The sequence below is a fragment of the Streptomyces sp. B6B3 genome, assembly GCF_039871525.1.
Taxonomy (GTDB): Bacteria; Actinomycetota; Actinomycetes; order Streptomycetales; family Streptomycetaceae; genus Streptomyces.
In genome coordinates, this window is sequence record NZ_JBDPLU010000013.1 from 1 (window position 1) to 113271 (window position 113271).

98 protein-coding genes and 3 pseudogenes are annotated in these 113271 nt (G+C 74.7%); 45 read left to right on the forward strand and 56 right to left on the reverse strand.

Annotated elements, in window-relative coordinates; translation table 11 throughout:
- The 3 genes and pseudogenes from ABGB06_RS24515 to ABGB06_RS24525 all read left to right on the forward strand — a co-directional run.
- Positions 1-1021: pseudogene (locus tag ABGB06_RS24515) on the forward strand (hypothetical protein); the annotation flags it as partial.
- Between the two features lie 86 nt (positions 1022-1107).
- Positions 1108-1959 carry an inositol monophosphatase family protein gene (locus ABGB06_RS24520; RefSeq protein ID WP_347592974.1) on the forward strand — a complete coding sequence of 284 codons (852 nt, stop codon included), beginning with the start codon at positions 1108-1110 and terminating at the stop codon, positions 1957-1959.
- Positions 1960-2626: 667 nt separating this feature from the next.
- Positions 2627-4093, forward strand: a complete 1467-nt coding sequence (locus tag ABGB06_RS24525; protein ID WP_347592976.1) for an NAD(P)/FAD-dependent oxidoreductase — start codon at positions 2627-2629, stop codon at positions 4091-4093.
- 40 nt (positions 4094-4133) lie between these two features.
- Here the strand turns inward: ABGB06_RS24525 and ABGB06_RS24530 are convergent, their stop codons facing one another.
- Positions 4134-4907, reverse strand: a complete 774-nt coding sequence (locus ABGB06_RS24530; protein WP_347592978.1) for a 3-oxoacyl-ACP reductase family protein — start codon at positions 4905-4907, stop codon at positions 4134-4136.
- Positions 4908-5092: 185 nt separating this feature from the next.
- On the opposite strand from ABGB06_RS24530, the gene ABGB06_RS24535 reads away from it, so the two are divergent.
- Positions 5093-6229, forward strand: coding sequence for a glycerate kinase (locus tag ABGB06_RS24535; RefSeq protein ID WP_347592980.1), 1137 nt, complete (start codon positions 5093-5095; stop codon positions 6227-6229).
- A gap of 31 nt (positions 6230-6260) precedes the next feature.
- On the opposite strand, the gene ABGB06_RS24540 is transcribed toward ABGB06_RS24535, so the two are convergent.
- The 7 genes from ABGB06_RS24540 to ABGB06_RS24570 all read right to left on the reverse strand — a co-directional run bounded on the left by ABGB06_RS24540 (position 6261) and on the right by ABGB06_RS24570 (position 14013).
- Positions 6261-6842 carry a hypothetical protein gene (locus ABGB06_RS24540; protein WP_347592982.1) on the reverse strand — a complete coding sequence of 194 codons (582 nt, stop codon included), beginning with the start codon at positions 6840-6842 and terminating at the stop codon, positions 6261-6263.
- Positions 6839-7999: an ROK family glucokinase gene (locus ABGB06_RS24545; protein ID WP_347592984.1), complete on the reverse strand. Its 1161-nt coding sequence runs from the start codon at positions 7997-7999 to the stop codon at positions 6839-6841. Before ABGB06_RS24545 ends, ABGB06_RS24540 begins: the two co-directional genes overlap by 4 nt.
- Positions 8000-8122: 123 nt before the next feature.
- Entirely contained in the window at positions 8123-8896 is a 774-nt protein-coding gene (locus tag ABGB06_RS24550) for an ABC transporter ATP-binding protein (protein ID WP_347592986.1), read from the reverse strand.
- Positions 8893-10131, reverse strand: a complete 1239-nt coding sequence (locus ABGB06_RS24555; protein ID WP_347592988.1) for an ABC transporter ATP-binding protein — start codon at positions 10129-10131, stop codon at positions 8893-8895. Before ABGB06_RS24555 ends, ABGB06_RS24550 begins: the two co-directional genes overlap by 4 nt.
- Positions 10132-10336: 205 nt before the next feature.
- The gene (locus ABGB06_RS24560) at positions 10337-11341 is read right to left on the reverse strand and encodes an ABC transporter permease (RefSeq protein WP_347592990.1); all 1005 of its coding nucleotides are present in this window, start codon (positions 11339-11341) and stop codon (positions 10337-10339) included.
- A 10-nt stretch (positions 11342-11351) separates the two neighbouring features.
- Positions 11352-12335: an ABC transporter permease gene (locus ABGB06_RS24565; RefSeq protein WP_347592992.1), complete on the reverse strand. Its 984-nt coding sequence runs from the start codon at positions 12333-12335 to the stop codon at positions 11352-11354.
- A 7-nt stretch (positions 12336-12342) separates the two neighbouring features.
- Entirely contained in the window at positions 12343-14013 is a 1671-nt protein-coding gene (locus ABGB06_RS24570; RefSeq protein ID WP_347592994.1) for an ABC transporter substrate-binding protein, read from the reverse strand.
- Between the two features lie 349 nt (positions 14014-14362).
- Between ABGB06_RS24570 and ABGB06_RS24575 the strand changes: the two genes are divergently transcribed.
- The 3 genes from ABGB06_RS24575 to ABGB06_RS24585 all read left to right on the forward strand — a co-directional run bounded on the left by ABGB06_RS24575 (position 14363) and on the right by ABGB06_RS24585 (position 18787).
- On the forward strand, positions 14363-15385 hold the full coding sequence (locus tag ABGB06_RS24575; RefSeq protein ID WP_347592996.1) for a LacI family DNA-binding transcriptional regulator: 1023 nt from the start codon (positions 14363-14365) through the stop codon (positions 15383-15385).
- 192 nt (positions 15386-15577) lie between these two features.
- On the forward strand, positions 15578-17524 hold the full coding sequence (locus ABGB06_RS24580) for a cellulase family glycosylhydrolase (protein WP_347592998.1): 1947 nt from the start codon (positions 15578-15580) through the stop codon (positions 17522-17524).
- 144 nt (positions 17525-17668) lie between these two features.
- Positions 17669-18787: a DUF4259 domain-containing protein gene (locus ABGB06_RS24585; protein WP_347593000.1), complete on the forward strand. Its 1119-nt coding sequence runs from the start codon at positions 17669-17671 to the stop codon at positions 18785-18787.
- 7 nt (positions 18788-18794) lie between these two features.
- On the opposite strand, the gene ABGB06_RS24590 is transcribed toward ABGB06_RS24585, so the two are convergent.
- The 4 genes from ABGB06_RS24590 to allB form a co-directional block, all read right to left on the reverse strand.
- Positions 18795-20024 (reverse strand): cytochrome P450, encoded by a 1230-nt coding sequence (locus tag ABGB06_RS24590; RefSeq protein WP_347593002.1) that lies wholly within the window; start codon positions 20022-20024, stop codon positions 18795-18797.
- A gap of 194 nt (positions 20025-20218) precedes the next feature.
- Entirely contained in the window at positions 20219-20644 is a 426-nt protein-coding gene (locus tag ABGB06_RS24595) for a ribonuclease (protein WP_347593361.1), read from the reverse strand.
- Between the two features lie 126 nt (positions 20645-20770).
- Positions 20771-21862, reverse strand: coding sequence for an allantoicase (alc, locus tag ABGB06_RS24600; protein ID WP_347593004.1), 1092 nt, complete (start codon positions 21860-21862; stop codon positions 20771-20773).
- Positions 21859-23334, reverse strand: a complete 1476-nt coding sequence (allB, locus tag ABGB06_RS24605; RefSeq protein ID WP_347593006.1) for an allantoinase AllB — start codon at positions 23332-23334, stop codon at positions 21859-21861. The genes alc and allB overlap by 4 nt, the downstream gene beginning before the upstream one ends.
- 149 nt (positions 23335-23483) lie before the next feature.
- Between allB and ABGB06_RS24610 the strand changes: the two genes are divergently transcribed.
- The 3 genes from ABGB06_RS24610 to aceB all read left to right on the forward strand — a co-directional run bounded on the left by ABGB06_RS24610 (position 23484) and on the right by aceB (position 26649).
- Positions 23484-24284, forward strand: a complete 801-nt coding sequence (locus ABGB06_RS24610) for an IclR family transcriptional regulator (protein ID WP_347593363.1) — start codon at positions 23484-23486, stop codon at positions 24282-24284.
- Positions 24285-24322: 38 nt separating this feature from the next.
- Complete coding sequence (locus ABGB06_RS24615) at positions 24323-24964, forward strand: NTP transferase domain-containing protein (protein WP_347593008.1); 642 nt, start codon at positions 24323-24325, stop codon at positions 24962-24964.
- A gap of 89 nt (positions 24965-25053) precedes the next feature.
- Positions 25054-26649 (forward strand): malate synthase A, encoded by a 1596-nt coding sequence (aceB, locus tag ABGB06_RS24620; RefSeq protein WP_347593010.1) that lies wholly within the window; start codon positions 25054-25056, stop codon positions 26647-26649.
- A 26-nt stretch (positions 26650-26675) separates the two neighbouring features.
- Here aceB and ABGB06_RS24625 read toward each other — a convergent pair whose 3' ends face one another.
- From ABGB06_RS24625 to ABGB06_RS24650, 6 genes are all read right to left on the reverse strand, one after another.
- Positions 26676-27968, reverse strand: coding sequence for a sulfite oxidase (locus ABGB06_RS24625; protein ID WP_347593012.1), 1293 nt, complete (start codon positions 27966-27968; stop codon positions 26676-26678).
- Positions 27969-28090: 122 nt separating this feature from the next.
- Positions 28091-29479 (reverse strand): 8-oxoguanine deaminase, encoded by a 1389-nt coding sequence (locus tag ABGB06_RS24630; RefSeq protein WP_347593014.1) that lies wholly within the window; start codon positions 29477-29479, stop codon positions 28091-28093.
- A gap of 79 nt (positions 29480-29558) precedes the next feature.
- Positions 29559-30455, reverse strand: coding sequence for a factor-independent urate hydroxylase (pucL, locus tag ABGB06_RS24635; protein WP_347593016.1), 897 nt, complete (start codon positions 30453-30455; stop codon positions 29559-29561).
- A gap of 1 nt (position 30456) precedes the next feature.
- Entirely contained in the window at positions 30457-30819 is a 363-nt protein-coding gene (gene uraH, locus ABGB06_RS24640) for a hydroxyisourate hydrolase (RefSeq protein ID WP_347593018.1), read from the reverse strand.
- Positions 30816-31337 (reverse strand): 2-oxo-4-hydroxy-4-carboxy-5-ureidoimidazoline decarboxylase, encoded by a 522-nt coding sequence (gene uraD / locus ABGB06_RS24645; RefSeq protein WP_347593020.1) that lies wholly within the window; start codon positions 31335-31337, stop codon positions 30816-30818. The genes uraH and uraD overlap by 4 nt, the downstream gene beginning before the upstream one ends.
- A 93-nt stretch (positions 31338-31430) precedes the next feature.
- Positions 31431-32285, reverse strand: coding sequence for a caspase family protein (locus ABGB06_RS24650; protein ID WP_347593022.1), 855 nt, complete (start codon positions 32283-32285; stop codon positions 31431-31433).
- 183 nt (positions 32286-32468) lie between these two features.
- Here ABGB06_RS24650 and ABGB06_RS24655 point away from each other — a divergent pair, with 183 nt between their 5' ends.
- Positions 32469-33320, forward strand: a complete 852-nt coding sequence (locus tag ABGB06_RS24655; RefSeq protein ID WP_347593024.1) for a DNA/RNA non-specific endonuclease — start codon at positions 32469-32471, stop codon at positions 33318-33320.
- Here the strand turns inward: ABGB06_RS24655 and ABGB06_RS24660 are convergent.
- The 3 genes and pseudogenes from ABGB06_RS24660 to ABGB06_RS24670 all read right to left on the reverse strand — a co-directional run bounded on the left by ABGB06_RS24660 (position 33293) and on the right by ABGB06_RS24670 (position 34453).
- Positions 33293-33703 (reverse strand): helix-turn-helix domain-containing protein, encoded by a 411-nt coding sequence (locus ABGB06_RS24660; RefSeq protein WP_347593026.1) that lies wholly within the window; start codon positions 33701-33703, stop codon positions 33293-33295. The two genes, ABGB06_RS24655 and ABGB06_RS24660, sit on opposite strands and share 28 nt — an antisense overlap.
- Positions 33704-33798: 95 nt before the next feature.
- Positions 33799-34038: pseudogene (locus ABGB06_RS24665) on the reverse strand (hypothetical protein); the annotation flags it as partial.
- A 43-nt stretch (positions 34039-34081) separates the two neighbouring features.
- Positions 34082-34453, reverse strand: a complete 372-nt coding sequence (locus ABGB06_RS24670; RefSeq protein WP_347593028.1) for a DUF5955 family protein — start codon at positions 34451-34453, stop codon at positions 34082-34084.
- A gap of 320 nt (positions 34454-34773) precedes the next feature.
- Here ABGB06_RS24670 and ABGB06_RS24675 point away from each other — a divergent pair, with 320 nt between their 5' ends.
- Positions 34774-35460, forward strand: a complete 687-nt coding sequence (locus ABGB06_RS24675; protein WP_347593030.1) for a hypothetical protein — start codon at positions 34774-34776, stop codon at positions 35458-35460.
- 32 nt (positions 35461-35492) lie between these two features.
- On the opposite strand, the gene ABGB06_RS24680 is transcribed toward ABGB06_RS24675, so the two are convergent.
- From ABGB06_RS24680 to ABGB06_RS24700, 5 genes are all read right to left on the reverse strand, one after another.
- Positions 35493-36602, reverse strand: coding sequence for a winged helix DNA-binding domain-containing protein (locus ABGB06_RS24680; protein ID WP_347593032.1), 1110 nt, complete (start codon positions 36600-36602; stop codon positions 35493-35495).
- Entirely contained in the window at positions 36571-37788 is a 1218-nt protein-coding gene (locus ABGB06_RS24685) for an XdhC/CoxI family protein (RefSeq protein WP_347593034.1), read from the reverse strand. Before ABGB06_RS24685 ends, ABGB06_RS24680 begins: the two co-directional genes overlap by 32 nt.
- A gap of 97 nt (positions 37789-37885) precedes the next feature.
- Positions 37886-40297: a xanthine dehydrogenase subunit D gene (gene pucD / locus ABGB06_RS24690; protein ID WP_347593036.1), complete on the reverse strand. Its 2412-nt coding sequence runs from the start codon at positions 40295-40297 to the stop codon at positions 37886-37888.
- Position 40298: 1 nt separating this feature from the next.
- Positions 40299-40913, reverse strand: coding sequence for a (2Fe-2S)-binding protein (locus ABGB06_RS24695; RefSeq protein ID WP_347593038.1), 615 nt, complete (start codon positions 40911-40913; stop codon positions 40299-40301).
- Positions 40904-41923, reverse strand: coding sequence for an FAD binding domain-containing protein (locus ABGB06_RS24700; RefSeq protein WP_347593040.1), 1020 nt, complete (start codon positions 41921-41923; stop codon positions 40904-40906). The genes ABGB06_RS24695 and ABGB06_RS24700 overlap by 10 nt, the downstream gene beginning before the upstream one ends.
- Before the next feature lie 180 nt (positions 41924-42103).
- Here ABGB06_RS24700 and ABGB06_RS24705 point away from each other — a divergent pair, with 180 nt between their 5' ends.
- Positions 42104-43813: a PucR family transcriptional regulator ligand-binding domain-containing protein gene (locus tag ABGB06_RS24705; RefSeq protein WP_347593042.1), complete on the forward strand. Its 1710-nt coding sequence runs from the start codon at positions 42104-42106 to the stop codon at positions 43811-43813.
- 322 nt (positions 43814-44135) lie between these two features.
- Positions 44136-44891: a hypothetical protein gene (locus ABGB06_RS24710; RefSeq protein WP_347593044.1), complete on the forward strand. Its 756-nt coding sequence runs from the start codon at positions 44136-44138 to the stop codon at positions 44889-44891.
- Between the two features lie 57 nt (positions 44892-44948).
- Here the strand turns inward: ABGB06_RS24710 and htpG are convergent, their stop codons facing one another.
- Positions 44949-46916: a molecular chaperone HtpG gene (htpG, locus tag ABGB06_RS24715; RefSeq protein ID WP_347593046.1), complete on the reverse strand. Its 1968-nt coding sequence runs from the start codon at positions 46914-46916 to the stop codon at positions 44949-44951.
- 541 nt (positions 46917-47457) lie between these two features.
- Between htpG and ABGB06_RS24720 the strand changes: the two genes are divergently transcribed.
- Positions 47458-49122 (forward strand): amidase family protein, encoded by a 1665-nt coding sequence (locus tag ABGB06_RS24720; protein ID WP_347593048.1) that lies wholly within the window; start codon positions 47458-47460, stop codon positions 49120-49122.
- A gap of 60 nt (positions 49123-49182) precedes the next feature.
- On the opposite strand, the gene ABGB06_RS24725 is transcribed toward ABGB06_RS24720, so the two are convergent.
- Positions 49183-49917 (reverse strand): GntR family transcriptional regulator, encoded by a 735-nt coding sequence (locus ABGB06_RS24725; protein ID WP_347593049.1) that lies wholly within the window; start codon positions 49915-49917, stop codon positions 49183-49185.
- A 147-nt stretch (positions 49918-50064) separates the two neighbouring features.
- Between ABGB06_RS24725 and ABGB06_RS24730 the strand changes: the two genes are divergently transcribed.
- Entirely contained in the window at positions 50065-50886 is an 822-nt protein-coding gene (locus ABGB06_RS24730) for a (2Fe-2S)-binding protein (RefSeq protein WP_347593051.1), read from the forward strand.
- Between the two features lie 141 nt (positions 50887-51027).
- A complete protein-coding gene (locus ABGB06_RS24735; RefSeq protein ID WP_347593053.1) occupies positions 51028-52044 on the forward strand; it encodes a DUF2637 domain-containing protein in 1017 nt (338 codons plus the stop codon).
- Between the two features lie 27 nt (positions 52045-52071).
- Here ABGB06_RS24735 and ABGB06_RS24740 read toward each other — a convergent pair whose 3' ends face one another.
- Both ABGB06_RS24740 and ABGB06_RS24745 read right to left on the reverse strand, forming a co-directional pair.
- Complete coding sequence (locus ABGB06_RS24740) at positions 52072-52557, reverse strand: methylated-DNA--[protein]-cysteine S-methyltransferase (protein WP_347593055.1); 486 nt, start codon at positions 52555-52557, stop codon at positions 52072-52074.
- Positions 52554-54119, reverse strand: a complete 1566-nt coding sequence (locus ABGB06_RS24745) for an AlkA N-terminal domain-containing protein (RefSeq protein ID WP_347593365.1) — start codon at positions 54117-54119, stop codon at positions 52554-52556. The genes ABGB06_RS24740 and ABGB06_RS24745 overlap by 4 nt, the downstream gene beginning before the upstream one ends.
- Positions 54120-54309: 190 nt before the next feature.
- Between ABGB06_RS24745 and ABGB06_RS24750 the strand changes: the two genes are divergently transcribed.
- Positions 54310-54738, forward strand: coding sequence for a DoxX family membrane protein (locus ABGB06_RS24750; RefSeq protein WP_347593057.1), 429 nt, complete (start codon positions 54310-54312; stop codon positions 54736-54738).
- A 45-nt stretch (positions 54739-54783) separates the two neighbouring features.
- On the opposite strand, the gene ABGB06_RS24755 is transcribed toward ABGB06_RS24750, so the two are convergent.
- Complete coding sequence (locus tag ABGB06_RS24755; RefSeq protein ID WP_347593059.1) at positions 54784-55251, reverse strand: PPOX class F420-dependent oxidoreductase; 468 nt, start codon at positions 55249-55251, stop codon at positions 54784-54786.
- 442 nt (positions 55252-55693) lie between these two features.
- Positions 55694-58090, reverse strand: coding sequence for an endopeptidase La (gene lon / locus ABGB06_RS24760; protein WP_347593061.1), 2397 nt, complete (start codon positions 58088-58090; stop codon positions 55694-55696).
- A 169-nt stretch (positions 58091-58259) separates the two neighbouring features.
- On the opposite strand from lon, the gene ABGB06_RS24765 reads away from it, so the two are divergent.
- Entirely contained in the window at positions 58260-59183 is a 924-nt protein-coding gene (locus ABGB06_RS24765; RefSeq protein WP_347593062.1) for an LLM class flavin-dependent oxidoreductase, read from the forward strand.
- 10 nt (positions 59184-59193) lie between these two features.
- Here ABGB06_RS24765 and ABGB06_RS24770 read toward each other — a convergent pair whose 3' ends face one another.
- The gene (locus ABGB06_RS24770) at positions 59194-60015 is read right to left on the reverse strand and encodes a helix-turn-helix transcriptional regulator (RefSeq protein WP_347593367.1); all 822 of its coding nucleotides are present in this window, start codon (positions 60013-60015) and stop codon (positions 59194-59196) included.
- Between the two features lie 212 nt (positions 60016-60227).
- Between ABGB06_RS24770 and ABGB06_RS24775 the strand changes: the two genes are divergently transcribed.
- The 12 genes from ABGB06_RS24775 to ABGB06_RS24830 all read left to right on the forward strand — a co-directional run bounded on the left by ABGB06_RS24775 (position 60228) and on the right by ABGB06_RS24830 (position 72216).
- The gene (locus ABGB06_RS24775; RefSeq protein WP_347593064.1) at positions 60228-61943 is read left to right on the forward strand and encodes an acyl-CoA dehydrogenase family protein; all 1716 of its coding nucleotides are present in this window, start codon (positions 60228-60230) and stop codon (positions 61941-61943) included.
- 392 nt (positions 61944-62335) lie between these two features.
- Complete coding sequence (locus ABGB06_RS24780) at positions 62336-64030, forward strand: nitrite/sulfite reductase (protein ID WP_347593066.1); 1695 nt, start codon at positions 62336-62338, stop codon at positions 64028-64030.
- Entirely contained in the window at positions 64027-64236 is a 210-nt protein-coding gene (locus ABGB06_RS24785) for a hypothetical protein (RefSeq protein WP_347593068.1), read from the forward strand. The genes ABGB06_RS24780 and ABGB06_RS24785 overlap by 4 nt, the downstream gene beginning before the upstream one ends.
- Positions 64237-64337: 101 nt before the next feature.
- A complete protein-coding gene (locus tag ABGB06_RS24790) occupies positions 64338-65012 on the forward strand; it encodes a phosphoadenylyl-sulfate reductase (protein WP_347593369.1) in 675 nt (224 codons plus the stop codon).
- 77 nt (positions 65013-65089) lie between these two features.
- Positions 65090-65635: an adenylyl-sulfate kinase gene (gene cysC / locus ABGB06_RS24795; protein WP_347593070.1), complete on the forward strand. Its 546-nt coding sequence runs from the start codon at positions 65090-65092 to the stop codon at positions 65633-65635.
- Positions 65636-65768: 133 nt separating this feature from the next.
- Positions 65769-66704 carry a sulfate adenylyltransferase subunit CysD gene (gene cysD / locus ABGB06_RS24800; protein WP_347593072.1) on the forward strand — a complete coding sequence of 312 codons (936 nt, stop codon included), beginning with the start codon at positions 65769-65771 and terminating at the stop codon, positions 66702-66704.
- Positions 66705-68036, forward strand: a complete 1332-nt coding sequence (locus tag ABGB06_RS24805) for a GTP-binding protein (protein WP_347593074.1) — start codon at positions 66705-66707, stop codon at positions 68034-68036. It abuts the gene before it with no gap.
- Positions 68037-68038: 2 nt separating this feature from the next.
- On the forward strand, positions 68039-68191 hold the full coding sequence (locus tag ABGB06_RS24810) for a hypothetical protein (RefSeq protein ID WP_347593399.1): 153 nt from the start codon (positions 68039-68041) through the stop codon (positions 68189-68191).
- 350 nt (positions 68192-68541) lie between these two features.
- On the forward strand, positions 68542-69540 hold the full coding sequence (locus ABGB06_RS24815; RefSeq protein ID WP_347593076.1) for an ABC transporter substrate-binding protein: 999 nt from the start codon (positions 68542-68544) through the stop codon (positions 69538-69540).
- Between the two features lie 97 nt (positions 69541-69637).
- On the forward strand, positions 69638-70441 hold the full coding sequence (locus ABGB06_RS24820) for an ABC transporter ATP-binding protein (RefSeq protein WP_347593078.1): 804 nt from the start codon (positions 69638-69640) through the stop codon (positions 70439-70441).
- Positions 70442-70481: 40 nt separating this feature from the next.
- Positions 70482-71351, forward strand: a complete 870-nt coding sequence (locus ABGB06_RS24825) for an ABC transporter permease (RefSeq protein WP_347593371.1) — start codon at positions 70482-70484, stop codon at positions 71349-71351.
- Between the two features lie 64 nt (positions 71352-71415).
- Entirely contained in the window at positions 71416-72216 is an 801-nt protein-coding gene (locus ABGB06_RS24830) for a CbiX/SirB N-terminal domain-containing protein (protein ID WP_347593373.1), read from the forward strand.
- A gap of 136 nt (positions 72217-72352) precedes the next feature.
- On the opposite strand, the gene ABGB06_RS24835 is transcribed toward ABGB06_RS24830, so the two are convergent.
- The 5 genes from ABGB06_RS24835 to ABGB06_RS24855 all read right to left on the reverse strand — a co-directional run bounded on the left by ABGB06_RS24835 (position 72353) and on the right by ABGB06_RS24855 (position 77489).
- On the reverse strand, positions 72353-72940 hold the full coding sequence (locus tag ABGB06_RS24835; protein WP_347593080.1) for a winged helix-turn-helix domain-containing protein: 588 nt from the start codon (positions 72938-72940) through the stop codon (positions 72353-72355).
- Positions 72941-72966: 26 nt separating this feature from the next.
- Complete coding sequence (locus ABGB06_RS24840; protein ID WP_347593082.1) at positions 72967-73866, reverse strand: TauD/TfdA family dioxygenase; 900 nt, start codon at positions 73864-73866, stop codon at positions 72967-72969.
- Positions 73867-74491: 625 nt separating this feature from the next.
- Positions 74492-75484 (reverse strand): NAD-dependent epimerase/dehydratase family protein, encoded by a 993-nt coding sequence (locus ABGB06_RS24845; RefSeq protein ID WP_347593084.1) that lies wholly within the window; start codon positions 75482-75484, stop codon positions 74492-74494.
- 108 nt (positions 75485-75592) lie between these two features.
- The gene (locus ABGB06_RS24850) at positions 75593-76138 is read right to left on the reverse strand and encodes a DUF1697 domain-containing protein (protein WP_347593086.1); all 546 of its coding nucleotides are present in this window, start codon (positions 76136-76138) and stop codon (positions 75593-75595) included.
- Between the two features lie 103 nt (positions 76139-76241).
- A complete protein-coding gene (locus ABGB06_RS24855; protein WP_347593088.1) occupies positions 76242-77489 on the reverse strand; it encodes an SAV2148 family HEPN domain-containing protein in 1248 nt (415 codons plus the stop codon).
- 147 nt (positions 77490-77636) lie between these two features.
- Here ABGB06_RS24855 and treY point away from each other — a divergent pair, with 147 nt between their 5' ends.
- The 3 genes from treY to ABGB06_RS24870 all read left to right on the forward strand — a co-directional run bounded on the left by treY (position 77637) and on the right by ABGB06_RS24870 (position 84125).
- Complete coding sequence (gene treY, locus ABGB06_RS24860; RefSeq protein ID WP_347593090.1) at positions 77637-80066, forward strand: malto-oligosyltrehalose synthase; 2430 nt, start codon at positions 77637-77639, stop codon at positions 80064-80066.
- A 1065-nt stretch (positions 80067-81131) separates the two neighbouring features.
- Positions 81132-82208 carry a glucose 1-dehydrogenase gene (locus tag ABGB06_RS24865; RefSeq protein WP_347593092.1) on the forward strand — a complete coding sequence of 359 codons (1077 nt, stop codon included), beginning with the start codon at positions 81132-81134 and terminating at the stop codon, positions 82206-82208.
- 117 nt (positions 82209-82325) lie between these two features.
- Entirely contained in the window at positions 82326-84125 is a 1800-nt protein-coding gene (locus ABGB06_RS24870; protein WP_347593094.1) for a glycoside hydrolase family 15 protein, read from the forward strand.
- Between the two features lie 15 nt (positions 84126-84140).
- On the opposite strand, the gene ABGB06_RS24875 is transcribed toward ABGB06_RS24870, so the two are convergent.
- Positions 84141-84704, reverse strand: coding sequence for a DUF1707 and FHA domain-containing protein (locus ABGB06_RS24875; RefSeq protein ID WP_347593096.1), 564 nt, complete (start codon positions 84702-84704; stop codon positions 84141-84143).
- A gap of 254 nt (positions 84705-84958) precedes the next feature.
- Here ABGB06_RS24875 and ABGB06_RS24880 point away from each other — a divergent pair, with 254 nt between their 5' ends.
- The 4 genes from ABGB06_RS24880 to ABGB06_RS24895 all read left to right on the forward strand — a co-directional run bounded on the left by ABGB06_RS24880 (position 84959) and on the right by ABGB06_RS24895 (position 88813).
- On the forward strand, positions 84959-85900 hold the full coding sequence (locus ABGB06_RS24880; RefSeq protein ID WP_347593098.1) for a GNAT family N-acetyltransferase: 942 nt from the start codon (positions 84959-84961) through the stop codon (positions 85898-85900).
- 459 nt (positions 85901-86359) lie between these two features.
- A complete protein-coding gene (gene treZ / locus ABGB06_RS24885) occupies positions 86360-88162 on the forward strand; it encodes a malto-oligosyltrehalose trehalohydrolase (RefSeq protein WP_347593100.1) in 1803 nt (600 codons plus the stop codon).
- 31 nt (positions 88163-88193) lie between these two features.
- Positions 88194-88439: a type II toxin-antitoxin system prevent-host-death family antitoxin gene (locus ABGB06_RS24890; protein ID WP_347593102.1), complete on the forward strand. Its 246-nt coding sequence runs from the start codon at positions 88194-88196 to the stop codon at positions 88437-88439.
- Entirely contained in the window at positions 88439-88813 is a 375-nt protein-coding gene (locus ABGB06_RS24895) for a type II toxin-antitoxin system VapC family toxin (protein WP_347593104.1), read from the forward strand. The genes ABGB06_RS24890 and ABGB06_RS24895 overlap by 1 nt, the downstream gene beginning before the upstream one ends.
- 19 nt (positions 88814-88832) lie before the next feature.
- On the opposite strand, the gene ABGB06_RS24900 is transcribed toward ABGB06_RS24895, so the two are convergent.
- The 6 genes from ABGB06_RS24900 to ABGB06_RS24925 all read right to left on the reverse strand — a co-directional run bounded on the left by ABGB06_RS24900 (position 88833) and on the right by ABGB06_RS24925 (position 94615).
- Positions 88833-89459 (reverse strand): LysE family translocator, encoded by a 627-nt coding sequence (locus tag ABGB06_RS24900; RefSeq protein WP_347593106.1) that lies wholly within the window; start codon positions 89457-89459, stop codon positions 88833-88835.
- A 168-nt stretch (positions 89460-89627) separates the two neighbouring features.
- Positions 89628-90203 carry a kinase gene (locus ABGB06_RS24905; protein WP_347593108.1) on the reverse strand — a complete coding sequence of 192 codons (576 nt, stop codon included), beginning with the start codon at positions 90201-90203 and terminating at the stop codon, positions 89628-89630.
- A 10-nt stretch (positions 90204-90213) separates the two neighbouring features.
- On the reverse strand, positions 90214-91413 hold the full coding sequence (locus tag ABGB06_RS24910) for a hypothetical protein (protein WP_347593110.1): 1200 nt from the start codon (positions 91411-91413) through the stop codon (positions 90214-90216).
- Between the two features lie 372 nt (positions 91414-91785).
- Positions 91786-92514, reverse strand: coding sequence for a type 1 glutamine amidotransferase (locus ABGB06_RS24915; protein ID WP_347593111.1), 729 nt, complete (start codon positions 92512-92514; stop codon positions 91786-91788).
- Positions 92515-92537: 23 nt separating this feature from the next.
- Entirely contained in the window at positions 92538-93242 is a 705-nt protein-coding gene (locus ABGB06_RS24920; protein WP_347593113.1) for a response regulator transcription factor, read from the reverse strand.
- Positions 93239-94615, reverse strand: a complete 1377-nt coding sequence (locus ABGB06_RS24925) for a histidine kinase (protein WP_347593115.1) — start codon at positions 94613-94615, stop codon at positions 93239-93241. Before ABGB06_RS24925 ends, ABGB06_RS24920 begins: the two co-directional genes overlap by 4 nt.
- 220 nt (positions 94616-94835) lie before the next feature.
- Here ABGB06_RS24925 and ABGB06_RS24930 point away from each other — a divergent pair, with 220 nt between their 5' ends.
- The 3 genes from ABGB06_RS24930 (at position 94836) to ABGB06_RS24940 (ending at position 99495) form a co-directional block, all read left to right on the forward strand.
- A complete protein-coding gene (locus tag ABGB06_RS24930) occupies positions 94836-95528 on the forward strand; it encodes an ABC transporter ATP-binding protein (protein WP_347593117.1) in 693 nt (230 codons plus the stop codon).
- A complete protein-coding gene (locus tag ABGB06_RS24935) occupies positions 95525-97933 on the forward strand; it encodes an FtsX-like permease family protein (RefSeq protein ID WP_347593119.1) in 2409 nt (802 codons plus the stop codon). The genes ABGB06_RS24930 and ABGB06_RS24935 overlap by 4 nt, the downstream gene beginning before the upstream one ends.
- A gap of 83 nt (positions 97934-98016) precedes the next feature.
- Positions 98017-99495: an MFS transporter gene (locus ABGB06_RS24940; RefSeq protein ID WP_347593121.1), complete on the forward strand. Its 1479-nt coding sequence runs from the start codon at positions 98017-98019 to the stop codon at positions 99493-99495.
- On the opposite strand, the gene ABGB06_RS24945 is transcribed toward ABGB06_RS24940, so the two are convergent.
- Together ABGB06_RS24945 and ABGB06_RS24950 are read right to left on the reverse strand one after the other, a co-directional pair.
- Positions 99485-99853 carry a VOC family protein gene (locus tag ABGB06_RS24945; RefSeq protein ID WP_347593123.1) on the reverse strand — a complete coding sequence of 123 codons (369 nt, stop codon included), beginning with the start codon at positions 99851-99853 and terminating at the stop codon, positions 99485-99487. The genes ABGB06_RS24940 and ABGB06_RS24945 overlap by 11 nt on opposite strands.
- Positions 99854-99987: 134 nt before the next feature.
- The gene (locus tag ABGB06_RS24950) at positions 99988-100833 is read right to left on the reverse strand and encodes an NmrA family NAD(P)-binding protein (RefSeq protein ID WP_347593125.1); all 846 of its coding nucleotides are present in this window, start codon (positions 100831-100833) and stop codon (positions 99988-99990) included.
- A gap of 89 nt (positions 100834-100922) precedes the next feature.
- Here ABGB06_RS24950 and ABGB06_RS24955 point away from each other — a divergent pair, with 89 nt between their 5' ends.
- Positions 100923-101525 carry a TetR/AcrR family transcriptional regulator gene (locus ABGB06_RS24955; protein WP_347593127.1) on the forward strand — a complete coding sequence of 201 codons (603 nt, stop codon included), beginning with the start codon at positions 100923-100925 and terminating at the stop codon, positions 101523-101525.
- A 12-nt stretch (positions 101526-101537) separates the two neighbouring features.
- Here the strand turns inward: ABGB06_RS24955 and msrB are convergent, their stop codons facing one another.
- The 6 genes from msrB to ABGB06_RS24985 form a co-directional block, all read right to left on the reverse strand.
- Complete coding sequence (msrB, locus tag ABGB06_RS24960) at positions 101538-101942, reverse strand: peptide-methionine (R)-S-oxide reductase MsrB (RefSeq protein WP_347593129.1); 405 nt, start codon at positions 101940-101942, stop codon at positions 101538-101540.
- Positions 101943-101968: 26 nt separating this feature from the next.
- Positions 101969-103390, reverse strand: a complete 1422-nt coding sequence (gene murC / locus ABGB06_RS24965) for a UDP-N-acetylmuramate--L-alanine ligase (RefSeq protein WP_347593131.1) — start codon at positions 103388-103390, stop codon at positions 101969-101971.
- 173 nt (positions 103391-103563) lie between these two features.
- Positions 103564-104031, reverse strand: coding sequence for an indole-3-glycerol phosphate synthase (locus ABGB06_RS24970; RefSeq protein WP_347593133.1), 468 nt, complete (start codon positions 104029-104031; stop codon positions 103564-103566).
- A 115-nt stretch (positions 104032-104146) separates the two neighbouring features.
- Positions 104147-104923 (reverse strand): pyrimidine reductase family protein, encoded by a 777-nt coding sequence (locus tag ABGB06_RS24975; RefSeq protein ID WP_347593135.1) that lies wholly within the window; start codon positions 104921-104923, stop codon positions 104147-104149.
- 715 nt (positions 104924-105638) lie between these two features.
- Complete coding sequence (locus tag ABGB06_RS24980; RefSeq protein ID WP_347593375.1) at positions 105639-106304, reverse strand: ABC transporter; 666 nt, start codon at positions 106302-106304, stop codon at positions 105639-105641.
- 5 nt (positions 106305-106309) lie between these two features.
- Positions 106310-107146, reverse strand: a complete 837-nt coding sequence (locus tag ABGB06_RS24985) for an ABC transporter ATP-binding protein (protein ID WP_347593136.1) — start codon at positions 107144-107146, stop codon at positions 106310-106312.
- A 50-nt stretch (positions 107147-107196) separates the two neighbouring features.
- On the opposite strand from ABGB06_RS24985, the pseudogene ABGB06_RS24990 reads away from it, so the two are divergent.
- Positions 107197-108163 (forward strand): annotated as a pseudogene (locus tag ABGB06_RS24990) (NADPH:quinone reductase); the annotation flags it as partial.
- Positions 108164-108237: 74 nt separating this feature from the next.
- Here the strand turns inward: ABGB06_RS24990 and hemQ are convergent.
- Positions 108238-108972, reverse strand: coding sequence for a hydrogen peroxide-dependent heme synthase (hemQ, locus tag ABGB06_RS24995; RefSeq protein WP_347593138.1), 735 nt, complete (start codon positions 108970-108972; stop codon positions 108238-108240).
- 216 nt (positions 108973-109188) lie between these two features.
- On the opposite strand from hemQ, the gene ABGB06_RS25000 reads away from it, so the two are divergent.
- Complete coding sequence (locus tag ABGB06_RS25000) at positions 109189-109452, forward strand: hypothetical protein (RefSeq protein WP_347593140.1); 264 nt, start codon at positions 109189-109191, stop codon at positions 109450-109452.
- 120 nt (positions 109453-109572) lie between these two features.
- Here ABGB06_RS25000 and hemG read toward each other — a convergent pair whose 3' ends face one another.
- Positions 109573-111030: a protoporphyrinogen oxidase gene (hemG, locus tag ABGB06_RS25005; RefSeq protein ID WP_347593142.1), complete on the reverse strand. Its 1458-nt coding sequence runs from the start codon at positions 111028-111030 to the stop codon at positions 109573-109575.
- Between the two features lie 169 nt (positions 111031-111199).
- Here hemG and ABGB06_RS25010 point away from each other — a divergent pair, with 169 nt between their 5' ends.
- Entirely contained in the window at positions 111200-112183 is a 984-nt protein-coding gene (locus ABGB06_RS25010) for a DUF4349 domain-containing protein (protein WP_347593144.1), read from the forward strand.
- A 16-nt stretch (positions 112184-112199) separates the two neighbouring features.
- Here ABGB06_RS25010 and hemE read toward each other — a convergent pair whose 3' ends face one another.
- Entirely contained in the window at positions 112200-113231 is a 1032-nt protein-coding gene (hemE, locus tag ABGB06_RS25015; RefSeq protein WP_347593146.1) for a uroporphyrinogen decarboxylase, read from the reverse strand.
- Between the last annotated feature and the right edge of the window lie 40 nt (positions 113232-113271).

A 113271-nucleotide genomic window follows, 5' to 3' on the forward strand; every position in this document is an offset into this window, starting at 1 on the left:
GCCCCGGCCCCCGGAGGGGCGGGGCGGCGGGGCGGGCCCGCGGGCCGGGGGGGGGGGCGCGGCCGGCGTCACGGCGCCGCGCCCGCGGGCGCCCATGGACGACGCGCCCGGCCCCGCCGCGCCGCCGCGGGGCCCGGCGGACGTCAGGACGCCTCCCCCGGCGGGCCGGCCCGAGGCCCCCGCGTACCAGGAGCGGCCCGCACCCGAGATGTTCACGCCCCGGTCGGGGCGTCCCGGACCCCGGACGCCCATGGACGGCACCGGGCCGCCCCGGGACGGGGACGCCGAGGCGGGCCGGCCCCGGGGCGCCCGGGGCGCCCGCTTCGCCGGGCTCGCCGAGGCGGCCGCGCGCCACCCCGGCGCTCCCCCGCCGCAGCCGCCCGCCGGCCCGGAGGGCCGCGCGGCCCGGCCGCCCGGCGGCTCCCGGTTCGCCGGCGCGGCGCGGGAGTCCAGACCCCGGGAGTCCAAGCGGCAGCGCGAGGCCCGGCTGCAGGAGGAGGAGCAGCGCGCGGTGACCGACCTCGCGGAGCGGCTGCGCCGGCTGCGGGCGGAGGGACAGAGCGGGGCCGCGCACATCGTGCTGTGCGAGGCGGCCGCCGGGCCGGCCCACCGGCTGCCCCTGCTGGTGGCCGAGCTGGAACGGGCCGGCATGGGCGCCGACCTGGCGACGCTGCTCTGGGAGGCGGCCTCCCTGCCGCCGGCGCAGCTCGCCGCCGCGGCGCAGGCGCTGGCGGGCGCCGGGCGGGACCGCGACTGCGAGCAGTTGCTGCGCCAGGGAGCGGCCCGGCCGGCCGTCGAGGCGGGGGCGATCGCCGTGGCGCTGTGCTCGGCGGGCCATCCCAACGCGGCGGTCGCCCTGCTGACGGCCCTGGTGCGGGCGCGCACCGCCGAGGAGGCGGCGACGGCGGCCGCGGAGCACCCCGAGGTGGTGGCGCCGCTGCTGCTGGACGCCGCGCGGCGGGTGTCGCCGAGCCATCATTTCGCCGTCACCAGCGAGCTGCGGCGGGCCGGCGTCGGGTAGGGCGCGGCCTGGGTCATCGGGTTCCTCCGGGGCGGCCGGCCGCCCCGGAGGAACCGCGCGCGGCGCCGGCGTGCTTCGATGGACGGATGCTGAACGCGAACGGGGTGCTCGACGACGGGCTGGCCGAGGCCGTCGAGGCGGCGATGCGGGCCACGGCGGAGGCGGAGATCATGCCGCGCTGGCGCCGGCTGGCCGCGCACGAGGTGACCAGTAAGGCCGGGCCGCACGACCTGGTGACGGTCGCCGACCGGCAGGCGGAGGTGCGGCTCACCGAGGCCCTGACCGCGCTGCTGCCCGGTTCCCTGGTGGTCGGCGAGGAAACCGTGCACGAGGACCCCGACAGCTACGCCGCGCTGCGCGGCGACGCGCCCGTGTGGATCGTCGATCCGATCGACGGCACCCGGCAGTTCGTGGAGGGCAGGACCGGCTTCGCCACCCTGGTGGCGCTGGCCCGGGCGGGCGAGTTGCTGGCCTCCTGGCTCCTCGCCCCCGCGCGGCGCCTGCTGGCCCACGCCCGGCGGGGCGGCGGCGCGTGGCTCGACGGCCGCCGGCTGCAGGCGGGCTCCCCTGAGCCGGGCGCCGTCCTGCGGGTGGCCTGCTCGCACCCCGACTACACGACGGGCGCGGAGAAGCGCGCCCTGGCGGCGCTGTGGGCGCCCGGGGTGGCGCCGCGCGCCAGCCGCGCGGCCGGCCTGGAGTACCTGGACATCGCGCGCGGGGAGCTGGACGCGGTGGCCTACTCGTGGGAGCTGGCCTGGGACCACGCCGCCGGCCTGCTGCTGGTCACCGAGGCGGGCGGCACGCATCTGACGCCGGCGGGCGAGCCGTTCGACATCGCCGGTGGCAACGCGATGCCGTTCGCCGCGGCCCGGGACGCGGAGACCGTCCGCCGCATCCTGGCCCTCCTCGACTCCGGGCCCGACGCCGGCCGGGCGTGACCGGCTGCCCCCGTCCGGTAACGCCCTGAGCCCGGCGTCGGACCGCGGGCCGGCGCCCGCACGGCCCGAGCAGTGGCCTGCCGACGGCCCGGCGTGACGGGACGTTCCGGCCGGCGTCTTCGGAGCACGGGCCGGTGGCCGCACTCCGGCCGGACCTGACCGGCGCCACCCAGGTCCCGGCCCGGGACCGCGAGCCGGGGCCCGGCCCGGTCCGCCGTCCGAAGCCGGTTCGGTCCGTAACGCGGCCTCACTCCGGCCAGGGCGTGACCGCGCCCTCCGGCCGGCGCTCCGCGCCCTGGCGTTGGCCCGGCGTGGCCGGGCCTCCGCGGCACGATGGCCCCAGTACGCGGCGGCAGCGCGCGAGTTCGGTTCGAACAGGAGCCTCGCACGGGCCAGGGCCGGCTGCCGCCGGATGGCAGGGTGCGGGCGGGGAGCAAGTGATCCGCGATCGCGAGCCGTTGACGGGCCCTCAGATCGCCCTCGGCGGCGGCGCAGCCAGACGTCGGGGCGGCCTCGGCCACCGCGCACCCGGGGCATCCGGTTCTGCCCGGCCGGCGTCAGGCCGCCGTGTCGGGGGGTGGGTGGTGGGTGCGGCGTATCCTCGGGGTGCCGAGATCCGGGTGGCCCGGGTGGCTGTGGTCCTCATCGGTGAGGGGAGAGCGTTCAGGTGCCGTCGATGCGAGACGCGGTCGTGGTGGGCGCCGGGCCGAACGGGCTGACCGCCGCCGTGGAGCTGGCCCGCCGGGGTCTGTCCGTCGAGGTCTTCGAGGCGAAGGAGACGGTGGGCGGGGGCGCGCGGACCGAGGAGTTGACGCTGCCGGGGTTCCGGCACGACCCGTGCTCGGCGGCCCACCCGTTGGGCGCCGGCTCGCCCGCTTTCCGGTCGATGCCGCTGGAGCGCTACGGGCTGAGCTGGGCGCACGCCGAGCTGCCGATGGCGCACCCGCTGCCGGACGGGCGCGCCGTGGTGCTGGCCAGGTCGGTGGGCGAGACGTCCGCGTCGCTGGGGCCGCGGGACGCCGTGGCGTACCGGCGGCTGGTCGCGCCGTATCTCGGTCGGTGGGACACGCTGGCCGGCGACTTCCTGACGGTGCCGTGGGACGGGCTGCCGCGCGATCCGGCGCTGCTGGCCCGGTTCGGGGTGACGGGGGTGCAGCCGGTCTCCTGGGTGGCGCGCCGGTTTCGCGAGGATCCGGCGCGGGCGCTGCTCTCCGGGCTCGCGGCGCACGCCATCGCGCCCGTCTCGACCCCCGCGACCGGCGGCATGGCGCTGGTCTTCGCGCTGGCCGCGCACGAGGTCGGGTGGCCGTTCGCCCGCGGCGGCTCGCAGGCCATCTCGGACGCCCTCGCGGGCTACCTGCGCGACCTCGGGGGCGCCGTGCACACCGGCGTGGAGGTGAAGCGGCTGGACGAGCTGCCGCCGGCGCGGGCCTACGTCTTCGACACGTCGCCGCTGGCGCTGGCCCGGATCGCCGGGCTCGGCAGCGCCTTCGCGAACTTCCGGCACGGCGCCGCCGTCTTCAAGATCGACTACGCGCTGGAGGGCCCGGCCCCCTGGCGGGCGCCCGAGGCGCGCCGCGCCGGCACCGTCCAGATCGGCCCGAGCAGTGGTGAGATCGGCGCGGCGCTGCACGCGGCCGCGGTCGAGGGCCGGGCGCCCGACGTGCCGTTCCTGATCGTCACGCAGCCCACCCTGGCCGACCCCGGCCGGGCGCCGGAGGGCAAGCACGTGCTGTGGGTGTACGGGCACGTGCCGGCGTACTGGGAGGGCGACCTGACGGACGCCATAGAGCGGCAGATCGAGCGGTTCGCGCCGGGGTTCCGCGATCTGGTGCTGGCCAGGGCGGTCGCCGGCCCGGCCGAGTTGGCCCGCCGGAACGCCAACTACGTGGGCGGGGACATCGCGTGCGGCGCGTTCACCGGGATGCAGACGCTGTTCCGCCCGCGGCTCTCGTTCACCCCGCACGCGACGCCGCACCCGGCGGTCTTCCTGTGCTCGGCGGCGTCCTGGCCGGGCCCGGGGGTGCACGGCATGGGCGGCCACAACGCGGCCAGGGCGGTGTGGCGCCGGCTGCGCCAGCAGGGTCAGCCGGCGCGCCGCGCCGGACGCGCCGCACCGCGCCCGCGGGCCTGAGGGCGGCGCGAGCGCGGCGGGCGGCGCGAGCGGCGGGGCGTCAGATGTTGAAACCGCCGTCGACGGTGATCGCCGTGCCGGTGAGGTACCGGCCGGCGTCGCCGGCCAGGTGCAGCACGGTCGCGGCGATCTCCTCGGGGGCGGCGAACCGGCCCAGCGGCACGTAGCCCCTGATGGCGTCGCCGTTCGGCCCGTCGGCCGGGTTGAGGTCGGTGTCCGTCGCGCCCGGCTGGACCACGGTGACCGTGATCCCCCGCGGGCCCAACTCGCGGGCGAGGCCCTTGGTCATGCCGACCAGCGCGGTCTTGCTCATCGCGTAGAGCGAGAACCCGGGGAAGACGGTCCGCTCGGCCACGTTGCTGCCGATGTTGATGATCCGCCCGCCCTCGGCCATGTGCCGGACGGCCGCCCGGGACGCCAGGTACGGGGCGCGGACGTTGACGGCGAGCGTCTGCTCCAGTTCGGCGGGGCCCAGATCCTCGACCGGGCCGACGAGGAACACGCCGGCGTTGTTGACGAGGATGTCGAGCCGGCCCAGTTCCGCCACGGTCTGGTCGACGGCGGAGGTGACGGCCGTCGCGTGGGCGGAGTCGGCGCGGATCGCCAGCGCCCGGGAGCCGGTCGCGGTGATGGCCTTGGTCACGGCCGCCGCGCGCTCCTCGTTCGTCTGGTAGGTGAGGGCCACGTCGGCGCCGGCCTCGGCGAGCCGGAGCGCCACCGCCGCGCCGATGCCCCGGCTGCCGCCGGTGACCAGGGCCACCTTGCCCGCCAGGTCGGCGTGACGGGCGTCGTTCAGGGTCGTTGTCGTCTGCATGCGCCCAGCCTCGCCGCCGGCCGCCGCGGAAGCTGGCGGGATCGCGTCATCGCGTTCGCCCGCGCGACCGTCGGGCCGCCACCGCCATGCCGGCCGTGGCTCGGGCGGGCCAGGCCGGATAGGGTCAGCCCCAGCGCGACTGCCTGTTCGACAGCAACGACCACAGGGGCAGAACGATGACCGACATGGGACGGCAACGGCACGTGCTGATCGCCGCGGACAAGTTCAAGGGTTCGCTCACGGCCGTGGAGGTCGCCGAGCGCGTCACGGCCGGGATCCTCAGCGCCCGTCCGTCGGCCCGGGTGACCACCCTGCCCGTCGCCGACGGCGGCGACGGCACGGTGGACGCCGCCGTCTCCGGGGGGTTCACGGCGCACGAGGTCGAGGTCACGGGCCCGCTGGGCATCCCGGTCACCGCCCGGTTCGCCCTGCGGAACGGCACCGCGGTCGTGGAGATGGCGCAGGCGTCGGGACTCGGCCTGCTGCCCCCGCACGCCTTCGCCCCGCTCACCGCGACGACGTACGGCACCGGCGAGTTGATCGCGGCGGCCCTGGACGCCGGCGCGCGCACCATCGTGCTGGGCGTGGGCGGCTCCGCGACGACCGACGGCGGCGCGGGGATGCTGGCGGCGCTGGGGGCGAAGTTGCTCGACGCGGACGGCGATCCGATCGCGCACGGCGGCGGGCCGCTGCGCGAGCTGGTCTCGGCGGATCTCTCCAGCCTGGACGCGCGGTTGCGCGACACGGAGGTCGTGCTGGCCAGCGACGTGGACAACCCGCTGACCGGGCCGAAGGGCGCCGCGGCGATCTACGGGCCGCAGAAGGGCGCCGATCCGATGGACGTGGAGGCGCTGGACACGGCGCTCGACCACTTCGCGCGGGTGCTCGAGGAGTCCGAGGGAGCACGCGTCGCGCAGTGCGCGCATGCCCCGGGCGCCGGCGCGGCCGGCGGCACCGGATTCGGCGCGCTGCTCGGGCTGCGCGCCACGTTCCGCCCCGGCATCCAGGTGCTGCTGGGGGTGTTGGGCTTCGACGCGGCCGTGGCGGGCACCGACCTGGTGATCACCGGGGAGGGCTCGTTGGACGCGCAGACGTTGCACGGGAAGGCCCCGGCCGGCGTCGCGGCCGCGGCCCGGGCCGCCGGCCGCCGGGTGGTCGCCGTCTGCGGCCGGCTGGAGCTGGACGAGGCCGCCCTGCGCGGCGCCGGCATCGAGGCCGCGTACGCGCTCACCGCCCTGGAGCCGAACCCGGCCCGCGCGATCGCCCAGGCCGGCCCCCTCCTGCAACGCACCGCCGCCCTGCTGGCCGCCGAGCGCCTCTAGGGCCGTCCCGGGTCCGGGGCGGGCGCCGGGGTCACTGCTCGGAGGTCGAGGCGACGTAGATCCTCGGGCGTTCCTCGGCGGAGAGGTCCACGGTGACGGCCACCTCGGGCTCGTCGGGCGACTGCTGGACGATGGTGCCCGCGTAGCGGTGGGTGGGGTCGTCCAGCACCCAGCCGACGAGGTCGGCCTGGTCGCCGGTGATGGTGACCGTGCCCTCGTTCAACGCGTCGCGGGTGGTGCCGAGCTCCTCCAGGAAGAAGCTGAGCTGCTCGGGCGAGGAACGGAACTGCACGTAGAGGGTGCTGCGGTTCCAGGCGTTGGTCTCGAAGTGCCCGACGTAGGTGACGCCGTCGGGGAGCGGCACGTCGTAGATGCGCCGCTGCACCTTGCTGGGCCAGCCGTAGATCATCGTCCGGGCCGAGGCGGCGCGCTCCTTCTCCTCGCCGCTGTCCCGGCTCTGGTAGGCGGAGAGCACCAGGTATCCGGCGGGGATGGCGATCAGCAGCACCACGATGATCGCGGCCAGCCAGCGGTGCCGGGGCCGGCGCGGCGGGCGGGGCAGGTCCGCGCCGCCGGGTGTGCGGGTGCTGTCGGTGGTCGCGGTCGCCGTCATGGTCGGGTCGCCCGTCCCCGCGGCGGCAGCCGCAGCTCGAAGGGGGTGCGCTGGCCCGCGCGGGTGCGTCGCTCGGCGCGGCGCCGGTTGGCCCGGCGGAACCGGCGGGCGACCAGGCGGCCGAGGTCGGCGGCGCCGACCATGCCGGCGTCGGTGCCGAGCCTGGCCCGTACGATGCGCGCCTCGGGCCGGTACCCGCGGCCGGTCAGATGGCGGCGGAAGGCGTCCCTGGCCGGGGCCAGCAGCAGGTCGTCGGCGTCGCTGACGCCGCCGCCGACGACGAAGCAGGTGGGGTCGAGCGCGGCGGCGAGGTTGGCCATGCCGACGCCGAGCCACTGCCCGATGTCCTGGAGCAGCTCCACGCACATCGCGTCGCCGTCCTGGGCGAGCTCGGTGATCAGCGGCCCGGTGATGTCGCCGACCTGGCCGTTGATCCGGTCGAGGATGTGCTGGGCCACCGGCGAGTCGGCGGCGGCCAGCTCCCTGGCCTCGCGGACCAGCGCGTTGCCCGAGCTGTACTGCTCCCAGCAGCCGCGGTTGCCGCAGGGGCAGCGGTGGCCGCCCGGCACCACCTGCATGTGGCCGAACTCGCCGGCCACGCCGTACGCGCCGCGCTTGACGCGGCCGCCCTCCAGTATGGCGCCGCCGATGCCGGTGCCGAGGGTGATCATCACCAGATGGTCGGCGCCGCGTCCCGCGCCGAACCGCCACTCGCCCCACGCCGCGGTGTTGGCGTCGTTGTCCACCAGGATGGGCACCGCGAGGCGGGCCGCCAGGGCGTCCCTGAGCGGCTCGTTGCGCCAGGCCAGATGGGGTGCGAAGAGCACCCGCGAGCGGTCGGCGTCCACCCAGCCGGCGGCGCCGATGCCGACCGCGTGCACGTCGTGCCGGTCGGAGAGGTCCAGCACCAGTTCGACGATGGTGTCCTCGACGACCTTGGCGCTCTTGGACTTGTCCGGGGTCTCGGCGCGCAGCCGCTCCAGCACCGTGCCGTCCGCGTCCACCACGCCGGCCATGACCTTGGTGCCGCCGATGTCGATGCCGACCGTGGGCACCCGCGGGGCGGACAGGTGTGAGCGGCGCTCGCGGGTGGCCATGGTGCGCAGGCCGCTCCCGCGGGCCGTTCCCAGGCGCACGCGCTCACTGTAGGTACTCATCGCCACGATTGTGCCGTACCCGGGCCGCGGGCCGCGCCGGGGCCCACGGCCCTGGTGACGGGCTGGTACCTCGTGGATACCCGGCCGTTATGGACGTCGCGGGTGGGCCCGGCGGGACCCGCGTTACGAGGCGGTGCGCCCGGAACGCGGGGCCGCGGCGGCCAGCCTCCTGGTGTACTCGTGCTTCGGGCGGAGGATCACCTCGTCGCTGGGCCCGCGTTCGACGATCTCGCCGCGGTACATCACCATCACCTCGTCCGCGAAGTGGCGGGCGGTGGCGAGGTCGTGGGTGACGTAGAGGACGGCGAGCTCGCGCTCGGTGCGCAGCCGGTCGAGCAGGCCGAGGATCTCCAGGCGGATCGAGACGTCGAGCATGGAGACCGGTTCGTCGGCGAGCAGCACCCGGGGTTCGGGGGCCAGGGCGCGGGCGATGGCCACCCGCTGCCGCTGGCCGCCGGACAGCTCGTGCGGGCGTTTCCTGGCGATATCGGCCTCCGGCGTGAGGTTGACCGAGCGCAGCAGCGCGGCGATCTTCTCCTCGGCGTCCCTGCCGCCGTTGGCGCGTCCGGTGGCCAGCAGCGGCCGGCGCAGGTGGTGGGCGATGTCGTGGGCCGGGTTGAGCGAGGCGAACGGGTCCTGGAACACCATCTGCACCGCCCGGCGGTAGTCCCGTCCGGAGGTGCGGTTCCGGCCGTCAAGCCGGATGCTGCCCGAGGTGGGGCGGACCAGGCGGGACAGGGCGCGGACGACGGTGGACTTGCCGCTGCCGCTCTGGCCCACCAGGGCGAGGGTGCGGCCGGCGCGCAGCGTGAAGGACACCCGGTCCACCGCGCGGAACGGGCGCTGGCCACGCCGCCGGTAGTCCACGGTGAGGTCGGTGACCTCCAGGGTGGTCATCGTGGGGTCCCTTTCTGGGCGTCGACGGGCCGCTGCCCCAGGGTCTCGGGCGCCGGATCGTGCAGATGGCAGGCGGCGGTCCAGGTCCCGGCGGGGTCGGCAGGCGCCGTGCCGCCGGAATCCCCCGATCGGGCGGGTCCGTTCGGGGCGGCGGACAGCCGGTGGTCGGGCGGGCGGATCCCGGCGCAGGGCGCGAAGGCGTGTTCGCAGCGGTCGACGAAGGCGCAGCCCGGGAGTTCGTCGCGCAGGTCGGGCGGCTGGCCCGGGATGCCGCGCAGTTCCCGGCGCTCGCCCAGCATGTCGGGGAAGGAGCGGAGCAGGCCCTGGGTGTACGGGTGGCCGGCGCCGGCGGCGATCCGCCGGGTGGGGGCGTACTCCACGATGCGGCCCGCGTACATCACCGCGAGGCGGTCGCTGAGCTCCAGCAGCAGCGTCAGGTCGTGGGTGATGAAGATGACGCTGAAGTCGAACTCGTCGCGCAGCCGGACGATCTCGTCGAGGATCTCGCGCTGCACGACGACGTCGAGCGCGGTGGTCGGCTCGTCCATGATGACGATCTCGGGGTCGAGGGCGAGGGCCATGGCGATGACGACGCGCTGCCGCATGCCGCCGGAGAGCTCGTGCGGGTGGCTGCGGATCCGGTCCGGGTCGATGCCCACCTTCTCCAGCAGGGTGCGGGTGCGGGCGCGGCGTTCCGCGGCGCGCATCCGCGGGCGGTGCGCGCGGAAGATGTCGTCGAACTGCCGGCCGATGGTGGTCACCGGGTTGAGGGCGTTCATGGCGCTCTGGAACACCATGGAGAGCTTGTTCCAGCGGAACGCGCGCAGTTCCTCGCCCTCCAGGGCGGTGAGTTCGACGGGGGCGGCGTCCCGGCTGGTGAAGGTGACGGTGCCGCCGACCAGCCTGGCCGGCGGGCGCAGCATGCGGCTGACGGCGTAGGCGAGGGTGGACTTGCCGCAGCCCGACTCGCCGGCGATGCCGAGGATCTCGCCGCGGCGCAGTTCGAAGCTGACGTCCCGGACGCCGTGCAGCGGGCGCTCCCCGTCGTAGACGACGTCCACGTGCTCGGCCCGCAGGACGACGTCGGTGCTCGCCGCACGGGCCCCGCGGCCGGTGGCGGCCGGTGCGGCGTCGCCGACCGGCGGCGACGGGTGCGGCACGCCGGCCGCGGGCGGCGTGCCGGCCGGTCCGCCCGGCGTCGACTCGGGCGTGCCGGGCGTCTCGTGCGCCGTCATCGGATGGCCCCCTTCTCCGCCGTGTCCGCCGGCCCGGACCGGCACGGGCGCTCCGCGTCGCGGTGTGCCCGCCGCGCCGCGCCCGGCTCCGGCCGCCCGGAGGGCTGGTGCGCCGTCATCGGGTGGTCTCCTTCTTCTCCGACGCGTCCGGCGACGCCGCCGGCGCCCGGGCTCGGCTCCGGCGGTCCCGGGGTCCTGTGCGCCGTCATCGGACGACCTCCTCGTCCGGCGTGTCCGGCGACGTCACCGACGTCCGCGGTCGGCCGCCGGCCGGGCCGCGTCGCCGCGCGCCCGTGAAACGGGCCTCGCGGCCGGCGCGGCCGGCGCCGGTGCGGAGCCGCGGGTCGAGCACCTCGTCCAGGCCGAAGCTGATCAACGAGAGCGCGGTGCCGAGGACGGCGATGCACAGGCCGGGCGGCACGAACCACCACCAGGCGCCGCTGGCCAGCGCCTCGGCGTTCTGCGCGAAGTAGAGCATGGTGCCCCAGGTGAGGTTCGACGGGTTGTCGAGCCCGATGAACGCGAGTCCGGCCTGGGTGAGCACGGCGAAGATCACCGCGAAGATGAACTGCGAGACGATGATGGCGACGGCGTTCGGCAGGATCTCCACGAGCACGATGCGCCAGCGCGACTCGCCGTAGACCCGGGCGGCCAGCACGTAGTCGCGGGTGCGCAGCGAGAGCGTCTGGGCGTGCAGCACCCGGGCCGAGGCGGCCCAGCTGGTGAGCGCGATGACGAGGACCGTGGCCCACGAGCCGCCCTGCACGTAGGCGGCGACGACGATGACCAGGGGCAGCCCGGGGATCACCAGGAAGACGTTGCTCAGCAGCGAGAACAGGTCGTCGGCCAGGCCGCCGAGGAAGCCGCCGCCGATGCCGATGACGATGGAGATGGCGGTGGCGATCAGGGCGGCGCCGAAGCCGATGACCAGGGTGCCGCGGGCGGAGACGACGAGCTGCTTGAAGACGTCCTGGCCGGTCTGGGTGGTGCCCAGCCAGTGCTCACCGGACGGCGGTTCGGTGAAGTCCTCGCTGACGGCGTTGGGGTTGTCGACCAGCCAGGGGCCGAGGGCGGCGGTGAGGGCCAGCACGCCGAGGATGACCAGGCCGGCGGTCAGCCGGCGGCTGCGCAGCGCGCTGCGCAACCAGGTCAGGCCGGCGCCACGCGAGGTGGCGGCCGGGGCGGCGGAGGGAGTGGTGAGTGCGCTCATGGCCGTCCCCTCAGCCCTGCCGGGTGCGGGGGTCGACGAAGCCGTAGAGGAGGTCGACCACGAAGTTGGCCGCCAGCACGGCGAAGGTGATCATCAGGAAGACCGCCTGCATCAGGGGGTAGTCGTTGTTGTTGACCGCCTGGAGCATCGTGTAGCCCATGCCCGGATAGGAGAAGACGATCTCCATGACCAGGGAGCCGCTGACGATGAAGCCGAGGGTGATGGCGAAGCCGGCCACCGAGGGCAGCACCGCGTTGCGGGCGGCGTAGCCCATCATGATCCGGCGCGGGGGCAGGCCCTTGGCCTCGGCGGCGGTGATGTAGTCCTCGGCGAGCGTGGACACCATCATGTTCCGCATGCCGAGCATCCAGCCGCCGATCGAGCTGACCACGATGGTGGCGGCGGGCAGCGCGGCGTGCGAGACGGCGGACTGGACGAACCCGGCGGTCAGGCCGATGTCGTAGTTGATCTCGTCGTAGCCGCCACCGAGCGGGAACAGGCCCCAGACCTGGCCGAAGTAGTAGAGCATCAGCAGCGCGACCCAGAAGTAGGGGATGGCGGCCAGGAAGGTGGTGGACGGCACCAGCGAGTCCAGCCAGCTGCCGCGGCGCCACCCCGCCAGCGCGCCCAGGGCCAGGCCCAGGGCGACGCTGATCAGGGTGGCCATGCCGACCAGGACGATGGTCCAGGGGACGGCGTCGTTGAGCACGTCGGTCACCGGGACCGGGAAGTACGTGATGGAGATCCCGAAGTCGAACCTGGCCAGCTGGGCCAGGTAGTCCCAGTACTGCTGGAAGATGTTGCCGGTGCCGAGGCCCAGCATCTCCGCCAGCGCCTCCTCCCGGCCCTCGGGGATCGGTCCGTACTGGGCCTGCCGGGACAGGATCAGCTGGATCGGGTCCCCGGGGATGAGCCGCGGGAGGAAGAAGTTCAACGTGACGGCCATCCAGGCGGCCACCGCGTAGAAGCCGAGTTTCCTGAGAACGAATCGCACGCCGCGGTCACTCCACCGGTTCGAGGCGGGCGGCCACCCAGCCGCCGTCCGGGTCGAGCCAGATGGCGGGCGACGCGTACAGGTCGTCCGCGGTGGGGTATCCGGTGACGTTGTTGCCGTTGAACTCCATCATGTTCTGGGCGGCGAAGAGCGGGATCACCGGCATGTCGTCGACGAACTCCTGCTGGATGGTGTGGTAGTGCTCCAGCTGCTCGTCGGGGTCGGGGGTGTCGCCGATGGCCTGCAGGGCGTCGTCGACGGCGGCGTTCTCGTAGCGGCCGTAGTTGCCGTCGTTCGAGGCGGTGCCGATGGGCTTGACCAGGTTGCTGGAGAGCAGCTGGTAGTAGTAGGCGCGCGGGTCGGGGGTGTAGCCGGCGCTGTCGAGCACCATCTCGAACTCGCCCTTGTTGCGCTTGTCCGTCCACTGCGCGTGCGAGATGGCGTCGACCTCCAGCTCGATGCCGTACTCGGCGAGCTGCTGCTTGGCCATGTCGGCGAGGCTGACGTAGTCGGTCCAGCCGCTGACCAGGGAGAGTTCGACGGACAGCCGTTCGCCGTCCAGGCTCCAGTTGCCGTCGGAGTCCTGGGTGTAGCCGGCCGCGGTGAGGTGCTCGGCGACGGCGTCCTCGCCGGTCTCGAACTCGGCGTCGGCGAGGTCGGGGTCCAGGACGCTCTCGAAGTTGGGGAGGATCAGGCCGGTCGGGCTGGCGTCCGGGTTGACGCCCGAGTAGACGCTCTCGTTCATGAAGTCGCGGTCCAGGGCGGCGCTGATCGCCTTGCGCACCTCGGGATCGGCGGTCGGGCCCTCCTGCGCGTTGGGCAGGAAGATCGCGTTGGCGATCGGGATGTTGACCAGCTCGAAGTTCTCGTCCTTGTCGAGGTAGTTCGTCTCCACCTCGGGGATGTAGGTGCCGGCCCAGTCGATCTCGCCGGCGGTGATCGCGGCGTTCGAGGCGTTGTTGCCGGTGAAGGAGCGGAACCGCACGGCGTCGAACCTGGGCAGGCCCTCGACGTAGTAGTCGTCGCGGGCGGTCAGCGTCATGGTCATGCCCTCGACCGAGTCGACGGTCCAGGCGCCGGTGCCGACCGGGTTCTCGTTGAGCACCGTGGCCTTCTGGTCGTCGGGGATCTCCGACCAGACGTGTTCGGGCACGATCTTCTGCTTGCCCAGGATGAAGAACTCCTGGGTCAGCGCCGACTCGGAGAAGGTCAGCACGGCGGTGTCCTCGTCCTCGGCCTCCACGGTCTCGATGGGCAGGCCGTAGGTGTTGAGCGCCGGGACGCTGGCCATCAGGTCGAAGGTGTAGACGACGTCGTCGACGGTGAAGGGCTCGCCGTCGTTCCAGGTGGCGTTCGTCTTGACGTCGATGGTCAGGGTCCTGCCGTCGCCCGACCACTCGTACTGCTCGCCCAGCCACGGTTTGACGTCGCCGGCCTGGGCTCCGTTGAAGAGGAACAGCGGCTCGTAGATGTAGCCGTTGGTGGCCTGCAGAGGCTCCGGCGAGAACGGGTTGAAGTTCCGCACGAAGTTGCCGGTGGAGCCGGTGGTGACGGTGAGCACGCCGTCGTCGCCACCGCTGTTGGTCTCCCCGGCGCAGGCGGCCAGCGCGGCCGTGAGGCCCAGCGCCGCGGTCGCGGCGAGGAGCCGTCGCGGGCGGAATCTACTCGGGACGGTCATGGGTTCCCCCTAGCTGGTTGCGCGCGGGCACGAATCACGCGGGCGAGACGGTCGGGCGGATGACGACGGGACGGTGTGCGGCGGGACGGAGACGGAACGGCACCGCACGCCGGTGGCGGTTCGCACGCCACCAGCGTTGTGTGCCAGGAAATTAGAGCCGTCGTAAACGGAGTGTCAATGCCGCTGCATTGCTTTTCTGCCACGCCTTCAGCACCATGTCGGCACCGGTCGCCGTATTTTGACTGAACCGGATTAGTCATTTCCCGTCGAAGTCGCAGCTTGGAGCCGTGCGGACCGCCTCGTCGCCCGGTTCGGTCCAGGAGGAGCCCAGGTGACCAGAGGAGCACAGGTGAAGCGTCCGACCATGCAGGACATCGCCCGGCGGGCCGGGGTCACCAAGGCCGCCGTGTCGTTCGCGCTGAACGGGCGGCCGGGGGTGTCGGAGCCGACCCGGCGTCGCATCCTGGCCATCGCCGAGGAGTTGGGCTGGCAGCCGAGCAGCGCGGCCCGGGCGCTGTCCGACGGCCGGGCGGGCTCGTTCGGGCTGGTCATCGACCGGCCCGCGCACACCCTGGGGCTGGAACCGTTCTTCATGCAGCTGATCTCCGGCATCCAGGCGGAGTTGACCAGCGACACCACGCCCCTGCTGCTGACCATGGTCGAGGACCAGGCCGCGGAGACGGCCCTGTACCGGAGCTGGTGGGCGCGGCGCCTGGTGGACGGGGTGTTCCTGGTGGACCTGCAGGTGGACGACGCCCGGGTGCCGGTGCTGGAGGCGCTGGGGATGCCCGCGGTGGTCATCGGCGCGCCGCGGGGCACCGGCACCCTGCCGGCGGTGTGGAGCGACGAGGCGGCGGGGGTGACCACCGTGGTGACGCATCTGGCGGAACTGGGGCACCGTCGGGTGGCGCGGGTCTCCGGGCCGCCACACCTGCGGCACACCCGGATCCGCACCGAGGCGTTCGGCCTGATCACCGCCGAACTCGGGGTGTCCGGGCGGACGTTGGCGGCCGACTACAGCGGCGAACGGGGCGCCGCGGCGACCCACGAGCTGCTGTCGCTGCCCGCCGCGGAACGGCCGACGGCGATCGTCTACGACAACGACGTGATGGCGCTGTCCGGGCTGGCCACGGCCCAGGGGCTCGGCCTGCGGGTGCCGGCCGAGGTGTCGATCGTGGCCTGGGACGACTCCGCGCTCTGCGAGCTGGTCAACCCGCCGCTGACGGCGCTGAGCCGGGACATCGCCGCGCACGGGGCGCACGCGGCGCGGCGGCTGCGGCAGGCGGTGGGCGGCGGCGAGGTGGGCGACCTCCAGGACTCGGCGCCGACGCTCCGGCTGCGCGGATCGACCGCGGCGGCGCCGCGCGGATGAGCCCGCCACCGAGCCCGTGATGACCTGCCAAAAGCGCGAGGTAAACCGGTTTAGACCAGACCCGGAAACGCGACTCACGGTAGTGCCCTCTTGACGGCTGAACCGGTATAGCAGTTCACTTCTCACTGCGCGGCACGTCCGTTCGCATCGGGCCGGCGCACCACTGACCCCTGTCTCGTAACGGGAGATTTGATGCAGCGCCCCTCCGCCCTTCTGAAGAGTGCGGGCCGCCCGCAGATCTGGCTCGGCGCCAACTACTGGTCCCGCAGCGGCGGCCCGCTGATGTGGCGGAGCTACGACGGCGAGGTCGTCACCGAGGAGCTGCGCACGCTGCGCGACCACGGCCTGAACATGACCCGGTCCTTCTACTACTGGCCGGACTTCCACCCGGAGCCGTACCGGATCGACGACGAGATGTGCGCCCGGTACGCCGACTTCCTCGACCGGCACCAGGCGTTGGGCATGTCCACGGTGCCGACGTTCATCGTCGGCCACATGTCCGGCGAGAACTGGGACCCGGCCTGGCGCGGCGACCGCGACCTGTACGGCGACATCTGGCTCGTCTCCCGCCAGGCGTGGTTCATCAGGGAGATGACGCGCCGCTTCGCGTACCACCCGGCGGTGGCCGCCTGGCTGATCTCCAACGAGATGCCGATCTACGGCTCGCCACCCGGCGAGCCCGAGGCGCCCCGCGAGCGGGTGGCCTCGTGGGCGCAGCTGGTGGTGGACGCGGTGCGGGCCGGCGGCGGCAGCCAGCCGGTCTCGCTCGGCGACGGCGCCTGGGGTCTGGAGAACTCGGGCTACGACAACGGCTTCCGGGTGGCGGACTCCGCGGAGCTGTGCGACTTCCTGGGCCCGCACGTCTACCGGATGGAGGACGACGCGGTGCGCCAGCACCACGCCGCCGCCTGGGTGTGCGAGCTGACCGGCACCTTCGACCGGCCGGTGATCCTGGAGGAGTTCGGGCTGACCACCGACTTCAGCTCGGCGGCCGGCGCGGCCCGCTACTACCGCCAGGCGCTGCACAACTCGCTGCTCGCCGGCGCCACGGGCTGGGTTGCCTGGAACAACACGGACTACGACGAGCTGCGCGAGCAACCGCCGTACCGGCACCACGCCTTCGAGATGCACTTCGGCATCACCGACGCCACGGGCGCGCCCAAGGCCCCGCTGCTGGAGATGCGGGCGTTCGCCGAGGTGCTGCGGGAGATCGACGTGGCGCGCTGCCGTCGCGCGGACACCGACACCGCCCTGGTGGTCTCGTCCTACCTGGACACCGTCTATCCGTTCACCCGCCCCGAGGACCGCCCGTACGTGCAGCAGACCGGCCGGCAGGCGTGGATCGCCGCGCGGCTGGCCGACGCGCCGCCGGCGCTGGTCAGGGAGAGCGACGGGCTGCCGGACGGGGCGCGGCTCTACCTGGTGCCGTCCGTCAAGCAGTTGCTCTCCCCCACCTGGTTCCGACTGGAGGAGCTGGCCCGCGCCGGGGCCACCGTGTACGTGTCGTACTCGCCGGGCGCGCACGAGGAGCAGCGCGGCCCGTGGTACGCGCACCTGAACCGGCTGTTCGGGGTGCGGCACCTGCTGGAGTACGGCCTGGTCGACCCGATCGAGGACGACGAGGTCACCTGGACGTTCGGCCGCGCCTTTGGCACCCTCCCGGTCGGGGCGCGGCTGACCTTCCGTGCCGCGGGCACGGCCGACAACCGGGTGTTCCTGCCGGTGGAGCCCGACGGCGCGGAGGTGCTGGCGACCGACGAGCGCGGCCGTCCGGCGCTGCTGCGGCACGTTGTCGGCGCGGGCAGCGTGGTGTTCAGCACCTACCCGATCGAGCACATGGCGTCGGTCACGCCGCGGGTCAACCCGGAGGCGACCAGCACGCTGTACGCCGCGCTGGCCGCGGCCGCCGGGGTGGACCGGCCGGTCACCGTGGACGACAACCGGGTGGCGGTCGACCGGCTGGTGCACGAGGACGGCCGCACCTTCGTGTGGCTGGTGAGCCAGTCCGCGGAGCCGCTGTCGGTCAAGCCGTCGCTGCCGGACGGTGCCACGCTGGTCACCCTGGACGGTACGGAGACCGGGTCGGTGTCGCTGGACCCCTACGGCGTCGCGGTGCTGCGGCTCCGCGCCGAGCGCTAGGTCCCGTCCGAGCGGCGGAACCCCCTGCTCCACATCGGGTGATGCGGTGTCCGCCGCCGAGGAGGGTGGGGAGGATGTGACGGCCGAGGGTCGGGCGTATGCTGACGTCTCCGGTGGGTCGAGCAGCTGAATCGAGGGCGTCCGGTGGGGACTTGGGGAACTGCGCCGTTCGCCAACGACAGCGCGCTCGACCTGCTGGAAACCCTGCTGCCGGCGTCGTCGACGGAACGCCTCACCCTCGTGCTCCGCACCCTTGACACCCGGGCCTACGACGCGGGCGACGACGGGGACGACGCCGACGATGACGACGCGGCGCGGCGGGCGCCCGAGGCGGTCATCTCGGCCGCCGCGGTGATCGCCGCCAACCTGCCCACCGGCGCGCCCCTGCCGTGGAACAGCCGGGTGCCCGGCATCACCCGGTGGTTGGCCCGGCCGGTCCCGGCCGACACCCCCGCCCGGGCGCTGGCGGCGATCGACGCCGCCGTGCCGGACGACGGTCCCTGGTGGGCCGCCTGGCTCGACGACGCCGACCGGGAGCGGGCGGGCGCCACCCTCGACCAGCTACGGGCGGCGCTGCGCGGCGCGGAACTGGCCTGCCGGATCTGCGGTCTGGTGCAGCATCAGCCGCCCTGGGGCGCGGACGGCACGACGCCGAGCTTCGGCCTCTGCGAGCGCTGCGGCGTCCAGTTCGGCTATCCGGACGCGACGGCCGAGGGCGTGCGCCGCTACCGGGCCGGGTGGTTGGACAGCCTGGTCGGCGAACTCGCCCACCGAGCCGTCGAGTTCGAGCGGACCTTCGCGCAGCGGCACGGCGTTCCGCCCGGCCGACACCTGGTGACCAGGGCGGGGCGGGACGCGGCCACGGCGACCGAGGAGGTCGAGCGGCGGCTGACGGCCGCCGGCGCGCCGGCCGCCCTCCTGGAGCTGTACCGCAGGGTGGCCGAGATATCCCTGCCCGATCTGGGCGACGGCGTCTTCGTGCGGCCGGCGGCGGACGTCGCCGACGGCATCGACGCCGGGCGGCTGCCGACGGAGCTGACCGGTGACTTCCGGGACGGCGTCGTGGCGTTCGGCGCGGAGGGCGCCGACGCGCTGCTCGCGGTCAGCACGTCGAGCGGCGCCGTCTACCGGCTCGTCGACGCGGACGACGCGGACGACGAAGCCGGGGGCGACGGGGACGAGGAGGAGGCCGTGCAGGTGGTCGCGGACAACCTCTGGGGCTTCCTCGACGACCTGCGCGCCCGCTTCGCGCGGTTCGGCTAGGTCGGCCCTACCAGCGGACCGGGAGGCGGCGTGGGCCGCGCATCAGCAGGCCGAGGCGCCAGTCCAGGGTCGCCGGGTCGGCGTCCAGCGCCAGCTCCGGGGCCCGTTCCAGCAGCGAGCGCAGCGCGATCCTGGCCTCCAGCCGGGCCAGCGGCGCGCCCAGGCAGTGATGGATGCCGTGCCCGAACGCCAGGTGTCCCCGGGCCTCGCGGCGGATGTCGAAGCGCCCGGGATCGGCGAACCGCGCCTCGTCCCGGTCCGCGTCCCCGAGCACCGGGAGCACCAGCCGGCCACCGCCCGGGATCACCGTGCCGGCGATCTCGACGGGCTCCACGGTGAAGCGGTACGTGGGTGCCAGCACCGGCCCCTCGTAGCGCAGCACCTCCTCGACCGCGTTGTCCAGCAGGCCCCAGTCGGCGCGCAGGGCGGCCAGCTGGTCGGGGTGACGGAGCAGCGTGAGCACGCCGTTGGCGAGCAGGTTCACCGTGGTCTCGTGCCCGGCGACGAGCAGCAGCCAGACCATGCCGACGAGCTCCTCGCGCGAGAGCTGGTCGCCGTCCACGTCGGCGTCGGTCGAGTGAATCAGCGCGCTCAACAGGTCGTCGCCCGGCGCCAACGACTTGGCCGCCAGCAGGCCGACGACGTACTCGTTCATCGCCTGGCTGGCCCGCCGTCGCTCGGCCGGCGGCGCGGGACCGACCGCCGTGTTGGACCAGACCCGGAACCGGTCGCGCTCCAGCTCCGGCACGCCCAGCAGTTCGCAGATCACCGTGATGGGCAGCGGGAAGGCGAGGGTGGTCACGAGGTCGGCCCGCCGGTCGGGGGCGGCCAGCATCGCGTCGAGCAGGCGGTCGGTGGTCCGCTGGATGCGCGGCGCCAGCGCCTCCGTCCGGCGCACGGTGAACTCCCGCGCCACCAGGGCGCGCAGCCGGGTGTGGTCCGGCGGGTCGGAGACCAGCATGTGGTAGCCGTAGTTGCGCTGGTCGCGGAGCTCCTCGGTGGCGCTGTCCCACCGCTTGCTGAGCCGCGGGTCGGCGAGCGTGGCGCGCGCCTCCCGGTACCCCAGGACCAGCCACGCCTCGAACCCGCCGAGGGTGATGACCCGCTGCACCGGGCCGCGTTCGCGCAGTGCGGCGAGGACCGGATACGGGTCGCGGGCGAAGTCGGCGCCCAGGGTGCGCAGGTCGAGCGCCTCGCCGGTGCCGGCGGCGGTGCTCTCCGCGATGTTCCCGGTCATCGGTCCCCCTCTGCGTCGCCCGGAGTCCACGGTGCCACTGTCCGCTACGAGTCGTCAACGACGCGTAGCGTGAGGCGTGTCCGAACGACCATCGCGGCGGCGGGGCCGGCAGGCGTTGCGGTCCCGGCGCCGCGGGTGGGGGGACGCCGGTCAGAGGGTTGTGGGGGAAGGCCCTGAGGTCGGCGCGTCAGGTCTCAGCAGGAGTAGTCGATGAGGTCGAACGACTCGTAGTGGTCGGAGGTGTAGTAGTCCTCCTCGAAGGAGTCGCCGGTGACGATGCGGCGGGCGCCGCGGTCGTCGCTGCCCGGCGTCTCCACGGTGTACTCGTGGTAGTAGCCGATCGGCTGGGAGGGCAGCAGGCCCTCGCGGTTCTCGAAGACGCCGCCGTCCTCGGGGTACGGGTACGGGCCGCCGACCTCGATCAGGTCCAGCGTGTCGTAGGCCTCGGGCGGCAGGTCGCCGTAGCAGATGTCGCCGAAGTCGAGGGGCACGACCGCGGTCGCGGTCGCCGGGGTGGGGGTCAGCGTGGGGGTGGCGGCGGCCGCCTGGCCGCCGATGAGCAGGGTCGAGAGCAGGGACGCGGCGGCGCCGGCCCTGACCAGCGTGGAGCGGAAGTTCATGCCCATGCCAACCAGTGTGACGCGCGTAGTGTGATGCGCGTCAACCACGCATCCCGGAAATTACCGAGGAGTTCACAGGCCGTCGCGCGGGCTCCACACCTTGGGCGCAGGGACCGGGACAACGGCTCACAACTCGCGGTATCGCGCGGCCAGACCGGCCGCCCCGCGCTCGGTGAGCGAGCCGTGGAGCCGGAGGCGGGCGATCCCGCCGTCCGGGTGGACGTCCAGCCGGGCGTGCGTCGCGGGCGGGGCGGCGGGGTCGAGCACGAGCCGGTGCACGGTGTCCGGGCGGAGCGGGGTGCGCGGCAGCACCTCGTGCCAGTCGCCGCCGGCGGAGACGGAAAGGGCGGCCCAGCCGGGCGCGTTGCCCAGATAGCAGCCGGTGTCGATCTCCACGGCCCGGACCACGCCGTGGCCGGCCAGCCGGTACCGCACCCAGTCGTGCCCGTGGTCCCGGCGGCGGCGGGTCTCCCACCCCTCCTCCATGGAGCGGGAACGGCCGGGCATGATGCTGTGCTCCGGCGGCGAGTAGAAGCGGTCGGAGGCGTCCTCGGCGACGCCACCGTGTTCCAGCGCCACCAGGTCGAACGTGCCGAGCGCCGCCAGCCACCCGGGGTCGGCCACCACCTCGCCGTGCGCCCGCAGCCGGGCCACGCCGCCGTCCGGGTACTGCCGGAGCCGGAGATGCGTGACGCGGCGCGGGACGGTGACCGGGAAGGCGTTGGCCGCGTGCCCGCCGACGACCGTGCGCGGCACCAGCGGGATCCAGGCGGTGGTCTCGCCGGGCGGTTCGTCAGGACGCAGCGCGGCGCCCTCGACGCTCACCTCGTGCGGATGGTTGCCGCGGAAGTGCGCGGTGTCCACGACCACGCCGCGGACCACGCCGGGGGCGCCGAGCCGGATCAGCGCCCAGTCGTGGTCGTCCGGGTCCGGATGCGGGCGGTCCGGGCCAGGACCGCGTCGGCGGCGGGTCTCCCAGCCGTCCATGACCTTGCCCTTGGGGCCGTACGCCGCCGGGTCGAAACGGGGCCGCTCCGGCCTGAGCAGGCCCTCGCGTTCGGCAAAGAACTCGTCGTTGGCGGCGATCACCGAACCGCCGAGCCGCCGGTCGGCGAGGTCGGTGAGCCGGGTGAACGGCACGGCGTCCGGGTCCGGCGCGCGGTAGTCGGCGTACGGATCGCCGCCGGCGTACGGCGCCGCGGCGCCCTCGAACGTCACGGGCGCTCCACCCGGTCGCCCGGCCGGGCCGCCGGGGACCCGGTGGCGGCCCGGGACACGGTCGGAGTGGCGGGGGGTTCCTGGACGCCCCGGGTCAACGGCCGGTCCAGCAGCCGTCCGGCCCGGCCGGTGATCCGGCCGCGGTCGGCGATCCGCCGGCCGCGCAGCCAGCTGGCCAGCACCACGCCGTGCAGGGTGCGGCCAGCGTAGGCGGTCATCGGGTTCCTGTGGTGCAGCGCGGCCGGGTCGACGGTGAAGCGCGCCTCCGGGTCGAGCACCGCGAAGTCGGCGTCCCGGCCGGGCGCGATGGCGCCCTTGCGGCCGTCGAGTCCGGCCAGCCGGGCCGGGCCCGCGGACATCCAGCGGACGACGTCGGCCAGGCCGTGGCCACGGGCCCGGGCCGCGGTCCAGACTGCGGGGAGCCCGAGCTGCAGCGAGGAGATGCCGCCCCAGGCGGCGCCGAAGTCGGGCGTCTTGAGGTCGGTCGTGCAGGGCGAGTGGTCGGAGACGACGCAGTCGAGGGTGCCGTCCGCGAGCGCCCGCCACAGCGCGTCCTGGTTGGCCGCCGCGCGGATCGGCGGGCAGCACTTGAACTCGGTGGCGCCGTCCGGGATCTCCTCCGCGGTGAGGGTGAGGAAGTGCGGGCAGGTCTCCGCGGTGATCCGGACCCCGGCGGCCCGGGCCTCGGCGAGGACCGGCAGCGCGGCGGTCGACGACAGGTGCAGCACGTGCACCCGGGCGTCGTACCGCCGGGCCAGCGCCACCAGCCGGGCGACGGCGGCGCGTTCGGCGGCGTCGGGTCGCGAGGCGAGGAAGTCGGCGTACCTGCGGCTGCCCGCGACGGGCGGCGCGGCCAGCCGGTCCGGGTCCTCGGCGTGCACGATGAGCAGCGCGTCGAGCTCGGCGACCTGGCGCACCGCCAGGGCGAGCTGGTCGGGGGACAGCGCGGGGAACTCCGGCACGCCGGACGGCGAGAGGAAGCATTTGAAGCCGAAGACGCCCGCCTCGTGCAGCGCGCGTAGCTCGCCCAGGTTTTCGGGTACCGCGCCACCCCAGAAGCCCACGTCCACCCGGACGCCGGCACGGGCCGCCGCGCGTTTGGTGGCCAGATGGTCGGGGGTGGTCGTGGGCGGGACGCTGTTGAGCGGCATGTCGAGCAGCGTGGTGACGCCGCCGGCCGCCGCCGCGGCGGTGGCGCTGCCGAAGCCCTCCCAGGCGGTCCGCCCCGGATCGTTGACGTGCACGTGGGTGTCGACCAGGCCCGGCAGCAACGCGGCGTCGCCGTAGTCGACGAGGCAGGCGCGGGCGGGGGACGGCGTGTCGTGCGGCAGCACCGCGGTGATCCGGCCGCCGGAGACGGCGACAGCGGCGGGGCGGACGCCCGCGGGGGTGACGACGCGCGTGGATCTCAGCACCAGCTCCGCGGTGCCCGCGCCCGCTCCCCACTCCGCGTCCGTCCCGGTTCCGGCCAACGGCGCCGCACCACCCCTCGACCTCAACGTTTTGTTGAAACCGATCCTCGGTCGCCCGAGGCAGCCCGTCAAGCGCCGGGTAGGCTGGCCGGCGACGCTGCCCGCGCTCGCATAGTCCGGAAAGGAAGGACGACGTGCCTCCGTCCGACGTGCGCAAGCCCACCCCCGGCGACCCTCGTGTGCCCGGCGGTGGCGGCGGCGGAGTGCAGTCGCTGGAACGGGCGTTCGGGCTGCTGGAGCGGATGGCCGACGCCGGTGGCGAGACCGGGCTCAGCGAGCTGGCGGCCGGCAGCGGCCTGCCGTTGCCCACCATCCACCGGTTGATGCGCACCCTGGTCTCCTGCGGCTACGTGCGCCAGCAGCCCAACCGCCGGTACGCGCTGGGGCCGCGGCTGATCCGGCTCGGCGAGAGCGCCGCCCGGCCGCTGGCCACCTGGGCCAGGCCGCATCTGGCCCGGCTGGTGGAGGAGACCGGCGAGACGGCGAACATGGCGCTGCTCGACGGCGACGAGGTGGTGTACGTGGCGCAGGTGCCGTCCCGGCATTCGATGCGGATGTTCACCGAGGTCGGGCGCCGGGTGCTGCCGCACTCCACGGGCGTCGGCAAGGCGCTGCTGGCCGGACTGCCGGACCGCGAGGTGCGGGCGCTGCTCGGCCGGACCGGCATGCCGGCCGCCACGGAGCGGACGCTGACCAGCCCGGACGCGTTCCTCGCGGCGCTCGTCGCGGTCCGCGAGCAGGGCTTCGCGGTGGACGACAACGAGCAGGAGATCGGGGTGCGCTGCATAGCCGTCCCGGTGCCCGCCGCGCCCACGGCCACCGCCATCTCCGTGTCGGGACCCGCCGGCCGGGTGACGGACGCGGCGACCGAGCGGATGGTCCCGTTGCTGAAGGAGGTCGCCCGCGACCTCTCCGCCACGCTGGCCGCCCCCGACGGCGCGGACGACTGAGCCGCGCCCCCGTCCACCCGTCGTCGTAGGCTCGCCCCATGGCCGAGCCAGTCGGACCCGCGCCCGTCGCCGGGCTGTTGTTGGCCGCCGGCGCCGGCCGGCGGCTGGGCGGTCGGCCCAAGGCGCTGCTGGAGCGGGACGGACGCCCGCTGGTGCGGCGCGCCGCCGAGGCGCTGCGTGCGGCCGGCTGCGCCCCGGTGCACGTGGTGCTCGGCGCGGCGGCCCGCCGGGTGCGGGCCAGGGCCGGGCTCGATCCGGACGTCGTGCTCGTCGACAACCCCGACTGGCCCACGGGCCTGGGCTCCTCGCTGCGCGCCGGCCTGGCGTCGCTGGCCGGGACCGGAACGGGCGCGGCGCTGGTGGTGCTGGTCGACCAGCCGGGCGTCGGCGCGGCCGCGATGGCCCGGGTGCGGGCCGCGTACCGGTCGCCCGGATCGCTGGCCGCCGCCGAGTACGCGGGACGCCGCGGCCATCCCGTGCTGCTCGGCGCGGCGCATTTCGCCGAGGTGTGCCGCCGGGCCAGGGACGACCAGGGCGCCCGGGGGTATCTGCGGGAGCGCGAACGGGCAGGCGAGGTGGTGCGCGTGCCGTGTGACGACGTCGCGGAGCCGTACGACATCGATACGCCCGGGGACCTGTGGCGGCTCTCCACGCCGACGGATGGCCGACGTTCCGACTAGGGTTCCGCGATGAGGAAAGTAGTATCCATAATCCGATCCACCATCCCATCCGCCATCCCATGACATGCCTCGCCGAAGGAGTGACCGCCATGACCGTCGTCACCGTTGACGCACCGTCCCTGGACCGGCAGGAGGAGATCCTCACCGACGAGGCGCTGGCGTTCCTGGGCGAGTTGCACCGGAGGTTCACGCCCCGGCGGGACGAGCTGCTGGTGCGGCGCGCGGAGCGGCGCGCGGAGATCGCCCGCACCTCCCGGCTCGACTTCCTGCCGGAGACCGCCGCGGTCCGGGAGGGCGACTGGCGGGTGGCGCCGACCCCCGAGGCCCTGCTGGACCGGCGGGTGGAGATCACCGGGCCCACCGACCGGAAGATGACGGTCAACGCGCTCAACTCCGGCGCCCGGGTCTGGCTCGCCGACTTCGAGGACGCCCTCGCGCCCACCTGGGCGAACGTGGTGGGCGGCCAGCTGAGCCTGGCCGACGCGTTCCGCCGGCGCATCGACTTCACGGACCCGACCAGCGGCAAGCGGTACGCGCTGCGGCCCGACCCGGAGCTGGCCGTGGTGGTGGCCAGGCCGCGCGGCTGGCATCTGAACGAGCGTCATCTCCGGGTGGGCGACGAGGCGATCCCGGGCGCGCTGGTGGACTTCGGCCTCTTCCTGTTCCACAACGGCCGGCTGCTCGCCGAGCAGGGCCGGGGCCCGTACCTCTACCTGGCCAAGCTGGAGTCGCATCTGGAGGCCCGGCTGTGGAACGAGGTGTTCGTCTTCGCCCAGGAGGCGCTCGGGCTGCCCCAAGGCACCATCAGGGCGACGGTGCTGATCGAGACGATCACCGCGGCCTTCGAGATGGAGGAGATCCTCCACGAGCTCCGCGACCACGCCGCCGGGCTGAACGCCGGGCGCTGGGACTACCTCTTCTCGATCGTCAAGAACTTCCGCGACGCCGGCCAGGAGTTCGTGCTGCCGGACCGGAACGCCGTCACCATGACCGCGCCGTTCATGCGCGCCTACACCGAACTCCTGGTCCGCACCTGCCACAAGCGGGGCGCGCACGCGATCGGCGGGATGGCGGCGTTCATCCCGTCGCGCGACCGGCGGGTCAACGAGACGGCGTTCGCCAAGGTCAGGGCGGACAAGGAGCGGGAGGCCGGCGACGGCTTCGACGGCTCCTGGGTGGCGCACCCCGGCCTGGTGCCGGTGGCGGCCGAGGCGTTCGACGCGGTGCTCGGCGACCGGCCGCACCAGAAGGACCGGCTGCGCGAGGAGGTCAGGGTCTCCGCCGCCGACCTGCTCGCGGTGGGCTCGCTCGACGCCCGCCCGACGTTCGAGGGCCTCGGCAACGCGGTGCAGGTGGGCACCCGTTACCTCCAGGCGTGGCTGTCGGGCCGGGGGGCGGTGGCCGTCTTCGACCTGATGGAGGACGTGGCCACCGCCGAGATCTCCCGGTCCCAGATCTGGCAGTGGATCAACGCCGGCGTGGTGCTGGACAACGGCGACCTGGTCACCCGCGACTACGTGCGCCGGGTCGCCGCCGACCAGCTGGTCGCGATCCGCGAGGAGGTCGGCGAGGACGAGTTCTTCCCCGGCGGCTGGGAGCGCGCCTTCGAGCTGCTGATGCGGCTCGCCCTGGACGAGGAGTACGTCGACTTCCTGACCCTGCTGGCCTACGAGATGCTCGACTGATCGTCGACCGGTGTGCGGGCCGGCGGTCAGGTGACCGTCACCGGGTGCCGGACCACGGCGCCGAACAGGTAGCCCTGCTCATTGAAGACGGTGCGCTCCGGCTGGGTCGCCCCGGTCGCGTCGGTGGCGCGGGCCAGCAGCTCCGCGTCGCCGGGGGCGGCCGGGGTCCAGTCGACCGACCAGCGCGTCCAGACGTCCGCGCGCGGCTCGTCGCGCAGCCGCGCGGGGAGCCAGTTCGCGCCGCCGTCCGTGCTGATCCCCACCCCGGTCACCGGGCCGCCGCCGGACCAGGAGCGGCCGGTGAGCCGGTGCGTGGCGCCGGCGGCGAACGTCGCGGGACTCGGCAGCTCGAACGCGCTCTTGAGGGTCTGCCGGGTGAGCGGCGCGCTGCCCTCCTCGGGATAGGTGGGGCCGAAGAGGCGGTACATGTCGGTGTTCCACGGCGAGTACAGCGGCTCGGCCGACACCTCGAGGTCGCCGACCCACTTGATGTTGGCGATGCCCACCCAGGAGGGCACCAGCACCCGCACCGGGTGGCCGTGGTCGGGCGGCAGCGGTTCGCCGTTCATCTCGTAGGCCAGCAGCACGTCGTCGAGCGCCTTGGCGATCGGCAGCGGGCGGCGCACCCGGCCGAGGTTGACGCCGTCGCCGGTCACGTACTCGGCGTCCAGGCCGCTCGGCTGGACGTCCACGGCGTGGTCGGCGAGGCCGGCCCGGCGCAGCACCTCGGCGAGCCGGACGCCGCGCCACCGGGCGACGCCCACCGCGCCGAGCGCCCACGGGGTGCCGCTGACCGTCTCGCCCTGCTGGCCGGCGAAGAAGCCGCGGCCGTTGCCGGCGCACTCGACGAACGCCGAACGCTCCGTGGCCGGCAGCGACCGCAGGTCGGCCAGGCCGAACTCGGCCGGGCCGCCGCGCAGCCCGCTCCCCCACACCGTCAGCCGCCAGTCGTCGGCGTCGAGCAGCGGGGTGGCGGTGTGGTTGCGGACGAAGAACAGTTCGGCCGGGGTGAGGAAGCCGGTGTCCCGGAGCGCCGACCAGCGGGTCTCCGCGTTGGTGCCGTGCACCACGAAGTCGTCCTCGGGCAGCGGCTTGACGATGCCGCTCGCCCGGGCGCCCGGGCCCCGCGGCGCGGCGGCCGCGGCGCCGGCCTTCCCGGTGGCGATCCCGGTCCCGGCCGCGGCGACGGCGCCGGCGAGGGTGAGGAGCCTGAGCAGGTCGCGTCGGGCCACGCCCTCGGCCCGCGCCGTGCCGCCGAGCCACTGGCGCAGCCTGCGGCGATCGTAGTCCCGCTCGTCGATCGTGGTGCGAGTCGTCATGGGGATGATCGTGCGCACCAACGCCCGGTCGCGCCATTGCGACAGATTGCCGCCGGGTGAATCTTCCTGACGTTCCGTCAGTCGATCAGTCGATCAGCCGGTCCGTCGGCCCATGGTCCGGCTCAGAGGTCGGCGAGCCGCGCGAGGCGGCGGGCCTCGGCGCGCGCGGTCCGGGCGATGTCCTCCTCGTCCACGCCTCGCAGCCGGCCGTCCTCCACCACGGGAACGCCGCCCACCAGCGACAGCGTCACCGGGGCCGGGGCGCCGAACACCAGCGCGGCGACCGGGTCCTCGATGGTGGAGTGGCCGAGGCCGTCCAGCCGCCAGAGCACCAGGTCGGCCAGCTTGCCGGGCTCCAGCGAGCCGATCTCCCGTTCCCGACCGAGCACCCGGGCGCCGCCGTGGGTGCCGAGCCGCAGCGCCTGGCGGGCGGTGAGCGCCCGTGCGCGGTGCGGGCCTAGCCGGCTGACGAGCAGCGCGTTGCGCAGTTCGGTGTGCAGTTCGCCCGCCTCGTTCGAGGCGGTGCCGTCCACGCCGAGGCCCACCGGGATGCCGGCGGCGAGCATGTCGGGGACCCGGGCGATCCCCGCGCCCAGCCGCGCGTTGGAGGACGGGCAGTGGGCGACGCCGGTGCCGGTCCGGGCGAACGCGGCGAGATCCTCGTCGGTCATGTGCACGCAGTGCGCCATCCACACGTCGTCGCCGAGCCAGCCGGTGGACTCCAGGTACGCGGTGGGGCTCATGTCGTACCGCTCGTGGCAGTACTTCTCCTCCTCCACGGTCTCCGAACCGTGGGTGTGCAGCCGGACGCCGAGCCGGCGGGCGAGCGTGGCGGCGTCGCGGAGCAGTTCGGTGGAGACGGAGAACGGCGAGCAGGGGGCGACCGCGACGTGCAGCAGCGACCCGAACGACGGGTCGTGGTGCGCCAGCACGGCCTCCTCGGTGGCGCGCAGCGCGCCCTCGGTGGACTCCACGGCGAAGTCGGGCGGCAGGCCGCCGTCCGCGGCCCCGCGGTCCATGGAGCCGCGGGCGGCGGTGAACCGGACGCCGAGCTCGCGGGCGGCCCGGATCTCGGCGCCGAGCAGGTCGCCGGCGCCGCGCGGGAAGACGTAGTGGTGGTCCATGGCGGTGGTGACGCCGCCGCGCACCATCATCGCCAGGGAGCCGCGGGCGGCGGCGTGCAGCATCGGCTCGTCGATCCGGGCCCAGACCGGGTAGAGCGAGACCAGCCAGTCGAAGAGGTTGGCGTTCTGGGCCAGGCCCCGGGTGAGCCACTGGTAGAAGTGGTGGTGGGTGTTGACCAGCCCCGGGGTGGCCAGGTGTCCCGCCGCGTCGATCCGGCGGGACGGAGGGTCGCCCGCCGGCTCCCGAGGGGCGGGCCCGGGGCCGAGCGACGCGATCCGGTCGCCCTCGATCACCACGTGTCCCACGGCGTGTTCGGTGTCGGCCGCGTCCATCGTGGCGATGGCGCAGTTCTCGATGACGGTCCTACCGCCGCCCGCGCTCCGCATGGGTGCCCCCTCGTCCTCTCCTGGTCCGGGTCCTACCCGGCCGGCCCTGTCGTCCGGTCGGTGGCGCGTCAGGCGTCGGTCACCGGCCCGTCAGCTCCGCCGGGATGGCCGCCCGCGCACCCTCGCGGAGCACGGTGGCCTCGATCAGACCGTAAGGCCGGTCGGCGGCGAGGTAGACCGCGCCGTCCGGGCCCTCGTTGGTCATCGAGAACGGCGTCAGGTCGACCGCGAAGTGGTGCTTGTTCGGTAGCGACAGACGAATCTCGTCGATCTCGGGTCGGTGCTCGATCACCCGGGCCCCCATCTGGTACAGCGTCTGCTGCAACGAGTACGAGTAGCTACCGGCGAAGGCGTCCAGCAGGTGGCCGGTGACGGCGGCGTGGCTGCCGTCCCAGTCCGGCTCCTCGTCCTGGGCCCAGGAGTGCCGCCACAGGGCGTTCACCTCGGTGGCCAGTATCCGGTCCCTGGTCTCCTGGAGGGTGGTGTAACGGTCCTTCAGGTAGCCCCAGAACTCCGAGTCGGTGGTGTTCATCACGGTGAGCCCGGTGAGCCCGGCGAGCACCCGGGGCGCGCCGTCGTCGAACGTGACCCGGGCGGTGCGGACCTGCCGGCCGTCCCTGACGAAGGAGTGCGCGTCCTCCCCCGGGGTCGGGACGCGGTCCCAGGCGTACTCCTCCAGGCTCACCCGGGCCCCGGTGACGGTGGGCTGCGAGCCGACGAAGTGCCGGGCCAGCCGGATGCCGAAGTGCTCGGGCGAGTCGATGCCGTGCTCCCGGGCGAAGGCGAACACGGTGTTCTTCACGGTGTCGGTGGGCAGCACGGCCTTGTTGGAGCCCGACAGGTGCGCCTCGTCCATGTGTCCGGTGAGCGACACCGAGACGTTGAGGTCCCTGACGTGGTGGGTCGCGCCCTCCCTGGTGACCCGGACCACCCGGGTCTCGGCCTTGCCGTACTGGTGGGGTCCGAGGACGGGCACGTCAGCTCCCTCGGTAGACGGTGTAGCCGAAGGGGGTGAGCAGCAGCGGCACGTGGTGGTGCTCGCCCGCGGTGACGGCGAACGCCACGGTCACCTCGGGGAAGAACGCGGCGCCGGCGCGCGCGAGATAGGGCTCGACCTCGAAGCGCAGCAGCGCGTGGCGGGTGTCGGGTGGCAGCGCGGGCAGGCCGGCGCAGCGTCCGTCGGCGTCGGTCACGGCGGCGGCGTGTTCGGCCCACGGGGCGTCGCCGGCGCGGCGGACGGACAGCCGGACCGGGATGTCGCGGGCCGGGCGCCCCGCGCTGGTGTCCAGCACGTGCGTGGAGACGGTGGGCGCGGCGGGCGTCTCGGGCGGCGCGTTCACGGCGCGCTCCGCACCGCGCCGGCGACCAGCCGGGTGAGCCGGAGGCGGTTGATCCGGGCCAGTTCGGTGCGGACGACGCCGCGCTCCACGTCGGGTGGGTGGTGCAGGCGGGCGCGGAGGGCGTCGCGGAGCTCCTCGGCGCCGAGGCCGGTGGCGCAGACCAGGAAGACGTGCCCGAAACGCTCCTGGTAGGCGCGGTTGAGCTCCAGCATCTCGGCCCTGAGCGCGGGCGAGGCGCCGGACATGCCGCGCTGTTCGGCGCCGGAGACGGAGTCGCCGGGCGTCGGCCGGCCGATGGGCGGATGCCCGGCGAGAGCCTCGTCCAGGCCGGCCGGGCCGAGGCGTTCGATCGCGGCGTCGTTGGCGGCCAGCAGCGCGTCGGCGTCGGCGTACGGGCGGGCCGCGAGGAGTGCGTCGGCCCATCCGCGCGCGGCGCACACGTCCTGCAGCGCGGCGCGCGCCGCGCTTTCGTCGGCGCCGTTGAACCAGGCCACGCCGGCCTGCCGGGCGTCGCTCACAGTGAACCTCCGGGTAGGTGTCGCGTGCCAGCTAACCGGCCCGGAGGTCAGGCGTCAACGTTTTGTTGAACGGGGAGTCGGGGCGCCGCCGGCTCACACGGTGAGCGGGCGCTGGCGCACGAACCGGCGGTTGGGCGGCCCGGTCGTGTAGAGGTTGGGGCTCTGCGTGGCCGGCATCCGCGCCAGGATCTCGCGGTGGAACGCCTTGTACCCGCCGGTGAACTTGCCGCCGTTCCACACGTCGAGCAGGGTGCCGGTGAACTTGCCGTTGCGCAGCCCGTCCGCCGCCAGCTGGTTGTCCTGGCAGGCGGAGATCAGCAGCGCGGACGCGCCGAGCTCCCGGTTGTCCTTGGCGTTCAGCTCCCGTTGGATGCCGTCGTAGAGGCCCTTGTCCCGCTCGTAGACCTCGGCCTGCTGCTCCAGCGGCATGAGCCGGGAGGTCTGCTCGATCTCGCCCGGGTCCGTCGTCTGGAACTGGTCGGCCATGGCCTCGGGCGTCAGCACCTCGCGCACCCGGATTCCGGTGCCGCTGTGGCAGCTGTCCATGCAGACGAAGATCCTGACCCCCTCCGCGAACCGCTCGAACTCCTTGTAGAGCTCGTCGTCGATGAACTCGCGGTCGTGGAGGACCATGGTCTCGTCGAGCCGGTCCGGCTCGTCCTCCGGGCCGTTCGTGTCGGGCACCTGCCCGCCGTGGCCCGAGTAGCTGAGGAAGAGGTAGTCGCCGGGTCCGAGGGTGTCCGCCGCCTTCCGCAGTTCGGCGGTCACCCTGTCGACCGTCGCCTCCTGGGTGAGCAGGACCGTGCGCTCGCCGATCCCGGACTCGCCGGCGAGCTGGTGCAGGTCGCGGGCGTCGTTCTCGCAGGCGACGAGCCGGCCGTCCCAACCCCCGTAGCGGTTCGGGTCCACACTGTTCAGACCGAGGTGAAGAGACATGCTGCGTGCCATGGGATCGCTCCTTCCGTGCATCGTTCGTGCGTTCGAATTCTGTGCGGCCCATGCGGTGCGGCATGACAAGCCACACATTCCACGATAATCACCCGAATAGTCCTCTTTGCGATGATTAGCCCATTCGAGTGAGCCTGGGGCGAGATCCGGTTGGACCCGGGCCGGCGCGGTACGCGGGGCTGCATGGCTGCTCCCCTCGACCTCGCGCACCGCGCGGGCTACGACGAACGATTCCTCGGCACCACCGTCCCGCTGCCGCTGCCCACGGATCCGAGCATCGAGACGGTGGTGCTCCCCTACACCCACTTCAGCGTGGCCTTCCGGCCCGACCGCCGGCTGGCCGCGGCCACCGCCGTCGCCATCGACGGCCGCGCGCTGGTGGACACGCCGCGCGAGGACGCCTGGCGGCTCGACCCGCGGCTGCCCGAGGACGCGCAGTCCGGCGACGACGTCTACGCGGCCAACGACCTGGACAAGGGCCACCTGGTGCGCCGGATCGATCCGGTCTGGGGCACCGCGGAGGAGGCCGGCACGGCGGACAGCGACACGTTCCACTACACGAACGCCGCGCCGCAGATGGACGTCCTCAACCGCGGCAAGCAGCTGTGGCAGGGGCTGGAGAACTTCCTCCTCGACCACGCCGAGCGGTTCGACCGCAGGCTCGCCGTCCTCACCGGCGCGGTGCTCGCGGACACCGACCCGCCCTACCGCGGCATACAGGTCCCGCTGGCCTTCTGGAAGGTCGCCGCGTTCGTCCAGGACGGCGAACTGGCCGCCACCGGCTACGTGCTGGACCAGAGCCCCGACCTGTCCAGGGACGCCGCCGCCGAGGCGATGGCGGAGGCCGTGCGGGCCGGCGACCCACCGCCGCTGGGCGCCTTCCGCACCTTCCAGGTGCCGGTGGCGGACGTCGCCGAGCTCACCGGTCTCGATCTCGGGCCGCTGCCGGACGCGGACCTGCTGCCGCCGGCGACCCGCGCGGCCCGGCGCTGGACGCTCCTGGAGTCCTACGACGACGTCGCCGTCGGCTCCTGATCCGGCCCGCCGGGCCGCGGAGCGGTCTCCCGGTTGAGGTAGTTGTAGACCGTGAAACGGCTGACGCCCAGTGCGGCGGCGACCGTCTCCACGCCGTGCCGCATGGCGAACGCGCCCCGGGTCTCCAGCGCCCGGACCACCTGCTGTTTGGTGCGGCGGTCGAGCTCGGCCAGCGGCATGCCGTGGCGGCGCCGCAACTCGCCGAGGATGTGCTCCAGCGAGTCCGCGAGGTGGGGCAGCCGCACGGCGACCGCCTCGGCACCGGCCCAGCTGAGCACCACATCGTCCTCGCCGGCCTGACCGGGGGCGATCAACTCCGCGCCGATGGCGTCCACCAGCGGCTTGATCGCGGTGACGAACACGTCGTCCTCCCCGCTCGTCATATGCCCTCCTCCGGCCCAGGGGCTCCGTCCCGCCCGGAGAGCTCGTCCCGCTCCGGTCGGGACTCGGGCTCCGGTCGGGACTCGGCCGTCGGCCGCTCCGCTATCGCGTTCACCTGGAGGGAGATCCGGGTGGCGCCCACCGCCAACGAGCGGCGCAGGAGCGTGTCCACGGCAGCCAGCACGGCGTCCGCGCCGCCCACCGCGGTGTTGCCGAACGGGCCGACCTCCACCGCCTCCAGCGGAGCGTTCAACACCACCTCGCGGGCCGCCACCGCATGCGGCGGCGGCTCGTCCAGGTCGAACGGCTCGGTGGTGAATTCCAGTCTCAGTCGCACCCGGCCAACCTAACGCGGTCGCGCGCGGCCGGTCGCGGGCGGTTCAGCGCACGGCAGGACGCGCGGCGGCGACGCCTCCCCTGCGGCGCGCCATCGCGAGCCGTTCGACCGCCCGGCGGAGCTGGGCGGTCGCGGCGGCGAGCGCGCTCACCGAGCCGACGGCCGCGGCGATCAGCAGCAGGGCGTCGCGCAGGTCGGACTCGTCCGGATCGCCGCCGGCGATCAGCCGCTCCAGGGTGGCGAGCTGCCGCTCGGCGACCTCACGGTCCGCCAGCACCGCGCGGTATCCGCCGAGCTCCCGGCGCAGCCGGGCCACGGCGACGCCTAAGGCGGAAAGCGGCGACTCCTCGGCGCCCTCCCCCAGGCCACGGATCCTCCTGGGCTCAGCACCCTCGTGCGGCGGTGCGCCGCGCACGGTACGGGCAGCCTCAGCTTCTCCTGCCGCCACTCGGCCCCTCCCGAATGCCGTTGTCCTCGAGACCCTGCCCACGCCCAAGGCACACAATCCTGGCGAACCGCCAGAGGGCACCGAGACGGGACAAGGACAGTAAATATCACTGTCCGCGCATCGCGCCATACGGAGGGCGAAATTCCGTGTCACATTCCGATGAACGGCACACGGCTGACACGGCAACGGCGAAGGGCCGGCTGTTTGGAGGATACGCCTGCGCGAGCGGCGACCCGTCGGGGACACTGTGAGGATCTCGTCGAGAATGACCAAACCGGGAGCCGCAGATGGCAAGAGGCGTGCTCGTGCGCTGTCCCGAATGCCACCGGGAGCACACGTTCGTGCCGGCGCACTACCCCTGCTCCTGTGGCGCGGCCGTCAGCCCGCCGCCGCCCGAGGAGAGCGTGCCCGTGCGGGTGCGGCACCGCTCGTGGTCGGGGGCCTGGACGGAGGTGGACTGCCCCGCCTGCGGGCGGTCCGGGCACTGGCCACAGCCGGAGTTCGACTGCCCGTGCGGGGTCACGGTCCGGCTCTCCCCGGTGCGGCAGCCCGCGGTGGTGGCCGAGCCGGACGACGGCGAGCGGCCGCCGTTCCAGCCACTGACCATCAGGACGGCGCACGACGCCACGGCCTGCGCGGCGCGTTTCCTGCGCTGGCTGGGATTCGCCGAGGTCTACACGACCATGCCGCACGCCGGCCCCGGGATCGACCTGCGCGGGCCCTCGGTGGTCGGCCTGGTGGACGCGACCACACAGCCGACGGACACCCGGGCCGTGGAGACGCTCTGGCTGCACGGGCTGCAGGAGTCCGCGGCGGCGGTCGCCTTCTCCCTGGCCGGCTACCAGCGGGAGGCCCGTGGCCGGGCCGACGAACTGCGGCTGCCGCTGCTCGTCTTCGACCTCACCGGCACCCCGCAGCCGGTGAACGATCCGGCGGACGCGCTGCTCCGCGCGGGCGCCGCGCCGCCCGCCTGACCCGCCGTCAGCCGGGCCTCGCCGGACAGGGCCTAGTCCTGCTCCTCCCAGCGCAGCTCGTGGGCCGCGCCCGGGGTGTGGAAGGCGAGCAGCCGGGCGCCCTCCTCGGCCAGCTCGTCGCGCTCCGCGCGGCTCGGTCGGTCGAAGGGCGTGAGCACCAGCGTCGCCGCCGTGTGCCGGCGGTCCGCGTCGATGCGCCAGACGCCGCGCACGAAGCCGTCCGTGAGGAAGACGGGGAAGGCGCGGTTCGCCGCCCAGCTGCGGCGCTTGGCCTCCGCCGATATAACCCGGGTGCGGTCGTGGTGCCCGATGAAGACGTTGTCGTACTCGGGGAGGAAACGGGCCGGGGCCGGCGTGTCCGGATCGGTGCGCGGCGCGTCCGGGACGTCGAACAGCTCCGTGCCGTGCTCGTCCGCCCACACCGTCAGCCCGGGCCGGAGCCGCTCGAAGACCTCGCGCAGCCGGGTCAGCCCCGACCACAGCTGGGCGTCCTTCACCGAGGCGGGCCCGAACGCCGCGAGGTACCGCAGCAGCACCGCGTCGGGCGCGGGGTCCGTGGCCGGCTCCGCGCCCAGCCAGGACCGCGCGGTGGTGTGCCGGGTGGCGCCGCCGCGCTGCCACAGCCCGCGCGGCGGCACCTGCACCATCGGCAGCACCACCCGCACGGCCATACCCAGCGCCTGCGGGTCGACCCCCGGCCACTCCTCGGCCAGGGCGGTGCCGAACGCGTGGAACGTGCGCGGCTCCTCCTCGGCCAGCGCGCTCGCCCGGGCCGCGAGCTTCGCCAGGTCCACCCCGGCCAGCCGGGCGCCGTAGTTGCTCCGCAGCATCCGCTCCTGGACGTCCTGGAAGACCGCCCGCAGCGCGAGGCAGTCGCGCGCCGTGACGGTGTGGATGGTGGACCGCTGCAGGCTGATCCTGACCAGCTCGCGCTCCGCCATCCGCCGCGAGAGGTCATCCGGGTCGAATCCCGCGAGCCGCGACCACAGCGCCGTGTACGGGTTCCCCGGAACCTGCGCCTGGAGGCCGACCAGGTGCTCGACGGCGGCGGCGACGTCCGTCCGGGCGCGGGCGAGGAGGAGCTGACGGTCGAGGAGCCTGCGGTTCAGCTCACGCCGCGACAGGACGGGAGTCGTCGTCATGCCCCGACCCTACGTCCCGCCACCGACACCCCCGGCCGGCGGCATCGCCCGCGGAGTCCTCGGTGTGGGCGGGGTGGATCGGGGTGTCGGTGCCGGTCAGCGGCAGCCCGGAGCCGCCGCGCCGGACGGCCACGATCTCGCCGGCGATCGACAGCGCCGTCTCCTCCGGGGTGTGGGCCCCGAGGTCGAGGCCGATCGGCGAGCGCAGCGCCGCGAGTTCGGCGTCCGTCACGCCCGCCTCGCGCAGCCGCCGCAGCCGGTCGGCGTGCGTCCGGCGCGAGCCCATGGCCCCGACGTAGCCGACGGGCAGCCGGAGCGCGCCGCGCAGCAGCGGCACGTCGAACTTCGGGTCGTGGGTCAGCACGCACACCACGGTGCGGTCGTCGAGCCGCCCGGCGTCCGCCTCCGCGTCCAGGTGCCGGTGCGGCCAGTCCGCGACCACCTCGTCGGCCTCGGGGAAGCGCGCCGGAGTGGCGAAGACCGGCCGGGCGTCGCAGACGGTGACCCGGTAGCCGAGCAGCCGGCCGACCCGGACCAGGGCACCCGCGAAGTCCACGGCGCCGTACACCAGCAGCCGCGGCGGCGGCAGCCGGGACTCCACGAACAGGGTGAGGCGTTCCGGCGACGGTTCGGGGGGCAGCTCGACGGTGCCGGTGCGGCCCTCCCGCAGCAGGCCCGCCGCCGCGGTGGCGGCCGCGCGGTCCGGGCCCGCGCCGCCGCCGAGGGTGCCGACCGGAGCGCCGTCGGCCGTCACCGCGAGGGCGCCGGACGCCGCCCACGACGGCCCGGCGACGACCCGGACCAGCGCCGTCGCCCGCCCCGTCGCCGCCGCGTCGAGGGCCGCGGCCAGGGCGGGGTGCTCCGCCGCCCCGCCGCGCACCGGCGTGACCAGCACCTCGATGTCCCCGCCGCAGGTCAGCCCGGCCGCGAACGGGTCGTCCTGGTCGCCGCGATAGCGCTCGACCAGCGGGGCGCCGCCCTGCCGGAGCGCCTCGCCGCACAGCTCGTAGACCGCGCCCTCGACGCAACCGCCGGAGACGCTGCCCAGCGCGTCGCCCGCGGCGTCGACCGCCAGCGCGGCGCCCGCCCGGCGCGGCGCGCTGCCGCGCGTGGCGACCACCGTGGCCACGGCGAAGTCGCGCCCGTCGCGGAGCCAGCCGCGCAGTTCGTCGGCGATGTCCAGCATCCGGGTCTCCCTTCCGCCCCTCCCGCGTTTCCCGTGCTTCCCGTCCCTTCCCCTCCTGCCCGGCGGGCCCGACCGTCTCCCGGGTCCGCCGCCGCGGTCACCCGACCGGCGCCGCCGTGCCGGTCAGATGCTCGGGACGCACCGGGACCCGCTCCAGGGCGAGCCCGGTCGCCTGCCGGACCGCGGCGACGACGGCCGGGGTGGCGGACAGGGTGGGCGCCTCGCCGACGCCGCGCAGCCCGTACGGCGCGTGTTCGTCGGCGAGTTCCAGCACGTCGACCGGCATGCTGGGGGTGTCGAGGATGGTCGGGATCAGGTAGTCGGTGAACGAGGGGTTGCGGACCCGGCCGTCGGGTCCGACGACGATCTCCTCCAGCACCGCGAGCCCCAGACCCTGGGTACTGCCGCCGTGGATCTGCCCCAGCACGGCCCGCGGGTTGATGGCCCGGCCGACGTCCTGGGCGGCGGCCAGCTCGACCACCTTGACCAGGCCCAGCTCCGTGTCCACCTCCACCACGGCCCGGTGCGCGCAGAACGAGTACTGCACGTGTCCCGCGCCCTGTCCGGTCACCGGGTCGAAGGGCTCGGTGGGCCGGTGGCGGAACTCCAGCTCCACCTCCACCGGCTCGTCGCCCAGCAGTTCGGCCAGCGGGGCCAGCACCTCGCCGCCGGCGGTGACCACCTTGCCGCCGGCCAGCCGCAGCCCCGGCTCGGACCAGCCGCGGTGCCCGGTGCCGAACCGCTCCCGGCCCCGCCGCAGCACCTCCTCGCGGACCGCGGCGCAGCTCTGCCGGACCGCGCCGCCGGTCATGTAGGTCTGCCGGGAGGCCGAGGTGGAGCCGGCGGAGCCGACCCGGGTGTCGGCCGGCAGCAGGCTGACCCGGGTGACGCCGAGCTCCGTGCGGGCGATCTGGGTCTGCACCGTGACGCCGCCCTGGCCGACCTCGGCCGCCGCCGTGTGCACGACGGCCACCGGTTCGCCGCCGATCGCCTCCAGCCTGACCCGGGCGGTGGCGTAGTCGTCGAAGCCCTCGGAGAAGCCGACGTTCTTGATGCCGACCGCGTACCCGACGCCGCGCACCACGCCCTCGCCGTGCGAGGTGTTGGACAGCCCGCCCGGCAGCGCCCTGACGTCGACCCGGACGCCGCCCGCCGGATCGGCCGGGTCGGCGGCCTCCCACTGCCGTTCGGGCGGCAGCGGGCGGTCCCTGACCCGGCGCAGCAGTTCGGCGACGGGCGCGGGCGCGTCGATCGGCTGCCCGGTGGGCATGAACGAGCCCTGGCTGACGGCGTTGCGCTGCCGCAGCTCCACCGGGTGCAGGCCGAGCGCGGCGGCCAGCTTGTCCATCTGCGCCTCGTACGCGAAGCACGCCTGCACCGCGCCGAAGCCGCGCATGGCGCCGCAGGGCGGGTTGTTGGTGTACAGCGCCAGGGCCTCGACCTCGGCGTGCGGCACCTCGTACGGGCCGAGGCCGAGCGAGGCGGCGTTGCCCACCACCGCCGTCGAGGAGGAGGCGTAGGCGCCGCCGTCCAGCACGATCCGGGCGCGGACGTAGACCAGCCGACCGTCGCGGGTGGCGCCGTGCTCGTAGCGCAGCCTGGCCGGGTGCCGGTGCACGTGCCCGAAGAACGACTCGTGCCGGTTGTAGGCCATCTTGACGGGCCGGCCGGTGCGCAGCGCCAGCAGGCAGGCGTGCGCCTGCATGGAGAGGTCCTCGCGGGCGCCGAACGCGCCGCCGACGCCGGACAGCGTCAGCCGCACCCGCTCCGGCGCCAGCCCGAGCACGGGGGCGAGCTGCCGCTGGTCCACGTGCAGCCACTGGGTGGCCACGTAGAGGTCGACGCCGCCGTCCTCGGCCGGCACGGCCAGCCCCGACTCGGGTCCCAGCATCGCCTGGTCCTGCATGCCGACCTCGTAGTCGCCGGTGACGACGACGTCTGCGGTGGGGGCCGCGGCGGCCACGTCGCCGCGCCGCACCGGTTGGCGGTGCAGCACGTTGGGGTGCGGGACGTGCCGGGCGTAGGGGTCGGTGCGGTCGGGGTGCAGCACCGGGGCGTCGGGCCCGGTGGCGCTGGCCTCGTCGTGGACGACCGGCAGTTCGGCGTAGCCGACGCGGATCCGCTCGGCGGCGCGCCGGGCGGTCTCCGGATGGTCGGCGGCGACCACGGCCACCGGCTCGCCCTGGTACCGCACCACGTCGCCGGCCAGCACCGGCTGGTCCGCGATCTCCAGGCCGTACGTCGTCGCGGCGGGCAGGTCGGCGTGGGTCAGCACGGCGTGCACGCCGGGGGTGGCCAGCGCCTCGGCGACGTCGATCGAGTCGATCCGGGCGTGCGGATGCGGGCTGCGCAGGGTGTGCCCCCAGAGCATGTCCTCGTGCCACAGGTCGGAGGCGTAGGCGAACTCCCCCGTCACCTTCAGCACGCCGTCGGGGCGCGGGGCGGACTCGCCGATCCGGCCCGGGGCGCCGGCCTCGGTGAACGAGGCGGAGGTCGGGGTCACGCTCATGTCAGGCCACTCCCTCCGGCTGTTCCGGCTGTTCCGGCTGTTCCGGTCCCGACGGAGCACCGGCGACGGGCGGCCGTCGGTGCCGGCCGGCGGCCAGCCGGACGGCGTCGAGGATGGCCTCGTAGCCGGTGCACCGGCAGAGGTTGCCGGACAGCGCCTCGCGGATGTCGGCGTCGGAGGGCTGGGGGACGCGCTCCAGCAGTTCGTCCGCCGCCATCAGCAGCCCCGGGGTGCAGAAACCGCACTGCACGGCGCCGGCCTCCAGGAACGCCCGCTGCAGCGGCGCGAGTCGCGCCGTGTCGTCCGAGCCGGCCGCGGCCTCCGCCGAGGCGTTGCCGTCGAGCGCGCCGGCCCGGCCGCCGGCGGGCCGGCGGGAGGGGGCGAGGCCCTCCACGGTGACGACCGCCCGGCCCTCGGCCTGGCCCGCGGCCACCAGACAGGCACACACCAGGTCGCCGTCGAGCCGGATCGTGCAGGAGCCGCACTCCCCCTGTTCGCAGGCGTTCTTCGAGCCCGGCAGCCCGAGCCGCTCGCGCAGCAGGTACAGCAGGCTCTCGCCCTCCCAGACGTCGTCGGCGGTCCGGGGGCGGCCGTTGACGGTGAGGTTCACGCGCACGGTGCGACTCCCTGTCGGGTGCGGTAGGCGTCCCAGGTCCAGCCCAGGGTGCGGCGGGCGAGCACGCCGACCGCGTGCCGGCGGTAACGGGCGCTGCCGCGCACGTCGTCGATGGGCCGGCAGGCGTCGGCGGCCAGCTCGCCGAAGCGCTCGGCGACGGCGCGCGGCAGCGGCCGGCCGCTGTCCCAGTACCCGCCGTCGGCCAGCTCGCCCGCCAGGAAGTCCTCGGCCGCGCCGGCCCGGATCGGGGTGGGCGCGGCGGAGCCGATGCCGGTGCGCACCGCCCGTTCGTCCGGGCGCAGCGCCACGGAGAACGCGCAGACGGCGATGACCATGGCGTTGCGGGTGCCCGCCTTGGCGAACTGCTGCGGGCCGCGGGCCGCCTCGATGTGCACGGCGCGGATCAGCTCGTCGGGGGCCAGCGCGTGCCGCTTCGGGCCCGTGAAGAACTCCTCGATCGGGATCAGCCGGCTGCCCCGGACCGACGCGGCCTCCACCCAGGCCCCGGCGGCGAGCAGCGCCGGGTGGGCGTCGCCGGCCGGGGAGGCGGTGCCGAGGTTGCCGCCGACGCTGCCCCGGTTGCGGATCTGCGGGGAGCCGACGGTGTGCGCGGCGAGCGCCAGCGCGGGCAGCGGTTCGCGCAGCCGCCGGACGATCGCGGCGTACGGCACGCAGGCGCCCAGCCGGACGGTGCCGGCGCGGCTCCCGTCCCCGGGCCGCCGCGGGTCCTCCCCCGCCACGCCGCCGTCCGGGTTCCCGCTCGTGCCCCCGGCCGTGCTCTCGACTGTGCTCCCGGCGGTGCTCTCGGCCGTGGCTCCGTCGGTGTCCGCTACGACGTCCCAGGTGCGGAGCTCGGCGATCCGGCTCAGGTCGAGCAGCCGCGCGGGGCGGCGGCGGTCGAAGTTGATCTCCACCATCAGGTCGGTGCCGCCGGCCAGCGGCACGGCGTCGGGATGCGCGGCCTTGGCGGCCAGCGCCTCCCGCCAGGTGGCGGGGCGCAGGAAGTCCATGTCGCGAGTGCCTCCGGTCGGGCACCAACGCCCGCGGTGCCCGTTTCCCAGTACAGCCCATGATCACCGCGCCCGGCAGTCACCGAAGCGCCGAAGCTCCGAACAGGTCAGCCGCCCCGTCTTGTAGATTCATACGAAGGGATCCGGGGGGACCGGGGGGACAGGGGAAGAGCTACCGCGATGCGACTGCGCACGTTGCTGGAGACCGGCGAGCTGGGCCTGCGCCTGCTGAGCGGACAGGAGCTGCTCGACCGGCCGCTGCACGGCGTGATGACCACCGACCTGCGCGACCCGAGCCGCTACCTGCACGGCGGCGAGCTGGTGCTGACCGGGCTGGCCTGGTGGCGCGGCCCCGGCGACGCGGAGCCGTTCGTGCGCGTCCTGGTCGAGGCCGGCGTCGCCGGCCTCGCCGCGGGCGAGGCCGAGTTCGGCTCGGTCCCCGAGGACGTGACGCTGGCCTGCGCCCGGCACCGGCTGCCCCTCTTCGCGGTGGCCGAGGAGGTGAGCTTCGCCGAGATCACCGAGCACGTGGTGCGCCGGGTGTCCGGGGAGCGGGCCGGCGATCTGGCCGCGGTGGTGGACCGGCACCGGCGGCTGATGTCCGCCAGCCCGGCGGGCGGCGGGCCGCAGGCCGTGCTCGACCTGCTGGGGGCCGACCTCGACCTGCGGGCCTGGCTGCTGACGGCGACCGGCCGGCCGATCGCGGTCGCCGGCGACGAGCGGCTGCCGGCCGCGGTGGCCGCGCGGCTGGCCGCCCACCATCTGGCCGAGGCCGGCGCCGGCCGACCCGGTCCGTACCGGCTCGACGTCGACCCGCCCGCCGGCGGGGACGCTCCCGGCGGCGTCTTCGCGCTCTTCCCGGTCGGCACGGGCGCCGAGCCAACGCGCGGCGCCCCGGCGCCGGGCGAGGACCCACGGCGCACGGTGCTGTCCGGCTGGCTGCTCGCCGTGCGCGCGGACGCCCGGGAGTGGCCGGCCCAGCGGGTGGACCTGCTGGACGGCGTGGCCCGGTTGGTCGCCACGGAACGGGACCGGCGGGAGGCGTCCCGCACGGTGCCGCGCCGGCTGGCCCAGGACGTGCTCGAACTGGTCGGCGCGGGCGCGCCGCCGGCCGAGGTCGCGGCCCGGCTCCGGGTGGCGGCGCGGGTGCTGGTGCCCGGACTGGCCGCGCCGCACTGGCAGGTGGTGACCGCGCGGGTGGCCTGGCCCGACGCCCGGTTCGACGCCGGGCCCGTCGGCCGGGCGCTGCTGGAGGAACTGCTGGCCGAGCCGGTGGCGGAGCGGCTGGCCGACGGGACGGTGCCGGACCCCGGGGTGGCGGTGGCGCACGTCGACGGGGAGGCCGTGGCGCTGGTGCCGCTGCCGGCGGACGAGCCGGCGGACGCGGGCTCGGCGGCGTTGCGTGCCGAACGGATCCTGGCGCCGGCCCGCGGCGCCCTGGCCGGCGCCCTCGGCGGCGACGGGCGGCTGAGCCTCGGGGCGAGCGCGGCGGTGCCCTCGGCCGACGGGCTGCGCGGCGCGCTGGAGGAGGCGCGGCACGCCCGCCGGCTGGCCGCCGCGCGCCCGGCCGCCGTCTCCGGCGCCGACCACGAGGAGCTGGCCTCGCACGTGCTGCTGCTGCCGTTCGTGCCCGACGAGGTGCGCCGGGCGTTCGCCGGCCGGCTGCTCGACCCGCTGGCCGACTACGACCGGCGGCACCGCGCCGACCTGGTGGCCACGCTGGCGGCGTTCCTGGCCGTGGACGGCTCCTGGACGCGGTGCGCGGCGCGGCTGCACCTGCACGTGAACAGCCTGCGCTACCGGATCGCCCGGATCGAACGGCTGACCGGCCGCGACCTCGGCCGGCTGGAGGACCGGGTGGACTTCTTCCTGGCGCTGCGGCTGCGCTGAAACGCTGTCGCTGGACCACGGGGAACGGGGCGGCGCCCGCGCCCGCGAGCGCGGCCGCCTCGCCCAGATCGCCGCGCCGGTGCGGGCGCGGGTGCCGGACCGGACGACGAGGCGCGCGCCGCGCTGGGCCGGGCGGCGGCGCGCCCCCCGGACTCGCCGGGATGCTCTTGGCGGGGGCCGCCGCACGTGCTGTGATGCACATACATAAACTCAATGGCCAACGGCTCGAAGGCGCGCTGGGGAGGGCACTGTGACGGAGACCGCCGTTCCGAGATCCGCCGTTCGGGGATCCGCCGTTCGGGGATCCGCCGGACCGCGTCCGGTGGGGAACGCTCCGCTGGAGAGCGCGGTGTGGCGGCTGCGGTCCCGTGGCTGCTGGGAGGACGCCGCCGCGCTGCTCGACCCGCTGGCCCCGCGCGACACCTGGGCCGCCCTGCTGCGCGCCGAACTGCTCGTCGAGCGCTGCATGTTCACGGCGGGCGGCTGGGGACGTGCGGAGGAGGCACTGCGGTCCGCCGAGTCGCTGTCACTCGACGACGAGGAACGGGGCGCCGCCGCCTGCGAGCGCGGCTACCTCGCCTACGCCGCCACGCTGTTGCGGGTGCGGGACCGGGCCGACGAGGCGCGCGCCGCGCTGGGCCGGGCGGCGGCGCTGCTCGCCCCCGACTCCCCGGGACGCGCCCTGCTCGACCTGCGGCGCGGGCTGATGGCGGAGCACCTCGGCGGGAACCCGCAGGCCGCCAGGGCCGCGTACGGCCGGGCGCACGAGGAGGCCACGGGGCGCGGCGACGCGCTGCTGGCCTCGTACACCTGGCGCCATCTGGCCGGTCTCGCGCTGCGCGACGGCGATCTCGTCGAGGCGCGGCACGGTTTCGCGGAGTCGCTGCGGCTGCGCGAGGAGACCGGGTTCCTGGTCGGCATCGCGCCCGCGCTCATCGCGCTGGCCGAGGTGGAGCCGGAGCCGGCGGCCGGCCGGCTCCGCGCGGAGGCCGCCCGGCTGTTCCACCTGCTGGACGGCGTCCCCCACTGGCTCGCCGCGCATCTGCCCGCCCTCGACGGCCGGGGCGCGGACCAGTAAGGCCGGCCCGGACCCCGCGGGTGTGCGGGGTCCGGGCCGGCCCAGGGGTGGGGCGGGTCAGAAGGCGCGTTCCAGGCGTTCCGCGAGGAGCTTGGTGAAGCGGGCGGGATCGCCGAGTTGGCTGCCCTCGGCCAGCAGCGCCATGCCGTACAGCAGTTCGGCCATGGCGGCGACGCCGGGTTCGGCGGCGCGCTCGGCGTGCGCCGCGCGCAACCGCTCGATGAGCGGGTGGTCGGGGTTGAGTTCGAGGATGCGCTTGCCGGCGGGCAGGTCCTGGCCCATGGCGCGGTAGATGTTCTGCAACCCCGGCGTCAGGTCGCCGGTGTCCGAGACGACGCAGGCCGGCGAGACGGTGAGCCGGGAGGAGAGGCGCACCTCCTTCACCTCCTCGCCCAGTCGTTCGCCCATCCACGCCAGGAGTTCGGCGTGCTCCTGCTGGCGGCGCTCCCGTTCGGCCTTCCGCTCCTCCTTCTCCTCCTCGGCGTCGAGGTCGGCCTCGCCGGTGGCGACGGACCGCAGCTCGTGGCCGTCGAACTCGGCCACCGCGCCGACCCACACCTCGTCGACCGGGTCGGTGAGGACCAGCACCTCGACGCCGCGATCCCGGAACGCCTCCAGATGCGGTGAGCTCTCGACGGCGGCACGCGACTCGCCGGTCACGTAGTAGATGTGCCGCTGCCCGTCCGGCATCCGGTCGACGTACTCCCGGAGCGTGGTCGGCTTCTCCGCGTCGTGGGTGGACTCGAACGTGGCGGCGGCGAGGATCGCGTCGCGGTTGTCGTGGTCGCCGAGCAGCCCCTCCTTGACGACGGGCCCGAACTCCCGCCAGAAGGTGGCGTACTTCTCCGGGCTGCCCGTCCGCATGTCCTTGAGGGTGGCCAGCACCTTCTTCGTCAGCCGACGCCGCATCAGCTCGATCTGCCGGTCCTGCTGGAGGATCTCGCGCGAGACGTTCAACGAGAGGTCCTGGGCGTCGACCACGCCCCTGACGAAGCGCAGGTACGCGGGGACCAGCGCCTCACAGTCCTCCATGATCAGGACCCGCTTCACGTACAGCTGGAGGCCGTGCCGGGCGCCCCGGGAGAACATCCCCTGGGGTGCGCGGGCGGGCAGGAAGAGCACCGCCTGGTACTCGAAGGTGCCCTCGGCCCGGAGCGGGATGATCTCCAGCGGGTCGACCCAGTCGTGGCTGATGTGCCGGTACAGCGTGTGGTACTCGTCGTCCGAGACCTCGTCCCGGGGGCGGGCCCACAGCGCCTTGCGGGAGTTCAGCGTCTCCGGCTCGGCCGCCTTGTCCGCCTCGCCCGCCTGGCCCGCCGCGTCGTCCGGCTGGTCGCCGTCCGCGTCCGCCGCCGGGGTGGCGGGGTCGGCGGGGGCGTCGGACGCCATCCTGATGGGCCAGGTGACGAAGTCCGAGTACCGCTTGACGATCTCCCTGATCTTCCAGGGAGCGGTGTAGTCGAACACCTTGTCCTCGGTGTCGACCGGCTTGAGCCGCAGTGTGACCGCCGTGCCCTGCGGCGCGGCGTCGACCGTCTCCAGGCTGTACGTGCCCTCGCCGGAGGAGACCCAACGGGTCCCCGTGCTCTCGCCGGCGCGCCGGGTGAGCAGCGTCACCTCGTCGGCCACCATGAAGCTCGCGTAGAAGCCGATGCCGAACTGCCCGATCAGCTCCTCTGCCGCCCCCTCGTTCGCCTCCCTGAGGCGTTGCAGGAACTCGGCGGTGCCCGATCTGGCGATGGTGCCGATCAGCCGCACGACCTCGTCGCGCGACATGCCGATGCCGTTGTCCCGCACCGTCAGGGTGCGGGCGTCGCCGTCGACCTCGATGGCGATGTGCGGATCGGACACGTCGACGTCCAGCGTGTCGTCGCGCAGCGCCTCGATGCGGAGCTTGTCCAGCGCGTCGGAGGCGTTGGAGATCAGCTCCCGAAGAAACACGTCCTTGTTGGAGTAGATCGAGTGGATCACCATGTGCAGGAGCTGGCGCGCCTCCACCTGGAACTCGAACGTCTCGGTGGGCATGGTCGTGAGGTCCCCCATCGGTCCCCTGGAGAGGGGAACCCCGCCCGGCCCTCCCGCGGCGCGGCCTCCCCTCAGACGGATGTCCCCACGATGATAGGCGGGCGGCGGGGAGGCGTGGGTCGCGCCCGAACAGCGGCGCGTTTACGGACGTACCACGCCCGTAAAGCGACCGAAACACGCCGAACCTAGCGTGAGTCCCGGCCGGCCACCGGGCCGGCGCCAGGTCCGAGCTGGCACCGGCGACGGAGGGGACGAACGATGCGCTTAGCGCACGAGACGCCCCGCACCCTCGCCCGTCCCGCGAGCGCCACGGGCTGACGCTCCGTCTCCTCGCCCAGAGCCTCGGCCTGACTCCGGGTTGTCGCGCTCCGCGCCCCGGCCCCTCACCCCCGCCCGCCGTCCCCGCACGGACGGCGCGGGTTCTCCCCTCCCCCCAAGCAGTCCCCCGGCGACGCGCCCTCCGACAGGGCGCCGCCCCACCCGCTCCGCTGAGCGATCGAGAGGATCAGACATCGTGAGTCGAATCGGTAGACGTGCCGTCGTGACAGGCCTGGCGACGGCAGGCGCCGCGGCGGGCGCCGGCGCGGTGACCAGCGCCTCGGCCCGCGGCCGCGGACGTCCGGCACGGCCCCGGCCGAAGCCGTTCGTCCTGGCGGAGGCCACCGTCGCGGACATCCGCCGGGCCTACGCCACCGGGCGGCTTACCTGCGTCGAGCTGACCGAGGCGTACCTGGCCCGGATGGCCGCGTACGAGGAGAGCGGCATCCGGCTGAACTCCATGACGACGATCAACCCCGACGCGCTCCGGCTGGCCGCCCGCCTCGACCGCGAGCGGTCGCACGGCGGCGCCCGGGACCCGTTGCACGGCATCCCGGTCGTGCTGAAGGACAACGTGGACACCGTCGACATGGCCACCAGCAACGGCTCGGTGATCCTCAGGGACGCGTACCCGAACGACGACGCCTTCCTCACCCGGCGGCTGCGCCGCCGTGGCGCGCTCATCCTCGGCAAGGCGTCCATGGGCGAGTTCGCCGGCGGCTCGTACAACACCGTCGACAGCCAGGTCACCAACCCGTACCACCTCAAGCGGGGCACCGGCGGGTCGAGCGCCGGCTCGGGCGCGGCCACCGCGGCCAACCTCACGGTGCTGGCCGTCGGCACCGACACCAGCACCTCCGTGCGCGGCCCGGCCTCGTACTGCGGCATCGTCGGCCTGCGGCCCACCACCGGACTGATCAGCCGGGACGGCATCGCGCCGAAGAACCTCACGTTCGACACCGCCGGTCCGATGGCCCGCACCGTCACCGACGTCGCGCTGCTGTTCAACGCGCTCGCCGCCGAGGACCCGGCCGACCCGCTCAGCGTCGAGACCTACCGCAACTACCCCGGCCGGGACCGCCGGCGGGCGGCCGACGGCCGGCTCGACCACACCCGCCACCTCCGGCGGGGCGCGCTCCGGGGCGCCCGACTCGGCGTGATGCGCGACTTCTTCGGCGGCGACCCGGAGATCGACGCCCTCGCGGAGCGGGCGTTGGACACCCTGCGCTCCCTCGGCGCCGAACTCGTCGACGTCACCCTCGACCCGGGCTTCGTCGACTACTACCTGGTCAACGGCGGCACGAACATCCGGCGGATCGCGGACTACCGCTTCCGGGCCGAATGGGAGCAGTACCTGACCACCCTGGGTCCGGACGTGCCCACGACGGTCGAGGACTTCGTCCGGATCTACGAGACGGAGGTGAACGAGTCGCCCCTGCCGGTCGAGGCGTCCGTCCTCGACCTGCTGACCCGTTCGCTGTCGACCTCCGCCGACATGCCGGCGTTCGTCGACCTGATGGAGAACGTCCTCCCGGAGGCGACGCGCCTCAAGCTGGCCGTCTTCGACGACAACCGGCTCGACGCGATGGTCTTCCCCTACACGAGCAGCTTCGCCTCGCCGATCAGCAACCCGGCGTTCAGCGTCGAGGACCCCACGTTCGTCCCCTCGGACCGCCCGCAGTCGGCGACGCTGGCGGGCTACAGCTCGGTGGGCTTCCCGGGCATCGTGGTGCCGATGGGCTTCGGGTCGCAGGGGCTGCCCATGACGATCTCCTTCCTGGGCCGGCCCTACAGCGACGGCGAACTGCTGGGCTACGCCTACGACTACGAGCAGGAGACCGGGCTGCGTGCGCCCTCGTCCCTGACCCCGCCGCTCGACGGGGAGTGAACCGCGGGCCGATGGCCGTCGGTGCCCGGCGCCGCCGGGTGCCGACGGCCGTCGGCCGGATCAGACGCCGGTGAGGTGTTCGTAGGCCAGGCGCTCGGCCGCGGAGAGGTCGCGGCGGCGCAGCGCGTCCAGCAGGGCGCCGTGTTCCAGCGCGTCGGCCAGCAGCTCGGCGGGGCCCGGGAGGCTGCCGTGGGTGGCCGGGCTCTGCGACTTGCGGTGCAGTTCGTCGGCGACGAGCACGAGCTGCCGGTTGCCCGCGAGCTGCAGCAACGCGCGGTGGAAGCAGCGGTCGGCCTCCGCGTAGGCGGCCCGGTCGCCGACCGACGCGGCGGTCACGGTCGCCTCGGCCAGCGGGCGCAGCTCGTCCCACCGCTCCGGCGGCAGGGTGCGGGCCAGCCGGGTGATGGCCGGCACCTCGAGCGCCGCGCGTATCTCCGCCAGTTCCATGATGTCGCGGGGCGTGCGGCCGGCGACGCGGAAGCCGCGGTTCGGCACCACCTCCACCGCGCCCTCGCTGGCCAGCTGCTGCATGGCCTCGCGCACCGGGGTCGGCGAGACGCCGTAGCGCTCGGCGAGGGCGGGCGCGGAGTACACCTCGCCGCAGGCCAGCTCGCCGCTGGAGAGCGCGTCGCGCAGCGCGGCCAGCACCTGGGCCCGCACCGAGTGCCGTTCCGGCAGCGAGCGGGGCCGCACGGGGAGCGGCGGTCTGCCGGCGCCGTAGGCCTGGGCGTTCGCCGCAGGCGGGACCGGGGTGATGGCGGTCGACATGGCCGAGTCCGCCCGGGTGCGCTCCATCCGTCCGCTCCCGTCCCCTTCGTGCCCACACCAACACGGTTCCGAGCACCTTAGGCCGTGACGGCTCTAGTGCAAACCCCAGGTTCCACCACCGGCAAGATCAGGTAAGGTAAGGCTTACCTGCCCCAAGATCACGAACGGTGCCCCATGACCACGCCCGCGCTCGCCCCCGCATCCCCGGTCTCCCCGGCCTATGACCGGGTGGCCGAGGTGCTGCCCGCGCCGCGGCTCCGCGTCGGCGAGCCGCGCGCCGACGGCGGCTGGGTGCTCGCCAGCGAGCTGGCGGCGGACGGGGCGGCGCTGGACGAGCTGCTGGCCGGGGAGGACACGCGGATCCGCGACGCGTACGGCGTCTCCGCCCGCCCGGACGTGACGGCCAGCTTCGCGCTGCATCGTTACGCCTGGCCGGCCGGGGTGCTCTTCACCCTCCCGTACTTCCTGCTCCGCCGGGTGCCCCGGATCGCGCCCGAGGACGCCGCGTTCCACCCCGAGGAGGGGTGGCTGACGGTGCGCGTCACGGAGTTCGGCTGCCTGCCCGACGATCCGGCCGTCGACCATCCCGGGGCCCGGGTGGTGGCCGACGAGGAGGCACTGCGGGCGGCCGTGCGGCAGGCCGCGGCGGACCATCTCGGGCCGCTGCTCGCCGCCTTCGGGCCGCGGATGCGGCGCGGACCGCGGGCGCTGTGGGGCACCGCCACCGACGAGCTGACCGAGGGCCTGTGGTACCTGGGGCAGCTGCTCGGCGAGGAGGAGCGGGCGCGGGCCGAGGCGTCGGCGCTGCTGCCGGGCGGCACCGCCCCGTACTCCGGAAGCGCGGCCTTCCGCCCCGGATGCGGGCCGGACGGCGAGGCGGAGACCACCCGGGACCGGGCCAGCTGCTGCCTCTACTACACGCTGCGGCCCGAGGACGTCTGCGGCACCTGTCCGCGGATCCGCGACGCCGGACGCCGGACGGCCGGCGTCGGCTAGCAGAGCCCACCGGGGGGCACACAAGCTTCCCCCGGAACCCACTCGTTGGTGTAGTTCCCTTGGGCCCTATGGTTCATCAGGTGATGAGGGGTCAGCTACTATCGGTGGCTCGCGCGGCGACATCGGGCAGGGAGCATTCCCATGACACTGACGGACATAGAACTCACCTGGGTGCTGGCGGGGGCCGTCCTGCTGGCCGGCGGCCTGGTGGCCGTGGCACTGATGGCCCGCGGCAAGCGGGAGCCGGCACAGCGTGGCGAGTCCGACTCGTGGGAGCGACTGGAGGCCCGCCGGCGCCAGCGTGAGCGAGTCTACGCCTCCGCCTCGTACACGCTGCTGTTCTGCTGCGCCGGGGTGGCCGCCGCACTGTCGTTCCAGGGCCTGGTCGGCTTCGGACGACAGAACCTCAACCTCTCGGGCGGCTGGGAGTACCTGGTGCCCTTCGGGCTCGACGGCGCGGCGATGTTCTGCGCGGTCATCGCGGTCCGGGAGGCCAGCCACGGCGACTCCTCGCTCGGTTCGCGGCTGCTGGTGTGGCTGTTCGCGGGGGCCGCGGCCTGGTTCAACTGGGTGCACGCGCCGCGCGGCGCCGGACACGCGGGCGCGCCGCACTTCTTCGCCGGGATGTCGCTTTCGGCGGCCGTCCTCTTCGACCGCGCGCTGAAGCAGACCCGCAAGGCCGCGCTGCGCGAACAGGGCCTGGTGCCGCGCCCGCTGCCGCAGATCCGCGTCGTCCGCTGGTTGCGCGCACCGCGCGAGACGTACCGCGCCTGGTCGCTGATGCTACTGGAGGGCGTGCGCACGCTGGACGAGGCGGTCGACGAGGTGCGCGAGGAGACCAGGTCCAAGGAGGCGGCGAAGGGCCGGCAGCGGGAGCAGCAGAAGCTGGAGAAGGCCCGGATGCGGGCGCTCAGCCGGGGCCACCGGACCTGGGGACGCAACCGGGAGCCGCTCGAACTGCCGGCGGGTTCGTCCCAGCCGACCGCCCAGCCCGGCGCCGAGCCGGCGGCCCTGGAGGCCCCGGCCCAGCGCCCGGCCCTGCGGGGCGGCTCCACCGCGGAGGACCGGGCCTCCGATCCCTCGACGCTGTCCCTGGCCAGCCCGCGGCTCGACTCCCTGGAGGAGAAGCTGGCCCGCATCGAGCGCTCCTTCAGCTGACCGGGCGGCTCGCGTCGGGGCGGCGCCTCAGGAGAGGGCGACGCCCTCCAGGGTGAGCAGATGACGCTTGCGGTCCAGGCCGCTCGCGAACCCGGTCAGCGAGCCGTTGGCGCCGAGGACCCGGTGGCAGGGGCGGATGACGGTCAGTGGGTTGGCGCCGACCGCGCCGCCGACCGCGCGGACCGCGTTCGGCGCCAGCCCGGCCATCGCGGCGAGCGTGCCGTAGCTGACGGTGGTGCCGTAGGGGACGCGCTCCAACGCCGCCCAGACCCGCTCGCGGAACGCGGAGCCCGCGGTGACCAGCGGAATGCTGAACTCCGTGAGCTCGCCCGCGAAGTACGCGTCGAACTGACGCACGGGCTCGGCGAAGGCGGCCGGGTCGCGCCGCCAGTCGGACCGGATCGTGGCGCCGCCCTTCTGCCCCGGCACGGTGACCGAGGACAGGAGGCCGGGCTCGGGTCCGGCCAGCAGCAGTTCGCCCAGCGGGCTCGGGTGGGTCGTGTAGAGGGTCATGACGCGGTCGTCTCCGTGAGTGTGGTCAGGGCGGGAGTGCGGGGGGCGGCGCCGTTCCCGGAGGCGTTCCCGGTGGCGTCCGCCGTGGCGTTCCAGAGGTGGTGGACGGCGTACGAGCGCCACGGCTGCCAGCGCTCCGCCGCGTCCGGGGCCGCGCCCACGAGGCTCAGGCCGTGCCGGACGCCGGCGTCGCCCTGCAGGAAGACGTCGGGGTCGCCCAGCGCCCGCATCCGGACGTAGCCGGCCGTCCACGGGCCGATGCCGCGCAGCGCCCGCAGCGTCCGCTCGGTCTCCGCGCGGTCCGCGCCCGGGCACAGCGTGAGCGAGCCGTCGGCCAGCGCACCGCACACCGCGCGGATGGTCGCCCGCCGGGACTCCGGCATGCCCAGTTCGGTCAGCGGGGCGTCGGCGAGCGTGCCCGGCTCGGGGAAGACGTGGGTCAGGCCGCCGTCCGGCGCCGGCAGCGGCTTGCCGTACGCCGCGACCAGCCGGTCGGCCAGGCCACGCGCGGCGACGACCGTGACCTGCTGCCCGAGCACCGCGCGGACGGCCAGTTCCTCGGGTTCGGCCGCGCCCGGCGAACGCACCCCCGGGCGGGCGGCGACCAGCGGGGCGAGCACCGGGTCGGCGCCCAGCCGCTCGGCGACCGAGTACGGGTCGGCGTCCAGGTCGAACAGCCGCCGGGTCCGCTGCACGGCGGTCGTCAGGTCGCGCAGCTCGGTCAGGTGCAGCCGGCAGGGCAGCCAGCGTCCGCCGTCGGGCCCCGAGGTCTCGTCGACCTCGACCACGCCGGTGCCGTGCGGCAGGGCGAGCGAACGCCGGTAGGTGCGACGGCCCCGCGCGCCGACCATCTCCTCGATTCCGGGGATGGCGCGGAGCTGGAGGAAGTCGAAGACCTGGGCGGTGTCGTAGCTGCCCCGGAAGGCGAGCCGCAACGGCACCCCCGCGGGCGGCGGCCCGTCGGCGGGTGCGCCGCCGCGGCGCCGGAGCTGGCCGTGGCCGCCGCGGCTCGCGGCGGCGCGCAGCGCGCTCGGCGTCCGGGCGTAGGCGGCCCGCACGGTGTCGTTGAACTGGCGGACGCTCGCGAAACCGGCCGCGAAGGCGATCTCGGTGACCGGCAGCTCCGTCGTCTGCAGCAACAGCCGGGCCGTGTGCGCGCGTTGCGCCCGGGCCAGCGCGACGGGCCCGGCCCCCAGCTCGGCCGTCAGCTGCCGCTGCACCTGCCGGGCGCTGTAGCCGAGGCGGTCGGCCAGCCCGCCGACGCCCTCGCGGTCCACCACGCCGTCGGAGATCATCCGCATCGCCCGGCCGACGGCGTCGGCCCGCGCGTTCCACTCCGCGGAGCCGGGCACGGTGTCCGGACGGCACCTGCGGCAGGCCCGGAAGCCCGCCGCCTGGGCCGAGGCCGCCGACGGGTGGAACCGGACGTTCTCCCGCTTCGGGGTGACCGCCGGGCAGCTCGGCCGGCAGTAGATGCCGGTGCTGACGACCGCGACGAAGAACACGCCGTCGAAGCGCTCGTCGCGGCTGCGCACCGCCTCGTACCTGCTGTCGTCGTCCATCATGTCTTCCAGTCTGCCCGGCGGCGGACGGGCGGACTGGCGGGAATCGGACATCGCCGTGCGGGGCCGCTCCGGGAGCCCTGGAGCCCGATCACCGTACGCGTGGCTCCGCCCCGGAGGTCGGGCTCCGGTCGCGTCCGGCACGGTCCGTTGCTGAACTGGTGGGACCGACGAACCGCCGGGAGGACGGGTGGAACCGCTCATCGCCCTGATCACCGGCTTCCTCGTGGCCGGACTGCTCGGGCTGCTCGGCGTTGACGCGCTGGACGACTGGCAGGTGGCGCTGCGGGTCGGGCTGGCGTGCATGTTCCTGCTGACCGCGTTCGCGCACTTCCAGCCCAGGCTGCGGGCCGAGCTGATCGACATGGTGCCACCCGAGCTGCCCCGCCCCGACCTGCTCGTCACGCTCACCGGCGTGCTGGAGCTGGCCGGCGCGGTCGGCGTGCTGATCCCGGCGACGGCGAGGCTGGCGGCGGCCTGCCTGATCCCGCTGATGATCGTGATGTACGCGGCGAACGTGTCCGCCGCCCGGCGGCACGTGGCCCAGGGCGACCCGATCGGCCCGCGCACCGCGCTGCAGGTCGTGTTCATCGCCGCCGCGGCGCTCACCCTCGTCTGACCGCCCCCGGCCCGCGCGGGACCGGCGAGCCTCGGCCGGCCGGCGTCAGTCGGTGGCGAGCCGGGCCGGGAAACCGCCGGTGGCGATCGGCCCCCAGCGGCGGGGCGTGACCCGGATCAGCGACTTGCCCTGTCGGATCATCGCCTCCCGGTACTCGTCCCAGTCGGGGTGCTCCCCCGCGATGTTCCGGTAGTACTCGACGAGCGGCTCCACCGCCTCGGGCACGTCGAGCACCTCGGCGGTGCCGTCCACCTGCACCCAGGGCCCGTCCCACTCGTCGGACAGCACGAGGAGGCTCACCTCGGGGTCGCGCCGCGCGTTCCGCGTCTTGGCGCGCTCCGGATAGGTGGAGACGACGATCCGGCCGTCGTCGTCCACCCCGCAGGTCAGCGGTGAGCCCTGGGGGGTGCCGTCGGCTCTGCGGGTCAGCAGGATCGCCCGGTGCCTGCCCCGCACGAAGTCGAGCAGCTCCGCCAGGTCGACCCGGGTGTTCGTCGCGATCGAAGGACTCATGGCTGGAGAGCCTATGCCTTGCCGGCGCCTTGCCGGCGACTGCCCGGGCTCGGCCACGGTCCGAGCGCGGAGGCTGGACCCGCCCCCGCCGCACGCACCCGGCCGGCCCGCCCGTGGCATCGGGTCCGCCAGCCGGATCGGGAGGCGCACCGCGGCTCCCGGGAACCGACCGGGACACGGGACTCCGCCGGCGCCAGGGCCAGTCCCGTGCCGGTCGGGCGGTGCCTTTCCTCCCCGCGGCCGCCACGGGCCCGGCCGGCCCGCCCGTGGCACCGGGCCCGCCGCCCAGGCGCGCCGCGGCAGCCGCCATGGAGCGCAGGGCTCCGCCGCGACGTGTACCGGGCCTGCACGCCCAGCCGGACGGCGGCCGGCTGGGAACGCGGCCGGCCCACCGGACGCACCGGTGGGCCGGCCTCGCGCGGCAAGCGCCACGCGCCGTGGGTCAGGCCGCGACCGGGAAGCGGGACTCCGCCGGGGCCAGGGCCAGGTCCAGCACCTGCCGAACGTCCGTGACCGGGTGGACGTCGAGCCGGTCGAGGATCTCCTCCGGCACGTCGTCCAGGTCCGGCTCGTTCCGCTTCGGGATGATCACCGTGGTCAGCCCGGCCCGGTGGGCGGCCAGCAGCTTCTGCTTGACCCCGCCGATCGGCAGCACCCGCCCGGTGAGCGACACCTCGCCGGTCATCGCCACGTCGGGCCGCACCTGCCGCCCGCTGAGCAGCGAGGCGAGCGCGGTCGTCATCGTGATGCCCGCGCTGGGACCGTCCTTCGGCACCGCGCCCGCGGGCACGTGCAGGTGCACGCCGCGCTCCTTCAGGTCGCCGACCGGCAGCTCCAGCTCCGCGCCTCGGGAGCGCAGGTAGGAGAGCGCGATCTGGCCCGACTCCTTCATCACGTCGCCGAGCTGGCCGGTCAGCGTCAGTCCGGCGCCGCCGGTCTCCGGGTCGGCGAGCGACGCCTCGATGTAGAGCACGTCGCCGCCGGCGCCGGTGACCGCGAGGCCGGTGGCCACGCCGGGCACCGCGGTGCGCCGCTCCCCCGGCTCCTGGGCGGCCTCCGGGGTGTGCCGCGGCCGGCCCACCAGGTCCTTCAGTCCGTCCGGGGTGACGGTGAAGGGCAGCTTCAGCTCGGCCAGCTCGTGGCGCGCCGCGACCTTGCGCAGCAGCCGGGCGACCGACCGCTCCAGGGCGCGCACGCCCGCCTCCCGGGTGTACTCGCCGGCGAGCCGGCGCAGCACCTCGTCCTCGACGGACACCTCGTCCGCGTTCAGCCCCGCGCGCTCCAGCTGCCGGGGCACCAGGTGGTCGCGGGCGATGGTGACCTTCTCCTCCTCGGTGTACCCGTCCAGCGTCACCAGCTCCATCCGGTCCAGCAGCGGCTGCGGGATGGCCTCCAGGACGTTGGCCGTGGCCAGGAAGACCACGTCGGAGAGGTCGAGCTCGACCTCCAGGTAGTGGTCGCGGAAGGTGTGGTTCTGCGCCGGGTCCAGCACCTCCAGCAGGGCCGCGGCCGGGTCGCCGCGGAAGTCGCTGCCGACCTTGTCGATCTCGTCGAGCAGCACCACCGGGTTCATCGAGCCGGCCTCCTTGATGGCCCGCACCACGCGTCCGGGCAGCGCCCCGACGTAGGTGCGCCGGTGGCCACGGATCTCGGCCTCGTCCCGCACGCCGCCGAGGGCGACGCGGACGAAGTTCCGGCCCATGGCGCGGGCCACGCTCTCGCCCAGGGAGGTCTTTCCGACCCCCGGAGGCCCCACCAGGGCCAGCACCGCGCCGCCGCGCCGGCCGCCGACGACGCCGAGGCCGCGGTCGCCGCGCCGCTTGCGCACCGCCAGGTACTCGGTGATGCGCTCCTTCACGTCGTCCAGGCCCGCGTGGTCGGCGTCCAGCACCGCGCGGGCGCCGGGGATGTCGTACGCGTCCTCGGTGCGGGTGGACCACGGCAGCTCCAGCACGGTGTCCAGCCAGGTCCGGATCCAGCCGCCCTCTGGGCTGGCGTCGGAGGCCCGCTCCAGCTTGTCGACCTCCTTCAGCGCCGCCTCGCGCACCTTGTCCGGCAGGTCGGCGGCCTCCACCCGGGCGCGGTAGTCCTCGTTCTCGTCGGCGGCGTCCCCGTTCAGCTCGGCGAGCTCCTTGCGCACCGCCTCCAGCTGCCGGCGCAGCAGGAACTCCCGCTGCTGCCGGTCCACGCCGTCCTGCACGTCCTTGGCGATGGACTCGGCGACGTCCTGTTCGGCCAGGTGCTCGCTCAGCCACTGCTCCGCGAGCCGGAGCCGGGCCACCGGGTCGGTGGTCTCCAGCAGCGTGACGCGCTGCTCGGTCTTCAGGAACGGGAGGTACCCGGCGTTGTCCGCCAGCGCCCCCACGTCCTCGATCTGCTGCACCCGGTCCACGATCTGCCAGGCGCCGCGCTTGCGGAGCCAGCTCGTGGTGAGCGCCTTGTACTCCCTGACCAGCTCGGCGACGGCCTCGGGCAACGGGTCGGGAGCGGTCTCCTCGACCGGCGTACCCTCGACCCACAGCGCGGCGCCGGGGCCCGTGGTGCCCGAGCCGATCCGCACCCGGCGCACGCCGCGGACCAGCGCGCCGGGGTCGCCGCCGGAAAGGCGTCCGACCTGCTCGACCCGGCCCAGCACGCCGATCCCCGCGTAGCTGCCCGCCACCCGCGGCACCAGCAGCACCCGCGGCTTCTCGCCCCGGGGCGCGGCGGCCTGGGCGGCCTCCACCGCGGCGCGCACCTCGGTCTCTGACAGTTCGAGCGGGACCACCATGCCGGGCAGGACCACCTCGTCATCAAGCGGCAGCACCGGCAGCGTGAGTACATCGAACGACGAAGTCATGATCTCTCCCTCGGCAAGCAAGTTGAGCCGGATGGGCTCAGGCTCAATGCCCTCTCAATGCGGCGGCGCCGCGGGATGTTCCCCCGGCCGGGCGATGTTCGCCGTGAGCGATCATCCGGCCCGGCCCGCCCGGATAGGGTTCCGGTGCCGCCGTCCCGGAGGAGTGAACGTGCCCCCGACCGTGCCCCCGACCGTCAGGTTCGGTCTCAACGTGGACCCGCACGCGGCGGGCCTGCCGGTCGCCGAGCGGATCGCCAGGATCGCCGACGACGCCGGCCTCGACCTCGTCGGCGTCCAGGACCATCCGTACCTCGCCGACCACCTGGACACGTTCGCGGTGCTGGCCTGGCTGGCCGGCCGCACCCGTTCGGTGCGTCTCTTCCCCAACGTCGCCAACCTGCCGTTGCGTCCCCCGGCGATGCTGGCCAAGCAGGCGGCCACCATCGACGTGCTCAGCGGGGGGCGGTTCGAGCTGGGTCTGGGCGCGGGGGCCTTCACGGACGCCATCGTCGGCATGGGCGGCCCGCGGCGGGCCCGCGGGGCGGCCAGGGCCGCGCTGAGCGAGGCGGTCGACGTGATCCGCGCCAGTTGGGCCGGCCGGGGCTACGCCCACCAGGGCGAGCACTACGCGCTGCCGGGCGTCCGCCCGGGACCGCGCCCGGCGCACGACATCGGCGTGTGGCTCGGCGTGCTGGGCCCGCGCTCGGTGCGCCTGGTCGGCGCCAAGGCGGACGGCTGGTCGGTGTCCAGCTCCTATGTGGCGCCGGCGCGGCTGACCGAGCTGAACGCCGCGATCACCGGGGCGGCCGAGGAGGCGGGCCGCGACCCGGCCGCGCTCGTCCGCCTGTACAACGTGGCCGGACGGATCACCGACGGCGGCCCGGACGGGGCCCGGGAGGGCGTCCCGGCGGACGAGCCGGGCGCGGTGCAGGGGCCGCCCCGGCTGTGGGTGGACGTGCTGTCCGCGCTGCACGCCGAGCGCGGGATGAACGCCTTCGTGTTCTGGCCGGACGGCGACCGGGAGCGTCAGTCCCGGCGCTTCGCCGAGGAGGTCGTGCCGGAGCTCAGGGCGCGGCTGGCCGACGAGGGCTGAGCCGGCTCGCTCAGGTCTCCCGCAGCAGCCTGAAGAGATGGTCGCGGCTGGCCGCCGGCGGCTCCGCCTCGACGACCAGACGGTTCATCACGTGCCGGTGCATCTCGATCTCGGCCGGTTTGTCGGGGTAGACGCCGCCGGTGAGCTGCTCCAGGTACACCACGTCGGGCAGCTCGCCGCCCGGCGGGCGGAGCACGGTGACCGGCCCGCCCAACGCGACGTGCCCGCCGTTCGCGAACGGCATCACCTGCACGGTCACGTGCGGGAACTCGGAGATCTCCAGCAGGTGCCGCAGCTGGCGGCGCAGCTCGACCGTCCCGCCCACCGGGCGGCGCAGCGCGGCCTCGTCGATCACCACCCACAGATGGGGCGGTCGCTCCCGGTGCAGTATCCACTGCCGCGCCATCCGCAGCTCGACGCGTCGTTCCAGCAGCTCGTCCGGGCCGCCGGTGGCGAGCCGGAGCACCGCCCGGGCGTACCCTTCCGTCTGCAGCAGGCCGGGGACGAACTGGAGTTCGTAGCCGCGGATCAGGATCGCCGCCTGCTCCATGCCGAGGTAGACGTTCAGCCAGCTGGGCACCACGTCGTGGTAGATGTGCCACCAGCCGGGGGTGTTGGACTGCCGGGCCAGCGCGAGCAGCGTGGCGCGCTCCGCCGGGTCGGTGACGCCGTAGAGGGTGAGCAGCTCGTCCACGTCCCGGACCTTGAAACCGGTCCGGCCCATCTCCAGCCGGCTGATCTTGGAATGCGAGGCGCGGATCTGCTCGCCCGCCTCCAGTCCCGTGATGCGCCGGGCCTCACGCAGCGAGCGCAACCGCGCGCCCAGGATCATCCGCGGCACGGTGGGTCCGGTCAGCTGATAGTCGGGGCGGCGGGCCTCCCGGCGCTCCCGGCTGCGCTCCTCGACGACGCCCATGTCCGCTCCCTTGCCGTGCGCGAACGGCCAACTGTACTAAAACCTTCCCCAGTCGCACCGGTGCCTGCGCGAGACGGTCGGTCATCTCGGTGATGACGCCGGGCGGGAGCGGCCATACCGTAGCGAGCATGACGTCCCCCAGCCCCGCGTCCGGCCCGGCACCCGCGCCCGCGGGCGGTGCCACCCACACCGTGACCAACCAGCCCCCGCCCCTGGTGGGCTACGACGCCTTCGGCCAGGACGCGGCGCTGCGCGACGCCGTCGTCCGGCACCTGGACCACGCCGCCGGGCAGGCGCCCGCGGGCCTGGCCGAGGAGGTGCTCGCGGAGCTCGGCGAGCTGGGCCGCGCGGCCGGTTCGGCCGAGGCGTGGGAGTGGGGCACCCGGGCCAACGCGAACCCGCCGGTGCTGCGCACCCACGACCGCTACGGGCGGCGGATCGACGAGGTGGACTTCGACCCGGCCTGGCACCGGCTGCTGGACCGCGGCGTGCGGGCCGGGCTGACCGACGCCTGGTCGCGCCCGGCCGGCCAGCTCCGGCGCACCGCCGGGTTCCTGGTCTGGACCCAGGTCGAGGCGGGCCACGGCTGCCCGCTGTCGATGACCCATTCGGCGGTGCCGGCGCTGCGCGCCACGCCCGCGCTGGCGGCGGTCTGGGAGCCGCTGCTGACCTCCCGGCGCTACGACCCCGGGCTGCGGCCGGCGGCGGACAAGGTGGGCGTGCTGGCCGGCATGGGCATGACCGAGAAACAGGGCGGCTCGGACGTCCGGGCCAACACCACCCGGGCCGAGCCGCTGGCCGAGCCCGGCACGTACGCGCTGACCGGCCACAAGTGGTTCTGCTCCGCCCCGATGTGCGACGCCTTCCTGGTGCTCGCGCAGGCCCCCGCGGGCCTGAGCTGCTTCCTGCTGCCCCGGGTGCTGCCGGACGGCACCAGGAACACCTTCCGGCTGCAGCGCCTGAAGGACAAGCTGGGCAACCGCTCCAACGCCTCCTCCGAGGTGGAGTTCGACGGCACCACCGTGGCCTGGCTGGTCGGCGAGGAGGGGCGCGGGGTGGCCACCATCATCGAGATGGTGACGGCCACCCGGCTGGACTGCGTGGCCGGCTCGGCCGCGATCATGCGCCAGGCGGTGGCCCAGGCCACCCACCACGCCGCGCACCGGGAGGCGTTCGGCGGGCCCCTGGTCGACAAGCCGCTGATGCGCAACGTGCTGGCGGATCTGGCCCTGGAGTCGGAGGCGGCCACCGCGCTGGCGCTGCGGCTGGCGGCGGCCTGCGACGCCGCCACGACGGCGGGCGGCGCGGCCGAACGGCGGCTGCTGCGGCTGGCGGTGCCCGCCGCCAAGTACTGGGTCACCAAGCGCTGTCCCCCGCTGGTCGCCGAGGCGCTGGAATGTCTGGGCGGCAACGGCTACGTCGAGGACTCCGGCATGCCGCGGCTGCTCCGCGAGTCGCCGCTGAACTCGATCTGGGAGGGTTCGGGCAACGTGCAGGCGCTCGACGTGCTGCGCGCCCTCCAGCGGGAGCCGGCGGCGCTCGACGCCTTCCTCACCGAGGTCGGCCGGGCCGCCGGCGCCGACCACCGGCTGGACCGGGCGATCAAGGACATGCTGACCGAGCTGTCCGACCTGGAGGGGATCGAGGGACGGGCCCGCCGGCTGGCGGAACGGATGGCGCTGGTGCTCCAGGGCTCGCTGCTGGTGCGGTACGCGCCCCCGGCGGTGGCCGACGCGTTCTGCGCGTCCCGGCTGGGCGGCGACCAGGGCGGGGCCTTCGGGACCCTGCCGCGCTCCCTCGACCTCGCGGCCGTCGTGGACCGGGCCCGACCGCTGGTCGACTGACTCGACCCACTCGACTGGGGGCGCCCGAGGGGACGTTCGGACCCGCCGCCGGACGTGTCCGCCGTGACGCTGACCACGCCTATCTCACCATTTGAGACCTGCACGTCCGGATGGTGGCTATTGGTGGACTCACGCGGCACCGCATGCCACTCTGCCATCATGTCGCAAGCTGGAATTGCCCTGGTGAGTCGGCGCAGCGTCGACCTTGGTCGAATGTCCAGCGCCACCTGTCCGGCGTGCTGAGAGTCGCGGCGTCACCGTCCCGCACACGCCCTCACGCACCCGGGGGTGTGCCGTCCTCCTCCCCCACCCACCTGGGTCGACTGTGCCCTGACGACGCCGCGCGTCCCAGGCCAGAGCCGCTCCGCCGTCCGTGGAAGGAACTGTGAACCATGTCCGAGACCCAGAAGCGGCCCGCCGCCGCGCCCCGTCGCAAGGCCGGACGTCACCGCGGCGAGGGCCAGTGGGCCGCCGGGCACTTCACTCCGTTGAACCCCAACGAGCAGGTGAAGAAGGACGACGACGGTCTCAATGTGCGGACACGCATTGAGACGATCTACGCACAGCGCGGCTTCGACGCCATCGACGGCCAGGACCTCAGGGGCCGGATGCGCTGGTGGGGCCTCTACACCCAGCGGCGTCCCGGGATCGACGGCGGCAAGACGGCCATCCTGGAGCCGGAGGAGCTGGACGACGAGTACTTCATGCTCCGGGTCCGCATCGACGGTGGCCAGCTGACCACGCAGCAGCTGCGGGTCATCGGCGAGATCTCGCAGGAGTTCGCCCGCGGCACGGCCGACATCACCGACCGGCAGAACGTGCAGTACCACTGGATCCGCGTCGAGGACATGCCGGAGATCTGGCGTCGACTCGAGGCCGTCGGGCTGTCCACCACCGAGGCGTGCGGCGACACCCCGCGGGTGATCATCGGCTCGCCGGTGGCCGGCATCGCCGCCGACGAGATCATCGACCCCACCCCGGCGATCGAGGAGATCCACCGCCGGGTGGTGGGCAACAAGGCCTACTCCAACCTGCCGCGCAAGTTCAAGACCGCCGTCTCGGGCTCGCCGCTGCTCGACGTGGTGCACGAGATCAACGACGTGTCCTTCGTCGGCGTGGTGCACCCCGAGCACGGCCCGGGCTTCGACGTGTGGGTCGGGGGCGGGCTGTCCACCAACCCCCGGTTCGGCGTCCGGCTGGGCGCCTGGGTGCCGTCGGAGGAGGTCGCCGACGTGCACGAGGGCGTCGTGTCCATCTTCCGGGACTACGGCTACCGCCGGCTGCGCAACCGGGCCCGGCTGAAGTACCTGGTCGCCGACTGGGGTCCGGAGCGGTTCCGCGAGGTGCTGGAGCGGGAGTACCTGCTGCGCTCGATGGTCGACGGCCCCGCGCCCGAGCAGCCGGCCCAGGCCTGGCGCGACCACGTCGGCGTGCACCGGCAGCGGGACGGCAGGTACTACGTCGGCTTCGCGCCCCGGGTCGGCCGGGTGGACGGCGCCACGCTGTCCAAGATCGCCGACCTCGCCGAGTCGCACGGCTCCCATCGGGTGCGCACCACGGTGGAGCAGAAGATGCTCATCCTCGACGTCGCCGAGGAGGAGATCCTGCCGCTCACCGAGGGCCTGGCCGCCCTCGACCTCACCACCACGCCCTCGCCGTTCCGGCGGGGCACCATGGCCTGCACCGGGCTCGAGTTCTGCAAGCTCGCGATCGTGGAGACCAAGGCCCGCGGCGCCTGGCTGGTCGAGGAGATGGAGCGCCGGCTCCCGGAGTTCGACGAGCCGCTCACCATCAACGTCAACGGGTGTCCGAACTCCTGCGCGCGTATCCAAACTGCGGACATCGGTCTCAAAGGCCAGCTGGTCCCGGACGGGAACGGCAACCAGGTCGAGGGCTACCAGGTTCACCTGGGCGGCTCGCTGGGCCTGGAGCCGTCCTTCGGCCGGAAGATCCGCGGCCTCAAGGTCACCGCCGCCGACCTGGCCGACTACGTCGAACGGGTGCTGCGCGCCTTCCTCGACCAGCGCGAGGAGGGCGAGCGGTTCGCCCAGTGGGCCGCCCGAGCCGACGAAGCGGCCCTGACATGAGCGAGCGGGCCGCCCCGTTCTACTGCCCGTACTGCGGCGACGAGGACCTGCGTCCGAGCGAGGCAGGTCACGGCGCCTGGGAGTGCGTGTCGTGCAACCGCGCCTTCCGGCTGTCATTCCTGGGACTTCTGGCCAGCGGGCTCACCCGCCCCGCCGGAGGCGCCGTCGACGACGACGGCCCGTCCGGCGACGGAGAAGGAAGCTGAGGGGCTCTCCCTTGAACACCACCGCCACCACCCCCGTCACCCCGGTCGACACCCTCGACACCGCCAGCACCGCCACCGCGGAGCGGTACGGCCCCGACGAGTTGCGTCAACTCGCCGAGCGGGCCGGGCGCGAGTTCGAGGACGCCAGCGCCCTCGAGGTGCTGCGCTGGACCGCCGAGACCTTCGGCTCCCGGTTCTGCGTCACGTCCTCGATGGAGAGCGCTGTGGTCATGCACCTCGCCTCGCGGGTGCGGCCCGGTGTGGACGTGCTCTTCCTCGACACGGGCTACCACTTTCCGGAGACCCTCGGTACCAGGGACGCCGTCGCGGCCGTGATGGACGTGAACGTGGTCACACTCAGTCCGGCACTTACGGTGGCCGAACAGGACGCCAGGTACGGTCCGAGACTGCATGACCGTGACCCTGATCTATGCTGCGCCATGCGCAAGGTCCAGGTGTTGGAGGCGGGCCTACGCGAGTACGATGCTTGGGCCACGGGACTACGTCGTGAAGAATCGCTGAGCCGCTCCAAAACCCCAGTTGTGGGCTGGGATGCCAGGCGCGGAAAGGTGAAGGTGTCCCCCATCGCCCGGTGGACCCGGGCCGATGTGGAAACCTACATCGCCAAGCACGGGGTCCTCACCAACCCGCTGCTGCAGGACGGCTACACCTCGATAGGGTGCTCCCCCTGCACCCGTCGGATAGTGGAGGGCGAGGACCCGCGGGCCGGTCGTTGGGCCGGTCTGGCCAAGACCGAGTGCGGGCTGCACACCTGAAGCTCCGGCGGATCTGCGACACCGACGGGCGACCGACCGAAGAGACACCGATGCAACGGATAGCGAGGACGCCGCAGATGAGCGAGACCGGCCAGGGTGCCACCATCTGGCTCACCGGCCTGCCCAGCGCGGGGAAGACCACCATCGCCCGCGCCCTGGCGAAACGGCTGGAAAGCGACGGGCACCGGGTGGAGGTGTTGGACGGCGACGAGATCCGCGAGTTTCTCTCGGCCGGCCTCGGCTTCTCCCGCGAGGACCGGCACACCAACGTCCAGAGAATCGGCTTCGTGGCGGAGCTGCTCTCCTCGCACGGCGTGAAGACACTGGTACCGGTGATCGCCCCCTACGCGACCAGCCGCGAGGCGGTGCGCAAGCGCCACCAGGAGACCGGCACCGGGTACGTGGAGGTGCACGTGGCCACGCCCCTGGACATCTGCTCCCAGCGGGACGTGAAGGGCCTCTACGCCAAGCAGGCGGCCGGCGAGCTGTCGGGACTCACCGGGGTGGACGACCCCTACGAGATTCCCACGGATCCCGACCTGCGGATCGCCACACATGAGCAGACAATCGAGGAGTCCGCCGAGGCCCTTCACACGCTGCTCGCGGAGAGGGGTCTGCTGTGAACGGCGGGCGCGGGTTCACGGTGCCCGCGAGCGCGGCGGTGAAGAAGGTGACTACAGTAATCACGGATACAGCTCGGCACGCCGGGGGATCGTGGCTTTGGGGGCGCCCAAGCGAGCGAAGGGACAATGCACTGTGACCGCGTCGCATCAGACCCCTGAGAACAGCGAGGACCCCTACGCGCTCTCGCACCTTGACGTGCTGGAGTCCGAGGCGGTGCACATCTTCCGTGAAGTGGCGGGCGAATTCGAGCGGCCGGTGATCCTCTTCTCCGGCGGCAAGGACTCCATCGTCATGCTGCACCTCGCCCTCAAGTCCTTCGCGCCCGCGGCCCTGCCGTTCGCGCTGCTGCACGTGGACACCGGGCACAACTTCCCGGAGGTCCTGGACTACCGGGACCGCGCCGTCCGGCAGCACGCCCTGCGGCTGCACGTCGCCTCCGTGCAGGAGTTCATCGACCGCGGCCAGCTCCGCGAGCGCCCCGACGGCACCCGGAACCCGCTGCAGACCGTCCCGCTGCTGGACGCCATCGAGAAGCACCGCTTCGACGCGGTCTTCGGCGGCGGCCGCCGGGACGAGGAGAAGGCCCGCGCCAAGGAGCGCGTGTTCTCGCTGCGGGACGAGTTCGGCGGCTGGGACCCGCGCCGGCAGCGCCCCGAGCTGTGGCAGCTGTACAACGGCCGGCACGCGCCGGGCGAGCACGTGCGGGTCTTCCCGCTGTCGAACTGGACCGAGCTCGACGTCTGGCAGTACATCGCCCGGGAGAAGATCGAGATCCCGGAGATCTACTTCGCGCACGAGCGCGACGTCTTCCTGCGCAACGGCATGTGGCTGGCCCCCGGCGACTGGGGCGGGGCAAAGGAAGGGGAAACTGTCTCGCGCAGGCTGGTGCGGTACCGGACAGTAGGTGATATGTCCTGTACTGGCGCCGTTGACTCGGACGCCGAGACCATCGAACAGATCATTGCGGAGATCGCGACCACCCGCCTGACCGAGCGCGGCGCCACGCGTGCCGACGACAAGATGTCCGAGGCTGCCATGGAAGACCGCAAGCGCGAGGGGTACTTCTAGATGACCGGCACGATCGCTGAACTGTCCGACACCTCGCTGTTGCGCTTCGCGACGGCGGGCTCCGTGGACGACGGTAAGTCCACGCTGGTCGGACGACTGCTGCACGACTCCAAGTCGGTGCTGAGCGACCAGTTGGAGGCCGTCGAGCTCGCCTCGCGCAGCCGCGGCGCCGAGTCGGTCGACCTGGCGCTGCTCACCGACGGTCTGCGGGCCGAGCGCGAGCAGGGCATCACCATCGACGTCGCCTACCGGTACTTCGCGACCACCCGGCGCCGCTTCATCCTCGCGGACACCCCGGGCCACGTGCAGTACACCCGGAACATGGTCACCGGCGCCTCCACGGCCGAGCTGGCGATCATCCTGGTGGACGCCCGGAACGGCGTGGTCGAGCAGACCCGCCGGCACGCCGCGGTCGCCGCGCTGCTGCGCGTCCCGCACGTCGTGCTCGCGGTGAACAAGATGGACCTGGTCGGCTACGCCGAGACGGTGTTCGCGCAGATCGCCGAGGAGTTCACCGCGTACGCCGCCTCCCTCGGCGTTCCGGAGATCACCGCCATCCCCATCTCCGCCCTGGCCGGGGACAACGTGGTGACCGCCTCCGCGATCATGGACTGGTACGGCGGCCCGACGGTGCTGGAGCACCTGGAGACGGTCGCGGTCACCCACGACCCGGCCGAGGACCTGGCGCGTTTCCCCGTCCAGTACGTGATCAGGCCGCAGACCCCGGAGTACCACGACTACCGCGGCTACGCCGGGCAGATCGCCTCGGGCGTGCTGCACGTCGGGCAGCGGGTCACGGTGCTGCCGGCCGGCCTGACCAGCACCATCGCCCGCATCGACGCCCTGGGCCACTCGGTGAAGACGGCCTGGGCGCCGCAGTCGGTGACCATCACCCTGACGGACGACCTGGACATCTCGCGGGGCGACCTGATCGCTCCCGATGACGCCGGCATCACGCCGGTGCAGGACATCACGGCCACGGTCTGTCATCTGCACGACCGGCCGCTCCAACCGGGGGCCCGGGTGCTGCTGAAGCACACCACCCGGACGGTGAAGGCCATCGTCAAGGACATTCCGTCCCGGCTGACCCTGGATGATCTGTCTCAGCATCCGAACCCCGGCCAGCTCGTCGCGAACGACATCGGCCGGATCAGGGTCCGCACCGCGGAGCCGCTCGGGCTCGACGCCTACGCGGACTCCCGGGGCACCGGGTCGTTCCTGCTGATCGACCCGGCGGACGGGGCCACCCTCACGGCGTGCATGGCGGGCAACGCCTTCGCCGAGGCGGCGGCCAAGACCGCGCCGGCGGACGATGAGGGCTGGGACTTCTAGCCATGAGCGAAGCGGTGTTCGTCAGTGACGTCCTGACACGTGCTCACGAGCACCGCTTCGCCGATGTCTTCTCGACCTTCGCCAAGGAGGGCGGCCGCATAGGCGGTGGCACCCTCGGCAGTGGGCAGGGCGGGATCGGACGATGTGCGGGCTGACACGACTCCGGCCATGACGGCTCGGGAGCGCACGGCCGCCCCGTGCGCTGGTCTGTTGTGATCAACACCGCGGTGTCCGACTCACACCGCTGAACTCTGCCCAACGTCCGGTGACCGCTGCCCCCTGCCGCGGTGTGCCGGGCTGCCGAGAGGAAACCCCTTTCGTGAACGTCGCACCATCCTCCCCTGCCTGCTTAACTTCCGCCGTTCTCAGCTCCCGCTCTCTCCGCTCATCCCGTTCGCTCCGTGCCGGCCGCGCGCGCCGGCGGGCGGCCTGCGTCGTCGCCCCCCTGCTGCTGGCGGGCCTGACCGCCTGCGGCTACGGTTCGGCGGCGGTCGAGTCCCGTGACATGGCCACGGGTTCGGGCCCGGCCCTCTCCGTGGACGAGGTCTCGATCGGCTACTTCGCCAACATCACCCACGCGACCGCCGTGGTCGGCCTGGCCCCCGACGGCATCATCCGTGAGGAGTTGGGCGGCACCGCGGCCGTCCCGCAGATCTTCAACGCCGGCCCCTCGGCCATCGAGGCCGTGAACTCCGGCGACGTCGACCTCACCTTCATCGGCCCCAACCCGGCGATCAACGGCTACGCGCAGGCCGGCGGCGAGAACCTGCGCATCGTCTCCGGCGCGGCCTCCGGCGGCGCCTCGTTGGTGGTCAACCCGGACAGCGTCACCGGTCTCGACGACCTGGCCGGCGCGACCCTGGCCACCCCGCAGCTGGGCAACACCCAGGACGTGGCCCTGCTCAGCTATCTCGCCGACCAGGGCCTGCGGGTGAACCCCGACGACGGTTCGGGCGACACCACCGTGCTCCGCATCCCCAACTCCGAGGTCCCCGCCGCCTTCGAGAGCGGTGACATCGACGGCGCCTGGGTGCCGGAGCCCACCGCCGCCATGCTGCTGGACCGCGGCGCGGAGGAGCTGCTGGACGAGGCCGAGCTGTGGGAGGACGGCCAGTACGTCGTCACCCACCTGATCGCCTCGCAGTCCTTCCTGGCGGAGCATCCCGACGTGGTCGAGGCCGTGGTGCGCGGCGTCGTGCGTACCAACGCGTGGCTCAACGACCACCCGGACCGGGCCAAGGCGGCGTTCAACGCCGAGGTCGCGGCCCTGCCGGGCGGCAGGGAGCTGCCCGACGAGGTACTCGATCCGGCCTTCGAGCACGTCGACTTCGTCAACGACCCGCTGGCGGAGACCCTCGCGGCCTGTGCCGACAACGCGGTCCGGGTCGGCCTCCTGGAGGATCCGGACCTGTCCGGCATCTACGACCTGTCCCTCCTGAACACGGTGCTCCGCGAGGAGAACCTGCCGCAGATCACCGAGGACGCCGGTCTCGGCGTCCAGTGACCCTTCCCCAGGTCCCGTGACCCTTCCCCAGGTCACCAGGTGACTGCCCACGCAGCGGAGAGCCGTACCAACAGCACCACACCAGGAGGGTAGCTCCATGGTCTTCACGCTCGACAAGACCGGCGAACACGACAGAAACGACGCCGTACCGGCCGAGTTCGCCGTCCGTCTCGATCACGTCTCCAAGTCCTTCGGCCGCCAGGGCGTCCGGCAGCTCGTGCTGGACGACATCAGCCTGGACGTCGCGCCCGGCGAGTTCGTCACGCTCCTCGGGGCCTCGGGCTGCGGCAAGTCGACCCTGCTCAACCTCATAGCCGGCCTCGACGCGCCGTCCGTCGGGAACATCACGGTCACCGGCGGCCGGCCGGCGCTGATGTTCCAGGAGCACGCGCTGTTCCCCTGGCTGACGGCGGGCCGGAACATCGAACTGGCGCTGCGCCTGCGCGGCGTTCCCAAGAGCGAGCGGAGGCCCGAGGCCGAGCGGCTGCTCGCCCTCGTCCGCCTCGACGGCTCGTACGGCAAGCGGGTACACGAGCTCTCCGGCGGCATGCGGCAGCGCGTCGCGCTGGCCCGGGCGCTCGCCCAGGACAGCCGGCTGCTGCTGATGGACGAGCCGTTCGCGGCGCTCGACGCCATCACCCGGGACGTGTGCCACGAGGAGCTGAGCCGCATCTGGTCCGAGACCGGCGTCTCCATCCTCTTCGTCACGCACAACGTCCGGGAGGCCGTGGTGCTCGCCGAGCGCATCGTGCTGCTCTCCTCGCGTCCCGGGCGGGTGGTCCGCGAGTGGCAGGTGGACATCAAACAGCCGCGCAGGGTGGAGGACGCCGACGTGTCCTCGCTCTCCGTGGAGATCACCGAGCACCTCAGGGAGGAGATCCGCCGCCATGCCCAGCGCTGAGACCCACACCCAGAACGGACACGGCACGCCGCGCACCGGCATGACCGACGGATCCGACCTCGCAGGACTGAACGCCGGGCTCGACGCCCTGGACACCCACACCACGGAACGGACCCCGGTCGGCCGGATCCTGCTCACCAAGGTGCTCCCGCCGATCGTGGCGGTCACGCTGGTGCTCGCGGCCTGGCAGCTCGCCTACTGGGCCGAGGTGAAGCCGGAGTACGTGCTGCCCGCCCCGGCGGACGTGGGCCGGACCCTGCGCGAGATGTGGCTGCAGGGCACGCTGTTCGACTTCATCTGGACCAGCGTGTCGCGCGGCGTGCTCGGCTTCCTCATCGCGATCGCCGTGGGCACCCCGCTCGGGCTGCTGGTGGCGCGGGTGCGGCTGGTGCGGTCGGCCATCGGGCCGATCCTCACCGGGCTGCAGTCGCTGCCGTCCATCGCCTGGGTGCCGGCGGCCATCCTGTGGTTCGGGCTGACCAACGGCACCATCTACGCGGTGGTGCTGCTCGGCGCGGTGCCGTCCATCGCCAACGGCATCGTGGCCGGGGTCGACCAGATCCCGCCGATCTACCTGCGGGCCGGCCGGGTGCTGGGCGCGCGGCGGCTGACCAGCGTGCGGCACGTGCTGCTGCCAGCGGCGCTGCCCGGCTATCTCGCGGGGCTGAAGCAGGGCTGGGCGTTCTCCTGGCGCTCGCTGATGGCGGCGGAGCTGATCGTCAGCTCGCCGGCACTGGGCACCGGGCTCGGCCAGCTGATGGAGAACTACCGCACGATGCAGGACATGGCCGGGGTGCTCACCGCGATCATCCTGATCCTGCTCGTGGGGGTCGCCATCGACCTGCTGTTCTTCTCCCCGCTGGAACGCCGGATGCTCCGCGGCCGGGGCCTCCTGGTGCGGGCCGGATAGCACGCGTTTTCGGGTCCGGCCGGACCTCGGAGACAATGGCACGGTGACCCAGGCACCGCCCGCGATGCTCATCGTCGCCCACGGCAGCCGCGATCCGCGGCACGCGGCGACCGTATCCGCGCTGGCCGCGCGGGTGCGGTCGCTCGCACCCGCGCCGCGGGTGGCGGTGGGCTTCCTGGAGTTCAGCGTGCCCGGCGTCGGGCAGGCCCTGGACCGGCTGCACGCGGCCGGGGAGCGCGAGGTCGTGGTGCTCCCGCTGCTGCTGAGCAGCGCGTACCACGCGAGGACCGACATCCCCGCGGTGCTGGCGGAGCAGCGCGCCCGGCTGCCGGGGATGGCGGTGCGCCAGGCCGAGGTGCTCGGCCCGCGACGGTCCCGCACACCGGGGTCCTGGCGTCCGGATCCGTGGCCCGGGCCGGGCGCGGCGGCGCTTCTGCTGGCGGCGCTGGAGCGGCGGCTGGCGGAGTCCTGGCCGGTGCCGGCGGACCGCTCGGACACCGGCGTGGTGCTGGCCTCGGCGGGCACCTCGGCGCCGGCCGCGGTGGCGGTCATCGAGAACCTGGCCGAGGCGTGGCGGCGCGCGGCCGGCTGGTGCGCGGTGCGCCCGGCGTTCGCCGCCGCGTCCCCGCCGCGCACGGCGGACGCGGTGCGGGCGCTGCGCGCGGACGGCGCCCGTCGGGTGGTCGTCGCGCCCTACGTGATCGCCCCCGGGCGGCTCCCCGACCGGATCGCGGCGGGCGCCAGGGAGGCGGCGGCCGACCTCGTCACCCCCGTGCTGGGCGCCGCACCCGAGCTGGCTCGGCTGCTGCGTCACCGGTACGAGGAGGCGGCCGGCGCGCACGCCGGCCGCCGGCTGGCCGGCTGAGCGGCCGGTCCGGACATGGCTGGACCCCGACCGGCCGAACCGTACGAGCGGCTCGGGCGGCCGGGGCGCTGCGGGGCGCCGGTACCTCCGTCGTGCGACGCCCGCGGGCGCGGTGCGGGCGCGTGCCGGATGGTGCTCAGCCGGCGGGGACGTACTTGTAGCCGACCCGGCGGATGGTCACGATGCGCTCGCGGTACGCCGCGCCCAGCTTGCGACGCAGCCGGGCCACGTGCACGTCCACCGTCCGCTGGTCACCGACCGGGCCGTAGCCCCAGATGGTGGCCACCAGCTGCTCCCGCGTGTACACCCGGTGCGGATGCCGCACCAGATGGGCGAGCAGCTCGAACTCCAGGTAGGTCAGCGACAGGTTGACGCCGTCCACCGCGACCGTGCGCTTGTCCAGGTCGATGTCGAGACCTCGGCGCACGGCGTTCTCGGCGTGCTCCGACGGATCGGGCCGCGGCTCGGGCTCCGCCCTGCGCGGCGCGGAGGCCTCGGGATCGTAGTCGGGCGCCCGGACGGCCAGCAGCTCGGTCAGCTGGGTGCCGGCCGGGGCCAGCACCAGGTAGCCGACCAGCGGCACGTTGCCGTCCAGGCCCTGCAGCCCGTCCTGGCAGTCCGGGGCGAGCGTCACGGTCACCTCGGGCGGCAGGCCGGCGAGCCCGGTGAGGCCCGGGACACCGGAGAGGTCTGACAGGGTGGACTGGGCACTGAGCTGCCGCATGGTCGTCTCCTTCCTCGGCAGGGTGCTCACGCGACGACGGGCGAGTAGTGCACGGCGTCGTCGCCCTCGACGACGCTGCTCCGCTCCCCGTCGATGCCGGACGGCACGTCCCCGGCCACGGTGACCTGGTGCAGCACGCGCCGCAGGTCGCCGTAGTCGTCGGGGGCGTAGTGCTGGGTGAGTCGGTTGTCGAGCACCAGCAGGTCGCCCGGTGCCCACGTGTGCCGCAGCACGTTCTCCGGCCGGGTCACGTAGGACTGCAGGATGCGCAGGATGTCGCGGGACTCGTCGGCCGACAGGCCGAGGATCCGCTGCGCGAAGTGGCCGATGAACAGGCCGCGTTCGCCGGTCTCCGGATGCACCCGGACGACCGGGTGCGCGGTGCGGTACCGCCGGGTGGTCGGTCGCCGCCGGGAACCGGCGTCGGGATGTCGCGGTTTCGGCTCGGCGAAGTCGTCGTCGTTGGTGTGCACCGCCCACAGCTGGTCCGCCAGTTGGCGCAGCGGCCAGGGCAGGTCCCGGTAGGCGGCGGCGGTGTTGGCGACGAGCGTCGTCCCGCCGTAGGGGGGCACGACGAGGCCGCGCAGCGTCGTCACCTTGGGCGGGGTGCGCACGAAGGTGACGTCGCCGTGCCAGCGGTTGGCGCGCACCCCGTCCGCGGCGTCGACCGTCAGCACGTGGGGTCTGCCGGGCGCGGACGGCGCCGTGGGATGCGCGGTGGTCAGCTCGCCGAAGAGCGCGGCGAAGCGGAGTTGGCCCTCCTCCTCGATGCGCTGCCGGCGGAAGACCAGTGCCTTGTGGTCCAGCAGTGCGGAGTTGATCTCGGAGGCCAGCCCGGAGTCGAGGTCGCCGGCGAGGTCCACGCCGGTGATCTCGGCCCCGATGCGCCCGCCGATCCGGCGGACGTCGAAGGCTGTGGTGGTCATGGTCAGGCTGCCTTTCGGTGGTCGCGCTGCCGCCGGGGCGCCGGATCTCGGGAGATCCGGCGCAACGGGACGGGTGGGTGCACGGTGCCCACCGCGATGCCGGGGGCGAAGCGCGGACGTGTCACGGAAGCGGCAACGGCCGGCGGTCCGGGAAGGACGGCCACCGGCCCAGGTCGTGCCGCGAGGCTCCCCGGTCAGTGGGACGGGGGAAGGACTGCCGCGAGGCGAGGGAATCCGCGCTCGGGCATGCGTCGCTCAGCGGGCCGCGGCACAGATGGCGCTGGCTTGACGTCGCAGATCGACGTGCAGGCGCGCTACGAGAAAGTCAGCTTGACTCACGGTATATGACCATGCCAGCCGCGTGAGGTCGGCGTCAAGGCATGGCCGTGCCGTCTCGCATGGCGAACGCCACGGCCGTCGGTAACGCGCCACACGATGCGGGACCGTGCGAGACCGCCGTCCGGCCGGCGGTTCCTCCGGGCCCCACCCCCGGGCGCGTCCGCCGGCCGGACGGCCCACCCCGGCACACCCCGGTCCACACGCGTCGGGCCCGGGGCGACGAGCCGTCATCCTATGGGCGCCGGACCCCGTCGGGAGGGGTGGTTCCGGGGTGGCAACAGAATCTTCACGTGCCGTATGCGCGGAGCAACATGGTCTCCTTCTCGGGGTCGATGCCGACCGGTCGGAGCCAGTCGGGGAGGGGCTGCGGCGGGTCCCCGTGGCGCATCCAGTCCCAGGTGTCGGCGACCGTCTCGGCGACCGGCCGGCAGCGCAGCCCCGTCTCCAGCGCCCTGGTCACGTCGGACCGGTGCAGCGCGTCGTGGGTCTCGCCCGGCGGGATCCAGACCGGGGCCTCGTTCCACGGCGCCACGCCCGCGGCGAGCACCGCCTCGGGCTCGACCCAGCACAGCTCCGCGTCCGACCCGGTGACCACGACACAGGCGTCGAGCAAACCGCCCATGGTGGCGTGTCCTGACGGGCTGACCAGGTCGTACGGACCACCGAGGCCGCGTGCCGCGGCGTCGAGCAGCCATGCGGCCAGATCCCGGACGTCGACGTACTGCAACGGCAGGTCGCGCGGTCCCGGCGCCAGCACCCGGCCGCCCCTGGCGATCCGCTCCAGCCACCAGGGCAGCCGGCCGATGTCCTCGCGTGGGCCGAGAATCGCCCCGCAGCGCACGAACAGCGCCCGCTCGCCGAACGCCGCCTCGGCGGCCAGTTCGCCGCCCCGCTTGTCCTGGGCGTACGTCGTCGCGTCCGCGTCGGGCGAGCCGTCCTGGACCGGGCCCGTCTCGTCGAGCCCGGCCGGCATCGGCCAGACGTACACCGAGCGGCTGGACACGTACGTGTAGTGCCCGGCGCGCCCGGCCAGCAGCCGCGCGGCGTCCCGCACCGCGCGGGGCGCCGCGTGCCAGGCGTCCACCACCAGGTCCCAGGTGCCGTCCGTCAGGGCCGCGAGTCCGCCCTCGGCGAGCCGGTCGCCGCGCAGCACGGTGACCCCGGGCGGGGCCGGCCGGTTCCCCCGGTTCAGCACGGTGACCTCGAAGCCGCGGGCGAGGGCCGCCTCGACGACGGCGGGACCGACGAATCCGGTGCCGCCCAGCATCAGCAGTCTCATGCCCTCCACCCTGGGCCTCGGGCACGTGCCGGGGAAGCCGTGCCTGCTACCAGCAGAATCCGGGAGGGGCGTCGGGCCGGCGGGCCGGCGCCGCGGGCCGCCGCGGGCTCAGACCATCAGCTCCAGCAGCCGGGTGACCGTGCGCCAGTTCCGCGCGGTGGCCGTGTGCCCGCGGCCGGGGGCCGACAGCACCTGGCCGAGCCTGCTGCGGCCCATCCCGTCGGGGAAGTACGCGAAGATCTCGCGCTCGCCCAGCCGGAACTCGTCGGGCGCGTACGAGGCGGGGTCCAGGCCGGCGGCGGCGTGCTCGGCCGCCGGGGCGTCGAGGAAGAGGACGACGAGCTTGGCCGGATCCAGCTCGGCCGCCGGGAAGGGACAGCGGTCCGCGGCGGCGCGCAGCTCGGGACGGCTGAGCACCAGACAGCCGACGTCGAAGCCGAACCGCTCGGCGATGGCCCGCTCCAGGGCCTCCGCCAGCCGCTCGGACGGCACCGGAGGAGCGGAGAACACCGCGTTCCCACTCTGCAGGTACGTGCGCGGGTCGCCGTGGCCCAGCTCGGTGAGCAACGCGCGCAGCTCGGCCATGGGCACCTTCCGGTGACCGCCGACGTTGATCCCGCGGAGCAGCGCCGCGTAGGTGGTCCACTCGCTCATGGCCGACACCCTACGGTCGGCCACCGACAGCGCCGCCGCGGCCGCGGTCCGCCACGCCTGGGACACGGGCCCGCCGGGCCGTGCTCGGCCGGCCCGGCCGGGTTCAGGAGACGGGCCGGGAGCTCTCCCAGAGCCACTCGAACTCCTCGCGGTACGTCTCGAAGAGGCTCAGCTCCCCGTCCGCCGCCGGATCGTGCCGCTGCACTATCTCCCGCCCGGACCGGCGCAGCACCAGCGCCGGGGTCTCCATGCCGCGGCTGCGCCGCAGGTAGGACTGGACGACGGCGACCCCGTCCGGGCCGTCGGCGTCCACGAAGTACGCGCTGAACCGCGGGGTGTCGTCGAAGACGTGGATCGCGAATGCCTCCGGGTCCCGCACCCGGCCACGCACCCGGCGGACGTGCAGGATGTTGGTCTCCACCGCGCGAGCCAGCTCCCCGCGCTTCAGCCCCAGCTCGCGCTCCCGCCGGCGCATCGCGCCGCTCGCCGGGTTCAGCAGCAGCAGCCGCACCCGGCAGCCGGACTCGGCCAGCCGCACCAGCCGCCGGCCCGGGTAGTTCTGCACCAGCAGCCCGAGCCCGATGCCCACCGCGTCCAGCCGCCGCGCCCCGGCGAACAGCTCATCGGCGGGCAGCTGCCGCTGCAGTCGCACCCGGTCGGGGTGCACCCCGGCCACGTCCGTGAACCGGTCGCCCACCAGCCGCTCCACGGCGTCCGCGGGCAGCCGCCCGGCGGGCGGCGCGGCGCCCGAGTCGAGCAGCCGCAGCAGCCGGGCGCAGCCCCGCTCCGCCTGGTCCAGGACCGCGCGGCTCAGGCCCCGGTTGCGGCTCACCGCGCTGCGCGCCACCTCCAGCTCGTCCAGCGTCAGCTCGAGCTCGCGGCGGTTGTCCAAATACGGCGCGAAGCAGGGCCAGTGCTGCACCATGAGTTCTCTAAGCTGCGGAAGCGTGAGAAAGGCGAGAACCGTGTCATCCGCCGGATCGAGCACGTGCCCCTTGCGGCGGCTCACCTCGCGCAGCGCCGCGGCCCGCTGCACCCACTCCTGTCCGGTCGGGCCCGCCGCGGCGAGCTCCCATTCGGGGCCGTGCACCGGCTCGTACACCGGGCGCAGCACGGCGCCGACCACCGAGCGCAGCCGCTGCTCGACGAGATTGAGCCAGACGTACGCCCGGCCGGCTCGTTCGAGGCGGGTGCGCACCTCGGCCCAGTCGGCCGCGGTCCATTCCAGGTCGGCGCCGATCTCGACCGGGCGCGGCACGGGGACCGCGCCGCCCGGGGGCCCGCCCTCCGAGGGCGCCTCGGCGGTCTCACCCCCGTTTCCCGAGGGCAGTTCCAGCCCCGAAGAGCTCACCGCCTGCACCGCCTTCCGCCCCACCGATGGATCAAGGAAGCCTACTGCGGCCGGACCCGGCCGCGCAGCCCGACGGGACTCCCGGCGCCCGACCGGACAGACCGCCGGCCGCGCTTGCCCGCCCGGCGGTACGGGCAGAGGGACCCCATGACGCCCGCGCGCCCCGCGCCCACCGCCACCTACCGGGTCCAGCTCCAGCCCGACTTCCCGTTCGCCGCCGTCGAGGAGATCGTGCCCTACGTCGCCTCGCTGGGCGTGAGTCACCTTCATCTCTCGCCGATCCTGGAGGCGGTGCCGGGCTCCGCGCACGGCTACGACGTCACCGACCACGGGCGGGTGCGCGAGGAGTTGGGCGGCGAGGCGGGCCTGCGGCGGCTGGCCGACGTGGCCGGCGACCACGGGCTCGGCCTCGTCGTCGACGTGGTGCCCAACCACATGGCGGTGCCCGCCGACGCGGAGCTGAACCGGCCGCTGTGGGAGGTGCTGCGCCGCGGGCCCGACTCCCCCTACGCCCGCTGGTTCGACATCGACTGGGCGGCGGGCGACGGCCGGCTGCTGCTGCCGGTGCTGGCCGGGCCGCTGGGCGAGGAGCTGTCGTCCATCACGGCGGCCGACGGCGTGGTGCGCTACGGCGAGCACCGCTTCCCGGTGCGCGAGGGCACCGGGCACCTGCCGCTGCCCGAGCTGCTGGAGGCGCAGCACTACCGGCTGGCCTGGTGGCGGCTGGCCAGGACCGAGCTCAACTACCGTCGCTTCTTCGCCGTCTCCGAGCTCATCGGGCTGCGCGTCGAGGACCCCGAGGTGTTCGAGGCGTGCCACGCCACGCTGCTGCGGCTGCTCGACGAGGGCGTCGTCGAGGGCCTGCGGGTGGACCATCCGGACGGGCTCGCCGATCCGGCCGGATACCTGCGGCGGCTGCGCGAACGCGGCGGCGGCGCCTGGACCGTCGCGGAGAAGATCCTCGGTCCTGACGAGCAGCTCCCGGCCGGGTGGCCGGTGGCCGGGAGCACCGGATACGACGCGCTGCGGCGGCTGGACGGCGTCTTTCTGTCCGCCGTCGGCGGCGCCGAACTCACCGAGGGATACCGGGCCTTCACCGGCGCTCCGCCGGACCACGGCGGCGAGTGGACGGCCACCGCGCGGCGCGCCGCGTACAAGATGGTCAGCCACGAACTGGCCGCGGAGACCGAACGCCTGGCCCGCGCCGCCCAACGGGTCTGCCGCGCCGATCCGGAGCTGCGGCGGCGCGACCACGCGCCCTGGGCGCTGCGTTCCGCCCTGGTCGAGCTGCTGGTCCGGCTGCCGGTCTACCGCCCCTACGTGCCGGCGGGCGGACCCGCCGCGCCGGTGGACGAGGCGATGCTCGCCACCGCCGCGACGGCGGCCAGGGGCGCGTTCGAGGTGGCGCGCGAGGCGACCGCCGTGGACACCGTGCGGGACCTGGTGCTGGGCCGGTTCGGCGAGGGGCCCGACCTGACCGAGGTGCGGATCCGCTTCGCCCAGGTGTCCGCGGCGCTGCGCGCCAAGGCCGTCGAGGACACCGCCTGCTACCGCTACACGCCGCTGCTGTCGGCGGCCGAGGTGGGCGGCGATCCGGGGCAACCGGCGCTGCCGCCCGAGGCGTTCCACGCCTTCTGCGCCCGGACGCAGCGGGACTGGCCGCTGACCGGCACCGTGCTGTCCACCCACGACACCAAGCGCAGCGGGGACGTGCGCGCGGCGCTCGCGACGCTCACCGAGCATCCGCGCGGCTGGACGGATCTCGTCTCCGTGCTGACCGAGGAGACGGCGCGGGCCGGGGTGCGGGCCCCGGACCCGCATCTGGCGTGGACCGCATGGCAGACCGCGTTCGCGCTGGGCTTCCCCGACCGGGAGCGGCTGCTCGCGGCGATGCTGAAGTCGGCCAGGGAGGCCGGGCTGCACACCAGCTGGACCGAGCGGAACGCGGGGTACGAGGCGGCCCTGGAGCGCTTCGTGTGCGCGGGCCCCTGCGGTCCCTCGCTGTACTCCCTGGCGGAGTTCGCCAGGGAGCTGGACCCGCAGGTGCGGGTGAACACCCTCGGCGCCGCCCTGCTGCACCTGACCATGCCGGGAGTGCCCGACGTCTACCGCGGCAGCGAGCGGCGCTACCTCGCCCTGGTGGACCCGGACAACCGCAGGCAGCCGCAACTGCCCGTCGCGCAGCTGGCCGCGCTGGACGCCGAGGCCGGCGGCGACCGGCGGCTGCCCTACGACCTGGCCACCGAGAAGCTGCGGCTGACGGCGACGGCGCTGCGGCTGCGCCGGCGGCGTCCCGAATGGTTCGGCGCCGAGGGCGACTACCGGCCGCTCGCCGCCGACGGGCCGGCCGCCGGGCACTGCCTGGCGTTCGTCCGTGCGGACCGGGTCGTCACGGCGGTCACCCGGCTGTCCCGGGCGCTGGCCGAGGCGGGCGGCTGGGACGGTACGCGGCTGCCGTTGCCGCCGGGCGACTGGCGGGACGCGCTGTCGGGGCGCCCGGCGACCGGGCGGGTCGCGCTGGCGGAGCTGTTCGCCGAGGGTCCGGTGGCGCTGCTGGTGCGGGCCGACGGGCGCTGACGCCGTTCCGGGCGCCGCGGGGGCCGCGGCCACGGTTCCGCGCCACTCCTTCACAGCGGTGCGGAGTCGCGGTACGTTCCGACACCTGGGAGCGCTCCCAATCACCGTTCCCTCACGACCCGGACACGCCCGGCCGGAGGCGGTCCGGCGTCCCAGGCCCGGCCGGCCGCACGCCGCGCCAGCGGGCGCCCTGAACGCCGCCGCCTCCCGCTGGGGCGCGCCGCGAAGCCCGGGCAGCCCTCCGGCTTCCCCGGACCGAAGAACTCCTGGTGGGCGCCCTGATGACGCGGAACGCGGCCGGGTTGCCCGGAGCGGAGCGCCGGACACCCGCGCCGCGGGCGCGTCCGGGACCTCGCCGGCCCGGCGGAGCCGCGAGCCTGACCAGCGCGGCGCGCCAGCCGCGCCCTGGGGGTACGCCTCGCGCCGCCTGACCCGGGGAAGCCGCCCGGTCGCCAGAAGCCCGGCGACACACCGCGGCGGAAAGCGGCAACGCGCCGCTCCGACCTGCGGCTTCGCGGGGCCGCGATCCGTCGTCCGGCCGGCCTCGCCCGGCCGTTCCCCGGCGCCGCGCGCGGAGCCGGCAAGTCCGTTTCATTCCACCGCTGCACGAGTCTTTACAGAAGCGTTGGCCCGGCGATACCGTCGCGACATGGGAGCGCTCCCACCTGCGCTCCCATCTATACCCCCACCTCATCACGGCGAAAGGGAACGCGAGCGCGATGAGAGACCGACCGAGGCCGGCCGCGGTCCTCGACGCGCCGAACGGCCGCCGCTGAGCCCGCGAGCCCAGCGCGCCCCCCGACTCCGGCCTGCCGCCCCACCTCCCAGCCCCCGCTTGGGCGGCAGGCCGGCTTAGCGTGCCCGGCCCCGGCCGGGCACGCCACCCCGTGCCGCGTGCCGGTGCGTTCGCGTCGTCCGCCGGCCCCCCGCGCGCCCGCGCGGCTCGTCCCGCCACCGCGCCCCCTGCCGGCGGCCCCCGCCGACTCCGGTGGCCGAGCCGCCGCTCCCGTGTGAGCCTTGAAGGTGGGGAGCGTCGTCGCGCCCCGGGAGGAGGGCACTCGGGCGATGCGTGCGATGACCGTGCGGCCTCCGGTTCCCGACACCCTCGCGGTCCGGGACGTGCCGGACCCGGAGCCGGGTCCCGGTGAACTCCTGGTGCGCGGCCTGGCGGTGGGGGTGTGCGGCACGGACCGGGAGATCGTCGCCGGGGACTACGGCGCCGCGCCGCCGGGGCGGGAGGAGCTGGTGCTGGGCCACGAGTCGTTGGGCCGGGTGCACCGCGCCCCGCCGGGCAGCGGCCTGACGGAGGGACAGCTGGTGGTCGGGGTGGTGCGCCGGCCCGATCCGGAGCCGTGTGGCGCGTGCCGGCACGGCGAGTTCGACATGTGCCGCAACGGCCGCTACACCGAGCGCGGGATCAAGGAACGCGATGGCTACGCCAGCGAGTTCTGGTGCGTCGAGGCCGACTACGCGATCCCGCTGCCGCCGGAGCTGGAGCGGGTGGGGATGCTGCTGGAGCCGACCTCCGTGGTCGCCAAGGCCTGGGAGCAGGTGGAACGGGTCGGCGCCCGCGCCTGGTTCGCGCCGCGCCGGGCGCTGGTCACCGGCGCGGGACCGATCGGCCTGCTGGCGGCGCTGCTCGCCGTGCAGCGCGGCCTGGAGACGCATGTGCTCGACCGGGTCACCGACGGCCCGAAGCCCGGGTTGGTCGCCGACCTCGGCGCGACGTACCACGCCGCCGAGCCCGGGAAGCTGACCGACGAGCTGCGCCCCGACGTGGTGATCGAGGCGACCGGCAACGGCGAGGTGGTGTGCGCCGCGATCGCCGGCACCGCCCGCTACGGCATCGTCTGCCTGACCGGCGTCTCGCCGGCCGGCCGCCGGCTGAGCGTGGACGCCGCCGGCCTCAACCGCGAGCTGGTGCTGGAGAACGACGCGGTGCTCGGCTCGGTCAACGCCAACCAGCGCCACTACCGGCAGGCCGCGGACGCGCTGGTCAAGGCCGACGCGGGCTGGCTGGAGCGGATGATCACCCGCCGGGTGCCCCTGGAGCGCTGCGCCGAGGCGTTCGAGCGGCGCCCGGACGACGTCAAGACGGTCGTCGTGCTGGACGCACCGGACGCTCCGGCCGCGCCGGGCTGACGGCCGACGAGCCCGTTCCGCGCCCCGGGCCGCCGCGCCCCACCGGGACGTGCCGGGACCGACCGAGCCACCGAGCCACCGCGAGCCGACGCGAGGGGAGAGGCGAAGGGAGAAGCGATGGCCCCCGCCCCGATCGAGGACTACGCGCTGCTGGGCGATCTGCAGACGGCCGCCCTGGTGGGCCGGGACGGCTCGATCGACTGGCTGTGCCTGCCCCGCTTCGACTCCCCCGCGTGCTTCGCCGCGCTGCTGCACGACGAGAGCGCGGGGCGTTGGCAGCTGGCGCCGGCCGCCGGCGGACCGGTCACCCGGCGGCGGTACCGGGGCGACTCCCTGGTGCTGGAGAGCGAGTGGCGCACCCCGGAGGGCGAGGTCCGGGTGGTGGACTGCATGCCGCTGCGCGGCGAGGCGGCGGACGTGGTGCGGCTCGTGGAGGGCCTGTCGGGCCGCGTGCCGATGCGGATGGACCTGCGGTTGCGCTTCGACTACGGCCACGTCGTGCCCTGGGTGAGCCGGGCCGGCGAGGATCTGGGGGCCGTCGCGGGCCCGGACGCGGTGTGGCTGCGCACGCCGGTGCGGACGCACGGCGTGGACCTGACGACCCGGGCGGAGTTCACGGTCGAGGCCGGCCAGCGGGTGCCCTTCGTGCTGACCTACCAGGCGTCCCATCTGCCCCGCCCGCAGCCGGTGGAGGCCGGGTCGGCCATCCGCGACACCGAGCGGTTCTGGTCGGACTGGGTCGGCGCGTGCCCGTACCGGGGCGGCTGGCGGGAGGAGGTGCGGCGGTCGTTGACCGTGCTGAAGGCCCTGACCTACGCGCCGACCGGGGGCATCCTCGCCGCGGCCACCACCTCGCTGCCCGAGCAGCTGGGCGGCCCGCGGAACTGGGACTACCGGTTCTGCTGGCTGCGCGACTCGACCTTCGCGCTCCAGGCGCTGCTGGGCACCGGATACGTCGAGGAGGCGCGAGCCTGGCGCGAGTGGCTGCTCAGGGCGGTCGCCGGCGACCCCGCCGATCTGCAGATCATGTACGCGCTGGACGGGACCCGGCGGATCCCCGAGACCACCCTGAACTGGCTGAGCGGGTACGAGGGTTCGGCCCCGGTGCGGATCGGCAACGCCGCCGCCGAGCAGTTCCAGCTCGACGTGTGGGGCGAGGTGCTGGACTGCCTGAACCTCGCCCGGCTGAGCGGCCTGGCCCCCACCGAGACCGCCTGGAACATGCAGCGCGCGCTGCTGGACTATCTGGAGGGCCACTGGCGGGAGCCGGACACCAGCCTGTGGGAGGTGCGCGGGCCGCACCGCCACTTCACGCACTCCAAGGTCATGGCGTGGGCCGGGCTCGACCGCGCGGTGCACACGGTGCGTTCGCAGGGCCTGTCCGGGCCCGCCGACCGGTGGGCGGCGCTTCGCGACGAGATCCACGCCGAGGTGTGCGAGCGCGGCTACGACGCCGAACGCGGCACGTTCACGCAGTTCTACGGCTCGCGCGGGCTGGACGCCGCGCTGCTGTTGCTGCCCCGCGTCGGCTTCCTGCCGTGGACGGATCCGCGGATGCGGGGCACCGTGGAGGCGGTGCGCCGGGAGCTGTGCGAGGACGGTTTCCTGGTGCGCTACCGGCCGGACGCGGACGGCGGGGTGGACGGGCTGCCCGGCTCCGAGGCGCCCTTCCTGTCCTGCTCGTTCTGGCTCGCCGACGCGCTGCACGGGACCGGACGCACCGCCGAGGCGCGGCGGTTGTTCGAGCGGCTGCTCGACCTGCGCAACGACGTGGGCCTGCTGAGCGAGGAGTACGATCCGGTGACCCGGCGTCAGGTGGGCAACACCCCGCAGGCGTTCAGCATGGTGGGGCTGATCAACACCGCCCGCTACCTGAGCGGCGAGGCGATCCGCACCGCCGGCGACCCGGAGGCGTGAGCGGTCACGGCGCGGTCAGACCTCGCGGCGGGACGCGAGCAGGAACGACATCGCGCCGAAGCTGACCTGGTCGCCGGGCCGCACCCGCACCGCGTCGGTGACCCGGCAGCCGTTCACCCAGGTGCCGTTGGCCGAGCCGAGGTCGCGCAGCGTCCAGCCGGAGGCGGAGCCGCACAGCTGCGCGTGCCGCCGCGACACGCTGGCGTCGTTCAGCCGCAGCCCGGAGCCCGAGGCGCGGCCTATGGACAGCGGCAGCGGTCCCGGCGCCGGCAGCACCAGTTGGGGCAGCCGCTCCGACTTCCAGGCCCGGCGCAGCCGCCCGTTGAACGCGGCGATCCGGGTGACCGTCGTCATCAGCCAGCCGCCCTGCTCCGGCAGGGGGTCCGCCTGCGGAAGATCGCTCAGGACGGCGTGCAGCTCCTCCAACCGGGCGGCGGCCAGGACGAGTTCGACCCGGCGGACGAAGGTGTCCTGGGACACCCTGCCCGCCACCACGCTCTCCCGGAGCACGTCGAGCGCCCGCTCCCGATCCGCGTCCGACACGCGCGGGGAATGAGCGCTGTACTCGACCGGGTTCATACCCAAATTCTCCGTGACCGGGCTCCTTCGTGTCCAGACACGGAGCCGGTCTCGGCCGGTCCCGGCCCGCCACCGGCCCTAAACCGCGTGGCGTGCGTGGCCGAACGGGGTTACCGTGTCCGCACGCCCGCCGGGTCGAGAAAGGAGGCGTCGCCATGGTCAGCAGCACCCTCGCGCGCTTCCGTCGCCCCCGCACCGGGCGTTCCTCGGGCTGACCGGAAGCGCGACATCCGCTTTCGGAAGGACCCTTTTCCATGACCAATCTGGTCATTCGCGCGCTCGTCGAGGACGAGGCGCGCACCGTTTTCGACTCCCTGACCCCCTCCCTGCCCGACGCGGGGCTGGTCGGCCGGGCCATGGCCGAGCCGCCGAACAACACGTACCGGACGGGGGCCACCCCCGGCGGCTACCGGCCCGAGTGGACCTGGGTCGCCCTGCGCGACGGCGAGGTCGTCGCGCGGGCCGCGTTCTGGGCCGGTCCCGAGGACGACGCGCCGGTGGCGCTCGACTGGTTCGACTTCACGGACCGGGAGGCCGCGGTCCGGCTGCTGCGCGAGACGCCGCTGCGGGCCGACTACGAGCTCATCCTGCCGCCGGACTGGCACGACGACCCCGCCGCCCGGGCGGCGGCCGAGGCCCGGATCGACGCCGCGGCCGAGGCCGGCTACCGGCCGCTGGTCGAGCGGTACCAGTACGCCTGGACCCCCGAGCACGGGCTGCCCGAGCGTCCCGGACGGCTGGTCTTCCACCCCGACGCCGACGACGAGGCGTTCCTGGACGTGCTGCGCCGGGTGCACTCCGACACGTTGGACGGCCACGCCAGGCGCGCGGTCGCCGCCGGCGGGGTGGAGCTGGCCGCCCAGGAGGAGCTGGACTTCTTCCACTGGTGCCCCTCGCCGCGCGACTGGTGGCGGCTCGCCGCCACGCCGGACGGCGAGCCGGTCGGCCTCCAGGTGCCGGTGCGGGTCCCGATGGGATACGCGGTCGGCTTCATCGGCGTGGTGCCCGAACAGCGCGGCCACGGCTACGGCTACGACCTGCTGGTGGAGTGCACCCACCAGTTGGTGGAGCTGGGTGCCGAGCGGATCGCGGCCGCCACCGACGTGGGCAACGTCGGGATGGCGGCGGCGTTCGCCCGGGCGGGCTATCCGGTGGTGCAGCGCCGGTTCTGCATGACGGCACCCGCGGCGCCCTGAGCACGCGCCTCGGCTTCGCCGAGGACCCCGGGCCGTACGGCCGCGGCACGTCGCGACCGTACGGGGCGGGGCGGCGCCGGGTATCGCCCCGGCGCCGCCCCGCCCGCGGGCGTTCGGTCAGCCGCTCCGCCGCCCAGCGTCCTCCCGACGGCCGTCCGCTGCCGGACGCGGGATCGGGCACCGTGCGCCGGTCGGGTCGCACCGGACCACCGGCACCAGGGTCGGTCCGGGGCGGGTTCGGGAGTTCCCCGTCACCGCCGGGAGCCCCTCGGCACGGGGCGGACGGTCTCCGGTTCACGTAGGCGCCGCCGCGGAGGTGGTCCAACCCGCGGTCGCGGTCGGGCCACCGGTCCGCGCGGCGGTCCGCCGGGCCCGGGCGGGGCCACGCCGGGCGTGCCGACCTGACCGTCGGTCCGGTCCTGCTGCCCGGAGGCGGGTCCTGCGGGGAGGATGGTGCCCATGGACACCGAGACGGGTGCCGGCCCGGATGCCGGTGCGGGGCCCGCGCCGGCCAGCGGCCCGCGGGCGTTCGAGGTCTGGGCGCCGCGGGCCGGCCGGGTGACGCTGCTGCTGGCCGGCCGCCCGCTGCCCATGCGGCGGGCGGCCGGCCGGCCCGGCTGGTGGCGGGCCGAGGCGCCGGCCGAGCCGGGCACGCGGTACGGCTTCGCGCTGGACGACTGCCCGGCGCTGCCGGACCCGCGCGCCCGGCGCCTGCCGGACGGGCCCGACGGGCTGGCCGCCGTCGTCGATCCGGCGACCCACGCCTGGCGCCACCCGTGGGCCGGGCGCGGGCTGCCGGGCGCGGTGCTCTACGAGCTGCACGTCGGCACGTTCACCCGCGAGGGCACCTTCGACGCCGCGGCCCGCCGGCTGGCGCACCTGGCCGAACTCGGCGTCAGCCACGTGCAGTTGATGCCGGTCTGCCCGTTCCCCGGCCGGCACGGCTGGGGATACGACGGGGTGGCGCCGTGGGCGGTGCACGAGCCGTACGGCGGCCCGGCCGGGCTGGCCCGGTTCGTGGACGAGGCGCACGGCCACGGCCTCGGCGTGGTGCTGGACGTGGTCCACAACCACCTCGGCCCGTCCGGCAACCGACTGCCGGAGTTCGGCCCCTACTTCACCGACCGGCACCACACCCCGTGGGGCTCGGCGGTCAACCTCGACGGCCCCGACGCGGCGGAGGTGCGGGCGTACTTCGTCGGTAGCGCCCTGGCGTTCCTCCGCGACCACCGGCTGGACGGGCTGCGCCTGGACGCCGTGCACGCGCTGCTCGACGAGAGCGAGCCGCACTTCCTGGCCGAGCTGTCCGCCGCGGTGGACGCGCTCGCCGCCGAACTGGGCCGGCCGCTCTTCCTGATCGCCGAGTCCGACGCGAACGACCCGATCACCACCACGCCCCGGGCGGAGGGCGGCCGGGGCCTGCACGCCCAGTGGAACGACGACTTCCACCACGCCCTGCACGCCGCGCTCACCGGCGAGTCCCAGGGCTACTACGTCGACTTCGGACGGGCGCCGATGGCCGCCCTGGCCAGGACGCTGACCGGCGCGTTCTTCCACGCGGGCGAGCATTCGACGTTCCGGGACCGGCCGCACGGCCGGCCGCTGGACCGCGCCGCGACCCCGACGGGCCGGTTCGTCGGCTACGCGCAGACGCACGACCAGATCGGCAACCGCGCCCTGGGCGACCGGCTGGCCGCGCTGGCCGGCCCCGAACGCGCCGCGCTGGCCGCCGTGCTGGTGCTGTGCGGGCCGTTCACGCCGATGCTGTTCATGGGCGAGGAGTGGGGCGCCGCCACTCCCTGGCAGTACTTCACGGACCATCAGGAGCCGGAGCTGGCCGAGGCGGTGCGGGCCGGCCGGCGCCACGAGTTCGCCGCCCACGGCTGGGCGGAGGGCGACATCCCCGACCCGCAGGACCCGGCCACCCGGGACCGCTCCTGCCTGGTCTGGCCGGCGGACCCGGCGGCGGAGTGGTTGCTGACCTGGCACCGCCGGCTGATCGCCGTCCGGCGCGAGCACCTGCCGCCCACGCTGCGCCTGTCCGACGTCGAGGTCCGGTTCGACGAACCCGACCGCTGGCTGGTCGCCGAGGTCGGCCCACTCACCCTGGCCCTCAACCTGGCGGACTCCCCCGCCGCCCTGCCGCTGCGCCGCACCCCCGCGACCCTCCTCGCCACCACCCACCGCTGCCCACCCCCGGACGCCGATGGCCGCCTCCGCCTCCCCCCGCGCGCGGCGGCGGTGCTGCGCGGGGTGGACTAGACTTGGTCCACTACGGGCGGAGGTGCCCCCTATGGACCGCATGGCACGGCAGTACAACGTGCACGAGGCGAAGACCCACCTGTCCCGCATCCTGGAGCAGGTGGAATCCGGGGACGAGGTGGTGATCAGCCGCGCGGGCCGACCGGTGGCCCGGCTCGTCCCGGTACACCGGGGCGCCCACCTCGCCAGCTACGGTTCGCTGCGCGGGCAGCTGGAGATTCCCGAGGACTTCGACGAGCTGCCCGACGACATCGCCGACGCCTTCGGGATGCGCTGATGCGGCTTCTGCTCGACACCCACGTGGTCCTGTGGTGGCTCACGTCCAGCCCCGACCTGCCGGAGCCGGTCCGCGAGGCGATCGGCGCCGAGGACCTGGCGTTCGTCAGCGTCGCCTCCGTCTGGGAGGCGGGGCTGAAGCAGTCCCTCGGCAAGCTCCCCGCTCCGCAGAACGTCGCCGCGCGTATCGCGGAGAGCGGCTTCCAGGTGGCGCCCATCACCGCGGCGCATGCGATCGAGGCCAGCGACCTGCCGTGGCACCATCGCGACCCGTTCGATCGGATCATCATCGCCCAGGCCCGGGTCGAGGGGCTGACCCTGGTCACCCAGGACCGTTTCATGGCGAAGTACGACGTGCCCCTGCTGTCCGTCTGACGGCTCGGCGCTCGCCCGTTCAGGACTCGACGGCCATGCGGACGCCCAGGGCGATCAGGACGGTGCCGGAGACCTGGTCGAGGCGGCGGCGGACGCCGGGGCGGGAGAGTGCGGCGCGCAGCCGGCCGACGCCCCAGACGTAGGTGGCGTAGTAGCCGATCTCGAAGACCGCCCAGATCGCGGCCAGCGCGACCATCGTCGGCAGTTCCGGCGCGCCCGGAGGCACGAACTGCGGGAGGAACGCCATCGCGAAGACGCCCACCTTGGGGTTGGCGAGGTTGAGCAGCAGCCCGGCCCGGTAGCTGCGCCAGCCGGAGTGCCGCTCCGGCCGTTCGGCCGTGGCCAGCGTCACCTCGGTGCCGTGCCGGCGCGCCGCCCGCAGGGCCTGGACGCCGAAGCCGAGCAGCACCACCGCGCCGAGCACCCGCATCACGTCGTAGGCCATCTCGGACGCGGCGAGCAGCGCGGTCAGCCCGAACGCGGCGAAGACGCCCCACAGGAAGACGCCGCTCTCGTTGCCCAGCACGGTGAGCATGCCCGAGCGGCGGCTGTGCAGGGAGTTGCGGATGATCAGGATGGTGCTCGGCCCCGGCGAGGCGGCGATCAGCAGGCAGGCGACGAGGAACGCCGGCAGATGGCTCAGCATGGCGCCATCCTGCGCGCGGGCGCGCGCCCGCACCACTCGTTTTCCGGCGCGCGCCCCGCCCGGGCCCTCGACGGCCGTCGGCCTCGTCGGAAGCCGAACGGCCGGCTGGGCACCCGGTACCTGCTGGCCATCAGGCCCTTCGCGCCCTCGCCGGGGCCGGGCCGCGGTCTACGGGGCCGTCGTCCGGGTGGCGGGCGCGGAGGGATCGGCGGGCGAGGGGGCCAGTCCGGTCTCCCGCAGCACCCGGTCCACCGTGTCGACCAGGGTGCTCGACTCGGGAAGGACGGTCTCGACGCCGCCGGTCAGCAGGTCGAGCGGCTGGTACCAGTCCCGCATCTCCGCCTCGCCGTACTCGGCCGCCTGCGGCTTGGTGGCGTGGCGTCGCAGCGTCTCGTCGAACGACACGTCGAGGTAGTAGTGGTGGGTCCGCCCCCGGTGGTCTCGGCGCAGCGCCTCGAGCATGGCCCCGTAGTGCGCCGCGTAGAGGATTCCCTCCACGACGACGTGGTAGCCGCGGTCGAGTGCGTAGCGGGCGACGGTCGCGATGAGTCCGATGTTCGCGCCGTCGGGGACGTCCCGTTCGCGGAGCACCACCCGCCGCAGGTTGTCCTGGCCCACCAGCGCCATGCCGCGTCCGTACCGTTCGCGCACCCGGGCGGCGACGGTGGACTTGCCCGAGGCGGAGTTGCCGCGGAGCACGATCAGTCGAGTCGTTGCCGAACCCACCACCGAACTCGCTGCCATGCGCGCGACCCTACCGCCCGTCTCGGGCCCATCCGGCCGCGGCGAGGATCGCCTCGGCGGTCTCCTCGACGGTGCGCGCGTCGGTTTCCACGCGCAGGTCGCCGAGGGCGGCCCGGTCCAGGGCCGCGGCGTCCGCCGCCGCCAGCTCGGCGACGCGCCGCAGGTCGGCCGTGGGCCGCCCGAGCAGCGGGTCGCCCGGTTGGGCCCAGCTCCCCTCGCCGCGCCCGCGCAGCAGGATCCGGTGGGTGAGCTGGTCGGGCCCGGCGTGCAGCCGGCACACCGTGACGGTCGCCGCGGGCAGCGCGGCGGTGTACGTCGCGACCGCCGCCGCGTCCTCGGCCGGGCCGACCATGACGAGGCACTCGGCCCCGGCCGCCCGCGAAGTCCGCCACAGGGCCGCCGCGTTGCGGGCCTTCAGCCGGTGGCGGCCGGGATCGCCGGCCGCGGCGGGTGCGCGGAAGCCCAGCTGGTCGAGGTCGACGTACGCCGCGGTGCGGCCGGCACGCAGCAGCCGCAGGTAGGCGGCGAAGCCGGCTGTCGACTTGCCGACTCCCGTCGGCCCGCACAGCCACAGGACCGGCCCGTCGGCGTCGGACCCCGCCGACGCGGTCGGTGCCGCCGGCGCGGGCGGACCGGTGAGGGCGGGCCAGCCGCCCGTGCGCTCCCGTACCAGCCGTGCCACCTCGGCCACCGGCAGCCCGCTCGTGTCCACGCCCGCCTCGGCGAGGCCGGCCGCGTCCAGAACCTCGGCGTCGCGCAACCCGTCCGACAGCAGGTCGAGGCCGCCCTGGCGCCCGGCGAGCCGGCGCCGGAGCTCGTCGGGCCCGGTGCGGAGGCGACACAGCGTCAGCGCCGCCCACGACAACGTCCCCGGCGGCACGCCGCGGGCGGTGTCGACGACGCCGGAGACCACGACGCAACGGGCCCCGGTCGCCACGAACCCGGCGACCACGGCGTCGAGGTTCCGCGCCTGCATCCGGTGCCGGCCGGGGTCCGAGGCGGGCTCGGGGTAGTGGATGCCCAGCTGGTCGATGTCGACATAGGCGGTCTCGACGCCGGCCCGGACGAGGTCCTGGTAGATCGCCCAGGCGACCGTCGTCTTCCCGACTCCCGGCGGGCCGTACAGCCACAGCACGGGCGTCGCCACGCGGCTCACCGGCGCGCCCCCGCGTTCCGCGGGGCGGGCCGGGTAGAGGGGCGCGACGGACACGGCAGGCGGTCGAGGAAGGCCATGGCCCGGATTCTCGGGGCCGCCCCCATCCGGCGTCGACGGGTTTTCCGGCGACGCCCGGCTGACCCGGGCCGGGGCCGGGCTCGACGTGGTGGTGGCCGTGATGCCGAGCGGGCAGGGATCCCCGCCGGACGACGACGCGCGGGCCCGTGGCCCCGGGCCGCCCGGATGCCGGTGACGACACCGGATCAGGCACCAGTCGTCGGGCGGACGTGGCGGCGAAGCGGCTCCTCCGCGACGGCGCGGCAGCCCCGTGCCGCCGGGTCCAGCCCGTGCGCCCACATCCCACTCGGGCCCCGGCCACGCAGCGGCGCGCTCCCGGACACCGCCCGCGCTCGTGACGACGCCCGATCAGGCACCAGCCGCCGCGCGGACGACGGCGGCGAAGCGGTCGGCCACGGTGCGCCAAGCCACGACGGCGGCCGACTCGTCCGCGACGGCGCGGCGGTGCAGCGCCGCCGGGTCCAGGCCGTGCGCCCGGACCCGGCTCGGGTCCCAGCCGCGCACCCGGTCGGCGGCCACCTCGGGATGGAACTGCACGCCCCAGGCCGCGCGTCCGACGCGGAACGCCTGGTACCGGCAGGCCGCCGTCTCGGCCAGCCACGTGGCGCCGGGCGGCAGCGCGGTGATCGCGTCCACGTGCCGCTCGATCGCCGGGGCCGGCGACACCAGGTCGCGGAACAGGGGGTCCCCGGCGGCCTCGGGCCGCAGGGTGATCGGCGTGCTGCCGATTTCCGGCCGTCCGGTGTTCGCGGCGACCGAGCCGCCGGCGACCTGGGCGAGCAGCTGCCCGCCGAGGCAGATGCCGAAGACGGGCACGTCCGCCCGCAGCGCCGCCGCCACGAGCGCCCGGGTGGCCGGGAGCCACGGGGCCCGCGCGTCGTCGTCCGGCATGAACCCACCGCCCAGCACCACGACCGCGTCGCGGCCCGCCGGATCCTCGGGCACGGTGTCCCCGTCGAACCCGCGCACCACGTCGAGCGCGACCCCGGCCGCGGCCAGCCAGTCGCCGAACCGTCCGGCGTCGCCGCGCGGGGTGTGCTGCACGACCACCGCCCGCGCCGGCTCGTCGTTTCGCACCCGTCTCTCCCTCCACCCGATCTCTACGACGGGTCGGCCGGCGGGCCGCCACCGCCCGGGGTGATCAGCCCCGACTCGTACGCCAGGATGACCGCCTGGACGCGGTCGCGCAGGCCGAGCTTCGACAGGATGCGCCCGACGTGCGTCTTGACGGTGGTCGGGCTGAGGAACAGGCGGTCGGCGAGTTCGGCGTTGCTGAGTCCCGTGGCGAGCAGGCGGAGCACCTCCAGCTCGCGCGGCGTCAGGTCGACCAGCTCGCGCCGCGGGGCGGCGGGTTCGTCGCGGTGCGCGAAGCGCTCCACGAGGCGGCGGGTGATGGTGGGCGCGAGCAGGGCGTCGCCGGCCCGCACCAGGCGCACGGCGGCCACCAGGTGTTCGGGCGTGACGTCCTTGAGCAGGAAGCCGCTGGCGCCGGCGGTGAGCGCGGCGTAGACGTAGTGGTCGAGGTCGTAGGTGGTCAGGATGATGACCCGGGTGCCGTCCGGGCCACCGGCCGCGCCGCCCTCGGCGAGGAGCCGCCGGGTGGCCTCGATGCCGTCCATCCCCGGCATCCGGATGTCCATCAGCACGACGTCGGGCCGGGTGCGGCGCACCGCCGCGACCGCCTCGGCGCCGTCTGCCGCCTCGGCCGCCACCTCGATGCCGTCCGCGGCCAGGATCATCCCGAATCCCGTGCGCACGAGGGCCTGGTCGTCCGCGATGACGGCGCGCAGCGGTGGTCCGCTCACGGCTTCTCCACGCCCTCGCCCGTATCCGGTCCGGGGACGCCGTCGTCCTCGTCCGTGCTCCGTCCCGTACCGCCGGCGGGCCACGGCACCCGCGCGGTGGTCCGGTAGCCGCCGCTGAGGGTCGGGGTGGCGGTCAGCTCGCCGCCGTAGACGGCCAGTCGCTCGCGGAGCCCGAGCAGCCCGCGGCCGTTGCCGTCGGCCGGTGGGGCGTCGCGCCGGCCGCCGGTGTCGGTGACCTCGATCTCCAGCACGTCCCCGGCCTGGCCGATGGTGACGGCGGCACGCGCGCCGGGCGCGTGCTTGATGGTGTTGGTCAGCGCCTCCTGAACGACGCGGTAGGCCGTGAGGTCGACGCCGGGGGGCAGCGGTTCCGCGGGCAGCGACACCGCGGCCCGCACCGGCGTTCCGGCCGCGCGCACCCGTTCGATCAGGGCGTCGAGCCGGTCGAGTCCGGGCTGGGGCTCCAGACCGTCGGGCCGCTCGTGGTCCGGCGCGGCCAGCAGCCCCATCACGTGCCGCAGTTCGGCCATCGCGGCCCGGCCTCCGGCCTCGACGGCCAGCAGCGCCTCCTTCGAGCGCTCGGGCGCCGTGTCCATCACCTTGCGCGCCGCGCCCGCCTGGATCACCATCACGCTCACATTGTGGGTGACCACGTCGTGCAGTTCGGCGGCGATCCGGGAGCGTTCCTCGGCGACGGCCCGGCGGGTGGCCTCCTCCTGGGCGTGTTGCAGCCGCGCGTACCTGTCCCGGCTCGCGGCCAACTGCCGCCGCCAGAACCGGGCCAGTGCGGCCAGTCCGCCGGCGACCAGCAGCACCATGCCCGGGCTCGACCAGCCGGGAAGCGTCGGCGCCGATTCCTCGAACGCGGCGCCGGCCAGCACCGAGCCGACGACCAGCAGCGCCACCGCCGCCACCCGGTGACGGCTGTGCTCGACGGCCGAGTAGGCGCCGATGACGCAGGTCAGCACGTTGATCCAGGACGCGCCGTCCCCGGCGAGGGCCACCGTGGCGACCAGCACCACGGCGAACGCGGCCAGCGGATACCGGCGCCGGGCGAGCAGCGGCAGCGCCGACAGCACCACGAGCGACCAGGACGGGTGCGGAGGCTCCTCCCGAACGGCGTCCGATACCCACGGGTCATCGGGTCCGGGCGGGGGCACGGGCTCGGGCCGCGGCTCGGGCGCGGAACGGTCCTGGAGCACGACGCTGCTGTCGGGGTAACGCGCCGCCACGATCAGCGCGATGACGGTCAGCACGACGGCGAGTGCCAGATCGGCGCGCAGCGCCCCGCGCGACAGCGGGGCCGGCCGCGGCTCCGGGCGGAGCGCGGCCCGCAGGTCCTGACGCCGGCCGGGCCGGTCCTCCGTGTCCACCGGCCCATTGTGCTGCCCGCCCTGCCGGGCCGCATCAGCCTGTGCGAGCAGGGGGTTGTCCTTCCGGAGTACGTCGCCGGGAGGAGACCGCGGCGGGATCCTCCGCGCGGACGGCCGGATGTCGGTGCCGTGGCCGACGCGCCCGTGCGCCGCCCGCCCCTACGTTCCTGGGGCCGGCACCACCAGCAACTCCCCGCGACCGTGAGGACGGACGACTCCCATGACCCCCGTGATCGAACTGGCGAACGTGGCCAAGCGCTACACCAGCTCAGGAGCGCCCGTGCTCGGGCCGCTCGACCTAGCCGTCGCCCCGGGCGAGGCGCTCGCCGTGACCGGCCCCTCCGGCAGCGGCAAGTCCACGCTGCTGAACCTCGTCGCCGGCCTGGACCGGCCGACCGAGGGCTCCGTGACCGTGTCCGGCGAGCGGCTCGACCGGCTGAGCGAGCACGCGCTGGCCCGGTTCCGGCGCGAACACATCGGGATGGTCTTCCAGTTCTTCAACCTGCTGGACGACCTCACGGTCCTGGACAACATCCAGCTCCCCGCCCAGCTGACCGGGACGGCGCGGCGGACGGCGGCGACCCGCGCCGCCGAGCTGATGGAGGCGCTGGGCATCCAGAAGCACGCCCGCGCCTATCCGGGACGGCTCTCGGGCGGCGAACGCCAACGAGTCGCGGTGGCCCGGGCGCTGGTCAACCGGCCCGCGCTGCTGCTCGCCGACGAGCCGACCGGCGCCCTGGACACCGCCTCGGGCGAGGACGTGCGGGAGTTGCTGGTGGAGCTGCACCGCGGCGGGCAGACCCTGGTCCTGGTCACCCACGACCTGGCGCTGGCGACGGCGTGCGCGAGCCGCACCATCCATCTGGTCGACGGGCAGCCGACCCGCGACGCACGCGCGGCGGTCGTCCGATGACCGGCTTCGGCACCGGTGCGCTGGGCCGGGTGGTGCGCTCCGGGGTGGGCCGGCGCCGGGTGCAGACGCTCGTCATCGCGCTGGCCACGGCGATGGCCGTGGCCGCGGCCGTGGTCGCCGGATCGCTCGTGGTCGCCGCGAACGCGCCGTTCGACCACGCCTTCGCGGCGCAGCAGGGCGCGCATCTGACCGCGGAGTTCGACGCGGACAGGGTGAGCGCGGAGCGGTTGGAGGCCACCGGCGGGCTGGACGGCGTCACCGCGACCGCGGGCCCGTTCCCGGCCACGACGATCAGTCCGGTGGACGCCGCCGACCGGCCGCTGCCGCCGATGAACGTGGTCGGGCGTTCCGAGCAGCACGCCGACGTGGACGACCTGGACCTGAGGTCGGGACGGTGGCCGACGGGGCCGGGCGAGATCGTACTGTCCGCCTCGTTCGAGGGGCCCGCCATCGAGGTCGGCGCCACCCTGCGTGCCTCGGAGGCCGCGGACAGCCCCATCCTGACGATCGTCGGCATCGCCGTCTCGGCCAGCGAGACGGCCGACGTCTGGGCGACCCCCGACCAGGTCGAGGCACTGGCCTCGGCGGACACTCCGGTCACCACGCAGATGCTGTACCGCTTCGACTCCGCGGGGACGCGGGGCGAGATGGCGGACCGCAGGCGGGAGGTCGCCGCCGCCGTGCCGGACGGGGCGCTGCTGGGCGGCCAGTCCTGGCTGGACACCAAGCGCGCGGCCGACCAGGGCGCCGCGGTGACGATCCCGTTCCTGGTCGCGTTCGGCGTGCTCGGCATCACGATGTCCGTGATCATCGTCAGCAGCGTGGTCAGCGGCTCGGTCGGCACGGGCCTGCGCCGGATCGGCATCCTCAAGGCCATCGGGTTCACGCCGCGGGAGGTCGTGGGCGCCTACGTGGTCCAGGCGCTGATCCCGGCCGCCGCCGGCATCGCGGTGGGCGTGGTGCTGGGCAACCTGATGGCGGTGCCGCTGCTGGAGGACACCGAGCAGGCGTACGGCAGCACCTCGCTCACGGTGGCCTGGTGGGTGGACGTCGTGGTGCCGGCCGCCGCGCTGCTCGTCGTCGGGATCGCCGCGCTGGTGCCGGCGCTGCGGGCCGGACGGCTGCGCACGGTCGAGGCGATCGCGGTCGGCCGCGCGCCGCGCACCGGACGCGGCCAGTGGGCGCACCGGGTCACGGGACGGCTGCCGCTGCCCCGGCCGGTGACCTACGGCCTCGCGGCGCCGTTCGCGCATCCGATCCGCACGCTCGCGATGCTGCTCGCGGTGGCCTTCGGCACGGTCACCGCGACCTTCGCCGTGGGGCTGGCCACGTCGCTGAGCGAGGTCGGCAAGGCGCAGGACCCCGAGGACCGCGCCGAGGTCACCGTCACCACCACCATGCCGCGAGGGCCCGCGCCGGGTGGCGAGCTGGGCGGGGCTCCCCCGCCGGGCGAGGCCGGCGCCGTGCCCGGCGGTCCCTCGGACGCCGAACGGGCCGATCCGGCCGAGGTACGCGCCGCGATCGAGGCCCAGGAGGGCACCGCCTCGTACTACGGCCTGGGCCACGGCGACGTCACCGTGTCCGGGGTGTCCGGCAGGATCCAGGCCAGCTTCTACCAGGGCGACACGGGTTCCGGCAGCTACGAGATGATCGACGGCCACTGGATCGACGGACCGGGGCAGATCGTGGTGCCCACGGGCTTCCTGGAGCGGACCGGCAGCGAGATCGGCGACCGGGTTGAGGTGACGTACGAGGGCGAGACCCGGACCCTGGAGATCGTCGGCGAGGCCTTCCACACCTCGGACGACGGCCTGGCCCTGCACACCGAGGTCGCCAGCTTCGACGCCGCCCGTCCCGACGCCTTCCTCGTGGACGTGGAAACGGACGTCTCCGCCGACGAGTACGCGGAACAACTCGCCGCGGCGGTCCAGCCGCTGGGCGGCGACGCCATGGCCAACTCCGCCTCGGAGGCGGAGACCATGATCATCATTCTCCAGGCGATGGCGACGCTGCTCACCCTCATGCTGGTCTCGGTGGCGGGTCTCGGCGTGCTCAACTCGGTCGTCCTCGACACCCGGGAACGCGTCCACGACCTCGGCGTCTGCAAGGCGCTCGGCATGACGCCCCGGCAGACCGTGACCCTGGTGCTCGCGTCGGTGGCCGGGATCGGCGTGCTGGGCGGCCTGGTCGGCGTGCCCGCCGGGTACGCGTTGCACGGCTACGTGCTGCCGGTGATGGGCCGCGCCGCGGGCACGAACCTGCCGCCGAGCATCCTCGACGTCTACCCGACGCCGTGGCTGGTCCTGCTCGCCCTCGCGGGCGTCCTGATCGCCGTGCTGGGCGCGCTGTTGCCCGCCGGCTGGGCGGCCAGGGCCCGCACCGCGACGGCCCTGCGCACGGAGTAGCCCGAGGGACCCCTGGCCCGGGCTGTGAAGCCTGGGCCAGGGGCTTAGCGTGGGGGGATGGGCGCGATCACCGAGGGGGGACGATGACCGGCCTCGGCGCCCGGCTCCTCCGCCTCCGGCGCCCGGGCCGCTCCCCGGCCCCGGCCCCGGCCACCCACTTCGACCGCCGGCTGATCCTGCCGATGCTGTTCGGCTCGGTGCTCAACCCGGTGAACTCCTCGATGCTCGCCGTCGCGCTCGTCCCCATCGGCGTGGCCTTCGGCGCGCCGCCGTCCCGGACGGTGTGGCTGGTCTCGGCGCTGTACCTGGCGACGGCGGTGGGCCAGCCGGTGCTGGGCCGGCTGGTCGACCGGTACGGGCCCCGGCGGGTGTACCTCGCGGGCACGTCGCTGGTGGGTCTGGCGGGCCTGTTGGGCGCGGTCGCCCCTTCCCTGGAGGTGCTGATCGCCGCCCGGGTGCTGCTCGGCTTCGGCACGTGCGCGGCCTATCCGGCGTCGATGTACCTCATCCGCGCCGAGGCCCGGCGCACCGGCCGCGACAGCCCGGGCGGCGTGCTCGCGGCGCTCTCCGTCGCCAACCAGACCGTGTCCGTCGTCGGCCCCACGCTCGGCGGCCTGCTGATCGATGTGGGCGGCTGGCGCGCCATCTTCACCGTCAACGTCCCGCTGTCCCTCGCCTGCCTCGTCCTCGGCGCGCTGCGCCTGCCGAGGGGAACGCCGCTGGCGGACGACGCCGGCAAGGGCGCCGACGGCACCGACGCCGACGTGCGGCGGCCCGCCGGCCTGGACCTGGCGGGCATGGCGCTGTTCGCGGCCCTGCTCACGACGCTGCTGCTGTTCGTGATGACCCCGCGCGCCGACCTCTGGTACCTCCCGGCGCTCGGCGTGGCGGCGGGCGCGGGCCTGGTGGCGCGGGAGTCGCGGATCGCGGAGCCGTTCCTCGACCTGCGGGTGCTGGGCGGCAACCTGCCGCTGCTGGCCACGTTCCTGCGGCAGGTGCTGACGTACACCACCTCCTACGCGTTCCTCTACGGCGAGACCCAGTGGCTGGAGGACGGACGAGGGCTCAGCCCGTCCGGGGCCGGGCTGGTGCTGCTGCCGATGTTCCTGTCCGCGATCACCGCCACGGCCCTCAGCGCCCGGCGCCGGGCGGTGCGCGGCAGTCTGGTGCTGGGCGCCTCGGGCCAGCTCGTCGGCTGCGTGCTGCTGTTGCTGGTCCACGCGGAGAGCCCGATCTGGCTGCTGGTCACCATCGCGCTGATCGTCGGCGCGCCCCAGGGCCTCAACGGGCTCGCCAACCAGAACGCGCTGTACTTCCAGGCCGATCCGGCCCGGATGGGCTCCTCGGCCGGCCTGCTCCGGACGTTCACCTACCTCGGGGCGATGGCGGCGGCCGCCGCCACGGCCGGGTTCTTCGGCCACCGTGCCGACACCGCGGGCCTGCACGAACTGGCGATCTTCCTGATCGCCGTGGCCACCCTGCTGCTCGCCGTGGTCCTCCTCGACCGCTCCCTCGGCCGCATCGGCCGCGACGGCGCGAGCGGAGCCGACGTCAGGTCCTGACCAGGCAGAAGGGGTGTCCGGCCGGGTCGGTGAGGACTCGCCACCGGTCGCCGCCCGGCTGGTGGTCAGGCCGGTCCGCGCCCAGTTCCAGCAGTCGGGTCTCGGCCTCGGCCAGGTCGTCGACCGCGAAGTCGAGGTGGAGCTGCTGGGGGACGGTCCCGTCGGGCCAGCGCGGGGCCCGGTGGTCGTCGACGCGTTGGAAGCCGAGGACGAGCCCGTCCGCCCGGCGGACGGCGGCGAAGTCGGCGTTCGACTCCGGATCGGGTTCGAGGCCCGTGGCCTGCTGGTAGAACGCCGCCAGCGCCACCGGGTCCGGGCAGTCGAGGGTGATCGCGGTCAACGTCATGCGCGGCGGCACGGAACCTCCTGGCCGGTCGGCCGGACCGCGGACGGGAGCCGTGATCCGGGTGCGCACGGTAGTGCGGCGCCGGGGCGCCGGGCAAGCGGCGGCGAGCCGGGCGCCCGGTGTCGTCCGCGCGCCCGGGTCGACGGCTACCGGAAGGCCGCCACGTTGCGGGCGGCCCAGTCGGCGAAGGGCCGGGCCGGGCGGCGGAGGACGTGCTCCACGTCGGGGCTGACGGCCTGCTCGGCCGGCAGCGGGACGCCGAGGATGTCCAGGGTGCCGTCGATCACCTCCTCGGGCATGAACCGCGCCATGTGGTCGCGGGCCGCCGCGCGGGACAGTTCGACGAAGGCGACGTCCTCGCCCAGGGCCCGGGAGATCGCCTCGGCCTGCCGGCGCGGGCTGACCGCCTCGGGGCCGGTCAGCTCGTACGTGCGGCCCGCGTGGGCCTCCTCGCGCAGCGCGGCCGCGGCGACCTCGGCGATGTCCGCCGGGTCGACGACCGGCAGGGCCACCTCGCCGAACGGGGCGAGGACCGCGCGCCCGGTGCGGACCGACTCCGCCCAGGCGAAGGCGTTGGAGGCGAATCCGCCCGGGCGCAGGATCGTGAACCCGATCCCGGACGCCCGCACGGCGTCCTCGAACTCGCGCAGTCGGGCGTGCGAGGGGGCGTGCGGACGGGTGGAGTTGATCTGGGAGGAGAGCAGGACGACGCGCTTGACCCCGGCGTGCACCGCCGCGTCGAGCAGCGCGTGCGGGCTCTCGCCGTGGCCGTTGAGCTCGCCGCCCAGCAGGACGAAGAAGGAGTCGGCGCCGGCCAGCACCGGCCGCATGGTCGCGGAGTCCCCGAGGTCGGCCCTGGCGTGCCGGACGCCGGCCGGCAGCTCCGGCGACCGCGGTCGCCGCGAGACGGCCACCACCTCCTCCCCCGCCTCGGCCAGCAGCGGCACCAACGTCCGCCCGATGTTTCCGGTCGCGCCCGTCACCACGATCATGGCGATCTCCTGAAGTTAGTTAGTTGGCTGACTCACTCGCTCGCCGCGACCCTAGCACGGCCCTTCGGCCGATACCTATAGTTAGTTGGGTGACCAACTCAACGAAGCCCCGGGCACGGGCGGCCGACAAGCGCCGACGACTCGTCACCGAGGCGACCCGGGTGCTGCACGAGCAGGGCGTCGAACGCACCACGCTCGCCGACATCGCGCGGGCGGCCGACGTCCCCCTCGGGAACGTCTACTACTACTTCAAGACCAAGGACGAGCTGGTGCTGGCCGCCCTCGCCGAGCACAGCGCGCACCTGGACGCACTCACGAGTCGGCTGGACGAGCTGCCGGAGCCGCGGGACCGCCTCAGGGCGCTGGTCGAGGCCTGGGTCGGCCAGCGCGACGTCGCCGCCCGGCACGGCTGCCCCACCGGCACCCTGGCCGTCGAGCTCGACAAGCGCGCCGACGGGACCCTCGACGCGGCGGTCGGCGCGGTGGTCCGGCGGCTGCTGGACTGGACCGGACAGCAGTTCCGGGCCCTGGGCCTGCCCGACCCGGACGGCCTCGCCGTCACCTTCGTCGGCGCCTACCAGGGCATGTCGCTCCTGGCCAACGCCCTGCGCGACCCGGACGTCATGGCGCGCGAGGGAGCCCGGCTCATCGGCTGGCTGGACTCCCTGAGCGCCCCCGGCCGGACCGCCTGACGCGTCGCCGGATCAGCTCTCCTGCAGGCGGACGGCGATGGAGTTGATGCAGTAGCGCAGGTCGGTGGGGGTGCCGTAGCCCTCGCCCTCGAAGACGTGGCCGAGGTGTGAGCCGCAGGTGGCGCAGCGGACCTCGGTGCGCGGGCGACCGGGCAGCGAGTCGTCGGGGCGGGTCTCCACCGCGTCGGTGTCGGCCGGATCGTAGAAGGACGGCCAGCCGCAGTGCGAGTCGAACTTGGTCTCCGAACGGAACAGCTCGGCGCCACAGGCCCGGCAGTTGTACACCCCCACCGTCTTGGTGTCCGTGTACTCGCCGGTGAAGGCCCGCTCCGTGCCGGCCCGGCGGAGCACCTGGTACTCCTCCTCGGACAGCTGTGCGCGCCACTCCTCGTCGGACTTCTCCACCTGGTAACCCATCGGGTGATCCCTTTCGTGCTGCCGTGTTACGCCCGCTCGGCCAGGCGGGCGAGGATACGCGGGCCGAGCTCGGTGACGTCGCCCGCGCCCATGGTGAGAACGAGATCACCCGGCTTGGCCATTCCCACGACGCGCTCCACCGCCGCCTCGCGGTCCGGCTCCGGATGCGTCTCCGCGCCGGCGGCCCGCGCCCCGGCGGTGACCAGCTCGCTGGTGACGCCCGGGATGGGGTCCTCGCGGGCCGGATAGATCGCCAGCACCACCGAGGCGTCGGCGAGCGCCAGCGCCTCGCCCATCTCGGTGCCCAGCTCCCGGGTGCGGCTGAAGAGGTGCGGCTGGAAGAGCACCAGGATGCGGCGCCCGTCCGGATCCTCGGCGCCGCCGCGCACCGCGTCGCGCACGGCCTGCACGTCGGCGGTCATCTCGGTGGGGTGGTGGGCGTAGGTGTCGATGACCCGCACCCCGTCGGCCTCGCCGCGCAGCTGGAGGCGGCGCTGCGCCCCCGTGTACCTGCCGAGCGCCCGGGCCAGGTCCGCCGACGGGACGCCGGCGGCGGTGCCGGCGGCGAGCGCGGCCACCGCGTTGTGCGCGTAGTGCCGCCCCGGCACGGAGACCGGGATGATCAGGCGGCGCCCGTCGAGCTCGACGACGACCTCGCTGGACAGTCCGGTGGGGGTGACGCTGAGGACCCGGACGTCGGCGTCCGCCGCCTCGCCGTACGTGACGATGCGCAGGTCCTCGCGGTCGTGCAGCCGGGCGGTGAGCTTGCGGGCGCCCTCGTGGTCCGCGTTGATGACGAGGGTGCCGCCGGGCTGGACCCGGTCCACGAAGGCCTCGAACGACTCGTGGATCTCGTCGATCGAGGCGTAGTTGGCGTGGTGGTCCAGCTCCACGTTGAGGATGATCGCGACCTCGGGCGCGTACCGGTGGAAGCTGCGGTCGCTCTCGTCGGCCTCGGCGACGAACAGCTCGCCCTCCCCGTGCTCGGCGTTCGAGATCGGCACGTCGAGGTCGCCGCCGATGGCGTACGACGGGGAGAGGTCCAGGGTGCGCAGGGCGACGGCGAGCATCGAGGTGGTGGTCGTCTTGCCGTGGGTGCCCGCGACGGCGATGGTGCGGCGCCCGGCGAGCAGCGCCGCCAGCGCGTCCGAGCGGTGCAGGATGGGCAGGCCGCGGGTGCGGGCGGCGGCCAGCTCCGGATTGCTGTCCCGAATGGCGCTGGAGACCACCACGCAGCTGGCATCCTCGTCGAGGTGCGCGGCGTCGTGGCCGACGTGCACGGTGGCCCCGAGGGCGCGCAGCGCGGTGACGGTGGTCGACTCGCGGAAGTCGCTGCCGGACACCCGGGCGCCGCGCTGGGTGAGGATCTTGGCGATGCCCGACATCCCCGCGCCGCCGATGCCGACGAAGTGGGGGCGTTCCATCGCGGTCGGGACCGCCGATGCCATCCAGTGCTCCTTGACGCGTGGTTCCTGGGTTCCTGGGACGCGCGCGGCGGCGCTCGCGCCCCCGTGCCCGACGATTGTCGCATCTCCGGGGGTCGCGACGCCCGGGCGCTGGGCGGCGCCGGCGCGCCCCCGGCCGCCGCGCGGCCGGCCGGCGGGCCTCGGTCCGGCGTGCCTCAGTCGGCGTGCGCGAAGAGCTTGAGCACCGGGACGCCGACCTTGTGCCGGGCCCGCGCCGCCCAGTCGCGGTGGAAGAGCTCCTCCACGTAGTGCGGCGCGGTCAGCACGATCACCTCGTCGGCGTCGGTCTGCCGCACCACCGAGGAGAGCCGGTCCAGCGGATGGTCCCCGACGAGCTGGCCGACCGCGTGCGCGCCGGCGGCGCGCAGCGCGAACACGGAATGGTCGAGGGCGCGCTGGGCGGGGCCGCGCGCGTCGTCGCCCTCCGGCTCGTCCGCCTCGCGGACGGCGTCGCCGAACTCGCCGAGCGCCACGTCGTCCAGCGCGCGGAGCAGCCGGTCCTGGTCGCCGCGCGGCTGCATCAGCACGACGAAGGACAGCTCCTCCTCGCCGTGCAGCGTGGTGACGAGCTCGACGTCGCTGGGCACCAGGGGTCTTTCGATCATGAGGACAGTCGTGATCACGGTGAGCGCCCTTCGTTCCGGCCGGTCGGGGCGTGGTGGTGCGTGCAGTCTCCGCACAACAGGATAAATGGAACGAGGCATTCCGCGGATTGTCAGACTCTCCAGACCGCCGGATTCACCCCCACGAATCCCGAACGACGTAACGCCCGAACAGATATCCGGACTCCGTGAGCAGGTCGGTGAGCTCCAGCTCCCGCGGCGCGGGAAGCTCGGGGCCGTCCATCACCCGGGCGACCGTGCCGGCCACCATCCGGGGGGTGATGGTCAGGCAGAGCTCGTCCAGGGCGCCGCCCGCCGCGAGTTGGGCCAGCAGCCGGGGCCCGCCCTCGCAGAGCAGCCGGGTGTGGCCACGCGCGGCCAACTCGGGCTTGATCCGCGCCGGGTCCACGGCGCCGCCGGGCCCGGCGACCAACACCGTGGCACCGGCCGCCGCGGCGGCGGCCACCCCGCTCGGCGGGGCGTCCGCGCCGGTCAGCACGAGCGTGGGCACCAACGGGTCGGTGAACAGCGGCAGGTCGAAGTCCAGGTCCAGGCTCGCGCTGACCACGGCGATGGCCGGCGCGGGCGCCTGGCCGGCGGCGGCCCGGCGCCCGGCGAACTCGGCCCGGCCGCGGGCCGGCCTGTACTCCTCCTTGCGCACCGTCTCGGCGCCGACCAGCACGACGTCCGCCAGCGCCCGCAGCACGCCGAACACGAGCTTGTCGGGCGGCCCGGAGAGCGGCTCGGAGCGCCCGTCGAAACGGCTGGCGCCGTCCACCGAGCCCACCATGTTGGCGCGCAACCAGGCGCCGTCCGGCCAGTCGCCCGCCGGATAGGCGTAGGCGTCGGCCACCTCCTGCGGCGTCCACTCGTGGTCGGCCGGATCTGCGGGAGCGGGAATCAGGCGTCGCATGGCGCGCAGTGTGACACGACCGGCTTGCCGCCGGTCCGGGCGGATGCCCACCGCCACCCCACGGCCGCGCCCCTCGCGGCCGTGGGACGGCCCGGCCGGTGTGTGGGCCGGGCCCGTCGAGGACACGACGGGAGCCGAACCCGAGTCCGGTGCGGCGGTTAGCGTGACCGACGGAACGGAACAGCGACCCCGCCGGGTCGGGCTGGCCGGAACAGCGCCCGTGCTGAATGTCCGCCGGACCGGCAACGGGGGCCCCGCCGGGCGGCCGGGCTCGCTTCGCCACGCACGGCCGGCGAGCCCGGCCGAGGTTCCCTCCCGGGCCCGGGCACGACGCCGGCAGCGAACCCACGAACCAGGACCCGAGGTTCCTCCCCCAAGCCGGCCACGGTGCCGAACCGAGACCGGCGCGCTCGTCCGCGGTCACCGACCCAGACACAGCGACCGGGCGCGAACCCCCGAGCCGGCCCAGCCTGCCGCGCTGGCCCCGGGCACAGCGCCGGACGTGGCCTGCGGGCCAGGCCAAGCTTCCTTCGCCGGACCAGGCACGGCACCGGGCGAGACCGGCGGACTTGCCCGGCATCCGCGGGCAGCCGACGCGGCCCACGATCCCCGGAAGGGGGTCAGCGCCGAGACGGCGGCAACGGACCGGGCTCGGGTCCTGGGGAAGTCGACACCGACCCGGACAGCGGACGCGGCTCACGATCCCGGGAAGGGGTCAGCGGCGGGTGGCGGCGCGGCAGGCGATGGTGGTGGAGGCGGCGGCGAGCAGGGCCGCGAGGGCGCAGGGCCATACCGGCCAGTGCACCTCGCCCTCCTGCGAGCCGGTGATCAGGCTGCTGACCGCGGCGTTCGCGGGCGACGCGCTCGCCGCCAGCAGCAGCACCGCGGCCAGGCTGGTGCCGGCGATCGACCAGCCCGGGCTGCGCAGCAGCGGCCGGTTGCCGAGCGCGCCGAGCGCCGTGCCGAGGAAGGCGCAGGTCAGCATCGCCAGCAGGCCGGAGCCGGCGGCCGGCAGCGACGGGATGACCGTGCTGCGGTCCGAGGCCAGTTCGGCGCTGGCCCAGGTCACCGCCGCCGTGCCGGCCGTGCCGAGCAGCACCGCGGCGGTCAGCGCCGTGAGCACGCCGGCCAGATGGGCCAGGAAGCCGCCGGCCGCCGCGCTCACGCAGGCCCGGGCGGCGGGCGGCTCGGTGGTGACGCACACCCGGACCAGCCAGGCCGCCACCGGGAGCAGCGCCGCCGCCGCGTAGCCGAGCGCGTCGAGCACCGGCTCCCCGGTCTGGACGCCGACGCCCAGCAGGACGAGGTAGAGCAGCAGCGGGGGCAGCCAGCGGTACGAGCGCAGCAGCAGCGCCGCCTGATAGCGCGTCAGGGCGAACAGCGGGGTCATCGGCGGGGGCTCACCGCCCTGATGTGCCAGGCCGGATGGGCGGCGAGGAGGGCGCGGAGCACGGCGTCGGACTCCGCGGCGGACACGGTGAGTCGGACGGCGCCGTCCGGCAGCCGCTCCGCTCGGGGGTCACCGGGCAGGCCGGCGGGTGGCCGGGATCCGGGCGGCCCCTCCGCCACGATCACGGCCACACCCGCCGGGCGGGGCCCGGCGGGCTCGGCGGGCGTGGGGAGCACGCGCGCCCCGTCGAGGCGGTGCACCGTGGGCGCCGCGCCGGCGAGCCGCCGCGCGTCGTGGTCCACGAAGACCGCCGTGCCGCCCGCCGCGACCCGTTCCCGTACGGCCTCGTCGAGCACGCCGCGGGCCGTCGCGTCGAGCCCGGTCCACGCCTCATCCAGCACCAGCAGATCGGGCTCGGCCAGCAGCGCCTGCGCGACCGCCACCTTCTGGCAACCGCCCTTGGACAGCTCGCGCAGCGGCACGTCGGCCAGTTCGCCGGCGCCGAGGCGGGTCAGCCAGTGCTCGGCCGCCCGCACGGCCCGCGACCCGCGCAGGCCGTGCACCCGGGCCAGGTGGCCGAGGTAACCCAGCGCGGTCAGCGGCAGTGCGGGCGGGAAGCGCTCGGGGACGTACGCGACCGAGCGGGGCCGCCCGCTGACCCGGCCGGCGCTCGGCGTGTCGATGCCGGCGAGCAGCCGCAGCAGCGTGGACTTGCCGGACCCGTTGGCGCCCTCGATCCGCACCAACGAGCCGGGCCGCAGCTCCAGTTCGACGTCGCGCAGCACCCAGGGACCCCGGCGGCCGTAGCGGCGGCCGACTCGCTCCAGCTTCACGACGACGACGGTAGCCCACCGCCGTGCGACCCAGCGGTGACAATGCGGACATGCGAGCCGCCTACATCGAAGCCCTCGGCAGCCCCGACGTGATCCGCCACGGCGAACTGCCCGACCCCGAGCCGGGACCGACCGACGTGCTGGTGGACGTACAGGTGTCCGCCGTCAATCCGGTGGGCACCTTCGTGCGCTCCGGGCGCCTGGCGCACGCCGACCCCGTTCCCGTTCGTCATCGGTCGGGACCTGGTGGGCACGGTCGCCGCCGCGGGCCCCGGGGCACCCGGCTTCGCGGTGGGCGACGCGGTCTGGTGCAACAGCCTCGGCCACGCCGGGCGCCAGGGAGCCGCGGCATGGGGGTACCTCCGGGCCGCCAAGGCCCGGGGGAGGGCGGTGGTGCCCGTGGACCCGCTCTACCACCTGCCGCCGGGCGTGGATCCGGCCGCCGCCGTGGCCGTGGCGCAGCCCGCGGCCACCGCGTACCTGGCGCTGTTCACGCACGGCCGGCTGCGGGCCGGGGAGACGGTGCTGGTGCTCGGCGGCGCGGGGAACATCGGCCGGGCGGCCGTGGTGCTGGCCGTCGAGGCGGGCGCCGGGGTGCTGGCCACCGCGAGCGCCGACGACCTCGGTCGGGTCCGCGAGCTGGGCGCGACGGCGTTCGACTACCGCGATCCGGACCTCGCCGCGCGGATCGCCCGGGCCACGCCGGGCGGGGTGGACCTGCACCTGGACACGTCGGGCCGCAACGACCTGGTGAGCACGCTGCCGCTGCTCGCGGAGCGCGGGCGCGCGGTGCTGCTGGCCGGCATGCGGACCCGTCCGAAACTGCCGGTCGGCGACCTGTACCTGGGCACCCGCTCGCTTTTCGGCTTCGTCATCTCGGGCGCCACCACCGCCGAACTGGCGGAGGCCGCCCGGGCGGTGAACCGGCTGCTGGCGGGGGGCACGCTGTGGCCGGGGGCGCTGGTGCCGATGCCGCTGGACGCGGCGGCCGAGGCCCACCGCCGGCTGGAGGCCGGCGGCGTGCGCGTGCCGGCTCGTCCTCCGGGTCCGGTGACCCGGCACGGGACCTCGGCCCACCGAACCGCGCGGGGTCAGGCCAGGCCCGCCACCAGATCGGCGACCGGCTTGCGGCGGCCGGTGTAGAACGGCACCTCCTCGCGCACGTGGCGCCGGGCCTCGGAGCCGCGCAGGTGGCGCATCAGGTCCACGATGCGGTGCAGTTCGTCCGCCTCGAAGGCGAGGATCCACTCGTAGTCGCCGAGCGAGAACGAGGCGACCGTGTTCGCCCGCACGTCCGGGTAGCCGCGGGCCATCCGGCCGTGGTCGGCGAGCATCCGCCGCCGGTCCTCGTCCGGCAGCAGGTACCACTCGTAGGAGCGGACGAACGGGTACACGCTCACGTAGTCGCGCGGCGTCTCGTCGGCCAGGAAGGCCGGGATGTGCGACTTGTTGAACTCCGCCGGGCGGTGCAGCGCCATGTTCGACCAGACCGGCTCCAGGGTCCGGCCCAGCCGGGTGCGGCGGAACAGGTTGTACGCCTCCTGCAACGCGTCGGCGGTGGCCGCGTGCCACCAGATCATCACGTCGGCGTCGGCGCGCAGCCCCGAGACGTCGTAGGTGCCGCGCACCGTGGTGTCCTTGGCCGCCAGCTGCTCGAACAGCTCGGTGACCTCGTCGGCGTATCCGGTGCGGTCCTCGGGCAGCGGCTGGCGCAGCCGGAAGACCGACCAGAGGGTGTAGCGGATGGTCTCGTTGAGCTCCCTGGCCCGCTTCCCGGCGTTGCCGGCGGCCGGGGCGGCGGGGGCTGAGGTGTCGCGGTCCGTCATGCCGTCATTGTCTCCCGCCCGCCACCCGCCCGACGCGGCGGCCCGTACCCCGCCCTCGGCGCCGCCACGCCGATCCCCCCGCCCGCCGAGTGCGCGACGACCACCGGGCGCCCGACGCGTGCGGCGAGCGCCGCCCCACACCCTCTTCACCTGTCGCGTTCGTCCCCTTACTCTTAGTAATGGCAGGACGGCTCACAGCACTGATGGGAGCACCACATGATCCGCAGACTCCGTCTCGCGGCGACAGCGATCCTCTTCGCGGCCGCCGGCGCCTTGCCTCTGATCACCGCGACACCTGCCCACGCCGACACCGCCTCCTGCTCCGCGTACCTCGCCGACGCCGGTGTCGCCGGAGACCAGACCGCGGCCTGCGACAAGGGCGCCGCCGGCGACGTCACGGGATGCACCGGCGACCTCGTCGGGGCGGGCGTGGCACGGTCCACGGCGCTCGAGGCCTGCGTCATGGCCGTGCAGAGCTAGCGGGCGCGCCGGGTCCGGGGACCGAGGGCTCCGCCCGCCGAGACCTCCGGACCCGACCCAGGGACCCGACCCGGGAACCCGGGTCACGGACCCCGTCGCCGTCCCGGCGGCGGGGTCCGGTCACCCCGCCGGCCGGTCTCCGGTCGGCTCGTCGCGCGGGCCCGGCGGCAGCGCGGCCAGCAGTTCCCTGGCCGCGCGCTGCCCGCTGGCGACGCAGGCCGGGATGCCCACCCCGTCGTACGCGGCGCCGGCGAGCCGCAGCCCGGGATGTCCCGCGAGATAGCGGCGGATCCGGTCCACCCGGTCGCAGTGCCCGACCGGATACTGCGGCAGCCCCTCGGACCAGCGGGTGACCAGGGAGTCCACCGGCTTCGCGGACAGCCCGGTGGCGTCCCCCAGATCCTCCAGCGCGGCCAGCACCAGCGCGGCGTCGTCCCGCTCCAGCGCGGCCGTCTCGCCGTGCCGGCCGATCGAGACGCGCAGCAGGAAGAGACCGGGATCGGCGCCCGCGGCCCAGTCCCATTTGCCGCTGACGAACGTGGCGCCCTTGATGGTGCGGCCGTCCACGGCCGGGACCAGGAAGCCGCTGCCGCGCGGCAGGCGCGCGAGGTCCTCGCGCCGGAAGGCCATGGTGACGATCGCCATCGAGGCGTACTCGACGGAACCGAGTTCCCCGGCGGCGGCCGGCGCCTCGGCGGCCAGCAGCCGCGCGGCGGCGCTCGCCGGCACGGCCAGCACCACGCCGTCGGCGGCGAGCGAGTGCCCGTCGTCCAGGGCCACCGCCCAGCCCCGCCCGGTGCGCCGCAGCCCGGTGGCGGCGACGCCGGTCACCAGATCGCCGCCGCTGGCGCGGCAGGCCTCGGCGACCGCGCCCGGGAGTGTGCCGAGGCCGCCGTCGAGACCGGCGAAGACCGGCTCGCCCGGCGCGCGGCGATCGTCGGGGCGGTGGCGGAGCACCGAGCGGACCGCGGCGAGCAGCGAGTCGTGCTCCCTGGCCGCCTCGAACAGCGCGGGCACCGACGCGCGGAGCGAGATCCGGTACGCGTCACCCGCGTACACCCCGCCGAGCAGCGGCTCGACCAGCCGGTCCACGACCTCCTGCCCCATCCGCTCGGCGACCAGCCGGCCGATGGCCACGTCCTCCGCCAGCTCCAGCGGCGGCAGTTCGGCGTCCCTGGCGACCCGGGCCAGGCCGGTGTCGGAGAGCACCCCGGCCAGCGCGGCGGCCGTGCCCGGCACGCCCATCAGGTGATCCTGCGGCATCGGCCGCAGCGCGCCCCCGGTCCAGATCGCGGCGGAGCTGAGCGCGGGCGAGCGCACCGCGTCGCCGAGGCCGACGGCGCGGGCCAGGCCCACCCCCTCGGGGCGGCGGGCCAGCATGGCCTCCGCGCCCACGTCCACGCCGACGCCGGCGACGTGCCCGGTCCGCAGCTTCCCGCCGAACCGGTCGGAGCCCTCCAGCAGCGTGACCCGGACTCCGGCGACGGGGGCACCTCCCAGGCCCCCAGGGCCTGGGGAAAGCAGCCCGTGCGCCGTGGCCAGGCCGGCGATCCCGCCGCCGATGACGATCACATGCATGGCTTCACTCTCCCAGACGTCGGAGTGGGTTCCGGAGTGGGACCCCGCCCTGGCCGGGCAGGCCCGGGCGGCCCGGGAGGCGCCTCCACGGCGGCCGGCGGAAGGAAACCGCGCTCCCCCCGGCCACGTCCAAACGCCGTCCAGGAACCACGAGTTGAGGGGGTCTCTCATGACGAAGTCGAGTTCCCGCGGCACGGCCGGGCGCCGCCGCAGACGGATGACCACGCTCTTCGCGCTGCCGCTGGCCGGGCTGCTCGCGCTCACCGGGTGCACGAGCGGGGCCAACGAGGACTCCGGTGACGGCGAGTCGGCCGCACGGGCCGCGGAGGGCGGGGCGGGCGGCGACGCCGCGGCCCCGGACGAGGCGTCCCGGTCCGAGGGTGCCGCGGACGCCGACGCCGCCGCCAGCGACACCATGCCCGACCTGTCCCCCGAGCACCTGATCCGTACGGCCAGCCTCACCGTGCTCCGCGACGACGTGGCGGCGGGGCACGCCGAGGCGGTCGCCCTGGCCCAGCGGGCCGGCGGCTACGTGGGCTCGGAGAGCACCGACCGGGACGCCGACGGGGACGCGCGCTCCACCCTCACCCTGCTGGTGCCGCAGGAGCGCTACGAGGAGGTGCTGTCGGAGATCTCCGGCCTCGGCGAGCTGGTGGAGCGGGAGGTGAACACCGAGGACGTCACCGACCAGGTGGTGGACGTGGAGAGCCGGATCGCCACCCAGGAGGAGAGCGTGCGGCGGGTCAGGGCGCTGATGGACGAGGCGGAGTCGATCAGCGACATCGTCGCCCTGGAGACGGAGCTCAGCACCCGGCAGGCCGATCTGGAGGCGCTGAGGTCCCAGCAGGAGTCGCTGCGCGGCCAGACGGCGATGGCGACCATCACCCTGGAGCTGCGCGAACCGCAGGCAAGCCCCCGGCGAGACGAGGAGGAGGGGGACGAGTCGGCGGCGCCGTCGATCGGCGGCGCGCTGTCCGGCGGCTGGCACGCGTTCGTCACCAGCCTCGCGTGGGCCGTCGCCGTCGTCGTGGCCGTGCTGCCCTTCGCCGTGACGCTGCTCCTGCTCGCGCTCGTCGCCCGGGCGCTGCGTCAGCGGATGCTCACCAGGAGCGCGCCGGCCGGTCCGGAGGGGCCGACCGCCGGCGGCGAATGACCACCGCACCTTCAGGTCAGCGGGCGGTGCGCTCGTGGACGTAGGCGACCAGCCGGGTGAGTGCGTCCGGATCGGTGTCGGGGAGCACCCCGTGGCCGAGGTTGAAAACGTGTCCTGGCAGGCCGGCGGCGGCCTTCAGCACCCGGTCGGCCTCGGCCTCGACGGCCTCCCGGGGCGCGAAGAGCACGGCCGGGTCGAGGTTGCCCTGGAGCGCCCTGCCGAGGCCGACGCGGCGGGCGGCCTCGTCCAGCGGCACCCGCCAGTCCACGCCGACGACGTCGGCGCCGGCCTCGGCGAGCAGCCCGAGCAGCTCGCCGGTGCCCACCCCGAAGTGGATGCGGGGCACCCCGCGGTCAGCGACCGCGCCGAGCACCCGGGCCGACGCGGGCAGCACCGCACGCCGGTAGTCGGCCGGCGACAGCGCGCCGACCCACGAGTCGAAGAGCTGCACGGCGGAGGCCCCGGCCTCGATCTGCACGTCGAGGAAGGCGGAGGTGATGCCGGCCAGCCGGTCCAGCAGCTCCGCCCACAGCGCCGGGTCCCCGTACATCAGCGCCTTGGTGTGCTCGTGGTGCCGCGACGGGCCGCCCTCGACCAGGTAGCTGGCGAGCGTGAAGGGGGCGCCGGCGAAGCCGATCAGCGGCGTGTCGCCGAGCTCGCCGGTGAGCATCCGGACGGCCTCGGAGACGTACTTCACGTCGTCCGGCTCCAGCGGGCGCAGCCGTTCCAGGTCGGCGCGGCTGCGGAACGGGCGGGCGACGACCGGGCCGACGCCCGGCCGGATGTCCAGGTCGACGCCGATGGCCCTGAGCGGGATCACGATGTCGCTGAACAGCACGGCCGCGTCCACCTGGTGACGGCGCACCGGTTGCAGGGTGATCTCGGTGACCAGCTCCGGGCGCATGCAGGAGTCGAGCATCGCGATGCCCTCGCGCGCCTTGCGGTACTCGGGCAGCGAGCGTCCGGCCTGGCGCATGAACCACACCGGGGTGTGCGGCACCGGTTCGCGGCGGCAGGCCCGGAGGAAGGGGGAGTCGGTCACAGTCACGCCCAGCAGTCTCCCATGCCCGCGAGGGCCAGCCCGAGGC

Coding starts and splice junctions, on each gene's coding strand:
- ABGB06_RS24770 (WP_347593367.1), bottom strand. CDS start 60,015: ATGATCCTGGGCGCGCGGTTGCGCTCGCTGCGTGAGGCCCGGCGCATC.
- hemG (WP_347593142.1), bottom strand. CDS start 111,030: ATGCATGTGATCGTCATCGGCGGCGGGATCGCCGGCCTGGCCACGGCG.
- treZ (WP_347593100.1), top strand. CDS start 86,360: ATGGACACCGAGACGGGTGCCGGCCCGGATGCCGGTGCGGGGCCCGCG.
- ABGB06_RS24775 (WP_347593064.1), top strand. CDS start 60,228: ATGACGTCCCCCAGCCCCGCGTCCGGCCCGGCACCCGCGCCCGCGGGC.
- msrB (WP_347593129.1), bottom strand. CDS start 101,942: ATGGGTTACCAGGTGGAGAAGTCCGACGAGGAGTGGCGCGCACAGCTG.
- ABGB06_RS24835 (WP_347593080.1), bottom strand. CDS start 72,940: ATGCGGCAGCTCAGTGCCCAGTCCACCCTGTCAGACCTCTCCGGTGTC.
- lon (WP_347593061.1), bottom strand. CDS start 58,090: ATGACTTCGTCGTTCGATGTACTCACGCTGCCGGTGCTGCCGCTTGAT.
- ABGB06_RS24870 (WP_347593094.1), top strand. CDS start 82,326: ATGGCCCCCGCCCCGATCGAGGACTACGCGCTGCTGGGCGATCTGCAG.
- ABGB06_RS24535 (WP_347592980.1), top strand. CDS start 5,093: ATGGGACGGCAACGGCACGTGCTGATCGCCGCGGACAAGTTCAAGGGT.
- ABGB06_RS24730 (WP_347593051.1), top strand. CDS start 50,065: ATGACCACGCCCGCGCTCGCCCCCGCATCCCCGGTCTCCCCGGCCTAT.
- ABGB06_RS24545 (WP_347592984.1), bottom strand. CDS start 7,999: ATGAGTACCTACAGTGAGCGCGTGCGCCTGGGAACGGCCCGCGGGAGC.
- ABGB06_RS24950 (WP_347593125.1), bottom strand. CDS start 100,833: ATGATCGTGGTGACGGGCGCGACCGGAAACATCGGGCGGACGTTGGTG.
- ABGB06_RS24595 (WP_347593361.1), bottom strand. CDS start 20,644: ATGAACTTCCGCTCCACGCTGGTCAGGGCCGGCGCCGCCGCGTCCCTG.
- ABGB06_RS24830 (WP_347593373.1), top strand. CDS start 71,416: ATGCTCATCGTCGCCCACGGCAGCCGCGATCCGCGGCACGCGGCGACC.
- ABGB06_RS24820 (WP_347593078.1), top strand. CDS start 69,638: ATGGTCTTCACGCTCGACAAGACCGGCGAACACGACAGAAACGACGCC.
- ABGB06_RS24840 (WP_347593082.1), bottom strand. CDS start 73,866: ATGACCACCACAGCCTTCGACGTCCGCCGGATCGGCGGGCGCATCGGG.
- ABGB06_RS24660 (WP_347593026.1), bottom strand. CDS start 33,703: ATGACGAGCGGGGAGGACGACGTGTTCGTCACCGCGATCAAGCCGCTG.
- ABGB06_RS24825 (WP_347593371.1), top strand. CDS start 70,482: ATGACCGACGGATCCGACCTCGCAGGACTGAACGCCGGGCTCGACGCC.
- ABGB06_RS24685 (WP_347593034.1), bottom strand. CDS start 37,788: ATGCTGGACATCGCCGACGAACTGCGCGGCTGGCTCCGCGACGGGCGC.
- hemQ (WP_347593138.1), bottom strand. CDS start 108,972: ATGACGGACCGCGACACCTCAGCCCCCGCCGCCCCGGCCGCCGGCAAC.
- cysC (WP_347593070.1), top strand. CDS start 65,090: ATGAGCGAGACCGGCCAGGGTGCCACCATCTGGCTCACCGGCCTGCCC.
- ABGB06_RS24560 (WP_347592990.1), bottom strand. CDS start 11,341: ATGAGCGCACTCACCACTCCCTCCGCCGCCCCGGCCGCCACCTCGCGT.
- ABGB06_RS24580 (WP_347592998.1), top strand. CDS start 15,578: ATGCAGCGCCCCTCCGCCCTTCTGAAGAGTGCGGGCCGCCCGCAGATC.
- ABGB06_RS24735 (WP_347593053.1), top strand. CDS start 51,028: ATGACACTGACGGACATAGAACTCACCTGGGTGCTGGCGGGGGCCGTC.
- ABGB06_RS24975 (WP_347593135.1), bottom strand. CDS start 104,923: ATGCGACGCCTGATTCCCGCTCCCGCAGATCCGGCCGACCACGAGTGG.
- ABGB06_RS24680 (WP_347593032.1), bottom strand. CDS start 36,602: ATGACGACGACTCCCGTCCTGTCGCGGCGTGAGCTGAACCGCAGGCTC.
- ABGB06_RS24810 (WP_347593399.1), top strand. CDS start 68,039: ATGAGCGAAGCGGTGTTCGTCAGTGACGTCCTGACACGTGCTCACGAG.
- ABGB06_RS24705 (WP_347593042.1), top strand. CDS start 42,104: ATGCGACTGCGCACGTTGCTGGAGACCGGCGAGCTGGGCCTGCGCCTG.
- ABGB06_RS24780 (WP_347593066.1), top strand. CDS start 62,336: ATGTCCGAGACCCAGAAGCGGCCCGCCGCCGCGCCCCGTCGCAAGGCC.
- ABGB06_RS24850 (WP_347593086.1), bottom strand. CDS start 76,138: ATGAGCGAGTGGACCACCTACGCGGCGCTGCTCCGCGGGATCAACGTC.
- ABGB06_RS25010 (WP_347593144.1), top strand. CDS start 111,200: ATGACGAAGTCGAGTTCCCGCGGCACGGCCGGGCGCCGCCGCAGACGG.
- ABGB06_RS24940 (WP_347593121.1), top strand. CDS start 98,017: ATGACCGGCCTCGGCGCCCGGCTCCTCCGCCTCCGGCGCCCGGGCCGC.
- ABGB06_RS24845 (WP_347593084.1), bottom strand. CDS start 75,484: ATGAGACTGCTGATGCTGGGCGGCACCGGATTCGTCGGTCCCGCCGTC.
- ABGB06_RS24785 (WP_347593068.1), top strand. CDS start 64,027: ATGAGCGAGCGGGCCGCCCCGTTCTACTGCCCGTACTGCGGCGACGAG.
- ABGB06_RS24675 (WP_347593030.1), top strand. CDS start 34,774: ATGGCAAGAGGCGTGCTCGTGCGCTGTCCCGAATGCCACCGGGAGCAC.
- ABGB06_RS24930 (WP_347593117.1), top strand. CDS start 94,836: ATGACCCCCGTGATCGAACTGGCGAACGTGGCCAAGCGCTACACCAGC.
- ABGB06_RS24890 (WP_347593102.1), top strand. CDS start 88,194: ATGGACCGCATGGCACGGCAGTACAACGTGCACGAGGCGAAGACCCAC.
- ABGB06_RS24630 (WP_347593014.1), bottom strand. CDS start 29,479: ATGCGGAGCGCGGGCGGCGGTAGGACCGTCATCGAGAACTGCGCCATC.
- ABGB06_RS24590 (WP_347593002.1), bottom strand. CDS start 20,024: ATGACCGGGAACATCGCGGAGAGCACCGCCGCCGGCACCGGCGAGGCG.
- ABGB06_RS24755 (WP_347593059.1), bottom strand. CDS start 55,251: ATGAGTCCTTCGATCGCGACGAACACCCGGGTCGACCTGGCGGAGCTG.
- ABGB06_RS25000 (WP_347593140.1), top strand. CDS start 109,189: ATGATCCGCAGACTCCGTCTCGCGGCGACAGCGATCCTCTTCGCGGCC.
- ABGB06_RS24745 (WP_347593365.1), bottom strand. CDS start 54,119: ATGGACGACGACAGCAGGTACGAGGCGGTGCGCAGCCGCGACGAGCGC.
- ABGB06_RS24570 (WP_347592994.1), bottom strand. CDS start 14,013: ATGACCGTCCCGAGTAGATTCCGCCCGCGACGGCTCCTCGCCGCGACC.
- ABGB06_RS24895 (WP_347593104.1), top strand. CDS start 88,439: ATGCGGCTTCTGCTCGACACCCACGTGGTCCTGTGGTGGCTCACGTCC.
- ABGB06_RS24935 (WP_347593119.1), top strand. CDS start 95,525: ATGACCGGCTTCGGCACCGGTGCGCTGGGCCGGGTGGTGCGCTCCGGG.
- aceB (WP_347593010.1), top strand. CDS start 25,054: ATGACCGTCGTCACCGTTGACGCACCGTCCCTGGACCGGCAGGAGGAG.
- ABGB06_RS24740 (WP_347593055.1), bottom strand. CDS start 52,557: ATGACCCTCTACACGACCCACCCGAGCCCGCTGGGCGAACTGCTGCTG.
- ABGB06_RS24700 (WP_347593040.1), bottom strand. CDS start 41,923: ATGGACTTCCTGCGCCCCGCCACCTGGCGGGAGGCGCTGGCCGCCAAG.
- ABGB06_RS24875 (WP_347593096.1), bottom strand. CDS start 84,704: ATGAACCCGGTCGAGTACAGCGCTCATTCCCCGCGCGTGTCGGACGCG.
- ABGB06_RS24655 (WP_347593024.1), top strand. CDS start 32,469: ATGGCTGCTCCCCTCGACCTCGCGCACCGCGCGGGCTACGACGAACGA.
- ABGB06_RS24880 (WP_347593098.1), top strand. CDS start 84,959: ATGACCAATCTGGTCATTCGCGCGCTCGTCGAGGACGAGGCGCGCACC.
- ABGB06_RS24540 (WP_347592982.1), bottom strand. CDS start 6,842: ATGACGGCGACCGCGACCACCGACAGCACCCGCACACCCGGCGGCGCG.
- ABGB06_RS24615 (WP_347593008.1), top strand. CDS start 24,323: ATGGCCGAGCCAGTCGGACCCGCGCCCGTCGCCGGGCTGTTGTTGGCC.
- pucD (WP_347593036.1), bottom strand. CDS start 40,297: ATGAGCGTGACCCCGACCTCCGCCTCGTTCACCGAGGCCGGCGCCCCG.
- ABGB06_RS24520 (WP_347592974.1), top strand. CDS start 1,108: ATGCTGAACGCGAACGGGGTGCTCGACGACGGGCTGGCCGAGGCCGTC.
- ABGB06_RS24815 (WP_347593076.1), top strand. CDS start 68,542: ATGGCCACGGGTTCGGGCCCGGCCCTCTCCGTGGACGAGGTCTCGATC.
- ABGB06_RS24805 (WP_347593074.1), top strand. CDS start 66,705: ATGACCGGCACGATCGCTGAACTGTCCGACACCTCGCTGTTGCGCTTC.
- ABGB06_RS24865 (WP_347593092.1), top strand. CDS start 81,132: ATGCGTGCGATGACCGTGCGGCCTCCGGTTCCCGACACCCTCGCGGTC.
- ABGB06_RS24555 (WP_347592988.1), bottom strand. CDS start 10,131: ATGACGGCGCACGAGACGCCCGGCACGCCCGAGTCGACGCCGGGCGGA.
- ABGB06_RS24530 (WP_347592978.1), bottom strand. CDS start 4,907: ATGCAGACGACAACGACCCTGAACGACGCCCGTCACGCCGACCTGGCG.
- ABGB06_RS24550 (WP_347592986.1), bottom strand. CDS start 8,896: ATGACCACCCTGGAGGTCACCGACCTCACCGTGGACTACCGGCGGCGT.
- htpG (WP_347593046.1), bottom strand. CDS start 46,916: ATGCCCACCGAGACGTTCGAGTTCCAGGTGGAGGCGCGCCAGCTCCTG.
- ABGB06_RS24625 (WP_347593012.1), bottom strand. CDS start 27,968: ATGACGACTCGCACCACGATCGACGAGCGGGACTACGATCGCCGCAGG.
- treY (WP_347593090.1), top strand. CDS start 77,637: ATGACGCCCGCGCGCCCCGCGCCCACCGCCACCTACCGGGTCCAGCTC.
- ABGB06_RS24725 (WP_347593049.1), bottom strand. CDS start 49,917: ATGGAGCGCACCCGGGCGGACTCGGCCATGTCGACCGCCATCACCCCG.
- ABGB06_RS24900 (WP_347593106.1), bottom strand. CDS start 89,459: ATGCTGAGCCATCTGCCGGCGTTCCTCGTCGCCTGCCTGCTGATCGCC.
- murC (WP_347593131.1), bottom strand. CDS start 103,390: ATGGCATCGGCGGTCCCGACCGCGATGGAACGCCCCCACTTCGTCGGC.
- ABGB06_RS24905 (WP_347593108.1), bottom strand. CDS start 90,203: ATGGCAGCGAGTTCGGTGGTGGGTTCGGCAACGACTCGACTGATCGTG.
- ABGB06_RS24650 (WP_347593022.1), bottom strand. CDS start 32,285: ATGGCACGCAGCATGTCTCTTCACCTCGGTCTGAACAGTGTGGACCCG.